The following is a 115,343-nucleotide window of genomic DNA, read 5'->3' as shown; positions in this document are numbered from 1 at the left end:
CCGCATAATGCCCGATCGCAACAACGCCTCCTCCTGCCAGAACGATCCGAGACCTTGCGGTAAGCGCTCTTTCTTCCGAATTCGATGACTTTTTGCCTTTTCGAAAGCAAAAGGATGCATGGGGGTCATCCGCAGGACATCGGATCCGTCGGAGACGGATCCTCGTCGAGCCTCATGTATCAAGCGGAGCATCCGAGCAATGCTCCCCGTGAAACATCGGGACGCGACGGAGCCCGGGCATCCTACTCCGGAGCCTCGCCGGTTTCGAGGATGCGCAGCAGGGCGGCTTCGTCCAGCACGGGGACGCCGAGGGCGACGGCCTTGTCGTATTTGCTTCCGGCGGCCTCGCCGGCCACGACGAAGCTCGTCTTCTTCGACACGCTGCCGCTGACCTTCGCGCCGCGCGCCTTGAGCGCAGCGCCCGCCTCGTCGCGGGTCATCCCGCTTTCCACAAGCGAGCCCGTCAGCACGAACGTAAGCCCCGCCAGCGTCTGCGGCAGCTGCTCGCCCTCGTCTGCGGCCTTGTCCGCAAGCGCCACGCCGTGCGAGCGTAAGCGCTCGATGACGGCGGCGTTGTCGGGCGTGCGCAGGAACAAATACGCGCTGCGCGCGATCTTCGGGCCCACGCCGTCGATGGCGGCCAGGTCCTCCTCCGAGGCCTCCATCAGCGCCTCGATGGACGGGTACGCCGCCGCCAGCAGCTCGGCGATGGTCTTGCCCACGTGGCGGATGCCCAGCCCGAACAGCGCGCGGGCAAACGGACGCGTGCGGCTCTCGTCGATGGCGGCCACCAGCTTCTTCGCCACGGTGGAACCCAGGCGGATGGGCTCGCCGTCCTTGTTCACGCGGCCCATGTCCAGAAGCGACAGCTCCACCTCGTCCAACGTGTAGTAGTCGGCCACGTCGCTCAAACGGCCGCTCTCCACCAGACGCGACACGATCTCCTCGCCCATGCCGTCGATGTCCATGGCGCCGCGGCTGGCCCAATGCAGCAAACGCTCCAGCGCTTGCGCCGGGCAGTCGATGGAGATGCAGCGGAAGTCCACCTCGCCCTCCTCGCGGATGACGGGCGAGCCGCACGACGGGCACGTGCGCGGCATCTGCCACGCCTCGGCGTCGGCGGGGCGCAGCGCCAGCACCGGCCCCAGCACCTCGGGGATCACGTCGCCGGCCTTGCGCACGATGACGGTGTCGCCCACGCGCACGTCCTTGCGCTGCACCTCGTCCTCGTTGTGCAGCGTCGCGCGCGCCACGGTGGAGCCGGCGACCACCACGGGATCGAGCTCGGCCACGGGCGTCAGCTTGCCGGTGCGTCCCACCTGCACGGTGATATCGCGCAACAGCGTGGTCTTCTCCTCGGGCGGGAACTTGAACGCGACGGCCCAGCGCGGCGCCCGGGCCGTGTAGCCCATCGACTCCTGCTGAGCGAACGAGTTCACCTTCACCACCACGCCGTCGATCTCGTAGGGCAGGTCCTCGCGCCGCGCCACGGCGCGCTCGCAGAACGCGTGCACCTCCTCGCGAGTCTGGCACAGCTCGACGTCGGGGTTCACGTGGAAGCCAGCCTCGCGCAGCCACGCCAAAAGCTCCCACTGGCCCTCTGCGTTCAGGGCGCGCTCGTCGGCCACCGCGTAGATGAAGGTGGACAGGTCGCGGTTCGCCGTGATAGACGGGTCCTTCTGGCGCAGACTGCCGGCGGCGGCGTTGCGCGGGTTCGCGAACGCCTGCTTGCCGTTCTCGACGGCTGCGGCGTTCAGCGCGTCGAAGCTGGACTTCGGCATGTACACCTCGCCGCGCAGCTCCACCGGCGCGTCCGCGTCGCGCAATCCGCCCAGCGCGCCCTCGCGCAGGCGCAGCGGCACGTCCTTCACCGTGCGCATGTTTGCGGTGACGTCCTCGCCCGTGGTGCCGTCGCCGCGCGTGGCGGCGCGCATCAGGCGGCCGCCCTCGTACGTCAGCGCGATGGACGAGCCGTCGATCTTGAGCTCGCACACCACGGGCACCATGCGCCCGAACGCCTCCGTCACGCGCTCGATCCACGCGTCCAGCTCGTCCAAGTCCATGGCGTTGTCCAGCGAGTACATGCGCCGGGCATGGCGCACGGGAGCGAACTGCTCGCCCACGTAGCCGCCCACGCGCTGCGTGGGGCTGGATGGGTCGATCAGCTCGGGATGCGCGGCCTCCAGCTCGCGCAGCTCGCGCATGAGCGAGTCGAACGCGGCATCGGATATCTCGGGCGCGTCGTTGGCGTAGTACAGGTAGCTGTGATGCTCGATCTCGCGCCGAAGCGCGTCGATGCGCGCCGCCGGATCGCTGGTCGCTTCCGCAAGCGCCTGCTCGTCGAGCAAAGTCTGCTGTTCGTCTGCCATATTCGCCACCGTTTCGTGCAATCGGGAAGAAGGCCCCGAAACGATCGGGGCCTTCGCCTGTTTTCTTCGGAATTCTACCACGAGCCGCGAAACGCTGCGCGCTCGCCTCGGGGTTTCAGCAAACGCTCCACGGTAGCGCGCTTGCGCTACGCCACCATGGCTTTGCCGGCGTTCCAGCCGTAGAAGATGAGCGACGCGCCGCGCATCAGGATGAACACCGACAGGAACACGCCCAGCATGGCCGGAGCGATGAAGAACGTCAGGCCGCACAGCGCCCCGACGATGCCCGAGAACAGCATCCAGCCCCACATCGACGCGCCCATGTTGCGCACTTTGAACGCGCCGACGACCTCGAACACGCCGAACACGATGAAGAACGCACCGATGAACCACGCCAGCGCGCCGGCCGACACCAGCGGGTTCACCAAAAACAGGATGCCCAGCACGATGTCCAGCGCGCCGTAGGCCAGCGCCCACCCCGACAGGTCCATGGCCCGGCGGAAGCGGAAGTAGTTGACGATGTCGAAGATGCCCGACACCAGAAACGCCGCGCCGGCGATCACCGTGATGGTGACCAGCGCCAAGCCCGGCGCGAAAAGGAAGAACATGCTGCAGATGACGAGCAGGACGCCCGCGATGACGAGGCCCCAGTCGTGCTTGTTGGTCGTATCCATGAGATTGCTCCTTGGTCGCAGCGACCGCGCCGCGCAACGCGTCCGAAAACCGGTGCGGCGCCTTGGTTGTTTACCGCCATTCTAGCGCAGCGGCACGTCCGAACCCCCAGTTCGCGCAACCGTTTACGTACGGTTACGGGCGAATTCGACGCGTTGTCGCCGATTCGGCCCGCAGTCGCGCTCAGGCGCGATACGCGGTAGAATGCGAGCACGCGGTTCCTCGGAAGACAAGGCGGTGCGACCATGCAGAACGTTCGAGAATACAGCAACGACGAGCTGGTGGCCCTCGTGCCGCTGCCGGCCGACGACGCGAACAAGTACTCGCGCGGCACGCTGGCCGCCATCGTGGGCAGCGAGCGCTATCCGGGCGCGGCGTGCCTGGCGGCCTACGCCGGCCAGCGCATGGGCGCCGGCTACACCGAGGTGTTCACCAGCCCGTCGGCCGTCCCGCTCGTGCAAGGCTTTCGGCCCTCGCTCGTGGTGCGCCCGCACGCGGCTCTCAAGGCGAACCTTCCGGCAGCGAAGCCCGGCAAACCGCGCGCCTACCTCGTCGGCTGCGGCTTCGACGCAGAAGACGTCGAAGCCGAGAAGCTCGTTCACTTCGTGTTGAAGCACGCCGACGCGCCCGTGCTGGTGGATGGCACCGGCCTGGACGCGCTCGTCTCCGCAAAAGGGCGGCGCTTGCTGAGGCGGCGCTTCCTCAACGGGAACCCCACCGTGGTCACGCCGCACGCCGGAGAGGCGGCGCGCCTCGCACGCCCCTTCGACCTGCCTGTCGACGATCCCTGCGCGCTCGCCGAGACGCTGTCGCTCGCCTACGGCGCGATCGCCGTGGTGAAAGGGCCCGTCACGTACCTCTCCGACGGCGAGCAGACGGTGCGCATGGCGCACGGCACGCCGGCGTTGGCGAAGGCGGGCACGGGAGATGTGCTGGCCGGCATGACGGCCGCGCTGCTGGCGCAGGGGCTCGACCCCTTCGAGGCGTCCGTGCTGGGCGCCGAGCTGCACGCCCGCGCCGGGCTGGCCGCCGCGGCGCGCTGGTCGACCATCGCCGCGACGGCGGAAGACGTCGTCGCCTGCATCCCCGACGCCATCGCCGAGCTCGTGGGCGCATCGTCCTGAGCGAGCGAGGGTTCAAAACGTGTCGAACCACCCGTCCCTTTGACACGGTCAGGACGGCGAGACCCGCGGCGGCCGATCCTACCAGTGGCTGACCACGACGTCGCCCACTTTGATAAGGTCGTACAGCTCCACCGCCTTCTCCGGCGGCAGGTTCACGCAGCCGTGGCTGCCGTAGCCCGACTTGTACCGCGAGTCGCCGAACGCGGGCTGCCAATCGGCGTCATGAAACCCGATGTAGTTGTCTACGAACGGCATCCAGGCCTTCACTTCGGTCTGGTATTCCGGCTCGCCCGTCTCGGGCTTCATCTGGCCGATCAACTTCGACGGGCTCTCCTTGCCGTTGATTACGTAGACGCCCTCAGGAGTGTCGTGCTCTCCGTCCGGCGTGCCGGTGACCACGTCGGACTCCCACGCGAGCGAGCCTTCGTCGTCGTAGAAGCGCGCGTGCTGCTCCGTCAGATCGACGTCGACGTAGCGCTTGCCCCAGTCGCGTCCGTGCAGCCCGTCGTAAGCACCCGCCTCCTGTTCGCAAGGGATGGCCATGTCGCCGGTCTGCGCGGAATCCACGCCGTTCATCAACGCTTCTTGCAACTTGTCCTTGTCGATGATCCAACCGTATACGCCGCCCGACACGGTCACCTCCTTGCCGTCGGCGCGCGTGAACGTGCGACGCGCCTGGTAGGTGTTGCACGCCGAAGCCAGATCCTGCACCCAGGCTGCCACCAGCCCCTCATCGACGCCCACCGTCACGTCGTCGTGCAAGCGCACCCAACCGGCGATGGCATCGGCATTCACCTGCGCCACGGGCGTATCGCCCAACTTCAGCGAGAAATCGGCTTTCAACAGGGAGTTCGCCTCATCGGCCGCCTTCGCCAGACGCTTATCGTCGGACAGCAGCGTGGGCTGCTGCAACGCATCCTCGGACAGCGTCGCGCTCGACTCCATCGCAGCGACGGCCGCGTTCACCGTCTCGACCACCTTGTCGGCATCGAGCGCAGTGCCGGCGGTCTCGGCGCGCACGACGAACTGCGAACCGCCGTTATCGTAGTCGAGCCCTGCGTTGCGCGGCGCTTCGGCCTGCTCGTTGAACGTCTCGACGGCTTTCCGCACGGCTTCGTCCAGCTTGCCGTTCGAAGTGACCAGCTTGTCGGTTTCGTCGTGCACGGCGAATACCTCGACCGGCCAGGCCCACGGGCTGGCATCGGCGTGCATGGCATCCGTCACGCTGCTGCTGTTGACAGCCGTGCCCATGTCAGAAGAGGTGAGCGTCAGCGAGAATCCCTCGCCCGACACGCTCAGCTGGTAGCTTTTCGCCACGTCGGTCAACAGATCCTGAACCTCGGCGGTGGTTTTCAACGACACGTCCTTGCCCATGATCGTGGTGTTGGGCATGAAGCGGTCCATGAACACGAGCGCGCCCGCCAGGTAGACGATCGCGATCACGGCGACGAGCGCGCCGCCCGCAATGAGCCCGGTCTTCTTCGCGAACGGAGGCTTCCGGTTCGACGACCCTTGTCGGCCGCCGCCCGGCGACTCCGGGCGCCCGCCGTGAACCGGCCCCGGTCGGCCGCCCCGCGACGCGGGCACGAACGACGCGTAGCTTTCCGGCGCGCCGTCGGCGAAGGGAGGGTCGATCGAGTCGATGCGCCGCGTTCGCTGCGGTGCCGGGCGCGGCGCTGGCTGCGGCGCCGGTTGCTGCGCTTCATGCTTGCCGCGCGTTTCGTGTTCTGGCGTCAACGTGCGCCTCCTCGCTTGCCAATGGCTCGTTCGAACCAAACTAGAAGGTTCGCCGATGGAATTCAATCCTTTCACTCAACAAAATAAAGAATCGGTTCAGACGCTCGACGAAGGGAGCGGCGAGACGAGACCGAGAGCGACATGTGCGCTTTTTCACCTAGCGTCGGCCGCCGTGCGGCTGGACAAGCTTGTCCGTATGCTCTAGCAGCGAACGCGAGGCGGGATGGCAGAGATCGCGCGCTATGCACGATTCTAGAAGCTTGTTGTCAGAGACAAAAAGGGAAAGCCCAGGTCGAAGTACATGGCGCTGGCGAAAAATCGTGCATAGCATTGAATCTCTTCCATGCAGGGGAAGGACGAGGCACCTCGACGAGGAGGGCTCGCCCGTGCGACCCGCGAATGCAGGCGCGCCGTGCGAACTCTCGAAACGGCGCGCCTCGCGCGGGACGATCAGTTTGCTGGATCCTCGGAGGCCTTCTTCGGCGCGTCCATCTCGTCCAGCAGGCTACGAGCTTCCTTGAACTGCTTCGCCAGCTCCTCCATAGGGTTCACGCGCTCCTCTTGGGCGCGGACCGACTCCTCCGTGATGGCGAGCGCGCAGGCCACGGCGTCGGTGTGCGTGTACGAAAGCGACAGCGGCAGCTCGCGCACGCCCTGCTCGTCGGCTACCTCCTTAGCGCGCCCATGCAGCACCACGAAGGGGCGACCCTTCGCGTTGCGGCGCACTTCCACGTCGTGGTTGGCGATGCCGCGCGAGAACCCGGTGCCCAGCGCCTTCAGCACGGCCTCCTTCGCGGCGAAGCGCGTAGCGTAATGCACCTCGGGGTTCGCCGTGGACTCGCAGTAGGAGCGTTCCTCCTCGGAGAACACCTTCTCGCGAAAGCTGGGCGTGCGCTCCAAGATGCGGCGCATGCGGGCAATCTCCACGATGTCCACGCCAAGCCCCACCGCGCCCTCGACGCCCTCGAACGCCGCCGAAGCCGCCTCGGTCACGCTCTTCTCGTTCTCACTCACAACAATCCCCAATCACATGTTCCAAAAACCGGTTTAAAGACTCAGCATCCAACCTGGCGATTCGCCGATGGGAGAAACAGCAACCGGAAGCCGAGAGGGCCGGGCGGCGTCCACCAAGCGAGTTCCGCAGCGCAGCGAGGACTGTCTGAGCGACTGGACGTCGCCCGGCCCTCTCGGCGGCCTTGCAGGTTCGTTATTCCACCGTCACCGATTTCGCCAGGTTGCGGGGCTGGTCCACGTCGCAGCCGCGCTCGACGGCGATGGCGCGCGCGAACAGCTGCAGCGGCACGCTGGCCGTAATGGCGCTGAACGCGTCGCGCACCTTCGGGATGTAGATGACATGGTCGGCATGGTGTCGAATGTCTTCATCCCCCTCGGTGGCGATGGCCACCACCATGGCGCCGCGCGCCTTCGCCTCCTGCAGGTTCGACACCAGCTTGTCGTACACGGGGCTCTTCGTGGCCACCGCGATGACCGGGAAGCCCTCGTCGATGAGCGCGATGGGGCCGTGCTTCATCTCGCCGGCCGGATAAGCCTCGGCGTGCAGGTAGCTGATCTCCTTGAGCTTGAGCGCGCCCTCGTAGCTGATGGCGGCGCCCATGCCGCGGCCCACGAACAGCGCGCTCGACGCGTCCTTGCACGCGCGCGCCGCCTCATCGATGGACGAGGAATCGGCCAGGATGCGCTCCACCTGCTCGGCCGTGTCGGCCAGCTCGTGGAACAGCAGGCGCACCTGGTTCGTCTTGAGCTTGCCCTTCACCTGGGCAAGCAGCATGGCGAGCAGCGTGAGCGACACCACCTGGCCCAGGAACGACTTGGTGGAGGCCACCGCGATCTCCTTGTTGGCCTTCGTGTAGATGACGCCGTCGCTCTCGCGCGCCACGGGCGAGCCCACCACGTTCGTGATGCCGAACACCTTCGCGCCCTTCACGCGCGCGTCGCGGATGGCGGCCAGCGTGTCGGCCGTCTCGCCCGACTGAGACACGGCCACCACCAGGGTGGACGGCGTGATGATGGGGTTGCGGTAGCGGAATTCGCTGGCCACCTCCACTTCCGTGGGGATGCGCGCCCAACCCTCGATGAGGTTCTTCGCGATGAGGCCCGCATGATACGACGTGCCGCAGGCGATGACGTACACGCGGTCGATAAGGTTGAGCTCCTCCAGCGTGAGGTCCAGCTCGTCGATGGACAGCGCGCCGTTCACCAGGCGCCCCGCCAGCGTGTCGCGGATCACGCGCGGCTGCTCGTGGATCTCCTTCAACATGAAGTCGGGGTAGCCGCCCTTCTCGGCCACGTCGAGATCCCAGTCGACGTGCGTCACCTCGGGCTCGTACGCCTCGCCGCGCACGTTGTAGAACGTGACGGCATTCGGCGTGAGCTTCGCCATATCGCCGTCGGCGAGCACCACCACGTCGCGCGTGTCGTCGATCATGGCGATGATATCGGAGGCCACGTGCGCGCCGTCCTCGGCCAGCCCCACCACGAGCGGCGAGTCCTTGCGCGCGGCCACGAGGGTGCCGGGCTCCTGGTCGCTGATAGCCGCAATGGCATAGGCGCCGATCAGGCGGTCGGCAGCCTCGCGCACGGCCTGCAAGAGGTCGTTGCTTTCGCGCAGGTTCTCCTCCACGAGGTGCGCGATGACCTCGGTGTCGGTCTGGCTCGTGAACGTATGGCCGCGGCCTTCCAGCTCTTCGCGCAGCTCGGCGAAGTTCTCGATGATGCCGTTATGCACGACGGCTACGCTGCCGTCGCAGGAGGTATGCGGATGCGCGTTCGCCTCGCTGGGGCGGCCATGCGTGGCCCAGCGCGTGTGGCCGATGCCGCAGGTGCCGGTCAGCTCGAGGGGCTCGACGAGCTGCGCGAGGCCGCTCACCTTCCCCTTGCAGTGCACGACTTCCAGCTTGCCGTCCTGCTCGACGGCGATGCCGGCAGAGTCATAGCCGCGGTATTCGAGTCGCGACAGACCTTCGATCAGGATGTCCTTGACGGGGCGCGTTCCGGTGTATCCGACGATTCCGCACATGATTAGCTCCTTTGTGCTCGGGTTCGCCGATAGTGTAGCGCACCGATTCCGCATGCGCGAACGCATGTCGGCCGAAGTCGCGCATCCGCTCAATAAACGCATCTTTCTCGTCAACGACGGAATCGGCGGCGCATGTTCGACAAGCCGGCCTCCGCGTCCTTCGACCCCTTGGCCAGTTTCGCAAGGACGAGCAGGAGATTGAGCGGATACATCAGAACGAGGACCTTCCAAACAAGCCCGGTCCCAACCGTGCAGACCAGCCCGAACGTCGTCGACGATACGATCAAAGCCGAAAGCGCCGCCATAGCCTCCGAACCCGGCGACGCGGCCGATTTCGATCGGAAGCGAGCCGTCGCATACCAGAACAGGCACGCGAGCATGCCGGCGCCCACGAACGTGCGCCCAGCCGTCGACACCGTTTCCATGCGAGACGAATCCGTCAGACACGCCGCGCACAGCAGCCCGAACGCCCCAGCGACGATCGTTGCCGTCTCCATGCGCCCGCTGGCCGCCATCCGCTCGCGATCGACAGGCAGAGCCGCCAGGAAGTAAGCGTTCAGCAGTGCGCAAACGAAAGGGTAAGCCGCCAGGAACGCCAAGATCCATGTAGCGAAGAACAGGTCGAAAGACCACTCGGCAAGCCAGCTTCCCTGGATGGCGCACAGGGGCACGGCGGCCAAGAAGCTCGCCGCCACCGAGAAGGACACGACCCCTTCGTCGACCATGCGAAAAAACAGTGAGAGACGAGCCGTGATTCCTCCTTCATTCAAGAATGACAGCCTGGAATGGTATCAGTATTTTTATCGTTTGATGATAAGAAGCCGGCACTTCCGGCGAACGGAACCCTTACTCTCCCCCGAGATCCAAATCAATCTCGTACACGCGCTCGGGGGCGGTCCGCCTCAAGCCTGCCTTGACGCGGGCCTCCCCCGTTTTACGACGCTCTTCGACGAGACGATCGAACTCCTCATCGGTGACGATCTTCAGGATATCGCCCGGCTGGCAATCCAGCTCGAGACAGATTTCCATGAGGGTGTCCATCCTGATGCCGCGCATCTTCGCCTGGCGTATCCTGGACACGTTCACGGTCGTGTGCCCGGTGGCGCGCACGAGGTCCTTGCTGCTTTTGCCCTTCTCGAGCAGCACCGCTTCCAATTCGACTATCAGGTGCTTCGCCATATTCAAGCCCCTACAGGTAATCATCCGAATCGGCCTGCAGCAAAGCCCCGTACTTCCAAACGGAAGAGAGCGAGAAGCAAACGACAGCCCCAACGACGGATTTGACGTCGATCGGCACTATGGGATAGTCGGTGAGCTGGTCGGAAGCGAGTCCGACATGAACCCCTCCGGCATCCACAACCGAGACAAAACCGGGCGAAGCTAGAATGCCGAGCACAAACCCTGCTATGAACAGCCATGCGACGACCCTAATCTGGCTTGCATGAGCGATAGTGAATGGCGAACAACCACAAGCAACGTCTTTCGCTATGCTCCGCATGACCAAGAGCATTGCTCCGTATATAACAAAATCTAGAAGAGTCGATATCAACTGCATAATCAGAGCAAGATTAGGCAGCTCTCCGGTTCCAGCAAAGTCCATCGCTTCGAGAAGAAGGAAAAGCGCAACTGACATGCATACTAGGACAAACATAATCGAGAATAAAACACTAAGTCTCGAGCCAAGAACTTCCAGCTTGGCTAAGGTTTCCCCAATCTTCTGCATAGATTTAGTCACGCAACTACACCATCCTTCAAGAGCTTGACAGGGCGAGGATGACCTTCCCGAAGAACTGAGAGACACTGATGCCTTGCTTTTTTATCTTGCAGAGCCTGCGATCAACGTCGGCATCTTTTGAGGTTGAGCACTGAATCCTATGTTAAAACAGACGACGCTGCCAAAACCAAGCAGAACACACGAGCCGTACGTAGACCCTTCGCTGTAGAACAACATGTTCATTTCTCCTTTCAAATGTTGACTATCCTGATCCGTATTCACATTCTACGACAAGAACCGGTTTAAACCATAGGGGTAACCAAAAAATTCGGCATCGCGAACGATGCCGAATTCCGAACCGCTTATGCTCTCGCCACGCCTACCCCAACACCCCCGGGGAGGCGTTGGCGTGTCGGACGAAATCGACGATACGCGCGATGAAACCGTCTTTGCCTCCGATCGCCTGTGCCCCTGCGCGCTGGTGAGACGGCGCGCCCAGCAGCGGGCTCTCGTCGCCGATGTAGTACAGAGTGGTGGTCAGCACCATGCCGATCAGCGCCACGGCCTCGAACGCTGGATCGATCTCGGACCGGATGAAGCCCTCCCTCTGACCGCGCGCCAGCTGACCCTCCAACACGTCCAACAAGCGCCCCTCGTAGTCGCGCATGGACCTTGACCACACGCGACCCTCGCGCCACAGCTCGGACACGAAGAAGCGCCCGAACGCCTTGTTCTCGAAAATGCTCGTGGCGAACAGCTCCACCATGCCGGTAAGCGCCTCGGGCGCGGTGGGAGCCTCCGCAGCGATGCGCTCGAAGCCCTCGATGAGCCCGCCGATCCCCTCTTCCAGGATGCTCTCGGCCATGACGGCCTTGCTTTTGAAGTGATAATACGCCACGCCCTTCGATACGCCGGCCGCATCGACTATCTCGTCGACCGTGGCCGCCGAGTACCCCTTCTCGCCGATCACCGCCAACGCCGCTTCAAGCAGCTGCTTGCGCGTCGCGCACGCTTTCTCGGTTCGCTTCGTTCCCATCATCGCATCACCCCCGCGGCCCGGCGTCCGTCGCCGGGCCGTTCGTCTGTCATTCCCCAGTGTAGCAGGTCGGAAACTAGCCGAGCTGCAGCACCGGATGCAAGTCCTCCATACGCACCGTGCGCTTGCGATACGCTACAAGACACGTCAGCGCGAAGCACGCGGCACCGATTGCGAACAGCACGAAGCAGTCGAAGCCCACGATGCCGTAATCCAATCCCGTCATGATCTGGCGCATGCCCTGCACCACGTACGTCATGGGCATGTACGGGTTGATAACCTGGAAGAAGTCGGGCGTCGTCTGGATGGGGAACGTGCCCGCGCAAGCCGTCAGCTGCAGCATAAGCAGGATGATGGCGACGAACTTACCGGGGAACCCGAACGCCGCCATGAGCATCTGCATGATGGCCGCGAACACGAGAGCCGTGAGGTAGCCCATAGCGTAGAACGCGGGAACGTTGTCGATTTGCAGCTGCAGGCCGAATTGAAGCACCACCATGAGCAGCGTGGCCTGGATGAGCGAGAAGAACGCCACCGGCAGGTAGTTCGAGAACGCCACCGTGACCGGATTCGCGCCCGACATGATGAGGCGGCTGTTGAGCGGCTTGAACACGAACCCTGCCACAAGACCGCCTACCCACAGACCCAACGCCATGAAGTACGGGGCGAATCCGGTTCCGTAGTTCTTCACGGTGGTGTAGTACTCGTTCGCAAGCTCGACGGGATCGCTCATCACCTCGGACTTGCCGTCGATGTTCGTCGTCTGCTCGGCGGCGGTCTTCGCGCCGTCTGCGAGGGCGGTGGACAACTCGCCGGAGCCGTCCACTGCGTCGGTCAGACCCGAAGCGAACGTACCGCTGCCCTCCTCCAACTGCACGGCGCCGGAAGCGATCTGCGCAGAACCGTCCTTGGCGCTTTGCGTGCCGGAAACCAGCTGACCCGCACCGTTCTTGGCTGCTTGGACGCCATCGACAAGCTGCGCCGCTCCGTCGTCGAGCTGGTTCGCACCCGACACCGCCGAGGACGCGCCGTCGTTCACCTGCGAGGCGCCGGACGCCACCTTCGAGGAGCCGGCTACAAGCGAGGACATGTTGGCGTTCACCTCGTTGGCGCCGGCGTCGAGCTGCAGCACGGCGGCGCGCAGCGCAGGAGCGTTGTTGACCAGCGGCGATATGGATCCCAAAAGGGCGTCCGCTCCCGCCCGCACCTGCGCTACGCCCGATTTTACGCCCGCAACGCCCGCTTTGAGCTGGCCGGCACCTTCGTCGACGCCCGCGTCGATCTGCGCAAGGCCGCCGTCCAGCTGCGCAGCGGAGTTTTTGAGCCCCGCATTGATAGCCTGAGCCTGGGCGAGGTAGGTCGCGGCGTTGGCTGGATCGGCCGCCGCGGCATCGAGCAGTTGGGCTTGCGCGTTCAATGCACCGTACAAAGTCGCCTGCGGGTCGACATCGGTCGAAGAACCGATTTTGCTGGAAATGGCAGCAGTACCGCCCTTGACGCGCGCGTCGAGCTGATCGAGCCCGGCGGAAACGTTATTCAACCCACCGTTGACCGTCGCTTGAGAGGCATCGTCGCTCGCGCCGAAACCTGCGTCCAAGCCGGCGACGCCCTGATTGAACTCGTCCACTTGCGCCTCGTCGGGCAGTCCGATGGTCGCTTTTGCCAGCTCGCTTGCGCCGGCGGCGACCTTGCTGGTGCCGTCGGACTGCAGCCTACCGGCGCCGTCTGCGACGCCGCTCGCGCCGGAGGCGACCTGGCCGGCACCGTCCTTCAGCTGGTTCGCACCCGCTACGAGGGATTGCGTTCCGTCTTTCAGCGCGAACGTGCCGCCGGACAAGGTGCCCAAGCCGCCGTCGAGCGACGATGCGCCGGAGACGAGGCTGCCCAGGCCGGCGTCCAGCGTCAGCGCGCCGTCCTTGAGCGTGCCGAGATTCGACGTGATGGCAACGCTTCCGTCATGTGCGGTGATCAGGCCGTTCTTCAAATCGCCCGCACCGTCGGCGGCCTTCTGGATGTCCTTGCCCGAATCGGCCACGCGCCCGAGCACGGTCGTCCAGTACTCGGCGGCCACCGTGTCGCTCACCCGCGTGCGCACTTCCTTCCACACCGTCTCGCCGATCTGGGACGCCAACATGTTCTCGCTCTGGTTGTAGTCGATCTTCAACTGGGCCTTCTCGGGTGCGGAGCCGTCGACCGAGGCGATGCTCTCAGAGAAGTCGACCGGAATCGTACACGTCATGAAGTACTCGCCGTCCTCGAGGCCTTTCCGCGCCTCGTCGGCCGACACGAAGTGCCAGCCCAGGCCGTCGTCGGTATCCTTGAGCTGCTGCACCACATCGTCGCCGAGGTTGCGCTGCTCGGCGGCGATCACCGCGCCCCTGTCCTCGTTCACCACGGCCACGGGCACCGTGTTCAGGCGCGCGTACGGATCCTGGAACGCCGCCAGATACAGCGCGCCGTACAGAAGCGGCATGATGGCTATGGCGGCGATGACCACCCACATGATCTTCGATGCCGTGATGTTCTTCCATTCGAGGCCGGCGAACCTGAGTCCCTTGAACGCCATGAGCTACTCACCATCCTTCGACAGATACACCGTCGCGTCGGCCATGGCGGCCAGATCGCGCTCCACCACGCCCACGACGACGGCGACGTTGCGCGTGCGCGCCGCGTCCAGCAGCAGATCGACGAGAGCCTCCGACTGCGACATGGTCAGCTGGCTCTCCACGTCGTCCACCACCACGGCATCGGGTTCGCCCACAAACGCAAGCGCGATACCCAGCTGTGCGAGCTTCTGCGATGTGAGATCCTTCACGCGCACGTTCGCCACGTCGCCCAGCTGCCACTGACGCAGGTAGTCCGTAACCGCCTCGCGGCGCGGCTTACGACCGTACAGCTCGAACTCGGCTCCCAACGCATATGCCGCCGTCAAGCTGTCCTGGAGGTCGTTCAACCCGCTGAACAACCCCAGGCCCACGTGCCGCTCCGCCTTCGAGCGCTGGCGCGGCAGCTCGAATTCGCCCACGTTCAACGTTCCCTCCGTCTGCTTCATGCGGCCCGCCAGCGTGAGCAGAAGCGCCGTCTTTCCGCTGCCGTTGCGCCCGCGCACGGCAACCAGCTCCCCTTTGTGCACGTCAACGTCCACTTCGCGGTACGCGTATCCTGCGTACGTCTTCAACCCCAACCCGCGTGCGCTGATGTACGGTGCGCCGGCGAATGTGGCGCCCTCGCGCACGAACGTGCCCGATTCCGGACGCATCTGAAGCGCGTCTGCCCCCTTCGACGGCGGCTTCGCTCCATTCACCCACGGCTCGATGGTAGCCGGCTTCTCCTGCATGCCCATCACGTCCTTCGCGTCGTTCGTCAGCCTTCATTTTTTGACTGACTAGTCAGTTTTTTAAACGGAGTATAGCACCGTCGCGGACAGGTGCAAGGTCTCGCACCGCAAATGCGCAAATGTCCAGGGCTCGCGCAAGGTCGACCTTCCGCAGCGCGCCATGACGCCGAAAACGTCCCCGCATGGAGCGAACAAGGCGGTTTGGCAATCATATCGAAACGGCAGGATACAGAGAGAAGCTGCCCCATCTGGTAAAACGTCAAGCAAACTGTTCCCACGCCCGCAGACGGGCGCGATGGGATGCTTCCGAAATTACCAAACCGAGCCGTTTTTACCTACAGCTCTCGATTTCGCCGTCCCCCTCCCGACAGGTGCGTTCGCAGCGCTCCCGCAATCGATCCTCGCTAACGCTTCGCGTAAAGTATTCTGGCATCGCCAAGCCTTCTCCTCGTTCTCCTTTAGTGGTTCCGTCGCAAAGCCGTCACGATGCCGTTATCTCGGGTATACTTCCAGCGAACGAACCGCGCGCGGATGCGCGCAATTTCGCGCAGAAACGGAGCTGCCATGAAAGCGAAGATGATCCATCGCTGCATCCACGTCCTCGACCTGGGCGCGTCGCTCGCGTTCTACGAACGCGCGCTGGGCCTGGCCGTTCAGAGGCGCATGGGGCCCGACGACGGATCGTGGGAAAACGTGTTCCTCGGCAACGAAAAGACCGATTTCCAGGTGGAGCTCACGTGGAACCGCGGCCGCACCGAGCCTTACGACAACGGCGGACGCGACACGCACCTGGCCTTCGAGGTGGACGACATGGACGCCGCGCGCGCCTTGCACGAGGAGATGGGCTGCGTGTGCTTCGTGAACGAGCGCATGGGCATCTACTTCATCGAGGATCCCGACGGCTGCTGGCTGGAAATCCTCCCGGCAGATCGCGCGGAGTAGCCTCCCGAACCCTTCTCGCATCATCGAGGCATCCAGCCTCCCCATTCCCCACAATCCTCATGACAACGGGCGGCATCCGCGCAAGGCGGGTGCCGCCCGCACGTTTGAAACGCGTTGGAATCTTCGGCAACGCACGGGTAAACCGCGTTGGAAACGGTTGCACGAAACGTGGAAACCGCGCTGGAAACGCGTGGCAGTTGCGCTGGATTCGAAGGTGCTCCGCGCTGGACGCACGCCATCAAAACGTAAGACCAGGTCGTTATCATGGAAGCACGGTAAATTGCAGCGGCGCCGCCATCGGCGAGACAGGGAACGGCCATGGCTCGGCGCCGCTGCAAACCGTACGAAACGCGGCGGGCGGAAAGCATCCAACTCGGCCGCCCGTCGCATGAAACCCTTACGCACCGCACGAGCTTGCTAAAATATAAATAGTATTGACAATAAAAGGGATCGGGGATAGGATGGTCAAGCGAAGAGAGGTCGTCAGATTTTTCCAGCACAACGGCTTCAAGAACGAAGGCGGCACGAATCACGACAAGTTCAGGCATCCCGACGGCAGAAGAACCGTTATCGAGCGACATAGCGAGATTTCAAACCAGCAATTTGAAGTCATGAAAAAACAGGCCGGACTCAAATAGCCCACCCCCTCCGAAGGAGACGAACATGAAGCACGTGTACGAGTTTGAAGTGTTCCTCGATGAGGGCCGCTACACCGTCTGGCCCTTCGATTTCGAGTGCGGCGGCACGTCGGGCGCCACGTTTCGCGAAGCGTGCGAGATGGCGGTCGATTGGCTGAAAACCGTCGTTGAGGATTACGCGATGCACGACGAGGCAACTCCCGAACCCACCTTCGACAACGAGCCGCGCTACGGCGGACGGATCATCACCGTCGCCATCGACGCCGGGCTGGAAACCATCCCCCGCATGACGGCTGCCGAAGCCGCGCGCGCCTTGGGCGTGTCCCCCTCGCGCGTCAGCCACATGATCCGCGACGGCCTCCTCGAGTCGTTCAAGTACGGGCACAACACCTGGGTGACGGGCTACAGCGTGGAGGCCCGCCTGCGCGAGCGCCCTCGCGCAGGCCGTCCGAAGCGCAAGCCCGCCGCCAGCGCGGAAGACCGGCCGCAGGCGCTCGAAGCCTAGCCGGCCCGCCCCTCGCACCCCACCCCCGAAACCGAGGAGGGAGCCGCACCGCGGCTCCCTCCTCCACTCTCAAACCCTCGACGGATCATGTCGCAAGCGCGCTAGTTCCCCGCAGCGCGCGCAGCCTGGTAGGCTTCCACCAGCTTCTTCGTCACGTCGGCCGGTGCCGGCTCGTAGCCTTCCAGCTCGATGGAGTACGACCCCGAGCCGCGCGTGATGGCCCGCAGATCCTTCGTGTACGTGACCACCTCGGCGTAGGGTACGCGCACCATGATGACCGTCTCGCCCGCGTCGTTCGAGTCGGTGCCCACGATGCGGCCGCGGCGCGTGGAGATGTCGCCCATCACCGCGCCGGCGTACTCCTCGCCCACCGTCACGTCGAGGTTCGCCATGGGCTCCAGCAAAATGGGGTCGGCCTTCTCGCACGCGGCACGGAAGCCGATGCGCGCGGCTGTCTTGAACGCCATCTCGTTGGAGTCGACGGAGTGGTACGAGCCGTCGTACACCGCACACTTGATGTCTTCCATAGGATATCCGGCCAAGAAACCCTCGCGCATGGCATCCTGCACGCCCTTGTCGATGGCCGGCAGGTAGCCGCGGGGAATCTTGCCGCCCACTATCTCGTCGACGAACTCGTAGCCCGCTCCCGGATTCGGCTCGATGCGCAGCCAGCAATCGCCGAACTGCCCCGCGCCGCCCGTCTGCTTCTTGTGACGACCCTGCGCCTCGGCCGTCTTGCGGATGGTCTCGCGATACGGAATGCGCACAGGGATGAGCTTCGCCTCCACGCCCGTCTGCTCCTTGAGTCGGGCGATCAGCGTCTCGATCTGCGCCTCGCCCATGGCCGTGATCACCGTCTGGTGCGTCTCTTCGCTACGGTTGATGATCAGCGTGGGGTCGTTCTCGGCCGCGCGAGCCAGAAACGTTCCCAGCTTGTCCTCGTCCTTCTTGTTCGCCGCCTCGATGGCCACCGGGTACTGAGGGACGGGCAGCGGCAAGGGGTCGATGGCCACGTCGCCCGACTTCGACATCGTGTCGCCGGCACGCGTGTCGGTGAGCTTCGGCACCACGATGATGTCGCCGGCCTTCGCGCTCTTCACGTCGGTGGCCTCCTTGCCCATCATCACGTAGAGGTGGCCCAGCCGGTCCTTCTTGCCTGTGCGCGCGTTGATCAGCTCCATGCCCGGTTCCAGCACGCCCGAGATGACCTTGAGGAAGCTCAAGCGGCCTACGAACGGGTCGGACACCGTCTTGAAGACGAACGCGGCGGGCTCGCCCGTCTCGTCGACGAACGTCTCCTCGCCGTTGGCCAGACGGAAGCGCCCGTGATGGCGAGGATGCGGGAAGTAGGTGGCGATGTCCTCCATGACGCCCTGGATGCCCTGCTCGATGATCGTGGAGCCCACGAACACGGGAATGAACAGCTCCTGCGCGATGGCCTTGTCCAACAGCTGCTCGAGCTCGTCTTGGGTGAGCTGCTCCTCGCCGTCCAGGTACTTCATCATGAGATCGTCGTCGGCCTCGGCCACGAGGTCGCACAGCTTGTCGCGCGCGGCTTGGGCGGCATCGGCGTACTCGGGCGGAATCTCCTCGATGCGCTCCTTCTCGCTGCCGGCATCGAAATAGCGCGCCTTCATGCGAATGATGTCGATGACGCCCTCGAAGTCCTTGTCGACGCCGATAGGAATGGTCACCGGCCCCAGACGCGAACCGAAGCGCGCATGCAGCAGCGCCATGGCCGTGTCGAAGTCGGCGTTCTCGCGGTCGATATGGTTGATGAACACGGCGCGCGACAGACGCATGTCCTCCGCCTCGCGCCACAGCTTGGTGGTCATGACCTGCGGGCCTGCCACGGCGTCCACCACGAACAACGCCATCTCGGCCGCTTGCATGGTGGCCAGCGTGTCGCCGATGAAGTCGGGGTGGCCGGACGTATCAAGCAGGTTGATCTTGTAGTCCTTGTACGGAATGGGGGCAATGGAGGTGCCGATGGTGAATTTGCGCCGGATCTCCTCATCGTCGTAGTCGAGGTAGGATTTCCCGTCGTGCGTCGTGCCCATGCGGGGCGTACGGCCGGAGACGTGCAGCATCGCTTCGGCGAGCGATGTCTTGCCGGCGCCGTCTTGGCCCACCAGCACAATGTTTCGCACGTGTTCGGTAGCAGGAGCTGCCATGTTGACCACCAACTTTCCTGTTGCGTGGCCCACGCCGTTGTCGTTTCTGCCAAGGCGCGAACCACAGTCGAGCCTAACCTACGAACTTCAAACGCGATCTTGAAACCTTGACCCATAGTGTATCGCAAAACAGCCGCTTTCGGCGTCCACAACGACGGAATTAGGCGGACTCGGATCACGCTCCCGATGCCCCTCGCATCCATCTTTGAAGAAGCCGCGAGCAACACGTTACCGAACGGTGACGAACTCGTAGCCGCGGGCGCGCCGCACGACATGCGGTTCGCGCAGCCCGTATAATCGAAGCAGACACGCGGCACGAAACCGCACCCCACCGTAAGCGAGGAGACCATGAGCGACCCAAGCCCCATCATCGACGTCAACCCCGTCGCAAGCGCCAGCGACGCCGCGAAAAGCGCAAGCCCGTCGGGCAGCGACACGTTCCGCGCGCCATCGTACGGGAAGGACGCCGCGCAGGCCGCCGTTAACGCCACTATCATCGACGAAGGGCGCGTCTCGAAGAAGAAGCCCAACCGCATCGGCGGCGCCGTGCAGACGGCCATCGGCGGCGCCATCATGTTGGTGGGCGTGCCCATGCTCATCCTGCCCGGTCCCGGCTTGCTGGCCATCGGCGGCGGCGCCGTCATAGCGGGCAACGGCATTAAGAAGGTGCTGGGGAAGTAAACCGGCCGCAGCAGAAACGAAGCGGGCCCATCATCGCGATGGGCCCGCTTCTTCATTTCGGAGCAGCTTAGAACGAGAGCGTCTGCGCCGCGTCTGGCTCTTCCCGATACTCACCGAACGCAGAGCGGTAACTGTAGTTCGTGAGCCCGCGCAGCTCATCGTCGTCTGCGGCGTAGTACGACACCATCTGGACGAACTCGCCGGTCATATAGTCGTGCTTGCGATACATGATGCCCGAATGGTAGCCGGTTCCCGTCTCGCCCGTCTCGGGATCCGTCCATGCGCTTTCCAAAAGCGTCACATCGTCTTCGGAAATGAGCTCCATGTACGGTCCCATAGCCTGCCATCCGTAGGGCTTGAGCGATATGCTCACCGTTCCATCGGTCACGTCCCAGCCGGTCAGCTCGTAGCCGCCGAACTCGCTCGTCTCCAATGTGGTGCCGATTCGAGAGACGTCCACATGTTGTACGTTTTCCTCATTCCTCGCTTTACGCTCCTCGACCGTCATCGAGTCCCAGTCGAGCGCGTTCAACATCGGCGTGAACGTGACGCTATGCGCTTCGGGCGAGAGATTGGAGAACTCGATAATCTGCGAACCCTCCGGATTGACGCCCGAACCATCGCCAGCTTCGACCGGAGTCAAAACGTTGCCCTGGTCATCGGTTACCTTAAGCAAATGAGGACTCAGCACGTTCTCGGGCGGGCCGTAGGAAGAACCGTATTCGCCTTGCTCTCCCGTCCACTCGTTGTCGTTGCGCACGACCATCACGGTGCCCAGCTCGGATGCCGTGAAACGCTGGATGCCCATCGTCTTGTCGCCGTCGCTCGTGTTGAACACGAGGTCGTGCGCGCCCAGCTCGCACGGACTGGCCACCGTGCTCAGGTCGAGGCCGACATCGAACGTGAAGGGCTCGTCTCCTTCTTCGAACTGCTTCCACATCGCATAGCCTTCCAGCGCGATGTCCACCTGGTCGGGAAGCGTCGCTTCCGGCACGATGCGCTCCATGATCTTCACCTTGCCGTCTTCTTGGTACGCATCGAGCACGTAGACGGAATCTTTGCCGATCGCCTCGCCGTTGCTCGAAAGACTGTACGAGAATCGCGGAGCAAGCCGCTGCAAGCGCGCCCATTCGTTTTCCTGGGAGCCCTCGTAGTTCGACTGCTCGGTCAGGTCGAAGCCGCCCTCCTTCTCCAACGTGAAGAACAGGTTGACGATGTTGCGATCGCACGACACCGAATCGAGCGTCACCTGCACGCCGTCGACTTCAACGGTATCGCCCACCTCGGCGTTCAGGCTGGAAACCCCGGACTGCAAGCTGTTGTAAATGGGCAGGTTGTTACCGCCCCCGAAAAATCCGACATCGCCCGGCTGCATCTGCACCAGGCGCGATGCGGCGAAGGCGACACCGCTCAACAGCACGACGAGCACGGCCGCAACCGCCACCATCGCACCACGGCGCGCCACGCGGGCGCCCTTGCGCTTGCCGTGCGCAGGCTCGGCAGACCGCCGCTTGACCGGCTGCCGACGCTGCGGAGCGCCCGCGCCCGACGGCGTGGGACGATCCTGAGGAATGGAGCCCAGCGACGCGTACACGCCGTCGAGCTTGACCTGCACCTGCGGGGGAATCGGGCCCGCGTCCAAATCCCGGATCACCGCCCGGCGCAGCTCGTCTTCGTTGTCGAACCTCTCATGGCTCATCGCGCCACCTCAACTTCCTCGTTCGAGCCTTGCGAATAGGCAACCTTGAACCGGTCCCGCGCCCGCGACAGACGGGTGCGCACGGCACCTTCCGACACGTTCATGATCTGGGAGATCTGTCGCACAGGGAAATCGTTCACGTAGAACAGCACCAGCACCAGCCGATCATCGGCCGACAGCGAGGCGATGGCGTCGCGCACGTCGAGCGCCTCGTCGCGGTCGGGATCGCGCCGCACGCCCGCGCCCGCCAGCATCTGGTCCACCGACGGCTCCCACCATACGCCCGAGCCGTCCACGTCCGCGGCGAACAGCCCCATGGCGCACGGCGTCTCGCGGTTGCGCTGACGGCGCATGTCGTAGCAGACGCGCAGCAGGATGCGCATGAACCACGTGTTCACTGCGCTGCGGCCGCCGAAACGCGGCATGGCGCGCCACGCTTTGACCGCCGTCTCCTGCAGCGCGTCGGACGCATCGTCCACATTGCCGAGCACCGCCATCGCAGCGCGCCACAACGGCTGCTTGCCATACTCGAACAACGCAGCGAACGCCTCGCCGTCGCCGTTTCGCGCTCGCTGTATCAGATCGTCCACGCGGGTGCCCCTTTCAAGGTCGGTTACCTATTAGACGCGCCCCGACGCGAAAAGGTTACACCCGGTTCAAGAAAATTCGCCCGATGCCCACGACCATGCGAAGAAGACCGGCAGCGGCGGATGCGTTGTCGCCCCAAAGCCTCGGAATATTGCCCGAAACCGCGGCTTTGGGGCGACAACGCATCCGCCGAGCCCAAAGACCGCACATCCACGGCGCAAGCCGCTACAGCGGGCGCATGCGCACGCTCATGTCGAGCGGCTTGGCGGAGAAGGGAGCCGTGGTGGCCAGGCCGTCCACGCCGGTTGCCGCGTACGCGCCCGCGTTCTGCGGGTTCACGCCGCCGGCCGCGATGAGCGTGACGTGCGGGTCGATGGCGCGCAGCTCGCGCACAAGCGGCTCCAGCTCGTCAACGGGGACCTTGTCCACCTGGATGCCGTCAACGCCAGCGCGCGCCAGCACGCGGGCACGCTCGGCATCAGCCTCCACAAACAGCTTCTTCTCAACGCAGCGGCCCTTGATATCCGGCAGCTGCTCCACGAACGCCTCGAAGCCGCCGAAGAACGTGAGGTGATGGTCGAACACCAGCACCGTCTCGGACAGCCCCAGCCGGTGCGGGAACGCCCCTCCCGCCATGACGGCCTCGGTCAGCAGGTCCTTCGCGCCCGGCATGCTCTTGCGCGTGGTCAGCACCTCGCAGCGCGGGTTCGCCGCGTGGGCCGCGTCCACCATCGCGCGGGTTTTCGTGGCCACGGCCGACATATGGTCGAACACGTTGAGGCACACCTTCCACGCCGCATGCAGGTCGCCCGCGGTGCCGCGCACGCGGAAGAACGCCTCGCCCGCAGTCGCGCGCTCGCCGTCGCGACGCGCCTCCACCACGTCGCAGCCCAGCTTCCCCATGATACGCGCGACCACGTTCGCGCCGGCCAGCACGCAGTCTTCGCGCGTGAAGTACTCCATCTCGCCCGGCTCGTCGCCGATGCCCAGCACCGCGCACGTCAGATCGACGTACGGCACGTCCTCCGCGATGAACCCGTCGATGCGCGTATCGGAAATCCTCAGCATGCCGCCCCTTCCCTCTTCACGATTGTATTCATCCCAGAATAGACCAACGCGCCCACCGTGCCTAGCCGTACTTTGCGCACAACACCGCGCGAAAATGCTTTCACCCGAAACAAAACGAACCGATGTTTCACGTGAAACATGCGCACCGAAGCGCCGAGAACGTGCGAACCATGTCGGAAACGGCGGCAAGGCGTGTGGAAACGACGTTGGAAACAGGGGCAAACGGCATGGAACCCACGTGGGAAATGCGTGAGATTCGCAGCAGATCGAGAAAGATCTGCGCTAGATGCACGCCATCTGCACGTAAGACGAGCTCGCTATAATAGGAGGCACGAACTCGCCAGGCGGGGAGGATAGCACCCTCTTTACATCCATTTCCGAATTCTAGATAAACGGAAGGGGGTGTCCTCTATGGATGGCATATTGCTGGATCTTATCGGGGTGATCTTGCAGGTTCTCGGCCTCATCGCTGCCTTCGGCAGCCTGACGGTCGGGGTAGCCTCGCTCACACTTCAAGCGCGGCTGAAAGATACGCCCCGGTCGTCCCAAAAGGACGAACCGGGACCAAAATAAACATCCGAACCGCCGAAGCGAGTCCGAGAGCCGTGGGGAGTACCCGCTCCCTGCGGCTCGCCTGCCAGTATACGCAAAGGCCCTCCGTCAAGCAAGCCGCCCACCCGGCAGCACTCGCCCTACAGCTCGCCGATGATGCGCTTCGTGCGGGCCTCGACCTCGGCCTTCGCTCGCTCGATGTCCAGCGTGGGCCACTCGCCCTCGCGATACACCACGACCCCGTCGCACATCGTCAGGCACACGTCGGCGCCATGCCCCGCGTACACGACGTTCACCAGCGGGTTCGTCATCGGCGCCCACGACGGCCCCGACGTGTCCAGCACGCACAAGTCGGCCTTCGCCCCCACGGCCACGTACCCGCAGTCGTCGCGCCCCTGCGAAAGCGCGCCCACGCGCGTAGCGGCCGTAAGCGCCTGCTTCGGCGTGACCACGGCCGGATCGTTCGTCGACCCCTTCGCCGTCAGCGCCAGCAGGTACATATCCTGCATCATGTCGTGGTTGTTGTTCGACGCCATGCCGTCGGTGCCCAGGCACACGTTCACGCCGCGCGCGAGCATCTTCGCCACAGGGGCGAAACCGCTGCCCAGCTTCATGTTCGACGCCGGGTTCGCCGCCACGAACACCCCGCGCTCCGCCAGCACGTCGATGTCGCCGTCGTCCACCCACACGCAGTGCGCCGCCGTCACGGGCACGTCGAGCACGCCCAGGCTCTCGAAGTAGCGCACCGGCGTCAAACCGTCGTGGCGCTGCTTGCACTCCTCGTGCTCGAGGCGCGTCTCGGAGACGTGCACCTGCAACCGAAGCCCGTGCTCCTTCGCGTACGCCGCCAAATCGGCCACGGCGCGCGGGTTCGACGTGTACTCGGCATGGATGTTGCAGTCCACCACGATGCGGCCATCGCCTGCGCCCTGGACATCGCGGATGAGACGGTCGAGGTTCCCCTTCACCGGCAGGTCGTCCAACCCTTCGCCGTTGAAGGCAAGAAGCGAGTCGGACAGGTTCATCTTGATGCCGGCGTCGAGCGCGGCGCGGGCGCCCTCCTCCATGTGATAGTACATGTCCGAGAAGCTCACGCAGCCGTACCGCGCCATCTCGGCGCAGGACAGAAGCGTGCCCCAGTAGCAGTCTTCGGGCGTGATCTTCGCCTCGAACGGAAACACCATGTCGTTCAGCCACGCCTGCAAAGGCAGGTTCTCGGCGTAGCCGCGCAACAGCGTCATGGGCGCGTGCGCGTGGGCGTTGTAGAACGCAGGACACAAGAGCTTGCCACGTCCGTCGTACACCTCTCCGTACCTCGCCGCTTCCTCGCCCGCCGGAGCCGCATCCCCCACGTAGGCGACGCGCCCGTCGCGCACGCCCACCCAGCAATGGGAGCGGAAATCAAGGTTCTCATCCAACAGGTCGATATCAGCGAACAGCATGCGCGCTCCTCCGTCTCCGCGCGCGCCCGGCGCGCAGGTCGATTCCTTCCACCTAAGTATAAAGCTTATGCTATCATCCAGGTGAGACGAGTGGCGCTCCCGCCGCACGGGGGCGCTGAAAACCCAGAAAGAAGGAATCATGGCAGAAGAATGCACGCACGAGTGCAGCAGCTGCGGCGAGTCCGGATGCAGCGACCGCACCGCCCAGGGCCCCAGCACCATCGAGACGAACTCCCGCTCCAACATCAAACACGTCATCGGCGTCGTGTCCGGCAAGGGCGGCGTGGGCAAGTCGCTGGTCACCAGCCTGCTTGCCAGCGAAATGCAGAAGCGCGGGAAGAACGTGGGCATCCTGGACGCCGACGTCACCGGACCGTCCATCCCGAAGACCTTCGGCATCACGAACCCGCTGACCGCCGACGCCGACGGCATCCTGCCCGGCCAGACGCAAAGCGGCATCAAGGTGATGTCCACCAACCTCATGCTGCCGAAAGACGACATCCCGGTGGCCTGGCGCGGCCCGGTCGTCTCGAACGCCATCCGTCAGTTCTACAGCGAGACGAACTGGGGCGAGATCGACTACCTGTTCGTCGACATGCCTCCGGGAACCTCCGACGTGCTGCTCACCGTGTTCCAGTCGCTGCCGGTTGACGGCATTGTCACGGTATCCGCTCCGCAGGAGCTGGTGGCCATGATCGTGGGCAAGGCCGTGAACCTCGCGCACGACATGAACGTCGAGCTGCTGGGCCTCGTGGAGAACATGGCCTACTTCGAGTGCCCCGACTGCGGCAAGCGCCATCACATCTTCGGCGATCCGCAAGGTGCGGCCGTGGCCGAGCGCTACGACATCCCCGCCTACGCCACGCTGCCCATCGACCCCAGCTTCGCGCGCCTGTGCGACGCCGGAAAGGTGGAGGACTACGACGTAGCCGGCGCGCTTGACCCCATCATCGCGCAAATCGAGGCCGCGAAGCAGGACTAGCGCCGCATCGGGTGCAGCCGTCAAGCAAACCGCCCGCAGTTGAAAGCCTCTCCGGAACCCCGGAGAGGCTTTTTCACGCCGGGAGGCCTTACGGATGCGCGTCGAAGTAACCCGTCTGACCGCGCACTTGCCAAGCGCACACGGCTAGCGCGATGACGAACAGGCCACTCACAAGCGAGGTGAGGTCGCACGTGCCCGCGGACACGCTGCTGGCCAGCGCCCACGCCGTCAACATCGCATCGACGAACGTGATCCAGAAGAACAGGGTGATCTTGCGCGGATTCCGCGCTCCGCGAAGGCCGAGGAATCCGATGGCCAGGTTGAGGCACGCTCCCGCCATAGCCATCGCGCCCACAACGGGCTCGGCCAGCACCGAGGGCTCGACGTCAAGCACCATGCGCGCGAACAGGTAAGCACCCCACAACGCAGCGCCCAACAGCACTTCCGCGATAGCCCACACGATCACGAACAGGCAGAGACGTCGAAGCCACACCTGCCAAATCGTCATAGGAGCGCCGTTTTCGCCCACCGACTGAGGTTCCGCACGGCTATCTGCCGCCTCGACCATATCCTTCACCCCGCTTGCCGTCATCGGACGCAATGCGTGCACAATAAAAAAACGACGGATGCATCGCATCCGTCGTAGCAAATATGGTGGAGCCTAGGGGGATCGAACCCCTGACCTCATGGCTGCCAGCCATGCGCTCTCCCAGCTGAGCTAAGGCCCCGTAAAAGTGCGAAGCCTAGTATACCGGAAGAGGAAATCCGGTCAAGCACTTTTTTCGAAAAAAATTATGCAACCGCTCAAAGAGGAAAATCGATCGATGGGAGCCGCGCTGAACCTTGACCTTATCGCACCACGTCATACGCAAAAAAAGGCGCGCACATCCCCCGACAAGTCTTTCTGAGAAGGCCATGCATATGGTAAGGTAAGTTGGTATCAACCATTCTTAGACACCGTCACATCGATCGGAGCGAAGCATAGCACCGGCAAGAACATTCATCCCTTCGCGGCTTCAACCGATGATGTTTGCCTGGGCGTTCGTCATCGCGTTCACCTGTACGGTCGCAACGACCACGTATCCCGGATCCTCGCGGGCTTTCGCCGACGAGTTCGCCACGTTCGGCAAGCGCGTCGTGACCGTCGCCTACTTCGAAGACGGCGACTATATGTCCACCGACGAAGAGGGGCGCTACGTTGGGTACAACATCGAGTATCTCAACGAAATCGCACGCTACGCCGACTGGACATATGAATACGTCAAGTACCCTAGTTGGGAAGAGGCCTGTGCCGCGCTTGAAGCGAGCAAGGTGGATCTGCTTCCCATGGTGTACTACACCGAAGACCGAGAGAGGCGGATGATCTTCTCGGCATCATCGCTCTGCGAGATTTCCACCACGCTCAACGTGAGGCTCGACGACACGCGTTACGCCTACGAAGACTTCAAAACGTTTTCCGGCATGCGCGTGGGGGTAATCGCGAACAGCCAGGACGCCGAAGCGTTCGCACAATACAGCGAGAAGAACGGCTTTTCGGCGGATATCGTGGCCTACAGCGCTACCGGAGACCTGCTGAGAGCGCTCGACGAAGGAGCGGTGGATGCCATTGCCATCACATATCTCGGGACGAATTCGCGCTTCCGAACCGTAGCTCAGTTCGCCCCCGAGCCTTTGTACATCGCCCTCTCGCCCGAACGCACCGACATAGCCGATGAGCTCGACAGCGCGATGAGCCGCCTCAAACTGCGCGACCCCGACTTCGCCACGTTGCTGTACGACCGCTACTTCGGCATCAACACCGACCAGGATCCCGTCTTCACCGAAGACGAGTACGCCTATCTGGCATCGGCTCCCACCCTGCGCGTGGCCTACGATTCGTATCGCGCGCCGCTTTCCTACACCGACCCCGAAACCGGCGCGTTCGCCGGCGCGGTCGCATTGCTGTTCGAAGACATCGCGCAGATCACCGGGCTGAAGTTCGAATTCGTGGCTGCGGACTGCCACGACGAGGCCGTCCGCCTCGTCGAACGTGGCGACGCCGACATCGTGTACGACGTCGATCGAGAATCCGACCCCCAGGCGATCAAAAGCCTCGACACCACCGGCCCCTATCTGCGCGACCCCATGGCCCTTGTCGCAGGACCGAATCCATCCGGTTCGCGCGTCGCGCTGCCAAGCGGCTTCTCGCTCGCCGCGAGCACGGCGTACTCTTCGTACGCCGAATACGACATCGTGTACTGCGACACCCCGAAAGATTGCTTCGATGCAGTGCTTGAAGGCAAAGCCGATATCGCCTTTGCCGATACCCACGTGGCGAACTACTTGCTGGCGGAACCCCAATACGAGAGCCTGAGCGTCACCACCATCACCTCCTTCTTCAACAGCATGAGCATCGGCGTAAGCCGCAACGCCGACCGACGACTGGTGAGCATCCTCGACCGCTGCGTGCAGTACACTGCCGAAAGCAAGATGACCACCTGGCTTTCGCAAAGCAGCCTCGCCGTACATCCCATCAGCCCTTTCGACTTCTTGCGCCAGTATCCGGTGCAATTCATGGCCGGCATCGTCGCACTGCTCGGCTCCGTGCTCGGCGTTGCCCTGTACGTCAGCCATGTGAAGCTTCGCGCGGCGCGGCGAGTGGAGGACTTCTCGTTCACCGATCCGCTGACCGAAGGCTGGAGTCTCGCCCGCTTCCGCTCCGAGGTGGGCGCTCAGATGGCGAACGCCCGCGATGGCGCTTACGCCATCGTGTACCTCGACGTAAAAAGCTTCAAAGGCTTCAACGCAGCGTTCGGCTACGCCACGGGCGATCGCGTGCTGCTCGACCTCAACGGCACGCTGGCCGGCATGAAAGCACCCGACGAACGATACGCGCACGTCATCGCAGACGAATTCGTGCTGTTGGTTCGCTGGAGAGGCTGGGACGCGCTGCTGGAGCGCTTCGATGAACTGGATCGTCGCTTCAACAACACCGAAACGCTTACCGAGCTATCGCACCGGCTCATGCTGCAGGCCGGCGTCTGCATCATCGAGCGCAGCGCCGAAACGCCACGCATCGACGTGCAAACCATCATCGAGTTCGTGGACGCCGCACGCTACGCCCGGGACAGCATCGGGGAGGCCTCGCGCAGCACCGCAGCATTGTACTCGGCGAGCATGAAGGATCGCGACATCGCCGAACGCGCGCTGGTAGCCGCCGCGCACGACGCGCTCGAGCGCGGGGAGTTCACGGCCTATTACCAGCCGAAGGTGGAAATAGCGACGAACCGCCTCGTGGGCTTCGAAGCGCTCGTTCGCTGGGAATCGCCTGAACGCGGCCTCGTGCCGCCCGACGAGTTCATTCCCCTGTTCGAGCGCACCGGCCTGGTTGTCGACTTGGACTTGCAGGTATTTCGTCTCGTCTGCGCCCGTATCCGGGAGCAGCTGGACGCGGGAGAACACCCGCTCGTCATCGCCTGCAACTTCTCGCGCTTGCACATGCGAAACGACGCGTTCCCTGAAACGGTGAAGAGCATCGTCGACGGATTCGGCGTGCCCATCGAGCTGCTGGAGCTCGAACTGACCGAGAACATCGTCATGGAAGACCTCGAACGCGCCGAACGACTGTGCCGCCGTTTAAAGGATCTGGGCTTCCGCATCGCCATTGACGACTTCGGCAGCGGGTACTCGTCGCTGGGCACGCTGCAGAACCTGCCGATCGACGTGCTAAAGCTCGACCGCAGCTTCCTCATGAGCAGCGAGAGCGGCGAGCGCTGCAAGGCCATTCTGGACGGCGTGGTGTCCATCGCCGACAAGCTGGCCGTAAACGTGGTGGTGGAAGGCGTGGAAACGCGCGATCAGGCGTCCATGCTCGTGCGCATGGACGATCGCATCATCGCGCAGGGGTTCCTCTACTCGCGCCCCGTCCCCCGGGACGTCTCGGACGTGCAGTTCGCCGTCGGCTTCATCGAGCCGAACGAACGCCCGTAGCGGCCACGCGGTTGCCGGAACGAGAAACGGGGGCGGCCGTTCACGCGGCCGCCCCCGTCGTCGTTACGCTTTTTCAGATGCGTAGAATACCGCTTGGTCGAACACGTCGGTCACCGACTTGCCGTCGATGAAGGGGAGCGTCAAGAACTCGCTCACCGTCGGCACCAGCTCGCTCGCGTCGACGTAATGTCCCTTTTCGTTGAGCTTCGCGGTGTCCTGCGCGCGCCAGTATCGATCGTTGACGTCGGTCAGGTAGTACGTCTCGCTGCCGATCTCCATGTACACGGAGTGCTTCGCGTGCAGGTAGTTCGGCAGCTCGTCGAAGGATACGTCGAGCGCCTCCGCTGCTTTCGTTCCCATAACGGCCCCTTTCGTCCGAAAAACACCTTGGCGCTATCATAGCAAGAACTGTCAGCGGTTTCATCGGAAATGGAAGAATCGGTCAGCCGGTTTTGCCGGAGAAGAAGCCTTCTGCGGACGCACCGCCCCGCCAAGCCGCACCTTTTCACCACGAGCATGCTGCAGGATCGCTAGTTCTGCCGCACGAGCTTCCGCATCGAGCCGATGGGGGCGAACGTCAAGATAGCTCCGACCACGCACAGCAAGAACACGACAGCCGCCGTGAACGCCGACGCGCCCGACACGTTCACGCCCACGCCGATGAGCGCCCACAGGAACACGAGCTGGAACGCCATGTCGTCGTAGGCCTTGCGCATCACGTAGCCGAACGCCAGCACGCCCGCCGTCAAGAGGATGGTGAACAACCCGTTGAAGAACGGGATGCCGCCGTCCAGCGCGCGCGTGACGAGGATGGCCATGTTGGCCAGCGTGGCCACCGTGACCCACGCGGTGTAGATGGACACGGGCACCCGTCCCGAGGCGGTCTTCATCGTGCGGCGCACGTTCAGGTACAGCGCCGCCAGCACCAGCCACTCGGCCAGGATGACGATGAACGACACGGCCACCAGCTCGAAGTGCCACAGGGCAAGCCACAGCACGTTGAGGGCGCAGCTTGCGATGAACAGGATGGACGTCATGGTGAAGCGGTCGGCGCGGACAGGCGCCGTGCGCGTGTACGCGACGAGCCACACGACCATCGCCACGTAGATGAGCGACCAGATGGCGAACACGTAGCCGGCAGGCGTGAACCACGTGAACACGCCGTACGCGATATCCGCCGACGTGGTGCCTCCCACCCGGCCTCCTTCGATGACGGCATTGCCGATGAGGGTCAGAGCGTACACGATCCACATGGTGACGGTCTCGACGGTCAGGTAACCGCCGCGCTCGAGCTTGCGGCCGGTGCGCGTGTTGCGGGCACGCTGCACGACGCTGGGCGCCGATGCGGCGCGATACGCATGATTGGGCATGATGCACCTCGCTTTCTGAAAGAAGGATGATTCCGTTCCTTTTCGTCAGGGTGCAACCCAGTGTAGCGCCGGCGCATGCACGCGCCTTGACGGCTACTTAGCAGTACTTTATCGCTTTAGCGCAGATCAGAAGCCTATCGCTCAACGTTGATACGCATGCGCAGAAAGTCGCCGGGAGCCAGCTCCTCCCCCGTTTCGAACGCATAGCGCTCGGCCGAGCGGTTCGCCACGGCAACCGGCACCCGCTTTGGCTGCGCGTCGTCCCCGTCGGGCTCGGGGAGCCAGGCGAGGTTACGCACGCGCACGCGAGGGACGTGCGGACCCGGCGACAGCGCCTCCAGCTCGTCGCCTTCGCAGAAGCGGTTGTAGCACCGCGCGATCACGCGGAACGCGCCTTCGCCGGCCGGTTCGCACGCTTCCACCGTGGCGGCATGCCGGCATTCGGCGGTGTAGCCGTCCACGTCGGGCGATTGCCTGGCGTCGCCGTAGTAGAAGCCCGTGCCGTACGGGCGATGCGACACGGCCAGCAGCTCGTCGGCCAGCTCGGAGGAGGGAACGCCGTCCAGGGCCAGCCGGTAAGCGCGCACCACCGAAGCCACGTAGAACGCCTTCTTGTTGCGGCCTTCGATCTTGAACGAGTCGATGCCGGCCGCGGCCAAGTCGTCGAGGTGCGCCAGCATGTTGAGGTCCTGCGCGTTCATGACATAGGTTCCGCGCACGTCCTCCTCCACGGGAAAGAACTCGCCGGGACGCTGCTCCTCCACCAGCGCGTAGCTCCACCGGCACGGCTGGGTGCAATGGCCCTTGTTGCCGGAGCGGCCGGTGAGCGCGGCGCTGATCAGGCAGCGGCCCGACACGGCCATGCACATGGCGCCGTGCACGAACGCCTCCAGCTCCAGCTCGCGCGGGGCGCCGGCGCGCAGTCGCGCGATGTCCTCCACGCTCATCTCTCGCGCGCACACCACGCGGCTCGCGCCCAGCTCGTGCCATACGCGCGCCGCCTCGGCGTTGCATACCGAGGCCTGGGTGCTCACGTGCAGCTCGACGTTCGGCGCGTGCCGCTGTGCCAGGCGCAGCGCGCCCAGGTCGCTCACGATGAACGCGTCGACGCCGGCCGCGGCCAGCGCTTCGAGGTACGCGGGAAGCGCCTTGAGGTCGTCGGCGTCCATGAGGGCGTTCAGCGTCGCGTACGCCTTCGCGCCCGCATCGTGCGCGCGAGCTGCCGCAGCGGGAACGTCGTCCAGCGCGAAGTTCGCCGCGCGCTGCCGCAGCCCGAAACGATCGGCGGCCAGGTACACGGCGTCCGCACCGAAGCGCAGCGCGGCCTCCAGCTGCGCAAGCCCGCCCGCGGGCGCGAGGAGCTCGGGAGTCCTTGTCGATTGAGTTCGCATGCGCCGTATTGTAGCGCATCGACGAACCCGCGAGCCGGCGACCACCGAAACCCCTCGCTTCGGGCGGGACAACGCCCCCTACCCGGCAATCCTCCGCATCTCCGAGCCCTGCGGCACATTCCCGGGTCTTTCGCACCCTATCGCATTCCCATCCTGGACACGAGCGCGCAAGGGAACCCCGACGGCGAGCGATTGCACGTTCCGCAGGCGCTATGTGCGGCAGAATCGGGCTTTTGGCAGTGCGAGCCCGCTTCGCACTGTTGATTTGCAAATGCCGAAAAAACGCGATCTGGGGTTTCACCTCGAAACGATTCGGAGAAAGACGCTTCTCCTGCCAAAAACTCGATTTTGCCGCACATAAGGAAGAGAATCCGTGCACGACGACGAAGGGCGGCCAACGCGGCCGCCCTTCGAGAATGTTCCACTCGGGATAACGCTCGCCTTACCCCTCGTAGGTCACGCGCGCACCCTGCGGGGTGTCCTCGATCACGAAGCCCAAACCGCACAGGCCGTCGCGGACGGCGTCGGCACGGCTCCAATCCTTCGCGGCGCGGGCGTCGGCACGGGCCGCCAGCAGGGCGTCCACGGCCTCGGCGGCATCCGCGCCTTCGTAGCCCGCGATATCGGCCGCCAACCCCACGACCTCGGGCGGGTACCCTCCTGCGGCGCACGAGGCGGATGCGGCCTCCACGTCGATGCCGAACACGCCCATGAGCTCCACGATGACGCCGCGGGCATCGCGCACGGGCGGCACGTCGGACAGCGAGATAGTCTTGTCGGCCGTCTGCGCGTTCACCGCGGCCACGAAGTCGAACACCTCGCCCAGCGCCTTGCAGGTGTTGAAGTCGTCGTCCATGGCCAGGATGAACGCCAGCTTCGCCTCCTTCGTACGCTTCATCAGCTCGCGCGTGTCCAGCGGCGAGGGGATGTCCTGGGCGTTCTGCAGCTGCCAATCGAGGTTCTTCACCGCGTTCTCGATACGGCACAGCGCCGCGCCCGCCTCGGCCAGGCGCTCGTCGGAGAAGTCGAGCGGGCTGCGGTAGTGCGTCTGCAGCATAAGGAAGCGCAGCACCTTCGGATCGGTGACCTTCAGCACGTCGCGCAGCAGCTTGAAGTTGCCCAGCGACTTGCTCATCTTCTCGGAGTTGATCTGCAGCATGCCGCCGTGCATCCAGTAGTTCGCGAACGTGCAGCCGCACGCGGCCTCGCTCTGCGCGCGCTCGTTCTCGTGGTGCGGGAACACGAGGTCGGCGCCGCCGCCGTGGATGTCGAAGGGAAGCCCCAGGTACTTGCGCGACATGGCCGAGCACTCGATGTGCCAGCCGGGACGGCCCATGCCCCAGGGCGACTCCCACGCCGGCTCGCCGGGCTTGGCGGCCTTCCACAGCGCGAAGTCCAGCGGGTCGCGCTTGCGATCCTCCACGCCCTTGCCGTCGGCGCGCAGCTCGCGGTGGCCGCTCTCCATCTCGTCTACGTTGCGGCCCGACAGCTCGCCGTAAGCCGGGAACGAACGCACGTTGAAGTACACGTCGCCGTCGGCATCGTAAGCGTGGCCTCCGTCGATGAGCTCTTGGATGAGCTCTATCATTGCGGGGATCTCCTCGGTGGCCTTCGGACGGATATCGGGATCCAGCACGCCGGCCGCGCGCATGTCCTCGATAAACGCCTCGGTGTACTCGGCGGCCACCTCGGCAGCGCTGCGGCCTTCCTCAAGCGACTTGCCGATGATCTTGTCGTCCACGTCGGTGACGTTCTGCACGAACGTCACGTCGAAGCCGCGCCACATAAGGTAACGGCGGATCACGTCGAAGCTGATGAACGTGCGGGCGTTGCCGATGTGAATGTAGTTGTACACGGTAGGTCCGCACACGTACATGCCCACCTTGCCGCGCTCGAGCGTCTCGAAGTCGACCTTCGTGCGGGTCTTCGTATTGTAGAGTCTGATCATGGCGTCCTCGCATCCTGCATAGCCCTGGCGCCGCGCTCCCGCGACGGTGCGTTTCGACCGTAGATTGTAGCACAGGAAGGTTACGGAGCCCGCCTGTCCACCAAAGTCAGCGAGGGCTTTCGCAGTGCTTCGGATTGGCGTGAAAGACCGACGAAGCGTGCTCATGCACGTGAGGAGGGCTTGGAGCGCCAAGCCGAGGCGCTACGGAAGCCCGCAGCGTCGGCTAGTCCCGTTGCTCGTCAGGACGGCGGCACAGCAGGCAGACGGCGGTCGCGGAGATGCCCTCCTCGCGGCCTTCGAATCCCAGGTGCTCAGTGGTGGTGGCCTTCACGCCCACATTCTCCACCGCGATGCCCATGGCGGCGGCCAGGTTCTCGCGCATGGCCTCGCGGTACGGCGACAGCTTCGGCGCCTGCGCGGCGATGACGGAGTCGACGTCGAGGATGACGTAGCCCTCCGCGCGCACCTTGTCGGCCACGGCGGCCAGCAGCTTCAGCGAGTCGGCGTCCTTGAAGGCTGGGTCGGTGTCGGGGAACAGCTTGCCGATATCCCCGCCGCGAATGCCTCCCAGCAGCGCATCGGAGATAGCATGCGCCAACACGTCGGCATCGGAATGCCCCAAGAGGCCGCGCACATGAGGAACGTCCACCCCGCCCAGGATAAGCTTGCGCCCCTCGGCGAACGCATGCACATCGTATCCCTGCCCCACGCGCAACCCGGCAGGATCGAAAACAACAGGTTGCATCATTCGGTTCCTCCGATAACGACATGCGCGGCCTTGGCGACGGTGCCCACCAAGCGAGTTCCGCACGAGCCGAAACGCCCAGCGGGCGTTTCGCGCGAGCAGGACTGTCTGAGCGACTGGGCACTGTCGCCAAGGCCTCCGCGGATGATCATTCTTCCGCCCCTTTCATGTACATGGTACGCACCGCAGCGGCCAGCATGAGGTAGTCTTCGGGGACGGTCAGCTTGATGTTGTCGCGCTTCCCTTCCACTACCAGCACGCGCCCGCCCAACCTCTCGATGAGCGACGAATCGTCGGTGCCCATGAAGCCGTCCGACAGCGCCGAGGCGTGCGCGCGGCGGTAGATGCCGGCGCGGAACACCTGGGGCGTCTGCGCGTTCCAGAACACGCGGCGGTCGGGCGTGCCCACGATCACGCCGTTCTCCACCACTTTCAGGGTGTCGACGGCCGGATGCGCCACCACGGCGCCGTCGCAGTCGATGTTGCCCTTCAACGTGGCGATGGTATGCGCGATGAGGTCGGGGCTGATGAGCGGGCGGGCGCCGTCGTGCAGGATGACGTACTCGTAGTCGTCCGGCACGAACTCCAGCCCCGAGAACGCCGATTCCTGACGGCTGGGGCCCGAAGGCGCCACCACGATGGGCGTGACGAACGGGAACGGGTCGATGGCGCGCTTGAGATACTCGCTGCAGCGGTCCTCGGGGCACACGATGACGATGAGCCCGATGTCGCCCACGGCGTCGAACGCCTCGGCCGACCAGGTGAGGATGGGCTTGCCCGCGATCTCCACGAGCTGCTTGCCGCCTTCCTTGCCGAACCGCTCCCCCGTGCCGCCCGCCAGGATGATGGCGGCCGTCTGCGGGTTCTTGTCGACCTCGCCCTTGAGCCCTCCCATCGCCTGCGACAGCGCGTCGAAGTCGAGGTCGTTCAGCGCGAGCTCAGGGGCGCTGAGCACCGCGGACGAGAACACCGGGTCGATTGTCTGCGTCATAAGGTTTTCCTCTCCGCCTTGCATCGTTCTTGCCACCGCTCCATTTCCCTCGCTTGCCGATCGAAGAGCCTAGTCACGCTCGCCCGGCTGGCGCACGGTGATCTCCTGCGCCTTCAGCGACACGCGGGAATTGGGGGGAACCGAAGAGGTGACGAACGTGGATCCTGCGACGACCGAACCGGCGCCCACCACGGTTTCCCCGCCCAGAACCGAAGCGTTGGAATAGATCGTCACGTTGTCCTCGATCGTGGGATGGCGCTTCACCCCGGCAAGCCGCTGCCCGCCGCGCGTGGACAGCGCGCCCAGCGTGACGCCCTGGTACAGCTTCACATGGTCGCCGATGACGGTGGTCTCGCCGATGACCACGCCCGTGCCGTGGTCGATGAAGAAGTACTCGCCGATCTGGGCGCCGGCGCCGATGTCGATGCCCGTGCCGCTGTGCGCCAGCTCGGTCATGATGCGCGGGATGATGGGCACGTTCTGCTCGTACAGCACGTGCGCGATGCGGTACACGTAGATCGCGTACAGACCCGGATACGAGAAGATGACCTCCTCCTTCGACCCGGCCGCCGGATCGCCGTCATACAGCGCCTGCACGTCGGTGAGCAGCACCCGCTGTATGCTGGGAAGCTCGTCGAAGAACACCGTGCACACTTCCGAGGCGCGCTCGCAGATATGCTCGGGCGTGGTGCCGCCGCACAGGTAGCGCGCCGGGTCGACCTCCGCAGCATCGCGATCGTCCGAGGTGTACGTCATGGCGAGCACGATCTGCTCGCGCAGCACGCGTTCGATCTGTATGAGCGTCTCGCCGATGAAGTACTCCGGACTGGTGAACGGCGTCAGCATCTCGTCGCCGAAATAGCCCGGGAACAGCACCCGACGCAAGTCCTTGATCACGCTTTTCACGGCCAGGCGGCTGGGAAACCGCCGGCCGGGCTTCGTGAAGAATATCTCGTCGGCCTCGTAGTTCTTCTCGATGCTTTTCACGATGCGATCGAGGTTGTCTCCGAACATGGAACCTCCTGGAATCGAGTTGATCCGCTGCACTTCCCGCAGTGCACCTCGGCCGCCTTGCACGTGAAAGCGGCCGCTCCGCGGTCGGCTTGCGACGTGCCTAGTATACGACAAATGCAAGCGCAGAACACAAGAAACCCCTGCTCCTCGGGCTTCGAATTTCAAGCCGAGGAGCAGGGGCGCTTAAGAGGCGAAGCTTAGTCGGCCGCGCCGCCCGAGAACGAGCCGCCGGAACTGACGCCGGCATGGCCCAGATCGTAGTTCGTCAGCAACAGCTCCGCTTCCCGCGCGATGCTGTCGCGCTTGCGGGGCGCCGGGATGGAGCCCGATCCGGCGGTGAACACCAGCTCGCCGTCCACCGCGTCCACGTCGATGACCGAGCCGCTCGTCCACGTGCCTTCGAGGATCTGCTCGGACAGCGGATCCTCCAGCAAGCGCTGGATGGCGCGGCGCAGCGGACGCGCGCCGAACGTGGCGTCGGTGCCTTCCTTGGCGATGAGCTTGCACGCCGCCTCGGTGAGGTTGATGGACATGTTCTGCTCGATCATGCGCTCGCGCAAATCGGCCACCATGAGCTTGACGATCTCGGAGATCTGCTCGTCGTTCAGGGACTTGAACACGATGATCTCGTCGATGCGGTTCAGGAACTCGGGCCTGAACAGCTTCTTCATCTCGGCCATGACGCGGCTCTTGATCTCCTTGTCGGACAGCCCCGCGTGCTCCTCGGTGGAGAAGCCCAGCGTGGTGGGCTGCGCGATCTCGCGGGCACCCACGTTCGACGTCATGATGATGACGGCGTTGCGGAAGTCCACGGTGCGGCCCTGCGCGTCGGTCAAGCGGCCCTCCTCCAAGATCTGGAGCAGGATGTTGAACACGTCGGGGTGCGCCTTCTCGATCTCATCGAACAGCACCACCGAGTAGGGGCGCTGGCGCACGGCCTTCGTCAGCTGGCCGCCCTCGTCGAAGCCCACGTAGCCCGGAGGCGAGCCCACGAGACGGCTCACGCTGTGCTTCTCCATGTACTCAGACATGTCGAAGGACAGAAGCGCGTCCTCGGAGTTGAACAGGAACTCGGCAAGCGCCTTCGAAAGCTCGGTCTTGCCCACGCCCGAGGGGCCCAGGAAGATGAACGAGCCGGCGGGACGCTTCGGGTCTTTCAGGCCGCTGCGCGAGCGGCGGATGGCCTTCGACAGCGCCGTGACGGCCTCTTCCTGACCGACGACGCGCTCGTGCAGCACGGCTTCCATGCGCAGCAGCTTCTCGGTCTCGGCCTCGGTGAGGTTCGAAACGGGCACGCCCGTGGTCATGGACACCACGTCGGCGATGTCCTCCACCGTCACCTGATGCACGGACTTCTGGGCGTCCTCTTCCCACTTCTTCTCGGCTTCGATGCGCTTGGCCTTGAGCTCGGACTCCTGGTCGCGCAGCTGAGCGGCGCGCTCGAAATCTTGGGAAGCGATGGCCGAATCCTTTTCGCCGCGAATAGTGCGCAGCTCGTCGTCGAGCTCGCGCAGCTCCTTCGGCAGCGTCATGTTGCGGATGCGCATGCGCGCTCCCGCCTCGTCCAGCACGTCGATGGCCTTGTCAGGCAGAAAGCGATCCTGGATGTAGCGGTTCGATAGGTTCACGGCCGCCTGCAGCGCCTCGTCGGTGAAGTGCACCTGATGATGCGCCTCGTAGCGGTCGCGCAGACCCTCCATGATGCGCATGGCCTGCTCCTCGTTCGGCTCGCCCACGGTGATGGGCTGGAAGCGCCGCTCGAGCGCGGAGTCCTTCTCGAGATGCTTGCGGTACTCGTCGATGGTGGTGGCGCCGATCACCTGGATCTCGCCGCGGGACAGCGGAGGCTTCAAGATGGCGGCGGCGTCAATGGAACCCTCGGCCGAACCCGCGCCGATGAGCGTGTGCATCTCGTCGATGAACAGGATGATATCGCCCGCGTCCATCACCTCCTTGATGCACTTCTTCAGGCGCTCCTCGAACTCGCCGCGGTACTTCGACCCGGCCACGAGCGCGCTCACGTCGAGCGTGAACAGGCGCTTGCCGCGCAGGATGTCGGGCACCTGGTTCGACACGATGAGCTGCGCCAGGCCCTCGGCCACGGCGGTCTTGCCCACGCCCGGCTCGCCGATGAGCAGCGGGTTGTTCTTCTGGCGTCGGCTGAGCACCTGCATGACGCGCTCGATCTCGCCGGCGCGGCCGATAACCGGGTCCAGCTTGCCGTCGCGCGCCTTCTGCGTGAGGTCGGTGCCGAACTCCTTCAGCACGCTGTCGGACGTGTTGCCGTTCGGATCGAACGGGTTGCGCCCGGCGTAGACGGGGCTCTGCCCCACCAGGTCGTTCAGCGCGCTGCGCACGTCGTCGCCCGACACGCCGAGACGCGTGAGCACTTCGAGCGCGGTGCCGTCGCCCTCGCGGACGATGCCCAGCAGCAGATGCTCGGTGGAGATGTACGATTGCCCCATTTGCATGGCCTCGCGCAGGCTGTTCTCCAGCACGCGCTTGACGCGGGGCGTGAAGGACAGATGCCCCGACACGTCGGTGTCCTCGTCGATGGCCACCACCTGGCGGATGGCCTGCACGACGGCATCGTACTTCACGTTGAGACGATCGAGGGCCTGGGCGGCCAGACCGTCCTTCTCCTGTATGAGGCCGAGCAGGATATGCTCGGTGCCCACGTAGGGCTGATGAAGCGAGCGAGCCTCGTCCTGAGCCAGGACGAGCACCTTGCGCGCTTTGTCGGTGAATTTCTCGAATGACATGCTAGCCTCTATTCTCGCAGAGTCTATCGTTTGGTTCCGTGCCATCTTAGCACTCTTGTATTGAGAGTGCCAATACCGCATATGACCGCACACGGCTGCTCCACAAGCGCCGACGGACGGCCCGCTATCCATCCTACCATGTCCGCCGCCCGCATGAGCCCCTGCCCCACTATGCCTCCAAACGTGCTCGCTTCTGACAAAGACCCGAAACGTGCGCGAGCGATTGAAAGCTCGGAGACGCGTGCAAGCGCGACGACGTGCGGCGCAGCGCAGGCCTCCGAACCGCGGAAAGGCCGCTTGCGCGGCATATGCGCAAGCGGCCTTTCGGAAGCGATTATGCGGCGGCGCTTTAGTACAGCTTGGCGCCGGCGGGGATGCGGTCGTCAACCATCAGGAGGTTCAGGCGCTCTTCGCCCTCCTCCTCATGGATGGCCGACAGCAGCATGCCGCACGATTCCACGCCCATCATCTTGCGCGGCGGCAGGTTCGTGATGGCGATGAGCGTGCGGCCCACCAGCTCTTCCGGCTCGTAATAGGCGTGGATGCCGGACAGGATGACGCGATCGGAGCCCGTGCCGTCGTCGAGCGTGAACTGCAGCAGCTTCTTGCTCTTGGGAACGGCGACGCACTCCTTCACCTTCACGGCACGAAAATCGGACTTGCTGAACGTATCGAAGTCGACCTCGTCCTGGAACAGGGGCTCGACGACCACCTTCGAGAAGTCGATGGGCGCCTCGGCAACTGCGGGAGCCGCAGCGGCAGGCGCGGCAGCGCGCGGACGCCCGCCGGCCGGAACCTCGTCCCTCATGTGGGGGAACAGCAGCACGTCGCGGATGGACGGGGCGTCGGTGAGCAGCATAACCAGACGGTCGATGCCGATGCCGCAGCCGCCCGCCGGGGGCATGCCGTACTCGAGGGCGCGCACGTAGTCGTCGTCGTAGCCCATGGCCTCGTCGTCGCCGAGGTCCTTCGCCTCCACCTGCGCGCGGAAGCGCTCGGCCTGGTCGACCGGATCGTTCAGCTCGCCGAAGGCGTTGGCGTACTCGTGGCCGCAGATGAACAGCTCGAAGCGCTCGGTCAGGTTCGGATCGCCCGCCAGCTTCTTGGCCAGCGGCGACACCTCGATGGGATGCTCGGTGACGAAGGTGGGCTGGATGAGCTTCTCCTCGGCCACGGCCTCGAAGATCTCGGCGATGAGCTTGCCCTTGCCCCATGCAGCTTCGGCGTGGCCGCCGTTGCGCTCGAGGATATCCACCAGCTCGTCGCGCGTGCGCTGGAAGCTGACATCCTCGCCGGCTCCTTCGCTGGCCAGCTCGATCATGGTGGCGCGGCGCCACGATCCGCTGAGATCCACCTGATGGCCCTGATACTCCACCTGCAGCGTGCCGCACGAGGCAAGCGCCGCCGCCTGGATGACGCCCTGCGTGAGCTCCATCATGCCTTCGAGGTCACTGAACGCCTGGTAGAACTCCATGGTGGTGAACTCGGGGTTATGATACGGATCCATGCCCTCGTTGCGGAACTGGCGCCCGATCTCGAAGACCTTCTCGAAGCCGCCCACCAGCAAGCGCTTGAGATGCAGCTCGGTGGCGATGCGCAGGTAGAAGTCCTTGTCCAGCGCGTTGTGGTGCGTGACGAAGGGACGCGCGTTCGCGCCGCCGAGGATAGGGTGCAGGATGGGCGTCTCCACCTCGTAGTAGCCGTGATCCTCCATGTAGCGGCGGATGGCGGAAACCACCTTGAAGCGCTTCTCGAACGTGTCGCGCACCTCGCGGTTCATGACGAGGTCGACATAGCGCTGGCGATAGCGCGTCTCCTTGTCGGCCAAGCCGTGGAACTTCTCCGGCAGGGGGCGCAGCGACTTGCTGAGCAGCTCGAACGATGCCACGGACACGGACAGCTGCCCGCGCTTCGTGCGCATCATCGTGCCCTCGACGCCGATCCAGTCGCCCACGTCCAGGTCCTTGAGCTCGGCGAACGCGTCCTCGCCCAGCGCGTTGATGCGGCAGAACAGCTGCATGTCGCCCGTGGAGTCGCGCAGCTCGAGGAAAGCCAGCTTGCCCTGATCGCGCTTCGCCATGACGCGGCCGGCGACCTTCACCTCGTCCTCGGTGGACGCGCCGTCCTCGAGGTCGGCGTACTGTTCGGCCAGGTCGGCCAGGTGGTGCGAGTACGCGAACGCATGGCCGTACGGGTCCTTGCCCGCTGCCATCAGCGCCTCGCGCTTAGCGCGGCGCACGGCGATGGGGTCGTCTTCGATGATCTGCTCGGTGGTGTCGATGGTATCGCTCATTGATTGTCCTCGAAATCACGGGTTGGCGTAGTAAGTCAGCGAGAGGCGCCCTGGTGCCCGAGATCGTGGGGAGGGCGAGGGCGAAGCGTACTTCGGTACGCGAGTCCCTCGGCCTCGCCGCGAGATCGGGTGCAAGGGCGTCTCGCAGCGTCGGCAAGTTGCGCCGTTCGCAGAACGGCGCAACTCACTAGTGTTCCAGCTTGAGAATGGTCATGGTGATCTTGCGGCCGGTGGGACCCGTGGTCTCCACCACGTCGCCCTTCTTGTGGCCCAGCAGCACCGAACCCACCGGGGACTCGTTGGAGATCTTGCCGGCGGCGGCATCGCTCTCGGCGCCGCCCACGATAGTGAACACGCGCTCGCGCCCACCCATGTCGACCGTCACCGTCGAGCCGATGTGCACGCTGTTCGAGCGCTTCGGGGTGTTGACCACCGTCGCCTCGGAAAGGATGCGGCTGATCTCGGCAATACGCGCCTCCATCATGCCCTGCTCGTTCTTGGCGTCGTCGTACTCGGAATTCTCCGAGATGTCGCCGAACTCGCGCGCCACCTTGATGCGCTCGCCGATCTCGGCGCGTTTCTCGGTTTCCAGGAAGTGGAGTTCTTCCTCGAGCTTGTCCTTGCCTTCTTGCGTGAGAATGAAATTGCCGTCTGCCATGAATGCTCACCTGTCCATTTACAAAAACATGCACGCTCGTCCGCAAGCGTGCTACCGGTACCTGATATGAAAAAAGCGGTATGTGCAGAGCGCCGAGCGACTGCACATACCGCGAACCAGACGAATGTAAAACTACTCGGCTTTCTTCTTAGCCGCGGTGGTGGTCTTCTTGGCCGCGGTCGTCTTCTTGACGGGCTCCTCGACCTCTTCGATCACTTCTTCCTCGTCATCGGCCTCGACGATGTTCTTATCGCCGCCGCCCATGCCTTCGCGCAGGTTCTTGACGGTCTTGCCGATGGCGCCGCCGAGCTTCGGGAGGTTCTTCGGCCCGAAGATGAGCAGGATTACCGCGAGAATGATGAGAAGCTCAGGCATTCCCATTCCCAGGATTTTCATACGTTCCTCCAAATTGCTCGTGCGAAGCGCTTCTGCGACCTCGCTCCCCCTGACGCAGCCAGGGTCACATGCCTATGCAAAAAAGGGATGTTCCCCATCCCCTTTAGCAACCAAATAACTGCTTTCGCAGCGACGGTTATGATAGCACAATGTTATAGAAGGTAAAAGAAAATGCAGCGATAATCCCCTTTCCACGCCTTCTCCACTGATATGCCCCGGCTTCGCCATGGCGAGAAGCCTTTGCCGTAGAGCACAGCCAACCGGACGAGACGCGGTCATCAACCAATTGAATCCATTTTGAACCCCGTTTTGAAACCGCTATTCGGTCGGAGACCACCGACCCTATGCAGAAATCTTGAGTATCGAGGCCCTACTTCGCAGAGAACAGCCCCGAAAGATAGCTATAACTACCGGGCATTTTATCAATCGGCTTGCTTCCGATGAGCTCTACGCTTTCGGCATCGTATTGGTATATCGCCCAATCTCCGAGCACGTATATCGACCCTTCAGTCACAACCATTTGTATCGCTTCGTGCTCGAAAGCATGCTCTTCGATAGCCCCCGTCTCTAGATCCACGATGCTCAGCGCGCTATCGTCTTGACCTTGAACGACATTGTAGTGGGCAATGTAAAGCTTGCCGTCCGCGATAGCCACGCTTGAAGGACCGCCCTTGCTCAATGGAATGAAGCTCAACGTGTTGCCTTCGGTGTCGAGTACGCCAATCTGTCTTTCCACAAGGCCAACGCTGCAGAAATAGATTTTGCCTTCATGCACAACCGCCCGGTAGGCGTCCGCAACCCTATAGGCGTTCGAATCATAGGTGCTGCAATCGATTGATTCTTTGAGGGCCAAGTCTTCGTCGTAGCAATAAATCATCGAAGAGTCGTCATCGAGAGACAATGCGAAAGCATACAGACTGTCTTCGCACCAAACGATTTTCGATACATAAACCCCCTCGATAGCTATCTTCGACACGTCCCCGTTGTCGATTCGGCAGCGGTTTATATAAGACGAATCGCAGGTGAAGACGTACTCATCGTTCACGGCCACATCATTCATGCCCGATCGACCGATAGCGTGTGTTTTGGATGCAAGGGAAGCTACATCGACCTGAAGGACGGCCTCGCCGTCTCTAACCTTAGACCTTCCTTGGGGAATAACAAAAAGACTGCCCTGGTAAACCAGGGGATTGTGAAAAACGTCACCCAAGTTCGCATAGCGCAGCGGAAGCTGCGCCACCTCGTTCAACTCCCCATCGTAGAAGACGATCCTGCTCGTTTCATCCGTCCCTCGCGTTTCGATGATGCCGATAGAGGCGTCGACGGGCGCAACCCGCTCGCCATCCGAAGCGCAACCATACAAGCCGATCACCGCGAAGAGCATCGCGCCGATTAGAAAGGGTACCGAAACTCGTTTCATAGTCAATCCTTTGATCGCAGGCATCAGGGCAACTTCTGGAGACCCGAAAAACCCGATCGGATGAATGATCGACCCTAAGAATAACACGAGCCGAGAACAAAACCTGTATGTTTGGGTATCGACGGGAGCCAAAGACAACGCTGGTCAGAAGAGCTCAAGCGAAGCGCCGAAGGCGTGCTGACCGCGCGATGCGAAGTGAGGGTTTTCTGCCCGGAGCCGTTTATGTTCCGATTGAACCCACACGGGAAAAGAAAAAGGTCAGCCGCGAACGGCTGACCTGCAATTTCTGGTCGGGTTGACAGGATTTGAACCTGCGGCCTCTGCGTCCCGAACGCAGCGCTCTACCAAGCTGAGCCACAACCCGATGTACTGCTTCAAGCAGCGACGGATATGATAGCACAATGTAATCGAAGGTAAAAGAAATTACGACAATATTTCTTTTTCCACGCCTTCTTCACCGGTGCTGTAGGGAGTATTTGCATGCATTGGGAAACTGACCGTTCTTGCGAAGCGCGGCGACTTGTAAGCGATCGGGCGGCGCAGCTTATTCGGTGCGCAAAGCCTCGATGGGGTTCTTGCGGGACGCCCGGTAGGCGGGGAAGATGCCGAACACCAGGCCGATGGCCGTGGCTGCTGCAACGGCAACCGCCACCACGCCCCACGACACCACGAACGCCAGCCCCACGGTGCCCATGAGCAGTCCCAGCGCGATGCCCGCCGCGATGCCCAGAACGCCTCCGATGATGCTGAGCACGAGGGCTTCGAGCAGAAACTGCACGAGGATGTCGAAGCGGCGCGCGCCCAGAGCTTTCTTGATGCCGATTTCGCGGGTGCGCTCGGTCACCGACACCAGCATCACGTTCATCACGCCGATGCCCGCAACCACAAGCGATATGCCCGCGATGCCCGCCAACAGCAAAGTCATGGTGCCGTCGATCTCGTTGCCGGCCCGCAGCATCTCGTCCTGGGAGATGATGTCGAAACGTCCGGGGGGAATATGCACCGTGCCCGTGAGGTACGAGCCTATCTCCCCTTTCGCCGCCTCGATGGCGTCCTCGCCGCGCGCTTTCGCGTAGAAAGAGGTGATCGTGCCGCTCTCCCCCATGCTCACGGCAGTGGAGAAGGGAACGAGCGCCACGTTGCCCGTGTTGAGGCCCATCGACTGGCCCTGGTTCTGCAGCACGCCGACCACGGTGAACTCATCGCCGTCGAGCTTGACGGTGCGGCCGACCGCGCCGTCGGCCGAGCCAAGCAGCGTCTTCGCCACATCGGAGCCCAGCACGATGACCTTGCTACGATTCTCCCGGTCGACAGCGCTCAAGTTGCGGCCTTCTTGCAATTTGAGGTTGCGCACGTGCAGGTAGTGCTCGTCAGTGGCCTCCACGAACGCCTTGTTAGCAACCGTCGTGCCCACCGAAAGCTTCTTCATCAGGGACTTCGAGGGCGCCACGCCATCCACGGCACCGAGGTCGTTCATGCCCGAAAGGTCGTTGTAGCCCATGTCGCCGTCGAACAGGTAAGCCGACAGTGCGTCTCCGCCGAGAGCTTTCATCTTTTCGCTCACCTGCCGGTTCGTCCCGTCGCCGATGCCCACGAGGATGATGACCGACGAAATGCCGATGACGAGACCCAGCATGGTCAGAGCCGAGCGCAACCCGTTGCCGAACACAGCCTGAACGGCAGTTCGCGCCAATTGACTATACCGCATGCGAACCCCTTTCCATTTCCTGTATCAAGCCGTCAGCAATGCGCACGACACGCTGCGCCTCGTCGGCGAGCTCCTGGTTGTGCGTGATGAGGATAACCGTCTGACCCTCGGCGTGCAGGCTCTTGAACAGCTCCATGATCTCCACGCCGGTGCGCGAATCGAGCGCGCCGGTGGGCTCGTCGGCCAGGATGATCTCCGGCTCGCACACCAACGCACGGGCGATGGCCACGCGCTGCTGCTGGCCTCCGGACAGCTGGTTCGGCAGGTGGTGCTCGCGCCCTTCGAGACCCACGAGCGAGAGCTGCTTGCGGGCACGGGCGTCGGCTTCTTTCAGGCGTACCCCGGCATAGCTCAGCGGCAGCTTCACGTTCTCGAGCGCCGTGAGCTTGCCCAGCAGATTAAAGCTTTGGAACACGAACCCTATCTTTTCGTTGCGGATGGAGGCTAGCCGATTGTCGGACAAAGCCCCGACATCCATGCCGTCGAGCAGGTAGCGACCCTCGTCGGGCACGTCGAGCAGCCCGAGGATGTTCATCAGCGTCGACTTGCCAGATCCGGACGGCCCCACGATAGCGAGGAAATCGCCTTGGTCGACTTGAAGATCCACATGATCGAGGGCGCGAACGACCCCTTCGCCCATCTCGTAGGTTTTGGAAACGCTCTCCAAGAGGATCATCGCCGACCGCCTACTCTAACACCGGAGTCACGGTTATAGGCCCCTCTTCGGCATCGCCTTCCGAGAAGCCGCCGCCCGCAGGCTCTGCCTCGTTGAGAACCACGAGATCGCCTTCCTTCAGACCCTCGCCCGACACCTCGACCATGGTGCCGTTGGATATGCCCGTGGTCACCGGCTCCGCACGCTGCTCGCCGGATGCGAGATCGTACACCTGGACGAACTTGTCGTCGCCCGCGCCGATCACGGCGCTCACCGGCACCGTGAGCACGTCGGAGGCTTCCGCAACGGTGATGGACAGGTTGGCCGACATCCCCAGCTTGATGCTGCCGTCGTTGGGCACTTTGACCGTGACCGTGAACTTGGAGCCCGTCGCGCCGTACGTACCCACCTCGTTGATGTTGGAGATGGTTCCGTCGTACTCGCGGCCGTTATCGGATCCCAGCTTCACCTTCACGCTTTGCCCTTCGGACAAAAGCCCCAGATCCTTCTCGGAAACCTCCATGGTGACCGACACCGTGTCGATGCGCTGCACCTCGATATAGTGGTCGTCCTTCGTCACGGCGCCTTTGTTTTTCTCCGGAAGCTCGCGCGAGGTGACCACGAGGTCGTACGGAGCCGCCCACTTCTCGCCGTTGGCGTAGGTCACCAGCGTCTCGCCTGCAGCAACGCGCTTGTTAAGCGGCGCGTCGAACGATTGCAGCCAATGCCAGCTGTCCGCAGGCCTGAGCTTCACGGTTTCCAGCGGCTTCACCTCGCCAACGCCGGTGACGGTCTGCTGCACGGATCCTCGCTCCACGGGAGCGGTCAGCGGCGAAACGGTCTGAGGCTCACCGGAAAGCGCCGCCGATATCTTGTCGCCGAACACGAGCCAAGCGGCCAGCCCGCTCGCAACGGCCAGCAGAAGCACGACGGTCACGGACTTGCCTACTATGCTTTTCACAATTGCGTTCCTTTCTATAGTTCACGATGCCAAGATTGCCGATGTCGATCAGGGAACGTACGTCTCGCCCTCGACCGAGGGCGTCGGCTCCGCTATGACGTCCTGAGCCGTGGCTTCGTTTCGGGTTTTCGCAGTCTCCGGCGCATCGGTTCCTCCCGCTTCGGGAAGCAGGTTCTTGGCAACCAGCAAACCTCCCAGCACGACGATAACCGCAACCAGCACTCCGACGAGCACCTTGAACCCTTTCGACCCCATCGTCGACTCCTCACTGCGCACTTCTGCGCGTCGTCTCGATATCTTCCGGCGGCCAGTCTAACGAAAGCCGCCTTAAAACTTCCTGAACCGCGGCGATGTTTTTCGCGTCTCCCCGCCGAAGCTTGCCGAGGGGGTCGGTTTCAGGATCGTTTCAGGTTGCGCGTGCTAGAATGACCGCATGAAACTGCTGATCGTGGAGGACGACCGACTCCTCTCAAACGCCCTAGCCCGCAGCCTGCGGGACGCTTACGCCGTCGACCAGGCGTTCGACGGCGAAGAAGGCCTGTTCTACGCCGCTCAGGACGTGTACGACCTCGTCGTGCTCGACGTTATGCTGCCCGAACGCGACGGCTTCTCGGTGCTGGAAGCCTTGCGCGCACAAGGCGTGGACACGCCCGTGCTCATGCTGACGGCTCGGAGCGCGACCGCCGACAAGCTTCGCGGCCTGCGCTCGGGAGCCGACGACTATCTCGCAAAGCCCTTCGACCGGGACGAGCTGCTCGCCCGCATCGAGGCCATCCTGCGCCGCACGACGGGCCGGCGCGACGTGGGCATCGTTGCGTTCAAGGAGCTTGCGCTGCACACGCGAACCCGGCAGGCCTTCATCGCAGACGAGCCCCTTGCTCTGAAAGGCAAGCAGTACGACATTCTCGAATACCTGGTCAGCCACCAGGGCAGTCTCATCTCGAAAGAGCGGTTGTTCGACAAGATATGGGGATTCATGTCGGACACGTCCTCGAACGTCGTGGAGGTGTACGTGAGCGCGCTGCGCAAAGCGCTGGCTCCGACCGGCTACGATCGCTACATCAAGACCATCCGCGGAGCAGGCTACCTGTTCACGGAGGACGATCATGACTGAGCGCGCGCTGATCCGCCGAGAGCTGGTTCGGCAGACGGCGCTGCTGTTCTTCGTGTTCGCTTTGCTGTTCGCGCTGCTGGGCGCAGGCGTCTACTCCATGGTGAGCTCGAATATCTACCGAAACGCCGACGAAAACCTGCAGGCCATTGGCATGGAATCGGATTACATAACCCTCGATGCCGCCGGCAGCGGATCCGCGATCGTCGACGACGTCGTGGTAGAAGAGCCCGACGGCGCCGCCCCCTCCGACGCCACGGCGATCGACGACCTCTCCCTCACGCTTCAGCAGAGCATCGTGGACGCCGATCCGCAGTTCATCACGCTCATACGAAACGAGCAGGGCGACCTTCTCGAGACCGTGGGGCTGTACGCCTCCTATCCTTCCTTCCTGCGCCATATCCCCTTCGACAAGAACGACCTCGAACGCGTCTACCAGATTGCCGCGGGGGGTCACGAGTACCGCGGCATCACGTATGCGGCAAGCGACGAAGGCGAGACCACGTATCTTCAGACGCTGGTGAACGTCGACTCGGAGATCGCCATTCTAGACGGCTTCACGCGCACGTTGATCGTCTACTTGGCGGCAGCCGTCGTCGTGGCAGCGGGCGCAAGCTACTTGCTTTCGCGGCGCACGCTCAAGCCCATCGTGGCGAACATGCGCGCGCAGACGGAATTCGTGCAGAACGCCTCGCACGAGCTGCGCACGCCGCTCGCCGTGATCCAGACCACCGGCGAGCTGCTGCTGGACAGCCCCAATAGCCGCATCGTCGACCGCTTCGAGGACGTGAACGCCATCACCTCGGAGACGAAGCGTCTCGCGCGGCTGGTGGACGACCTCATGGAGCTGTCGCTGGGCGATGCCGGGCGCTCGTCGCTCGATGCGAGCGCGGTGAACCTCGACGCGCTCGTACGCGACGCGTGCGCAGCTTACGAAGACTTCGCCACGCTCCAAGATAAGCGCCTCGAAGTGGAAACGGGCTCGCGCGAAACGATAGAGGCCGATGCCGACAAGTTGCGGCAGCTGCTGGGCATCGTGCTGGACAACGCGCTCAAGTACACCGCGCCCGGCGACGAGATAACCGTGCGCACGCGCGCATCGGGACCGAAACAGTGCGTCGTCGAGGTGGCCGACACGGGCTGCGGCATAGACCCCGAAGACCTCGCGCACGTATTCGAGCGGTTCTATCGCGCCGACAAGGCCCGCTCGCGCGAGACGGGCGGCTACGGGCTGGGACTCTCGCTCGCGCAACACATCGTGGAAGCGCACGGCGGCTCCATCGCCCTCGAACCCAACGAACCGCGCGGCACGGTCGTCGTCGTCACGCTGCCCGCAAACGCGTCTAAAAGAGTCGATTCGCTCTAAGACGTCCGCTCCTGCTCCTTCTGGGCGAGGCGGGCGAGCGATACGATCTTCGTCATGATCACGCCGTCCGACACCACGTCGCCCGCATCGTCGTACGCCGCCACGTTCCAGTACTGCTTGATGGCCCCCGTGCGCTCCGACACCTCCTCGCGGTCGAGGTCGGCCACGCCGCGCAGCGTGCCCTCCTTGCCGCTTTTACGATGGCGAACCTGCACGTCGATTCCGAAGGGGCGCTCCTTGTCGAAATCCGTGTTCTGCTCGGTGCCGATGCTTGCCACCGTTTCCAGCAGCGCGATGGTGGCGCCGCCGTGCAGGTAGCCGTGCGGCTGGAACACCTCGGGCACGATGGGCATCGTCGCCTCGACGTGGCGCTTGTCGGCGGAAACGGTCTCGATGTGCAGCGTATCGGTCAACGCCATGGAAGCCTCCTTCGTTAACGAGGCCGCATCGTCGCGGCCTCCGTGCGGTTTTTCGTCAAGTATACCCGCAGCGCGCCATCGCGGCACCGGACAGACCCGCGCTGCCGTCCCTCCCCTACCGCCCGTCGTTCAGGCTGCGGATAAGGCGCTTGACCTCGTCGTCGACATCGCGCGGCTCAGGAGCAGGCCGTCCGGTGAGGTAGCCCTGCACGTAATCGGCGCCCAATTCGCGCAACGCTCGCAGCTCGGCCTCGGTCTCCACTCCTTCCGCGATCACGCGGATGCCGCGATCATGCGCGTACACGATCAGGTTGCGGGCGATGTCTTGATGGTCTTTCGCCACGTCGATGTCGCGAACGATCTCCATGTCAATCTTCACGAAGTCCACGTGGTAGTCCAAAAGCGACGTCTCGCCGTTGTTGCCGCTGCCGAAGTCGTCGATGGCGAGACGCGCGCCGAAGCGCCGCGCCAGCGCCTCTTTGTACAACGCCATCTCGCGGCTGTAGTCGCTCTCGGTGATCTCGATGACGAGGCGCTTGAGCAGGTCCGGATAGCGCTCGTTCAGTACGAGCTCGTCGTCGGACGACAAGCGCTGCGTAGCGATGCTGTTCACGAACAGAGTGGCCCCATGCGCCTCGGGATAACGGGAGAACGCCTCGAGCGCGCCGAAAAACGTGAGGTGTTCCACACGGTAGAGCTTCGACTGCGAGCGCGCCAGCGCCAGAACCTGGTCGGGCGTCGGAATGGTGTCCAACTGCGAGCGCATGAGCGCTTCGTACGCCACCGGCTCGCCCGCACGCAGGTCGACGATGGGTTGGAAGTGATACTCGACGAGACCCTCCTCCAGCAAGCGGTTCAAGTCCTCCTTGTTGTTGACGATGAACGACTTCTCTTCGTAGCTTTGCCGATCGAACGAGAACAGATCCCCCTTGCGGCTGCTCTTCGCCAGGTACATGGCGAAGTCGGCGTATTCGCGCAGGTGAGCGAAGTCCGTCGCATCCTCCGGATAGAACGCTGCGCCCATGGACGCGCGCACCTTGAGCGTCTTTCCGTCGGGCGCCACGATGGAGCTGGCATCGAGCATGGCGCGGAACGTGGCGAAAAGGTCTTCCACCGATGTGCGATCAGGGCATACGTCGACGAACACGAGGAACTCGTCACCGGAGATGCGCGAGTAGAATCCCTTGTCCCTGAACGCCTCGTCCACCACGCGGCCCGCCGCCTTGATGTACTGATCGCCCCAATCGTGCCCGTAGATATCGTTGATGAACTTGAGGTTGTCGAGGTCGAGCATCAGCATCGCTCCCAGCGCAGGCGGGCGTTGCGCGAGCAGGTCGGTAACCTCCTGCTCGAATGCACGGCGGTTGAACAGCCCGGTGAGGATGTCATGGTCGCGCTCATGCTCGATGCGGCGACGCGTCTCGATCTCATGCGTCACGTCCTCCACGAGGCCGAGCACGCGGTTGTGCTCGCCGCTTTCCACCACCACGAGACGAACCCACGAGGTTCGATGCGGGCCCGTGAAGAGGTAGCGGCCCCCTTCCTCCACCTCGATGTAGGGAACGTACCATTTCATAAGGCTCTCGAACTCGCTCGCGCTCAACGACCCCGTCGCAATGCGCTGCGGATCGAAGTACGAGGGATCAGGAGGTTCCAGCGTCGACAACGTGGCGAAGAACCCGTCGGTAAAGGTGATGGCATCTGTTTCGTAGCTGTACTCGAAGGCGCCGATGCCGCGGTCGGACAGGCGCAGGATGCGCGATAGGCGCGATGCGGTCATGGCCACTTCCTCCCCCATCGACTCGATGGCCTCGGACAGCTCGTCGACCTCCACGATGCCCGTGGGAGTGAACGCAATAGGCTGCTCGGGCTGCGCCGCGCGCACCTCGGACATGAGATGCCGCAAACGTGAGGACGACAGCCACGCAGCGACGACGGCAATCAGCAAGCCCACCACGAGCGATGCGGCGAACACGGCGGTGAGGTTGTCGGACAGCGTCTTCGATGCGGAGAACATCTCGCCTTCGCGCTCAAGCCCGACGAGCGCCCAATGCTCGTACGCGAACGGGGACGTGCTGTCGTAGAGCTGGATCTCGGCTGCACTGGCGACGGCTCGCGCGTCGGAGGAAGCGTCGTCCGCCGGATCTACCACCATGCGTCCGGCGCCGTCGATCGACGCGGAGAACGCAGACTCCTTCAGGTACAGGCTCTGCGATGCGCCGGTGGTGGTAAGCGCCTCGTACACCCGCTCCTTGTCCGGCAGCGGCGCCACGCCGCCGTCTCGGACGAAGCCGCCGTCCTCGTTCGTGATGGCCAGCACGTACGAACCGTTGCCGCTGCTGGCGAGATCGCGATACGGGAAGAAGGATGCAACGCGGTCGAGGCGCACTTCCACGCCTATGACGCCCACGATGCCCCCTTGCGCATCCCTGATAGGCTTGCTGTACGTAATGGAAGGGGTTCCCGCCCATCCGAAGTCGACCGGACGGCCCCAGTAACCCAGATCGTTCGTGCTGGCCTCAGGGTAGCGCTCGGCAGCGCGCACGGGCTCGTAATAGAATGCGCTCCGGCTTTCACCCTCGGCTGCCAAGGGGAACGTGGCGGACCACATGCTGTCGAGGGTGACGCCCAGCTGTCGCCCGATGCTGATGGGGCAGGCGGCCAACATGAGATCGGAACCGTTGGCAACCTCCACCTTGGGGTTCGAGTCGCGGATGTACAGCGCCGTCCGATTGTCCGATTGTCCTTCTGCGCCGTCAGCCAGCACGAGGAACACGCCGTCGACTTCGGCGCGATGAGAATAGGCCAGAAGGTCTTGGGAAGTCGCCTCGATTATGGAGATGGCCAGATCGGACCTGGTTTCGATATCCGCCGACGTTGCCTGAGCCGCGGCCAGCGCCTTGTCAATGCTGGCGGTCGCGCTTTCCACCACGGGATCGAAGTCCGACCAGCGGAATATCATATCGTTTTCCAGATAACCCGCACGGCTCGCCACGCGCTCCGAGAACAGATCGTACGCGTCGATCTCCATCTGTTTGAGTATCTCGCTGCGCGCGAGCACGGTAGCGCAGACGACGCCCTGGATTCCCAACGCGACGCAGAACGGCAAAACGACGAGAGCTCGAAACGTCACTCCTCGCCGTCTAGCCGTGCGCTTCTGTCCGGAACGCATCCTCAATATTAAGCGATCGCTTCCCTGAGCTGGGTCTCCAGGTCGGCGAGCCAAGCGTCGAACCCTGCGTCGTCTAGATACGGAGCCACAGCCTCTTCGGACGATGCTCCCGCCGCCATTGCTTCGACCACCGCCGCACGATCGGCCACCGCCCTGTCCGACAGCGCGCGGTCAAGGACGGCGCGCGCCTCAACGCCGCCTTTGAACGGCGGGTTCGCGTACACACCGGCCTCGATGGTATCCAGCGTGGCAGGCAGGTTCACCAGATAGTTGCCCGAAGCGCCGTCGATCGACTCGGCCGCCGCCTGGAGGTTCTCAAGCGTCAGCGCATCCTTGGTGACCGGCACGTAGCCGGCGCTCACCGAGAAGTCGGTGTTCTGCTCTTTAGCGGTGAACCACTTGAGGAACTCGACGCACGCAGTTTCCTTTTTCTCGTCGGACTTCGTCACCACGAACCCGGCGCCCTGCTGCGGCGAGCACGGCTTGCCGTGCTCGAAAGACGGGTTGGGCAACGCGCCCAACTGGATAGGATAGCTCGTGGCATCGTCCACCGTCACTGTTTGCGGGAAGTACACCACCGAGGACGATGAGCCCACATAGCAGATGAGATCGCCCGTCTTCACCGCATCCGAACGGAACTTGCCCTCCGCCGAGAACCAGCCCTGCACCATGGGCACGTAGTAGTTGTCCCAGAGCGTCTTCATCGTAGCGCGGTCGAAGTTCAGCGCGCACACGCCGTTCTCAATTTCAAAAATCTCGTGACCCAGCTGTTTTGAACCTGTGATCAGGTAGTTCGCCATAGCATCGCGTCCGAAGAACGGACGGCCGTCACCCATGACGCCCGGCGTCTGCGCGTCGGTCCACTCGTAGTAGCGCTCCGCGACTCTCACGATGCCCTCAATGGTGCTCATCTCGTCGAGCGAAGTGCCGGTGGCATCGGCGAACGTCTGGAAATCGGTCATGTTGATCTGCAGCGTCTCGGTGGACTTGCCCACCGGGAACACTTTGAGGCTGCCGTTGCCGTTCAGATCGCCCTCTTCCAGAAAGCCCTCCACGAATCCGGCCTTCTCCTCTTCAGTAAGGTAGCCCGACAGATCGGCCACCATGCCGAACCCGTCTATGACCGACGCCGTATCGGAATACGACAGGAACGCGTCGGGCATCGCCTCCGAACCCACAAGCTCCTGCGCGGAATCGGTGACAGCGGAGGCCAGGTCGTTGACGCCGCCTTGGCTGGAGCTGGTCACCACGATGCCGAGATCCTTGCCTTTCGTCGCATTGAAGTCCTTGACGAGGTCTTCGAAAGCCTGCTGCTGCGTGCCGTTGTAATAGGTCCACAGCTCCACCTGCACCGGATCGGACGGGTCGAGCACGGACGAAACCGCATCCTCCGAGGGCGCCGAAGAACCCGAGCAACCCGCAAGCGCCAAAGCGCCGACAAGCGCGAAAGCCGTGCCCGCGCGCCCTATGACATTCTTTTTCATAGTCCCCTCGTTCCGTACGGCAGCCGGAGCCGCGCTGCATGCATCCTGCCATTCTAGAACATGGAGCACACCGAAACGTCGTCAATTTACCATTGAGGCCGCGGAGGAAGGCTGGATGCGCCGAACGGATGACGGGCTTCGGGCTTAACGGCGCAAGCCCTTGCCTTTCTGGTCGCGCACGGCCCGCTTCGCGTCGTGCTTGAACGTCTTGGTGGTTTGGATGAGGATGGCGCCGATGAGGAACGGCATCCAGAACACGATGCCGCGGTACACGAGCGCGATAGACAGGCCCGCCGCGCCCGACACGCCGAACGACGTGAACGCCACCACCACGGCAGCCTCCACCACGCCTACGCCCTGCGGCGTGATAGAGATCATGGCGAACAACGTGGCGACTACGTAGCCGCAGATGAGAGGTTCGGGCTGATGCACGCCGAACGCCACGCCCACCAAGCTGAAGCAGGCCAGCTCGCAAGCGCTGGCCGCAATGGAGCAGCCGAACGCCTTCGCCGTTGTCTTGGGGTTATGCGCGATAAGGCCGGCAGCGTCGGAAAACGAGCCCACGATGCGCTCGACCCAGGGGTCGAGGGGCTTTTTCTTGAAGCGCACGAGGACGCGGTCGACAAGCCGTTCGATGGGACGCAGGGCGCGCAGGACGAGAGCCGGACGCTTGCGTCCCAGCACGAGGATAAGCACCATCGCGCTGACCAGCGCTATAACCAGCAGCCCCAACAGAAACCACAAGGGCGACAAACCCACCGTGGCCGCCAAGATGCCGAACGCGATGAGCATGATGGTAGCGAAGCCCGAGTCCACGGTGATCTGCATGAGCAACGCAGCACTCGTAGCCTTGCCGGGCGCGATGCCGCGACGGCGCGCATCGTCCACCACGAGCGTGGTGCCTGCCAAGTTGAGAGAGGGCGCGATAGTGTTCACGAAGAACGTACCGAACACGAGCGGCAGCGTCTCGCGCGGATTCATGTGCTCGTCGACGGCCTCGAAGGCGTACGAGTACGAGAAGCTTTGCGCGAAGTACTTGCCCAACTGGGTGCACACCGCCGCGATAAGCGGAATGACGGCACCTTTTTTGATGGTCTCGACGAGCTCGACCAGCTGGTCGCCGCGCAGCAGCACCACGGCCAGCACGATGACGATGACCAGTCCGATGAGCAGGTTTCGAATGTTGAGCTTCTTCACCGATCAGCCCGTGCGCCGTGCGCTCCTCCGCCTTAGCGGAGGAACTCCTTAAGATCGGAGCGCATGAGGAAATCCAGCTCGTCGGACGTGGACGGATCCGTCTCCAAGAACAGGAAGCCGTAGTTGCCCACGCGCTTCACGTCGAAGGGGCGCATCTCCAACACGTGGGAGAATCGACCGAGGAACGCGTCGTAGTCGAAGTCTTCGTCGCCCGAGGCATCGGCCGGCGCGTTCAGCAGCGACATGGAGTACACCTTGTCGGTCTTGCCGTCGAACGCCGCATCGAAGTCGGGCTCGTCGTCTTCGAGGAACGCCTGGTAGGTGCGGTAGCCGTAGCCGTACCAGCTGACGTCGGTGCCGCCGAGGCCCGCAAACCGCAGCGGATTGAACTCGATGGGGCTCACATGCCCGTCCGACACGCGCACCTCCACGTGCACGGGGAAGTTCCGCGCGCCGATGAGCGCGTTCACGCGGTCGAGCCAAGAGGCGAACATCGTGGAGGTGTCGCGCACGATGGAGGCGCTGGTCACGTACATGCGATCGGAGGTATCTTCAGGCGAGGTGAAGTCGTGGCGCAGCACATTGAGGATGTGCGCGCGACCCGTCTCGTCGAAGTACGCGTCCAGCGCGTACTCGGTGCCCTCAAGATAGCCTTCGAGAATGAACGACCCGGCGCCGATGACGCTTTCGGGGTACATGTCGTGCCACGACGAGGCGTTCTGCTGGATGTCGGCCAGAGCGCGCTCCCAGTCCTCGCGGTTCTGGATGGCGTAGACGCCCATGCTGCAGAAACCCACCGACGGCTTCAGCACGAAAGGCGCCGGAAGCTGGGAGAAATCGAGCTTGAACAACTCGTCCACCGAACAGGATTTGAAGAACAGGTCGGGGTCGAGGCCGGCCAGCGCAGCTCGCATGGCGGCCTTGTCCTTGAACAGGCCGATGGCGCGCGACAGGCTTTCGTTGTGGGCGCTCTCGACGATCCAGGCCAGGGCGTTCTCGGAGTTCGTGTACACGCGCTCCCCTGCGTCGATACGGCGAACCGCCTCGTCGGACGATACGAGGTTCAGAGCGCGTCCGTCGGCGATCGAACGCGCGAAAGCGTTGTCCAGCACGGGATGCTGGGACTCCTCAAGCCAGGCGATCAGAGGTTCGGACACGTAGGGCTCATCGAGCACGATCATGGTTTGACTCCTCCTTCATTGCTGCAGAATCGGCGACGCCTGCCGTTGCCGCCCCCGCGGGCGCCGGCTCGGCATCATCGCCAAAGGGCAGTATACCCTCATGTCCCGCTTCGCGGATGATCTCCGCGCCTTTTTCGGCACGTTGTTCCCAACCCGTTTTCCTTTTCGCAGGCGAGCGCGCGCCGCCCTCTTCTCGGCGCGAGGCTATGGCGCTGCCGATGCCGGCGAGCGGCTGCTCACCCGCCGCCTTCGCCGCAGCCCGCCTGGCGCGCCAAGCGCGGAACCGCTCGACGTTCTCGCGGAACTCGCGCACGAGGCGCGGCGCGTCGTCTTGCGGAGCGATAGGACGGTCGAACGCGTCGCGCTTCCAGAACAGCCACATCACCAGCAGCAGAGCCGCCACGGCAACCTGCACGGTGTTCACGTAGAGGAACTCCGCGCCAGCCACCAGCACGAGCACGCCCAACGTGAGCGCCCACGCCGTACGGAAGCGCAGGATGAGTCCCACGGCCAGCACCACGAGCACGATGCTCCCCACGATAAGGAACGGACCGATGAGCAGGCCGCCCATGTTGATCCAATCCGTGAGCGCGGTGAACGGCCTGAACGTCTGCGGAATCAACGCCATGCCGATGTTCACGAGTCCCACGATGAGCACGATGGTGCCCGAAACCCAAGCCGTGTCCTTCGCGCGCTTCTCCTCGGTAGGGCTCTTCTTGTCGGCGAAGAACCCCGACTGCGACAGCAGCAGCGCGCCGATGCAGAAAGGGATCCAGAACATGATACCGCGGTACACCAGCGCGATGGCCGTGGCTGTGGCCAGCGAGCATCCGTGCGCCGTGAGGATGGCGGCGATGGCCGCCTCCACCACGCCCACGCCCTGAGGCGTGGGGCTCAGGATGACCGAGATGGCCGACACCGCGAACGCCGCCACGAGCGCGGCCACGTTCTCGAAGCCGAACGCGTAGCCGATGGCCACGAGGCACGCCATGTTGAGGATGGCCGAGAACGACGCGTAGGACACGGTGACCATGGTGCCCTGCGGGTTCTTCGCGAGGATGCCCGCCGACGAGATGAAGGAGCTGGCCATCTTGCGCCCCCAGGCCGGCTTGAGATGTTTCTTCAGCAGCCCCAGCGCCTTGTTGATGAGCGACTCAATGCCGATGAACAGGCGGAACAGCACGCGCGGTTTGCGGTAGCCCACCACGAACATGCTGGACAGCGCCGCCAGCACCGCCGCCAACGCCAGCCCCCCGACGAGGAACAGCGTGTTCATGCTGCCGGACAGCAGCATGGTGAGAAAGCCGATGACGGAGATCACGAGGATGGCGGCGAAGTAGCCGATCTGCGAGAGGATAGCGCCGCTGGTGGACGTGCCCGCGTCCGCGCCCGTGCGGTGCGCGTCGTCGATGATGAACGCCACGCCCGTCGCCCCCGAGAACAGGCAGAACGTGTTGATGAACACCAGCGAGAAGATGAGCACGACGTTGTGCCAGAAGCCCGTCTTATGGCCGACCGCCTCGAAGGCCGCGTCGTAGGACGCCGCCTGCACGAGGTGGCGCGCCAGCATGAGCACGCAAGCCACGACCAGCGGCACGAGCGCGCCGGTCTTGAGCGTCGCGAGGAAGCTCGCCAGGTAATCGGCGTTCGCGATGAGAAAGCACACTGCGACGATGCCGATGACGAGCAGCAGCGCTTTCTTCAACCAGCGTCCCCTTTCGACGAACCATGACGGAATGATTCAGTATAGCATGAGGGTGCGCGCTGCAAGCGGGACGCGGCGGTCCCGCCACAGAGGCTCCGCTAGGACGTCGCCCGGCGCGCGACGCGCAGGGCGCGCAGGAGGTTGCGCACGTTCACCACGTCGAACAGCACCGCGAACAAGAACGCAACGGCCAGCCCTGCGGTGACGACCCCCTGCCGGGGCGCGATGATGAACACGAAGGGCGCGCCCAGCAGCATGAGCGGCACGATGAGACCGATGAGGCACGAGCCGAAGCGCTTCCACAGGCCGTATACGATGGAGATCATCACGTACAGGAACAGCCCGGTGGCCGCGGTGCCCGCGAGCGCCGCCACCGCCAACAGCGCCACCTTGCCCGCAATGACGAGCCCTTCGCGCCCGAGGTCGTGCTTGACTTCGTCGAGAGCTTCCTGCGGGGTCTTGCGCGGCTCGGCCGTTGCGCGGAAGGGCGCGAACGGGTCGAAAGGGTCGAACGGCTGGCTGCCCACGCCGGAACCGCCGGAGCGCGGCACGTCCCACGACGTCCATACGTAGGTGGTCTGCCCCTGGCCTTGGCCAGGGGCCTGGCCGAACGGCCAGCCCGCGAAGGGATCGCCACCCTGACCCGCGCCGCCGTAAGGGTTCTGCGTGGGGTGGGCGTACGGGTTGTTCGCGTAGGGGCGAGGATCGCGGCGCGGATCGAACTCGGGCGTCCATGAACGGTTGAGCAGCACGTCACGCGCTTCGTTGATGCGCTTCGTGAACTCTTCCGCCTCCTCGCGCTCCTTCGATCCAAGCGCGAACTTGTCAGGATGGTGCTCGATCACCAGCTTGCGGTGGGCCTGTTTGACCGCATCGTCGGTCGCGCCGTCTGAGAGCCCCAGGATGTTGAGCGCTTCGGATTTCTTCATGTTCCCACTATACGCGCCGCCCCTCCCCCGCCATCATCCCGTCAGAGAACATCCACAAGCCCCGACAAGCCGCGGAAACATCGTCGTCCGGCGTGGAAGTTGGGCGCAAAACGGTAGCCATGGCAATCATCGGGTCGCGACGAACGTTATAAGCGTCGTGAGCATCCACGAAACCCCAGATCGCGTGAAATCCAAAGTGCGAAATCCACTTGAAACCAAGGCTAACTTTGCCACAGCTGCCGTTTTGCGTCCACGTCGGACGAGAAGGCTGCAACTTGACGCGTCGAGCGAACCGAGGAAGTCGGATCCCGCTACGGGGCGCCCGCAAAAAACGGCAGCTTCGTTTCCGAAGCTGCCGCTTGCAACATGGTATGCCGCCGGATCTAGTGCCTGAAGTGGCGGTGGCCGGTGAAGACGAGCGCGATGCCGTGCTCGTCGGCGGCGGCGATCACCTCTTCGTCACGGATGGAACCGCCCGGCTCGATGATGGCCGTCACGCCGGCCTCGGCCAGCGCGTCGAGGCCGTCGCGGAACGGGAAGAACGCGTCGGAGGCGGCCACGGCGCCCTTGGCTTCCTCGCCCGCCTGCTCCACGGCGATGCGCGCGGAGTTCACGCGGTTCGGCTGACCGCCGCCCACGCCGATGGTCGCGTGGCCCTTCGTGATGGCGATGGCGTTGGACTTGATGGACTTGCACACCTTCCACGCGAACAGCAGCTCGGCGAGCTCTTCCTCGCTGGGCTGGCGCTTTGTGGGAACCGTGAACGTCGCGGGATCCTCGGCCACGGCGTCGGAATCCTGGGCCAGCAGGCCGCCCTCGACGGAGCGGTACTCCACTTCCCCGCCGGCCGGGTTCACGCCGCCCGTGGACAGCAGGCGCGCGTTCTTCTTCGCGCTGTACATGTCAAGCGCGTCGCCCGCGAACTCGGGAGCGATGATGGCCTCGACGAACTGCTTGTTGTCGAAGATGGCTACCACCACGTCGGAGGTGACGGGGCGGTTGAACGCCATGACGCCGCCGTAGGCGCTCACCGGGTCGCACGCGTGCGCGCGCTGGTAGGCCTCGACGAGGTCGTCGTTCTGGCACACGCCGCAGGGCGTGAGGTGCTTGACGATGACGCAGGCCGGCTCGTCGAACTCGCGCACGGCCGTCCAAGCCGCGTCGAGGTCGAGGTAGTTGTTGTACGACAGCTCCTTGCCCTGATGCTGCTTGGCATGGGCCAGGCTGTGCGGGGCGTCGGCGTAGTCGTCGCGACGGTAGAACGCGGCGGACTGGTGCGGGTTCTCGCCGTAACGCAGGTCCTGCACCTTCGAGAGATGCAGCGTGCGGTCGGCGGGGAACTTCACGTCGCCCTCGTCCTTGAGCTGGGCGCCCATCCACGCGGCGATGGCGCCGTCGTAAGCCGCCGTGGTCTCGAACACGTCGAGCGCCAGCTTGGCGCGCGTGTCGCGCAGGGTGGCGCCGTCGTTGGCGCGCATCTCGGCCAGGATGGCGTCGTAGCTCGCCGGGCGCGTGACCACGGCCACGCTCTCGAAGTTCTTGGCCGCGGAGCGCAGCATGGACGGGCCGCCGATGTCGATGTTCTCGATGCAGGTGCCGAAATCGGCGCCGCTTTCCACCGTCTTCTCGAAGGCGTAGAGGTTCACCACCACCATGTCGATCATCTCGATGCCGTGCTCGGCCGCTTGGGCCATGTGGGCCTCGTTGTCGCGCTTGGCCAGCAGACCGCCGTGCACGCGCGGGTGCAGCGTCTTCACGCGACCGTCCATCATCTCGGGGAACTGCGTCACGTCGTCGATGGGCGTAACCGGCACGCCGGCGTCCTTGAGCGCGCGGGCGGTGCCGCCCGTCGAGATGATTTCCGCCCCGAACTCGTCGACGAGCGCGCGGGCGAAGTCCGCAACGCCGCTCTTGTCCGTGACGGACACGAGCACGCGCTTGACCTTAGGATTGCTCATATGGCCTTACATCCTTTCCTCTTGTCTGCGACTGAACGGCCCCTTGCGTCCAATCTCCTGCGACGCATGGTACCACCCGAACCGCGAGGTCAACGAGAAAGCGCGCGCATATCCCGCAAACGCGCACGACGAAAAGGTCAGCGAGCGGCAAGCTCTTCGACGACGCCGTCCGTATCCAGCACGCGCGCATAACGGCCGTCCCAGATGCGATCTTCGAAGTAGGCGGTAAGAACTTCGCCAGGGGCGAACCCGCTGTCGAACGTGGTGACGGCCTCACGTGGCACGGTCACGTCGTAACCCAGCTCGAAAGCCACCTTGACGGACACGTCGAAGCAAAATTCCGTCTGCATGCCGCACATGACGATGCGCTTCGCGCCCAAAGATTGCAGCGTTTCATGAAGGCCTGTCTGCCGAAAAGCGCTGTTGAATCGCTTGTCAACGACTATTTCTCCAGCCTGCGGCGCGACGGCGCAATGCACCCGCCAGCCATCCGTCCCACGTTCCAGCTCATCGCCCGCTCCTCCATCGTGGCACACGTACAGCACAGGAACGTCTGCGCGACGACACGCATCGATCATCGCGCCCACCGCAACGAGGAACGAATCCTCCTTCGACGGATGACCGTCGACAAGAGCCTGTTGCACGTCGATGACAATAAGGGCGTCAAAGAGTCGTTCGCCCATGTCAGCGGCCCAGGCTCTTCTCGTGGCGCTCGCGCGCTTCGGCGCTGTAGCGTTGGCGGTAGCGCACGTCCACGAGCTCGGCGACGATGGCGATGGCCAGCTCGGCGGGCGTCTTCGCCCCGAACTTCAGGCCGATGGGGCGCTTGACGCGCTCCCAGTCCTCCTCGGTGGCGCCGGAAGCCAGAACCAGCTCGTGCACGCGGTCGTTCTTGCCGGCGCAGCCCATCATGCCCACGTAGTGCACGTGATGCCTCGTCGCCCAGACGCAGCCCTCGGGGTCGAACATGTGACCACGGGTGAGCACGCATACGTAATCCTCGGGAGCGGCGTCCAACTGCTCGAGCGCGTCGAAGTTGCCGCCCTCGAGCACGATGCGCTTCGCCGCAGGGAAGCGCGCTTCGCTCACATAGGCCGGATCGTAGTCGACCACCGTCACGGCGAAGCCCACGTGGTCGGCGAGCGCCGCCACTTCGCTGGCCGCGTCGGACGCGCCCAGCAGCCAAACATGCACCTGGTCGAACAGAGGGACGCTCGCCCAGGTGAGACCCTCGAACTGCTCGTTGTGCATCGAGGGGCCGCGCGTGACGTCCTTCATCTGGAACGTGTCGCGGGGCGAGTACGGCCGCGACGCCACGATCTCCTTCGCGTCGTTGCAGAAGAACACGAGCGGCTCGCCGTCGGCCGAGCCCTCGTCGCCGTACTTCTTCGTCACCTCGTTGTCGGTGTTGCGCTGAGCCGCGTCCGCATCGTAGACGATCTTGAAACCGAGCCAGGCGAGGTCGCCCTCCTCCATCGCGCGCAGGGCGCGCTCGAACGTGGGCGCGTCGTCGGCCGTGAGGCTTTTCGCCACCACGTCGAGATACGTCGGCTCCACGTGCTGGTTGCCTTCGGTCGCCTCGGGCGAGAAGCACGGGAAATCCTCCACGCTCAAGGACGGCGTGCGGCCCTCGCGGAGGGCGGCGATGACGGACTGGAGGGCTTCCTTGTTCATGAGGGCTCCTTCGAGGTTCGAGCTGGCGGGCATTTGCCTGGGCGGACGACAAGCTTACGCGCGGAACGGACGGTTGACCTGCGGGTTTCCCCGCGGGTTCATCGGGCGGGGGCGATATGGACCTTACGGTCCTCGCCCACGGTCACGCGGCCTTCGGCCACGAGGCGCAGCACTTCGGGATACAGGACGTGCTCGACCTCGTGGATGCGGGCTTCGAGGTCGTCGTGGGTATCGTCCTCGCGCACCTCCACGGCGCGTTGCGCCACGATGGGGCCTTTGTCGTAGTCCTCGTTCGCGAAGTGGACGGTGATGCCCGTCACTTTCACGCCCGCGTCGAACGCGTCTTGGATGGCGTGCGCGCCCTTGAACGAGGGCAGCAGCGCCGGATGCAAGTTCAGCACGCGGTCGGGGAACGCGTCCAGCAGCACGGGCGTCACCTTGCGCATGTACCCTGCCATCACCACGTACTCGGCGTGCGCGTAGCGCAGCGTCTCGGCGATGCGCCTGTCGGCTTCGACGGGGTCGGCGTACACGTCGCGGTTGAGCACCGTGACCGGGATGCCCGCCCGATGCGCGCGCTCGATGCCGAACGCATCGGGGCGCGACGACACCACGTGCACGATCTCCACGGGCAGCCCCTCGGCCGCCGCATCGATGATGGCTTGCAAATTCGTGCCGCTGCCGCTCAGCAGCACGCCGATTTTCAGCGGTTCGGTCATGCCCTTACGCCTCCGCACCGAAGCCGTACAGCTTGCCGTCGTTCGCGTAGCGGACCTCGCCCTCGCCCGCCACGATGCGGCCGACGCGGTACGTGGTCTCGCCGGCCTGCGTCAGCGCGGCCTCCACCTCGTCGGCGCGCGCCGCGTCCACGATGAGCACCATGCCGAGGCCCATGTTGAACGTCTTGAGCGCCTCGGCTTCGTCGAGGTGCGCCGCGTCGCACACGAACGACGCGATGGCCGGCACCGGCCACGTGCCGAGGTCCACCTCGGCGGCGCAGGTCTTCGGCAGCGCGCGGTCGAGGTTCTCGGAGATGCCGCCGCCCGTGATGTGCGCGAGCGCGTGCACGGCGCCCTCGCAGGCCTCCAGCACGGCGCGCACCGGCTTCACGTAGATGCGCGTGGGCTCCAGAAGCGCGTCCTGGAGGCTCGCGCCGCCCAGCTCCTCGCGCTCGATGCGCAGCTCGTAGTGGGTCTTCCCCTCCACGCACACCTTGCGCGCCAGCGAGTAGCCGTTGGAATGCAGGCCGCTGGACGCCAGGCCGATCAGCACGTCGCCTTCGCGCACGGTGGCCGGGTCGAGCATCTTCGTGCGGTCGACCACGCCCACGCAGAAGCCGGACAGGTCGTAGTCGTCGGGGTCCATGACGCCGGGGTGCTCGGCCATCTCGCCGCCGATGAGCGCGCAGCCGGCCTGCTTGCAGCCCTCGCCGATGCCCGCCACGATCTCGGCCACGTTCTCGGCCTTGAGCTTGCCGATGGCCACGTAGTCGAGGAAGAACAGCGGCTCGGCGCCCGTGGCGAGGATGTCGTTCGCGCACATGGCCACGAGGTCGATGCCCACCGTGTCGTGCTTGCCGGCCAGCTGCGCCACCTTGAGCTTCGTGCCCACGCCGTCGGTGCCGCTGACCAGCAGCGGGTCGTCCATGCTCTTGGCCGCCGCGATGGAGAACAGGCCGCCGAAGCCGCCGATGTCGCCCACCACCTCGGGACGGTACGTGTCGTGCACGACGCCCTTGATGGCTTCGACGGCGCGCGCGCCCTCGGCCGTGTCCACGCCCGCCTGCGCGTAGGTCACCGCGTCTTCGTCCATCCAGCTGGGCATGTGCGGGCCGTCGTCGGTCTGCGTCGCGCTTACGGTAATTCTCTCAGTCATCTTGGCTCCTTGTGCCGTATCGTCCAGGTCGGGGCGATCCCCCACTGTCATGCTGCTGTCGTGCGCGGCGCGCCTAGCCCGTCGCGTCTTCGCCGTACGTCTCGTCGAAATCCTTCTTCGTCAGGAAGCTCCTCTTGGCCACCGCGTCGGGGATGGCCACCGGGTAGTCGCCGGTGAAGCACGCGTCGCAGAACCCCTGGCGGCGGGCGTCGGGAACGGCGGCGCGCAAGCCCTCGAGCGAGATGAAGGCCAGCGAGTCCGAACCGATCCACGCGTTCATCTCGCCGAGGTCCATGTTCGCGGCGATCAGCTGATCGCGCGTGTCGGTGTCGATGCCGTAGAAGCACGGCCACATCACCTCGGGGCTCACGATGCGCAGGTGCACCTCCGCCGCGCCCGCGTCGCGCAGCATCTGCACGAGCTTCTTCGACGTGTTGCCACGCACGATGCTGTCGTCGATGACCACGAGGCGCTGCCCCTCGATAACCGAGCGCAGCGGGTTCAGCTTCAAACGGATGCCCAGCTGGCGCATGGCCTGGGTGGGCTCGATGAACGTGCGTCCCACGTAGCGGTTCTTCACGATGCCGTCGGCGTACGGGATGCCGCTCTCAAACGCGTAGCCCATGGCCGACGGCACGCCCGAGTCGGGCACGCCCAGCACGAGGTCGGCCTCCACGGGCGCCTCCTGCGCCAGGATGCGCCCCATGTTGCGCCGCGCCTGGTACACGCTCTGGCCGTCGATCACGCTGTCGGGGCGCGCGAAGTACACGTACTCGAAGATGCACGCCGCCGACTTGCGGGCGGCGACGCCCTGCTCGGCGTGCATGCCGTCGCGGTTGAAGCGCACGATCTCGCCCGGTTCGACGTCGCGCACGTACTGCGCGCCCACGATGTCGAGCCCGCACGTCTCGCTGGACACTGCCCAGCCGCGGCCGTCGGGCAGCTCGCCGATGCACAGCGGGCGGATACCGTTGGGGTCGCGGAACGCGTACAGCGAATCGGGGCTGGCCAGCACCATGGCGTAGGCGCCCGACAGCTCCTCCATAGCGCGGCGGATGCCGTTGCGCAAGTGGTGCGTTTCCTGGGTCACCCGGCCGATTGCCTTCGCCGCCACCTCGCTGTCGGTGCCGGAACGGAACTGCACGCCCTCGTCGACGAGATGGGCGCGCAAGGCGTTCGTGTTGACGAGCGTGCCGTTGTGCGCGAGCGCGATCAGCACGTCGTCGATGGCCGAGATGTGCGGCTGCGCAGCCTCCCACGACGCGGCGCCGCCGCTCGTGGAGTAGCGCGCGTGGCCCACGGCCACGAAGCCCTCGAGCGCGGCCAGGCTTGCTTCGTCGAACACCTGGGTCACAAGGCCGAGGTCTTTCGACACCATGACCGTCGCACCGTCGCCCACGGCGATGCCGGCGCTCTCCTGACCGCGATGCTGCAGCGCTTGCAAGCCGAAGCACGTCATGCGCGCCACGTCTTCGCCGGGAGCGAACACGCCGAACACGGCGCACTCCTCTTCGAGGCGGTCGGGGCGCTCGCCCGGCAGGATGGACGTGCTCATGAAGCGATCTCCTGTTCTGCGGAATCGATGGCCGCGACGGCATCGGGGTCGATGACGTCGCCGTCGCCCTCGCCCACCGTGCTGGCCTTCACGTACGAATACAGCACGTAACGCCCGTCCGACGGCAGATTGTCGCACGTGGCAAGGGCGAAGGTGTGTTTGATATCGGAAGCAGCAGGTATGTCGGAAGCGGGCACCACCGATCGGTCGATCTTGTCCTGCACGTAGGCCACGCGTTCGTCCTCATCGGCGAACCGCATCTGTGCCAACGGATCGTCGGCCGCCACATGCACGAGCGCGAACGTGCTCAGCTCGTAGTTGCCCTCAGGCGTGAGGATGTACACCGTGCGATGGTCGTTGAACTGGGCGGCATCGCTGAAATCGGCGACGCAGGCGAACATCGAGCCGTCGTTCAGATGATGGCCGTAGATGATGTTGTTCGGGTCGGAGAAGTCGGAGCTGTTCTCGGCCGCCAGGAAGATGGCGCCGAACGTGGCGATCCAGCCTTCCGATCCCTTGAAGTCGTGCGTAAGGTACTTCTCGTCGTCGGCCGCTTGCACGATGGGGTAGTTCACCACGGTGCCGGGAATGTAGATCCACCCCACCGTGTCGGGATTGATGGCCTTGAGCGCATCCCAGTCCACCGTGAAGTCGGCGAGCGACGTGGCCGACAGATCGTCGGGCGGCGTGAAACCCTCCCGCGCGACATCGTTATAGGTTTGCTGACCCTGCCAGTAACTGAAGCCGATGGCACCGAGCGCGGCCAGCGCCACGACGAACACCACGAGCGCGATCCAGAACACCACGCGCCACGGCCCGCTCTTCTTCCGAGGCCGTCCGGAACCGGGCTGCTGATAGGTCGGTTGCTGTCGATACGGGTAGCCTCCGCCTCCAGCCGATCTGCGCTGGGCAGGCTGAGCGGAGCGGTAGGCGGCATGCTGCGCGGTGGCCGGCCGGTAGGCGCCCGGTTGCGCCCCTGCCCGCACGTCGGGCGCGGCGCCCCTCGGCACGCGCTGCTGCGCAGGTCGCCCGCTTGGAGCAGGGCCGGGATGCTGTCGGTACTCGGACATGTTCACCTTTCGGGATGATCTTCAAACGGCGGAACCCCGCCGTCGCCAGACCGTTACCATAATAAACAAACGCCCCCATGATGGGGGCGCGATGTTCGCAAAAACGCAATTTTCACGATAGGGACCGCTGTTCGCCGAAGCGGCTACTTCTTCATCTCGTCGATGAAGCCTTTCGCGATGAAGCCGACGATGACGAGGACGATGATCGCGACGATGACCCAGATAGCCTCCATGGGCACGGTGATTCCGAACAGAGTCATGACTGTTTACCCCTTTTTTTCGTTCAAGCGCGCGAATGCGCACGGTCGTTTCGAGTACTGCTGCCCATAGTAACGCGATCTCAGTTTTCGCGCAAGCGCGCTTCCAGGGCGTCGTTGATAATTTTGAGCGCCTTGACGCGCGCGTAGCGCTTGTCGTCGCTCTCGAGGATTATCCAGGGGGCGAACGGCGTGCTGGTCAAGCGGAAGATATCCTCGACCGCGGCTTTGTACTGGGGATACTTGTCGCGGTTGCGCCAATCCTCATCGGTGATCTTCCACTGTTTCGCAGGATCTTGCTCGCGGTCGCGAAAGCGTCGCAACTGCTCTTCGGGACTCACGTCAACCCAGAACTTCAGCAGGATGGCGCCCCACCGCACCAGATCGCGCTCGAATTCGTTGATCTCGTCGTACGCCCGCGTCCATTCCGACACCGAAGCGAAACCTTCGACGCGCTCCACGAGCACGCGACCGTACCAGCTGCGGTCGTAGATGCCCACGTGGCCCGCCTTCGGCAGACGCGTCCAATAGCGCCACAGGTGCGGATGCAGCAGCTCGGGCTTCGTGGGGGCGGGACTGGGAAAAATGGTATAGGCGCGGGCGTCGAGCGCTTGGGCCACGCGCTTGATGTTGCCGCCCTTGCCCGCGGCGTCCCAGCCTTCGTACATGATCATGAGCGGGATGCGCTTCTGGTACATCTCCATCTCCAGCCTGTTGAGGCGCTCCTGCTGGGCCTTGAGCTCGACCTTGTACGTCTCGGGGTCGAGCGCGAGCGCGTGGTCGACGCTCTCGAGGCACGGCGGGTCGTCCACCTGACGGAACCTCGAAACGCGCGGAGCGCGGGCGGAAGCAGCGGCTGCGGCGGCTTCCGCCTCCTCGCGCACGCGCGCCTCCTCTTCGGGAGAACGGCCGAACAGGGGCGCTTCATCGAGAGCGCCGGCGGAGTTGGCCTGCGCCTTGGCCGCCGCTACGGCGGCTTCGGCGTCGGGCGCTGCCTCGAACGCGCTCGTAAGCGCGTTCACCAGCGTCTCGGCGATCTGCAGGTTGGCGCGGCGCTTGTCCTCGCCGTTCACGAGATGCCATGGGGCGAACGAGAAGTCGCTGCCCTTCAGCAGGTTGTCGTACAGGCGGTACGCCTCCTCGTAGTTGCCGATGGTGGCCAGCTTGTCCTCGCCCACGCGCCAGCGCGTGGCCGGATCGTCATGCAGGCGCGTGAGGCGCTTCTTCTGCGCCTCCTTCGTGACGTGCACGAAGAACTTGACCACAAGGTAACCGTCGTCGGCTAGCTGCCGCTCGAAATCGGACGCAGAGGTGAGGTAGCGGCGCAGCACGTCGATGTGGCGTTCGTCGCGCGCCTCGGCCATGGCGGCCGCGACGGCTTTCTGGCCCTTGCGCTTGGAGGCTTTCAGGGAGAGCTTGCCGAACTCGGTGTACAGCATGTGCTGAACGGCGGCGGTGTACCAGCCGCGGTCGAAGAACGAGATGGTGCCGCGCTGGCCCAGGCTCTTCCAGAACTCCTGCATCACGGGATAGAAGCCCGTTACGCCGCTCTTCGCGCCCGCGAACGCGCGCGCGGCTTTCACGTCGAGGTTTTCAGTGACGTACACGCTGGTGGCGCGCGCGTCGAGGTGGTACATGAGATCGGAGATGCGGCTGCCCTTGCCGGCGCCGTTCCATCCTTCGAACAGCACCACCAGGCCGACGCCCTGCACGCGCGCCTGCTGCTGCAGCACCACCAATCGCTCCATCAGCTCGTCCCGACGCGCCTTGTAGGCGTCCTTCGAGAGCGGTTCGCGTGAGAAATCGACGGTTTCCAGCATGGCGCTTCCTTTCCTTCGAGAAGCTCATGGTACCACAAGGATCGCGAAGAACCGGACCGCCATCCTGCAAGGGCCGGCCCATCGCCACCCGAACGAGCGAACCAGACCGTCGTCCCGAGCGCAGGCGATAAAAAGTAAAATCCAGCTTTCAGTTCGCGCTCGGCCTGGCCGCGACCGGCGCGGTTCACTACAATGAAGCGATGGAGCACATCGCGGATCGCCCCGGGCGAGCCGCTTGATTTCGGACGGACTATGCCATGCCCAACTACGCGGTGGTCGACCTCGGGTCGAACTCGATACGCCTCGTCGTCTACGACGTGAAAGACGCGCATAAGCGCACGTGCACGAACAAGGATTTCAAGAGTCTCATAAACGACAAGGTGATGGCGGGCTTGTCGGCCTACGTCGTGGACGGGGTGTTCACCCAGGACGGCATCGACCGAGCCGTCAGCGTGCTGCGCGGACATGCGAAGCGCGCACGGTACTTCGATTGCGAGAAGATGGAGGTGTTCGCCACCGCGGTCATCCGCAACGCCTTGAACTGCGAGGAAGCCGTCGCGGCCATCGAGGAGGCAGCCGAGCTGCCCATCTCGCTGCTGTCGGCTACCGACGAGGCGCACCTGGGCTTCGTCGGCGCCACCTGCGACCGCGCAGTAGAGCGGGGCACGCTCGTCGACATAGGCGGCGGCTCGACCGAGCTCACACGCATCGAAAGCAGCCTCGATTTCGACAACGCGAGCATCGGGCAAGGGTCGTTGTCATCGTTCGCCCAGCACGTACGCGCTATCCTGCCGACCCCCGGCGAGATGGACGCCATAGCCGAAGCGTTCCGCAAGCGCTTCGCCGGTCTGCCCGACCCCGACGCGTACCGCTCGGAAGCGCTGTACGGCATCGGCGGAAGCGTGCGCGCGGCCGCCAAGATGCATGCTCAAGCCACCGGCGCGGCCGTACGTCCGAAAACCATGACGAAACAGCAAATTCATGCGATACTTGCATGGTGCCGCACCGATCCCGACACGTTCGCGCACGCCGCGCTCAAGGCTTCGGCCGAGCGCGTGCACACGCTGGTACCGGGCTGCATCATCCTCGGCGAGCTGTTCGACGCATGCGGAGCCGAGCGTCTGGACGTGTGCAAGTACGGCGTGCGCGAAGGGTACCTGATCGACCGCATGCTGCGGTAGCGGCGCGCAGGAAGCGAACGTTTACGGGAAGGGGACGTTCATGGACACAGCCAAGAAATCCACGACCAGCACCGCCGAGACTCCTGCCGGCCAAGCGCCGGACGCTCTCGCGGAAACGAGCGCGGACGAGATGCGCGCGTCAATCGACAAAGTCGAGGGCGCAAACCCCTCCGTCGAGGGCGAACCGAGCAAAGAATCCTACTTGCAGAACCGAGAGCTGTCATGGCTCACGTTCAACGAGCGCGTACTCGACCAGGGAGCCGACGAGACGGTGCCGCTGCTCGAGCGCCTGAACTTCATCTCCATCTTCTGGAGCAACCTCCAGGAGTTCTTCATGGTGCGCGTCGGCAGCCTGACCGACCTGTCGTTAGTGAAGAAGCACATCATCGACTCGAAGTCCGGCATGACGCCCGCCGAGCAGCTCGACGCCATCTACGCGCGCTGCCACGAGCTGTACCCCATCCAGGAACGCACCTACGAAAGCGTGCGGAAACAGCTGTGCGCGCGCGGCGTGTGCAGCCTGCGCCCCGAAGACCTCGACGACGAGCAGCGCGCCTTCCTGTCCGATTACGTGCACAAGAACGTGATGCCGTTCCTGTCGCCGCAGATCATCAACTCGCGCCATCCCTTCCCTCACCTGGAGAACGGCGCGCTGTACGTGGTACTGCGCCTCAACGAGGAGCCGGGCGCGAAGAAGAAGGCGGCGAAGACCAAGGACGGCGAAAAGGCGCCCAAGGAGGAGAAGGGGAAGAACCTCGGAGCCGAGGGCGTGACGCTGGGCCTCGTCCCCATGCCGCGCCAATGCCAGCGCGTGATCGCGCTGCCGGGCGAAGGACTGCAGTTCATCCTGCTGGAGCACGTCATCGAGATGGTGGCGAGCGAGATATTCTCCATGTACGCCATCAAGCACACGAACGTCATCTGCGTCACCCGCAACGCCGACCTCGACGCCACCGAAGGCACCGACGAGAGCGACGAGGACTATCGCGAGCACATGAAGCGCATCTTGAAGAAGCGCTCGCGCCTGGCGCCGGTACGCCTCGAAAGCGAACGGCCGCTGTCGCCCACCTTGGAGAAGCTGCTGCTCAAGCGCCTGAACCTCAAGCCGCACCAAGCTTACGTCACGAAGGTGCCGCTCGACATGAGCTATACGTGGGGGCTGGCCGGCCATCTGCCTGAAACCGCGCGCGCGGAGCTGACGAACGTACCGTTCACGCCGCAGTGGCCCGGCTGCCTCGACCGCAACCGTCGCATCATCGACCAGGTGGCCGAGAAGGAAGTGCTGCTATCGTACCCGTACGAGAGCATGGACGCCTTCGTGCAGCTTCTGCGCGAGGCTGCGAACGACCCCACCGTCATCTCCATCAAGATCACGCTGTACCGCCTGGCCAGCCAATCGCATCTAGCCGAGGCGCTCATCGCGGCAGCCGAGAACGGCAAGGAGGTGACCGCGCTGTTCGAGCTGCGCGCCCGCTTCGACGAGAGCAACAACATCGAATGGTCGCAGCGCTTCGAACAGGCGGGATGCAACGTCATCTACGGCTTCCGCGACTTCAAGGTGCACTCGAAGATATGCTGCATCACGCGTCAAACCGACCAGGGGCTGCAGCACATCACCCAGCTGGGCACCGGCAACTACAACGAGAAGACGGCGAAGCTGTACACCGATCTGTCGTTCATCACCACCGACGAGACGTTCGGGCGAGACGCAACCGAGTTCTTCCGCAACATGGGGCTTGAGAACACCTCCGACAACTACGACATCATGTGGGTGGCGCCGTTGCAGATCAAGCCGATGATCCTCGCTGGGATCGACGCGCAGATCGAACGCAAGAAAGCCGGCGAGCCGTGCGGGCTGTTCTTCAAAACGAACTCCATCACCGACAAGGACGTGATCGAGAAGATCGTGGAGGCGTCGCAGGCCGGCGTGAACGTGACGCTGTTCGTGCGCGGCATCTCGTGCATCGTGCCGGGGCTGGAAGGCTACACCGAGCACGTGCGCGTCGTGTCCATCGTGGGGCGCCTGCTGGAGCACAGCCGCATCTACGGCTTCGGCCCGCGCGACAATATGAAGGTGTACCTGTCCAGCGCCGACCTCATGACGCGCAACATGGACAAGCGCATCGAGATAGCCTGGCCCGTCCTCGACAGCGAACTGCGCGAGCAGATCCTCGGATACCTCGACGTGAGCCTGAGCGACACCGCCAAACTGCGTGAGCTCATGCCCGATGGCAGCTACACGCCGCTCGGCGCGTTCGCGAAAGAAGACGCCGACGGCGAGACCGTGCTGTTCGAATCGCAGGAGTTCTTCATCAAGCGCGCGCAGCAGCGCCGCCTGGAAGCAGCCGAGGACGAAGCGGCGCGCGATGCTGCTCGGCGACGTTCGGCCCAGCTGATGGCGGCACACGAGATGACCGAGGACGAGGCGAGCATCCGCGCGGAGGAACGCGCCGCGGCTGCGGCCGCGCGCGAGGCGGAAGCGGCTGCGGAAGCCGCCGTTCAGGCATCCGTGGCCGCATCGTCCCGGATCGCGCCCGCAACCGCGCCCGCTATTCCGGTCGGCCCTGCCACCGCCCCGGCACTCGAAGCCGACGCCATCGAACCTCCTGTCGGCGAGCGCCCGTGCGCCGAGCAGGGCATGGTGGCAGCCCCGCCCGCAACGCGCGGTGCGAAGAAGCCGAGCCTGCTCGTGCGCTTCCTCAGCCTGTTCGTGCGATAAGAGCACGCTCCCTCTCGCATGAAAACGCCCTCGGCTCTTCGGAGCCGAGGGCGTTGCTTTCGGATGATGCGGCAGGAGCGCAGTCCGAGGATGCCGCGGTCGACCGGCGCGCATATCGCGGCCGCGTCCCTGTCGCAACGACCACGATCCCATGAAGCGCGCGAGTGCGCAAGAGGCCGCAGCTGAGCGTTGCCGCCTTGCCACCCTCCCGCTACTCGCCTTTCCTCATCGGCCCGACGTATTTCCAGAAGCGTTCCGGATCGCAGCAGAAGCACAGCACGCGACCCGACTCGGCGTCGAAGCGGTAGCCGGCGCTTTCGAAGACGAAGCGCCATTGCTTGATCCTGCCTGCGATGATCGGCCGAACGCGAACGTGGCGGCACCCCGTCAAACGGGGCGCCTGCAACGAAAACCGGAGAAATCTCCTCTGTCCATGACTTATGCGCACCTCTGCCACGCCGAAACGGCCTTTTCAGACGACGCGGCAAAGCGTCGCCCAATAAAAGGCCTGGTCAAAAGTTAGCTATGAAATACTTCGATCGCGCAGGCCGCTTCCGAGGTGCACATAAGTCGCGTACATGGTGCTTTTTGGGCGTTTTCGATGGCAGAGGTACGCATAAGTCGGGAACTTGCCCGCACGCAGGGGGGGGCAACCCTGCTTGCTTTTCGCCCCGAAGCGCGCACTACGCAATAGAAGGATCCCGAATACGGCACCGGCAGAAAGACTTCCTGCTGACGCCGCACGGGATCCTTCGCGTCCCCGCTTCGCGGGGCCTCCCTGCGCTCGCTTCGCGTGCTCGGGAATTCTACAGTCCGCTGGACTGTCGAATGCTTGCGCTCGCTCAGGATGACAGCGGAATCACGCCTCGCGCTCGACCACGGCGGCGATGGCCTGCGCGTGGCGGTCGGCCTCCTCGGCGCTGGCGGCCTCCACCATGACGCGCACCACCGGCTCGGTGCCGGAAGGACGCAGCAGCACGCGACCCGAATCGCCCAGCTCCGCTTCGGCAGCTTCGACGGCGGCCTGCACAGCCGCATTGCCGTCCACGGCGTGCTTGTCGTTCACGCGCACGTTGATCAGCGTCTGCGGGAAACGCGTCATGACGCTGGCGACATCCTCGATGGAGGAACCGGCACGCCGGCAAGCGGCCAGGAACTGCAGGGCGGTCACCAAGCCGTCGCCTGTGGAGTTGTGCTCGAGGAAGATCATATGGCCGCTCTGCTCGCCGCCCAGGACGAAGCCGCCCTCGCGCATGGCCTCCAGCACGTAACGGTCGCCCACCTTCGTCTGGACGAGCTCGATGCCCGCATCGCGCAGAGCATGCGAGAGCCCGAGGTTGCACATGACGGTGGACACGGCGGTGCCGCCGGCAAGCAGCCCGCGCTTGTGCAGGTCGATAGCGCACACGGCCTCCACCACGTCGCCGTCGATCTCGTTGCCGTTCGCGTCCACAAGCATGACGCGGTCGGCGTCGCCGTCGTGCGCGATGCCCACGTCGGCGCCCGTCTCGGCCACGAGCGCGCGCAACGGCTCGAGATGGGTGGAGCCGCACTGCACGTTGATGTCGGTGCCGTCGAAGTCCTCGTTGATCGAAACCACCTCGGCGCCCAGACGGCGCAGCGCCTCGGCGCTGGTCATGCAGGATGCGCCATGGCCTGCGTCGAGCGCCACCTTGAGGCCCGCGAAGTCGATGCCCTCGCCGGCCACCGTGGACACGGCGTGCGCGATGTACAGCTCGCAGGCATCGTCCACCGGCAGCGCCACGCCCACCTCGTCGCCGTTCGGCAGCTCGTCCGCCGACGGGCCGCCCGCCGCCAGATAAGCCTCGATCTCGTCCTCAACCGCATCCGGCAGCTTGAAGCCCTGGCCGTCAAACAGCTTGATGCCGTTGTACTCGGGTGGGTTGTGCGACGCCGAGATGACGATGCCGCCGTCGCAGTGCAGCTCGCGCACCAGAAGCGCGATGGCGGGCGTCGGGATGATGCCGGCCAGGAGCGCCGTGCCGCCCATCGACATGATGCCGGACGCCACGGCCGACTCCAGCATGTCGCCGGACAGGCGCGTGTCCTTGCCGATGAGGATGGTCTTGCCCTGGAAGGCCACGGCGGCCTGACCCAGCTTGAAGGCCGTCTCGCACGTCAGCTCCTTGTTCGCGACGCCGCGAACCCCATCCGTTCCAAATAAACGTGCCATGCTCTTTCCTTTCCAGCAGGTTCAACAAAGTAAGCGGGGCTTTCGAGGCGGCGGATAACCGCCGGAAGATCTACTTCCCCCGTTTCACATGGTCTTCATGCAAGCGGACGCCGCCCTCGGGGCGTTCCGCGTCGGTCATGCGGTTGTTCAGCTCGGCGGCGAACTCGTCGAGACCGATGCCGTAGCGCTCGAGCACCACGAGCAGGTGGTACACCACATCGGCCGCCTCGTAGCGCAGATGATCGATGGCCGCGTCGTACTCGGGCGGCAGATCGACGGCCAGCTCGTCGGTCTCGTCGACAGCGCCGCTTGCCGCGATCGATGCCGCCAGCGACGAGCACGCCCACGACTCCACGTCCTTCGCCGCAAGCGCCGTCTCGCCCGCCTCCTCCATGACCTTCTTCAGCACCCCGTCGGGAGAGCCGGTGAGCAGACGATAGGTGTAGCTCTCCTCCCCCGCCTCGCGCCGGGCTGCGATAGTGGCGGCAAGCGCCTCGAACGTCGCCCCGATCTGCGACGAAAGCACCGTCTCGCCGGAAGGAATATAGGTTTTCTGAGACATGATGCTCCTCCTACTAAAGAGAACCGCGCAGGTAGAACCTTTCTCCAGCGAGTCCCGGTCTGACCGCCCTATCGCAGGTTGCGGCCGCACCCGCCGGCACCGCGCGGGATCCTTCGACTCCGGCAGCTGCGCCGCCTCCGCTCAGGATGACAAGAGACTCGCGAAGGAGGGTGCGACGCGGTGCCCACCAAGCGAGTTTCGCACGAGCCGAAACGTCCAGCGGACGTTTCGTGCGAGCAGGACTGTCTGAGCGACTGGGCATTGCGCCGCATCCTCCGCCACAAGAGCCGCAAGCAAAGGGGGCGCGCCAAGCGCGCCCCCAGGTCGAACTTATTCCTCGACGTCGTCGTCGGCGTTGGAAGCTTCCTCGGACTCCTTGGTGGTCAGGCCGAAGCCGAGCGACCCTACCGAGCCCAGCAGAGCGTCGAGCTCTTCCAGGTTGCGCTGGTAGGAGCGCGGCGGCAAAGCTTCGCCCAGCATGTCCTCGCCCTCGGTGTTGAAGGTCGGGGGCTCGTCGCCGCCGATGAGGATGGTGTCATCGGGCGAGAACACCATGTCCAGCAGCTGCGACATGTCGTCGCTCGTAGCCGCGAGGTCGTCCTCGATCACGTGCGTCAGATCGTGGGCCTCGAGGCCCTCCTTCAGCTCCTCGATGGCCTTCACGCCGATGCCCTCGATGCGCAGCAGGTCCTCCTCGGTGTGGCCCACGAGGTCGGCCACCGTCTCGATGCCCGCCTCGGAGAACTTGTTGGCCCAGCGCTGCGACACGCCCAGGTCGTCGTAGATGTACAGGCGCGCGTCCTCGTCGGACAGCTGCGGGCCGCGATGGCCCAGCGAAAGCCCGCTGTAGTAGCTGCCGTAGTTCGTGCCCATGTTGAGGTAGCCGTCGCCGTCGAGCGACCAATCCTGCGGCTGGGGCAGCAGCTCCTCGATATCGCGCAGAGCCTCCGGCGCGAAGTCGGGCAGCGTCTCGCCCACCACCGGCGAAACCGGACGACCCTTGTAGGTGAGGCCCACTTCGCGGTAACGCGACAGACCCGTGCCCGCCGGGATCGGCTTGCCGATGATGACGTTCTCCTTGAGGCCGGCCAAGTGGTCGATCTTGCCCTCGATGGCGGCGTCGGTGAGCACCTTCGTCGTCTCCTGGAACGAGGCGGCCGACAGGAACGAATCCGTGGCCAGCGACGCCTTCGTGATGCCCAGCAGCAGCGGCTGGCCCACGGGCGGCTCCTTGCCTTCGGCGATGAGCGCGTTGGCGGCATCCTCGAACTCGAAGCGGTTCACCTGGCGACCCGGCAGGAAGTCGGACTCGCCGGCGTCCATGACGGCCACCTTGCGCAGCATCTGGCGCGCGATGACCTCGATGTGCTTGTCGTTGATGTCCACGCCCTGGGACACGTACACGCCCTGGACCTGGCTGACGATGTAGCGCAGCGTCGTGTTGGGATCGGTGAGGCGCAGCAGGTCGTGCGGGTTCACCGAGCCCTTGGTGAGCTGCTGGCCCACCTTCACTTCGCAGCCGTCCGTCACGCCGGGCAGCATCTGGGCGCGCGCCGACACGACGTACTCGCGGAAGTTGCCCTGCTGGTCGTGGATCGTGATGGTCTTGGACTGCTTGTCGCCCGAGATCTGCAGCGTGCCGGAGATCTCCGCGAGGACGGCGAGGCCCTTGGGCTTGCGCGCCTCGAACAGCTCCTGGACACGAGGCAGACCGTGGGTGATGTCCTCGCCGGCGACGCCGCCGGTGTGGAACGTGCGCATGGTCAGCTGGGTGCCGGGCTCGCCGATGGACTGGGCGGCGATGATGCCCACCGCCGTGCCGATGTTCACCGGACGCGACGTGGCGAGATCCCAACCGTAGCACTTCTGGCACACGCCGTGCTCGGCATGGCAGGTCATGACCGTGCGGATGACGAGCGTCTCGACGCCCGCCGCGTCCATGGCCTTGAGCTGGTCCATATGGGTGATGTACTCGCCCGCGGCCAGCAGCACCTCGCCGTCGACGCCCGCCACGTCGTTGAGCAGGCAGCGGCCGATGAGGTTCTCGTCGACGTCGCCCTTCTCGTTGTGCAGCGGGTACGGCACGCCGTCGGCGGTGCCGCAGTCGATCTCGCGGATGATGACGTCCTGGGCCACGTCCACCAGACGGCGGGTCAGGTAGCCCGAGTCGGCGGTACGCAGCGCGGTGTCGGCCAGACCCTTACGGGCGCCGTGCGTGGAGATGAAGTACTCCAGAACGGACAGGCCCTCGCGGAAGTTCGCCTTGATCGGGCGGTCGATGATCTCGCCCTTCGGGTCGGACATGAGGCCTCGCATACCGGCCAGCTGGCGGATCTGCTTGATGTTGCCTCGAGCGCCGGAGAACGCCATCATGTAGATGGGGTTGAACTTGTCGAAGTTCTCGGCCATGGCCTCGCCGACTTCTTCGTTCGCGGCGTTCCAGATGTCGACGACCTGCTTGTGGCGCTCGTCGGGGCTCATGAGGCCCATCTCGTAGTCCTCGTCGATGGCCGCGACCTTCTCGTCGGCGGCAGCCAGGATCTCGGCCTTGTTCGGCGGCACGGTGGCGTCGTACACCGAAACGGTGACGCCGGCACGCGTGGCGTAGTGGAAGCCCGCGTCCTTGAGGCCGTCGAGAATCGCCGGCACGCTGGACAGCTCGTAGCGGTTGCACACGTCCTCGACGAGGCGGCTGATCTCCTTCTTGTTCATCTCGTAGTTGAGGTACGGGTAGTCCTCGGGCAGCACGTTGTTGAACGTGATGCGGCCGATGGTGGTCTCGATGCGCTCGCCCGCCTTGTGCTCCTCGAACACGCCGAAGGCCGTGGCCACCTGCGTGTCCTTGGTCAGACGCACCCAGATCTTGGCCTGCAGGTCAAGCTCGGCGCGCGCGTCGTAGGCGTTCATGGCGTCGTCGAAGTCGATGAACGAGCGGCCCTCGCCCTCGAAGCCGTCGCGGGCGGCCGTGAGGTAGTACAGGCCGATGATCATGTCCTGGGTGGGCACGGTCAGCGGACGGCCATGGGCCGGCGACTTGATGTTGTTGGCGGACAGCATGAGCACGCGGGCCTCGGCCTGCGCCTCGGCGCCCAGCGGCACGTGCACGGCCATCTGGTCGCCGTCGAAGTCGGCGTTGAAGGCGGTGCAGACCAGCGGGTGCAGCTTGATGGCCTTGCCCTCGACCAGCACCGGCTCGAAGGCCTGGATGCCCAGACGGTGCAGGGTAGGTGCGCGGTTCAGCAGCACGGGATGCTCGGTGATGACCTCTTCCAGCACGTCCCACACGTAGCTGGCGCCGCGGTCGACGGCGCGCTTGGCGGCCTTGATGTTGGCGGCGTACTCCAGCTCCACCAGGCGCTTCATGACGAAGGGCTTGAACAGCTCCAGCGCCATCTGCGACGGCAGGCCGCACTGGTGCAGCTTGAGCTGCGGGCCGACGACGATGACCGAACGGCCGGAGTAGTCGACGCGCTTGCCCAGCAGGTTCTGGCGGAAGCGGCCCTGCTTGCCCTTGAGCATGTCGGACAGCGACTTCAGCGGGCGGTTGCCCGGGCCCGTGACAGGACGGCCGCGGCGGCCGTTGTCGAACAGGCTGTCGACGGCCTCCTGCAGCATGCGCTTCTCGTTGTTGACGATGATCTCAGGCGCGCCGAGGTCCAGCAGGCGCTTGAGGCGGTTGTTGCGGTTGATGACGCGACGGTACAGGTCGTTCAGGTCCGACGTCGCGAAGCGGCCGCCGTCCAGCTGCACCATGGGGCGCAGGTCGGGCGGGATCACCGGGATGACATCGAGAATCATGTCCGTCGGCTTGTTCTCGGACTTGAGGAACGCGTCGACCACCTTGAGGCGCTTGATGGCCTTGGCGCGCTTCTGGCCCTTGCCGTTGGCGATGACGTCGCGCAGCTCGTCGGCCGTCGCGGCCAGGTCCATGGCGTCCAGCAGGTCGCGCACGGATTCGGCGCCCATGCCGCCCGTGAAGTAGTCGCGGTAGTTGAGGCGCATCTCGCGATAGAGGGCCTCGTCCGGCACCAGCTGCTTCGGCTCGATCTTCATGAAGGCGTCGAAAGCGTCCTGGCGCAGCGCCTTGCGCTCGTTGAACTCCTCGTAGATGTCGGCGATCTCCTCGTCGACCTCCTCGGCCGTCATGCGCTCGTCCTCGTCCACGTCGTCGACGAAGTCGTCGTCCTCGGGCACGTAGTCCACGGACAGCTTGCGCGTGGCCTCCACGAGGCGGTCGCGCTCGGCGTCCAGCTCCTCGAGGTCGGCGGCCAGCTCGTCGCGCAGCTCGTCGGCGTCCTCCTCGCGGGCCTCTTTATCCACCGAGGTGATGATGGAGGATGCGAAGTACAGCACCTTCTCCAGCTCTTTCGGTGCGATGTCCAAGAGGTAGCCCAGACGCGAGGGCGAGCCCTTGAAGTACCAGATGTGGCTGACCGGGGCGGCCAGCTCGATGTGGCCCATGCGCTCGCGGCGAACCTTGCTGCGCGTCACCTCGACGCCGCAGCGCTCGCAGACGATGCCCTTGAAGCGCACGCGCTTGTACTTGCCGCAGGCGCACTCCCAGTCCTTCGTCGGGCCGAAGATCTTCTCGCAGAACAGGCCGTCCTTCTCGGGCTTGAGGGTACGGTAGTTGATCGTCTCGGGCTTCTTCACCTCGCCGCGCGACCAGCTGCGCACGTCCTCGGCGTTGGCGAGCGAGATGCGCAGGGCGTCGAAATTGCTCACGTCGAATTCCGTCGTCATTTATCGCTCCTCTCCCTCACCGATCAGGTCGTTCGTATCGTTGTTGCTATCGCCCATCAGCTCTCCCAGCTCGGCGGCAATGCTGTCGAGCGCATTGGCCGCGTCGTCTTCTTCGGTCTTGCGCGCGTCGGCCGCGATGGCCTCGTACAGCGCGCGATCGCCGTCTTCCTGGCCGTCGATGTCCTGGGTCACGTCGATCGTGCGATGATCGTGGCCCTCCAGCTCGACGTTCAGGCACAGCGACTTCATTTCCTTCACGAGAACCTTGAAGCTCTCGGGCACCTCGGGGGCGGGGATGTTCTCGCCCTTGACGATGGCTTCGTAGGACTTCACGCGGCCGGCGGTGTCGTCGGACTTCACCGTGAGGATCTCCTGCAGCACGTTCGATGCGCCGTACGCGTACAGCGCCCACACTTCCATCTCGCCGAAACGCTGGCCGCCGAACTGCGCCTTGCCGCCCAGCGGTTGCTGGGTGATCAGGCTGTAGGGGCCGGTCGAGCGCGCGTGGATCTTGTCGTCCACCATGTGGCCGAGCTTCAGGATGTAGCTCTGGCCCACGGTGATGGGCTCGCGGAACTTCTCGCCCGTGCGGCCGTCGTACAGCCACGTCTTGCCCGTGCGGGACAGCTGCGGCACGAACTCGTCGCGCGCCAGGTCGCCGTACGTGGCATGGTTCTTGTTGATGAGGTTGCGGTTCGCCTTCTCGATGGCATCGGAGATCTCCTTCTCCGTGGCGCCGTCGAACACCGGCGTGGCCACGTGCATCGGGCCCTCCACCACGGCGTCGGTTTCCTCAGCGTCGTCCCAGCCCCACTTCGCAGCCCAGCCGAGGTGGTTCTCCAGCAGCTGGCCCACGTTCATTCGGGAAGGAACGCCCAGGGGGTTGAGGATGACGTCGATGGGGGTGCCGTCGGCGAGGTAGGGCATGTCCTCCACCGGCAGCACGCGGGAGATGACGCCCTTGTTGCCGTGGCGGCCGGACAGCTTGTCGCCCTGCTGCACCTTGCGCTTCTGGGCCACGTAGATGCGCACGAGCTCGTTGACGCCCGGAGCCAGCTCGTCGCCGGCGTCGCGGCTGAAGCGGCTCATGCCGATGACGCGGCCGCCGGAGCCGTGGGGCACCTTGAGGGACGTGTCGCGCACCTCGCGGGCCTTCTCGCCGAAGATGGCGCGCAGCAGGCGCTCCTCGGCCGTGAGCTCCGTCTCGCCCTTCGGCGTGACCTTGCCCACCAGCACGTCGCCCGGGAACACCTCGGCGCCCACGCGGATGATGCCGTCGGCATCGAGGTCGCTGATCATGTCGTCGGAGATGTTCGGGATCTCGCGGGTGATCTCCTCGGGACCCAGCTTCGTGTCGCGCGCGTCGACCTCGTACTCGGAGATGTGGATGGACGTGAGCAGGTCTTCGGCAACCACGCGCTCGGACACGATGATGGCGTCCTCGTAGTTGTAGCCTTCCCACGGCATGTAGGCCACCATGAGGTTCTGGCCGAGCGCGAGCTCGCCGCCGTCGCAGCTGGGGCCGTCGGCCAGCACGTCGCCCGCCTGCACCTCGTCGCCCTTGCGGACGATGGGGCGGTGGTTGATGCAGCCCGACTGGTTGGAGCGCTGGAACTTCGGCACGAGGTACTCGTCGTACTCGCCGTCGTTGTTCAGCACGATGATGGTCTGGCCGTCCACGTAGTCGACGACGCCCGGGTTCTGGGCGACCAGGATCTCGCCGGAGTCGACCGCGATGCGGTGCTCGATGCCGGTGCCCACCAGCGGCGCGTCGGGGCGCAGCAGCGGAACGGCCTGGCGCTGCATGTTCGAGCCCATGAGGGCGCGGTTCGCGTCGTCGTGCTCGAGGAACGGGATGAGGGAGGTGGCCACCGAAACCATCTGGCGCGGGGACACGTCCATGTAGTTCACCAGCTCGGGCGCCACCTCGTCGGGCTCGCCGAACACGCCGGCGGCGTCCTTCGTACGGCAGAGCACGCGGACGGCCTCGTGGAACACGCCCTGGTCGTCGAACGTGCCGAACTTGCGCGTCTCGGGGTCGAACAGGTCGTTGGCCTGCGCGATGGTGTAGTTCTCCTCCTCGTCGGCCGTGAGGTAGTCCACCTCGTCGGTGACCTTGCCGTCGACGACGCGGCGGTACGGCGTCTCGATGAAGCCGTAGGGGTTGATGCGGGCGTAGGTGGCCAGCGAGCCGATGAGGCCGATGTTCGGGCCTTCAGGCGTCTCGATGGGGCACATGCGGCCGTAGTGGGACGTGTGGACGTCGCGCACCTCGAAGCCGGCGCGCTCGCGGGACAGGCCGCCCGGTCCCAGAGCCGACAGACGGCGCTTGTGCGTGATGCCGGCGGCGGGGTTCGTCTGGTCCATGAACTGGGACAGCTGCGAGGAGCCGAAGAACTCCTTGATGGCCGCCACGATGGGGCGGATGTTCACGAGGCTCTGCGGCGTGATCTCGTCGGGCTCCTGCATGCTCATGCGCTCGCGCACGACGCGCTCCATGCGGGACAGGCCGATACGGAACTGGTTCTGGATCAGCTCGCCCACCGTGCGGATGCGGCGGTTGCCGAAGTGGTCGATGTCGTCGGTCTGCACGCCCTCGTCGCCGGCATGCAGCGCCACGATGTACTGCATCGTGCGCACGATGTCGTCGTCAGTGAGCGTGGAGGCCTCGTAGTCGGGGTCGAAGCCCAGCTTCTTGTTGATCTTGTAGCGGCCGACCTTCGCCAGGTCGTAGCGCTGCGGGTTGAAGAACAGACCCTCCAGCAGCGTGCGGGCGGAATCGATGGTGGGCGGCTCGCCGGGGCGGAAGCGCTTGTACAGCTCGATCAGCGACTCTTCCTTCGTGGTGGCCGGGTCGCGGTCGAGCGTGCGCAGCACCATCTCGTCGTTGCCGAGGAGCTCGATGATCTCCTCGCGCGTCTCGGCCAGGCCGAGGGCGCGCACGAGCAGCGTCGCGGGCTGCTTGCGCTTGCGGTCGATACGCACGGACAGGATGTCGCGCTTGTCGGTTTCGAACTCAAGCCACGCGCCGCGGCTGGGGATGACCTTCGCGTTGAACAGCGTCTTGTCGGACGCCTTGTCGCGCTCGGAGGCGAAGTACACGCCCGGGGAGCGCACCAGCTGGGAGACGACGACGCGCTCCGTGCCGTTGATGATGAACGTGCCGCGGGGCGTCATGAGCGGGAAGTCGCCCATGAAGACGTCCTGCTCCTTGATCTCGCCGGTCTCGCGGTTGATGAAGCGGATTTCCACGAACAGCGGTGCCTGGTAGGAGACGTCCTTCTCCTTGCACTCGTCCACGGTGTACTTCGGCTCGCCGAACTCGTGGCGGCCGAACTCCACGCACATGTCCTTGGTGTTGTTCTCGATGGGGCTGATATCCTGGAACGCTTGCGCCAGGCCCTCGCCCTTGAAAAACTCAAAGCTGTCCGTCTGGATGGCGATGAGGTTGGGGACGTCCATGACGTCCGGAATCTTCGCAAAGCTGCGCCGATCCCTGTAAAGGCTGGTCTGATCAGTCGTTTTTCCTTGAGCCACGAGGCTTTTCCTCCTTCATGTGCACCCGCATTTCTGCGAAAAAGTCGCAATTGCCTAAGATATGTCGAAAGTCAAGGCGAGTCAAGAAAAATTTTTACGAACTGTGGAAATTCTTTGTTGATTTGCCCTTTTATCTGGGAGAATGCAAGTATGGTTTCAGGCCGATCCCGACATCGGGACGGCATCTTCGGTCGATTCGAGGCTCCGCCGACGCTATGCGAGCTGGATAGCTTTGCCGGTTCAAGACCCCTTCGACGAATTCCGAGCTGGAAAGCCCCGCAAAAAAGTCGCTGACTTGGCGAAACGATGATCTTCATCATCAGGCTCACCTCCCTGCTGAAGTTTGTTTTGTTTGTCAGGGAGCTGTGGAAACGGGCTATCGGGACTTGGCTCCGCCCGCAATCGCATGCGAGACTTAAGTTTCAACGCGCCCGCGGGCGCGCAAACACACTACGAACGCACTTGAAACGCAGCATACTTGCAGAACTAGGAGGTCCTCATGGGACAATCCACTACGCCGAAGGCGCTCGCCTTGGGTGTTTCGCTCTCCCTCGCGTGCGGCCTGCTGCCGGGCGCGGCCTTTGCGGACGAAGCCCCAGAAGACGATGCGTCCGCCAACGCCGCCGATTCCGCTAGAGGAACGGCCGGCGGCGCCGACTCCGCCCCTTCGGGCGCGGCCGCCAAGCCCGATGGCTACGATAAAGCCGACTTCTACTCCGACAACCCCGTCGCGCCAATCGCACGGACGCTGGCCGTCCCGCTGGCAGCCAACACGCAGCTGCGCAGCCTCTCGAACGAGATGAAGTACTTCGCCCGATTCGAGAGCAACCAGAACTACGACCAGGGGCTCTCATGGGGCGATGGCTACCATGCAATGGGCTACTATCAATTCGACAACCGATACTCGCTCAAAAGCTTTATTTCCTATTGCTACAATTTCGACCCGGTCAAGTACCGGATGTTCTCCTGGGTTCCCAGCGCGAACATTTCGGGAGACCTGTACGACGGGAACGCGGATCGGCTGACCGACATCGGCCAGCAATTGAACGAATCCTGGCATGCGGCATACGCCGCCGACCCCGCGGAGTTCTCGGCACTGCAGGACACCTTCGCATACGACAACTACTACGTCCCCGCTGAAACGTACCTCGCAAGCCGCGGCATCGACATCTCGAATCGCGCCGACAGCGTCAAAGGCCTTTGCTGGGGCCTGGCGAACCTGTTCGGCACGTCGGGATGGCACAAATTCGTGGGCGGTTGGTCCGACGGCTACGTGAACGGAACATATTACAACAGCTACAACTACCCCGGCGCCGGGCTGACGAACGACATGACCGACGAACAGTTCGTCACCACGCTGTGCGATTACGTGATAGCGCACGTGGCCGAGTTCTACCACGGCCAGCCGCAGTACCACGAAGGCTGGACGAACAGGTACAAACAGGAAAAGGAGCTGTGCCTGAGCCTGCTTCCCGAGAAACCCACCGTGCCTCCTGTCGAGGAAGAGCCCCCTGCGGCGGATTCCCCTGCGGTTCCGCCGGTCGGGAACACCCCTCCCGAGGAAGGCAGCGGAGATGCGCCTTCGAGCGAGACGAAACCGCCCGAGAGCGTCCTGCCGCCCGAGGTGAACCCGCCGGCAGCGCCCGAAGGGAACCCGCCGAGCGCTCCGAACGAACCCGCCCCGCCCGCGAACGACGGCGCCGGACAGGCCGATCCCGACGAAACCCCGAAGCCGGACGGAGACAGCGCGGCTCCAACTCCGCCTGCATCGCCGTCGAACCCCGAGAACACGACGCCTCCCGCTGGATCCGAAACGACGCCGCCCGAGGAAACAAAGCCTCCGGAGAGCACGACGCCGCCCGAAAGCCCGGAAACGACGCCGGGATCAGGTCTGCAAGAGCCGACGAAAGAAGTGGCGAACAGCAGCAAGCCCTCCCTTGAAGAGCCAACCGCCCCTGCGCAGGAGCCCGTCAACCTGCCCAAGGCCGACGGAGACGAGAAGAACGGCAACGAAACAGCCGCAAAAACCTCGAAGCTCAGCCAGACGGGCGACGGCACCACGAACGCGCCGCTCGGCGTGGCGCTTGGAGCAGCCGGCATCGCCGCGATCGCAGGCGCCGCGCTCGCCACACGACGCATCCTCAAATAGCTCCCCTCGTTCCTGCTACAGTCGAGCGCCCCGGCCGAAACCGGGGCCCTCGACTTTAGGGACGCCATGCGACGTCAGGCGGAATATCCCTCCTCCCCCTCTAGCGAACTGCCTCGACGAAAAAGTTCCGACAACGAGCCCGTCCGAAAAGCCGGCGAGGAATCAGCATCGGGCGACGACGCCCTCACGGCGACTCGACGGTCGCGCGACGATTCACCGACCTTGCGCAATTCTTCTGCTGTGGCAGCGCTAGAGCAAGCGGCCTTGGTACTTTTCCATGAGGGCGCAGGGCTGGTAGCTCAGCTTGTTCTCGCGCAGGCCGGGCAGGCCGAGATCCTCTTCCAGGTTGAGGTAGGTCGCCTTGTCGACGCAGTAGCGCGCGCGCGCGCGCAGAAGGGCGCGCCATACGAAACGGAAGTCGAGGTTGCCCTTGAGCACCATAACGTCGAACGCGCCGCCGGGCAGCACGCTGCCGTATGCGTAGCCTTCGACGGTGCCGCCGATGCGCAAGAGGATGCCTTCGAGGTCGAGCTCCTCGAAGTGGTTCATATCGAGCAGGATCTTCCGATGCTCCAGCTCGAGGGGGTGCTCGTCGGTGCCGCGACGGCGGCTCGTCTCGAACCAAACCTGCTGGTAGGCGCGCAGCTCGTCCATATGGTCGAGGGCGATGGGCTCGAAGGACGCCTCGCTGCCGTACAGCTGGAAGAACTTGTTCGTCTCTCGGCGCTTCTTCGCCAGGCCCGGGCCCTCGTAAGCCGCGATAGTCTTCGTAAGGTAGAGGTAGTCGGCGAAGTTGCGGTCGGAAGAGAATTCGAAGGCACCCGGCAGGTCGGCCTCGAGGCGGTCCTTCTCCTCGAGCGACAGGCCGACGAGGCGCGGCGTGCGGCCCTCGTCCTGCGCCTCGCGCACGAGCGTGCGCACGTCGTCGGCGATGTCGAGCGTGCCCAGCGGCGGATAGTACGCGACGGCGCCGGGGATGCGATCGAGCTGGCGCACGTAGAGCACGCCGTCCTCGAGCGCGATCTGCGTTCCGTACTTCTCGGTAAGCGAGTAGAGGTTGGCGAACCCGAGCGCGGAATCGTTGCGGCCGAGGGGCAGGAGCACGTCGTTGACGGCGGCTTTATCTTCCAAGTGCAGCGTTCTGAATTCCATGGGCCCGCATTTCGCTCGATCGGTTGCTTCGCAGCGGAACAGGATAGCACAAGTGGGCGCCGCCTCGGAAAACGCCATCAACTTGCAACGCGAACCGCGCCGCGAGGGGCAGTCGGGGCAGCCACATTACCAATACGGTCGTTTTTTACCACGCTTCTGACCAGGAGAAACATACTGTTTCACCTGGTCATAGGCTTGCGACAAGATGGCAGAAAACGCCCGGTTTGGCAACGCTCCTACCCGACGAGCGCGCACGGCATCTTTCTCGTAAAACCGGACATGCCCTGTCCGGTTCTGTTCGGTATCGTGTCCTAGTCAGCATATCCAACGAAAGGACACGAAACCATGCACTACGAAATCGTCGAGCTTCCCGCACGCACCATCGTCGGTCCCACCGTCCGCACGTCCAACAACTCGCCCGAGGAAACGACCGTCATCGGCCAGCTGTGGCAGCGCTTCATGGGCGAGGGCCTTGATCGTACCATCTCCGAGGTGCGCGTCGTGCCCTACGGCTGCTTCGCGCTGTACTACGGCTACGACATGAGCGACATGAGCTACGAGCTGCTCGTGGGCTGCGAGACGCCCGCCGAGGCGCCCGAGGGCATGGAGGCGCAGACCATCGCCGCAGGCCGCTACGCGAAGATCGCTATCCGCGGCGGCGACTGCGTGACCAGCGTCCAGAAAGCCTGGGAGGAGATCTGGGCCGACGAGGAGCTGGGGGCGCAGCGCGCGTTCACCGTGGACTTCGAGGCGTACCTGCCCGGCGAGGACATGTCCTGCGCCGACATCGACGTGTTCGTAGCGCTCAGGTAAACGCGCCCGTCGCGGAGGCGGTCTCGCGTGCGCGGGACCGCCGCACCTGTCATACTGGCTCGAGACCTTAAACCGACGAGGAGCCCCGATGGGACACGACTGGATCGGCGATGTGCCCGACGAGCTGCTACGCGACCTGTGCGATCACTCGTACAGCCTCGTGCTCGGCAAGCTCACGAAGAAGCTGCAGCGCGAGATCGCCGAGTAAGCCGACGGGAACTGAAGGAGGAAGCATGGCGTTCGATTTCAAGAAAGAGTACAAGGACCTCTACCTGCCGAAGACCAAGCCCGAGCTCATCGACGTGCCGCCCATGAGCTTCATCGCGGTGGCCGGCACGGGCAACCCGAACGAGGAAAACGGCTCGTACGCCGGTGCGATGGGCCTGCTGTACGCCTTCTCGTACACCATCAAGATGTCGAAGATGGGCGCCTGGCAGCCCGACGGCTACTTCGACTACACGGTGCCTCCGCTTGAAGGCCTGTGGTGGACAAGCGACGAAGCGTTCGACGGGCAGCGCATTTTGGACAAGGACGCGCTCTCTTGGATCTCGCTCATCCGCCAGCCCGACTTCGTCACGCCCGAAGTGTTCGCCTGGGCCGCCGAGCAGGTCGCGGCGAAGAAGCCCGAGCTCGATCTGCGGCGAGCCCGCCTCGTGCGGTTCGCCGAAGGACCGTGCGCGCAGATCATGCACAAGGGACCGTACGACGACGAGCCCGCCACCATCGCGCAGATGGAGGAGTTCGTCGCCGCGTCCAGGATGGTCGACGACATCGCGAACCCAGCGAGCAGCGAGGCCATGCTGGACGCGCTCGATGCGCACGGAGGCGTGCCCGCAGTGCGCCTGCACCACGAGATCTACCTGGGCGATCCGCGCCGCACCAAGCCGGAGAACCTCAAGACGGTGATCCGCCATCCCGTGAAGCCCGCGTCCGCATGAGCGACGCGGCCTCTGCCGCCGCGCCCTGCCCCGTCGTCCGCGCGCGCTCGATCCTCCAGAAAGTGCGCGCGGGCGGCAACGAATGGTTCGGCATCGACTACAACATGAACCTGTACCGCGGCTGCTGCCACGGCTGCATCTACTGCGACAGCAGAAGCGAATGCTACCGCATCGACGACTTCGACCAGGTGAGCGTCAAGTTCGACGCATTGGCCATCCTGCGGCGCGAACTGCGCAGCCGCCGCGTGCGAGGCATCGTGGGCGTCGGCGCCATGTCCGACACGTACAACCCGTTCGAGCGCACTCTGCGCGTGACGCGCGGTGCGTTGGAGCTGATCGAGGAATTCGGCTTCGGCGTGTCGGTGGACACGAAGAGCGCGCTTATCACGCGCGACATCGACGTGCTGAGCGCCATCGGAGCGGCGGGCGGGGCCATCGCGAAGATCACCGTCACCACGGCCGACGACCAGCTGGCGCGCATCATCGAACCGCACGCGCCCTCGCCTAGCGAGCGCTTCGCCGCGCTGGCCGAGCTGGCGGACGCCGGGGTGTTCTGCGGCGTGCTATTCACGCCGACGCTGCCGTTTGTGACGGACGACGATGCCACGGTGCGCGGCGTGGTGGAAGGCGCGGCAGCGGCTGGCGCGCGGTTCGTCTACCATATGACGGGCGTCACCATGCGCGACCGCCAGCGCGACCACTTCCTCGACCGCATCGCAGCCGTGGATCCCACGCTGCCCGAGCGCTATCGCGCGGCATTCGGCGACCGATACTTCTGCAACAGCCCCCGCGCAACCGAGAACCGCGCCCTCTTCCGCTCGCTGTGCAAGCAGCACGGCCTGCTTTGGCGCATGTCCGACATCATCGCCGCCTACAAGCCCTCCCAACCTATGGGAGCGCAGACGAGCCTGTTCTAAGCATGTAAATCGCCGTTCGCAGCCGAGAACCCGCCAATCGCGGGCATAGTCGCCGTGCGCTCGTTGACCCTGTAATCGTTACAGCCCCCATGATGGCCGTACGTCACCGCGCGAATCCGATCCCCATTCCCATCGAACGAAGAGGAGGACGACAATGAAGGTAGCGAACAAAGAGATGAGCGTACGGAAACTCTGGACCTCGAACGAACTGCTCGACGCAGTCAGCGCCCGGAAGGCCGTTTCCATCGGGAAACTCCGCGGCGAGGCTCTGCGCACGGCGCTGAGCGAGATGCGCGACCCCGAGCTTATGGCCTTTCTCTCGAACGTCGACGTGAGCCGCGTAGCCAAGATCGTAGCCGTATCTTCCATCGACGACATCGACCTCCTGCTTGCCATCGCCGCCGGCAACGGTCCCAGCTTCGTCAGGAGAAACGCGCTGCACCGCATCGACGAGCTATGCGATCGCACGCCCCTCGACGTTCGCGGCGCGCAGCGCCTCGTCGCCTGTTTGAGCGAGAAGAGCCTCATCGCCTTCGCAGTCGCGCTCATGGACATGAGCGATTACGATTGGCCTTCCCACTGCGACGTCACCTCGGTAGGCGCGCTGTGCGAGGCTCTGTACTCCTGCACGAGCATCCATGAGACCGTATTGCTCGAAGACGCTTGCGCCCACCTCGCGCATCGCCGTCCCGACCTGCTGTCGAGCATCGGCGCCTGCGCCCCCGACCACTACCCGATGGTGGCCTGATCCTTTTCGATTTCTCGCGTCCGCGCAGAAGGGAGTCCTCAATGAACCGCAACACCCGCAACGCCTTCATCAGACAAATGCTCCAAAACGAAACGTCCATCGAGCCCTCGCCCGAATTCAGCTACAACGCCCTCATCAAAAGCCGACAGGACTACGACGCCATGTACAGCCGCTCCATCGCCGATCCTGAGGCTTTTTGGGCCGATATGGCCACCGAGCACCTTGACTGGTTCAAACCGTGGGACGCCGTCGAGGAATACGATTTCGACTCGGATGAGCCGTTCGTGCGCTACTTCCGCGGCGGGGAGCTTAACGCATCTTGCAACTGCATCGATCGCCACCTGAACGGGCCGCGCAGGAACAAAGCCGCGCTCATCTGGCAGGGCGAGCCCACCGAAGAGGTGGACGTCTACACTTACCAGCGTCTGCATCGCGAGGTGTGCAAGGCGGCGAACATGCTCCGCCGCCTCGGCGTGCGAAAGGGCGATCGCGTGGTGCTGTACATGCCCATGGTCCCCCAACTCGCGATCAGCATGCTGGCGTGCGCTCGCATCGGCGCTATCCACTGCGTGGTGTTCAGCGGCCTGAGCGCCGAATCGCTGAAGGATCGCATCGTCGACTCGGGTGCCACGGTGGTCATCACGTCAAACTACGGATACCGTTCGGGCAAGATCCTGAGACTCAAGGAAATCTGCGATAAAGCCCTTGACATGTGCCCCCAGGTCGAGAGCTGCGTCGTCGTACGCCGCATCGAGAAACGCACGGCCATGAAGGCGGGGCGCGATTTCTGGTGGGACGACGTGCTTGCTCCCGAGGCGCCCCAATGCGAGCCGGAGCGGATGGAAGCGAACGATCCCCTGTTCATCCTCTACACGAGCGGCAGCACGGCGAAACCGAAGGGCATCCTGCATGGCACCGGCGGCTATCTGCTTTACGCCACCCTCACCTCGAAGTACGTGTTCGACCTCAAAGAGCATGACATTTTCTGGTGCACGGCCGACGCCGGCTGGATCACCGGTCATTCCTACCTCGTGTACGGGCCGTTGTCGAACGGAACGACGTCGCTCATGTTCGAAGGCGTGCCCAACTTCCCCAAGCCCGACCGTTTCTGGGAGATCGTTGAGAAGTTCGGCGTCAACATCCTGTACACGGCCCCGACCGCAGTGCGCTCCATGATGAAAGACGGCGACCGCTGGGTGAACGAGCACGACATCTCGACCTTGCGGCTGCTCGGCTCGGTAGGCGAGCCCATCACCTCGAAGGCTTGGATGTGGTACTACTCCACCGTCGGTCACGGCATGTGCCCCATCGTCGACACGTGGTGGCAAACCGAGACGGGCGGCATCATGATCACCTCGATACCCGGCGCAGTGGACATGAAGCCAGGATCGGCGGCGCTACCGTTCTTCGGCATAGAACCGAGGGTCATCGGAGCGGACGGAGCCGAGGCCGATGCCGGCGAGCGCGGCAGTCTCGTGCTGACGAGGCCATGGCCGGGCATGATGCTGGGCGTGTACGGCAACGCGAAGGCTCACAAAGACGTGTACTTCCCCACCCCCGGCTACTACCTCACGGGCGATGGCGCCTATCGAGACGAGGATGGCTACTTCTGGATCACGGGTCGCATCGACGACGTGATGAACGTGTCGGGCCACCGCATCGGCACGGCCGAAGTTGAAAGCGCGCTCGTCTCGTACTCGCAGGTCGCAGAAGCAGCCGTCGTAGGGTACCCGCATTCGGTGAAGGGCGAGGGCATCTATGCCTACATCACCGTCAAAGAGGGAACGGTCATCGACGCCGACCTGCGCGACCGCCTGTTCGTGCACGTACGGGAGAGCATCGGGCCCATCGCCACGCCCGATGTCATCCATTTCGCCAACGCGCTGCCGAAAACGCGCAGCGGTAAAATCATGAGACGCATCCTGCGTAAAATCGCCGCGCAGGAGACGGAGGATCTGTGCGACATCTCCACGTTGTCCGAGCCTTCCGTGGTGCACGAGCTCATCCAAGAGACGAAGCGCATGAGCGCCTAGAAGGCCCGCTCGCGCACGAAGAACCGCCCGCGATCCGTCGAACGGATCGCGGGCGGTTTCGCGTCGGGCGGCTTACATATCGACAAGCACCGAGATATGCAACAGGTAGTCGTCCGCAGAGTCGGACATGAGATACGAGTTCATATCGAACTCGTACACCGGCCCCACGAGATCGAGACCCTCTTCTTTGACGTAGTCAAGCAGCTTGGCATAGGATCGCGCAACCGTGCTCGTGCCGCCCCTATGAAGAATGACCGCGTAATTGCCCCGCGGTTTGCACGCCAGACGACCCTCCAGAAGCGCGGGGTGGGAAGGGGGCGAGATCCAGGTGATGAGCTTCGTGTAGACGAAGTCTTCAGGGTGATCGGAACAAGGAAAGTGCACGATACGACCCAGGGGAAACTTCGTCACGCCGGCAGACGATTTGCAAAACTCGGCATGCTCGCTCACGGCCTGGGCGAACGCCTGCTGCGTGCGCTCAGGCTTTACGTCGGTCGTGATGAGCCACGTTTCATCCCAGAACGACAGTCTCGGCTTATCCTTCGGGAACAGCAAAGCGCGCTGGGTGATGTAGCGCATCTTCTCGATCATCCCAATGCGCGCGTCCAACACATCGCGCTGCTTCTTCATCTTCTCGATGCCCGCCTGCGTGGCCTCGAGGAAGAGGTCGGTGGTACGGTTATCGAGATAGGTCTTCACCTCTTTCATGGACATGCCCGTATCGAGGAAGAACCGAATGGCGTCCATAAGGTACAGCTGCTTGAGCGAATAGTAGCGGTAACCGTTCTTGCCGATTACCTTCGGCTTCAACAAACCGACCTTGTCGTAATGGATGAGCAGTTCCTTGCTGACGTTGCACATCCGAGCAAACTCCCCGGTGGAGAGAAGCAGTGTCGAGGGTGGCTGCATGTCATCCTCCTTTTTGCCGCGCCCTCTTGGGGCGTTTGCTTTGAGTATACCGTGCATGAAAGATATTTCCCCTGATATATACGGGTAAGGACGCAAAACGACCGCCAGCGCGCGTCCCTTCGCATGACCTCTCGCGTCGCAGCGCGGGAAGCGGCACGCCACGCAGAGCATCAAGGGAGAATGAGGATTCCGGGCCTCTACCTTCCGCGATGCTTCTGCTTTCGTTTCTGCCGCCTGAGAGCGAATCGACGCTCGGCTTGCGCTTGGCGAGCCTCGCGGGCCAAGGCTCTGGATTCGATTTTGCGCGCCTCGTAACTGATGCTCATGGCCTGCTGGGCTTTCGTGCCGACGCCGGCTCGCTCCACGAGCTTGCGCGCCTCGCGCTGACGACGCTTCGGGTTCGCATGGGAGAGCACGGCATCCGCTGTCGCAGACGGATCGGCCGCCATATCGAATGCAAGCGTCGTCCATCGCCGCACGATAAACGCTACCAGCTCTACATCGGTGGGTTCGGCGGCGCCGAACACGACGCGGCATGCGCCGTAGCGGCCTTCGTCCGCATGCTCGAATATGCCGATCCAGAATTGACCGTCATGAAGCACGGTCAGCGTGATCGAAGTGGTGACCTGCATGGTTGCTCCTCCTTGTATGTGGTTGCTGCGCGAAGGACGGACAACCAAGGAGGCAGGTTACTGACGAAGCCGTTGACGCGTCGAGCGCGGCATAGGGTTCGCGTCCGGACTACCGACCGGACCGTGTTTTCACCTTCGCACGGGCATCATACCAAGAGAGCGCGCGCCGGTGCAACTGGAGCGCGTCGGAATGCAACTCGGTCGCTGTCGCCTTGTGCGCACCGAACGCATTCGGCATACTGACGACGTTGGCCAACCACCCGCTCACCAAGGGAAGGCACGCCCATGAACGTCACCATCACCGAGGACCCTCGGCTCGCCGATATCGAAGTGGCCGTATCGTGCCCGCGCATCGACGAGCGCGTGCAACGCATCGTCGCCGGGCTGAACGCTTTCGAGCGCAAGCTGACCGGCGAGCGCGACGGAGCCACGTACCGCCTCGACATCGACGGGATATGCTATGTCGAGACGGTCGACGGACGCACGTTCCTCTACACCGAGGACGCGGTGTACCGCACGCCGCTTCGGCTGTATGAGCTGGAGGACAAGCTGGCCGGCACCGAATTCGTACGCGCATCCAAGCAGCTGCTGGCGAACTTCGACCACGTGGTTGCCATCCGCCCGGCCATCAACGCGCGACTGCAGCTGCTGCTGGACAACGGAGAATCGGTGATGGTCTCGCGCCAGTACGCGCCCGCCATCAAGCGCAAGCTGGGGCTGTGAGCCGATCCGCCCCGCTGCCGCATCGCAACCCTTCCGCAACTCAATTCTCCATGCAAAGGAGCACCTCATGAAAAAGATCATCGCACAAACCGCAACCGCCGTCTGCATCGTCTTCACCGTGATGATGGCCTGGTTCCTCGCCATGGGCTACCTGTTCGCCGGGCCCAGCTACGGCCTCAACCTCACGGCAAGCCTGTACGGCGCCGCCTTCGGCATGGCGGCACTCCAAGCGATCTGGTTCACGGGCGCGCTGATCAAGAAGCTTCCCTACCCGGCGCGCATCGCGGGCTTCGGCGCGTGCCTGCTGCCGGTGCTCGCGCTGTGCGCGTGGTTGGGCCAGTGGCTCCCAGCAGAGGATCCCGGGGCGTGGGCGAGCTTCGTCGTGATCTACCTGTTCATCCTCGCGGGCATGACCGCAGGCTACACCGTGTACTACAAGAAGACCGCCGGCGGCTACGACGAGGCGCTCGCGCGCTACCGCGAGCAGAACCGCCGCTGATACCGCGCAGGCGAGCCGCTGAACGCGAGCGTCGGCGGCATGTTGGAGATACTCGCGCAGACGCTGCTGTTCAGCATCGCGGCCGCCTGGTGGGTCAAACGGCCGGCACGGCGAAATCCTCGGAGCTGAAGTTCTGGTAGTAGCGGCCTCGCTCGGCCGTGAAGCGCAGCACGCAGTAGTCGGGATCGGTCACCCCCAGCGGATAGTACGTTTCGTCGCCGTCGAGCCATATCAGCTCCTTGGCCCACGCGTCTTCGAGCACTTCCATCGTGCCCTTGAGCATGACGCCGCGGAAGAACCGCCGGTCGACGAAGTAGATGCACGCCTGCGGATGAGCGCGGTAATGCGCGGCCCGCATGGACGGGGTGTTCGACGTGAAGTAGAACGTGCGGATGCCCTCGCGCTTGCGCGGCGGCAGCATGGCCTTGATCTCGGGGTAGCCGTCCTCGTCCACCGAGCCGACGAAGGAGGTGTTCTGACGGTCGATGAGGTTGCCGATGGTCTGTTCGGGGTCTCGCATCATGAGCGCGCTCCTTTTGGCGCGGCGCGCAAGAGCATGAGCGCCTCGGCGTCGCGCAATATGCCCTCGCTGGTTATTTCGATCATGAGCCAGCGGCCCATGCTGCTGTCGGCCGAGCGCTCGTACAGGGCGCGCACGTACGGGTCGGCCGTCGCGAGCAGCGCCTCGGCCTCATCCTTCTCCCTCGAGCCCACCGACACCATGCAGATGAAGAAGCCGTCGCGCGGATATACCGTGCACAGCGCGCGGCCGCGCGCCTTGTACTTCACGTTCCAACCCGGAGCGCCGCCGCATCGGCTGTACTCGATGCGCGGTTTCGCGCCGTAGCTTTCGTCGACGAACGCGGTGAACGCGTCCCACAGGGGATGGTCGATATAGCCGGCGATGTCTTCCATCGTCGGCTCGCGATCGAGGGGAAACAGCTCGTGCCAAGCCGCCATGGGCATCCTCCTAGCTTCAGGGGCGAATAGACGCAGTATATCACACTGCAGAATGCTTTGATCGGGAATTTAAGAACTTATGTTCTCTATTTTTAGAGAGAGCGGCCAAAGAGGGGCGGGCGACCGGCGCAGCATGGAAGGCATCGGTCCCCGGACGCATGCCGCGCCATCGTGAGCGGCACCGTCCACCGGCGAATTGCGCACGCGAGAATCGGCGCACGCGCCTTTGGCGAGCGACGTGGTTTCCCTTCACCGACGATTCCTGGAATCGGACGTGCGGCTCACGTAGGATGACCAGCATCTCATAACGCAACGAGTTGAGCGCTTCGCCTTGCCCGCAAACGGCCAGGTGAGGCTCAGTCCTATCCGCGCACCGGCCAACCGCGCCAGCCAACGCCCTTCGAGGGGAGTGAACGCCCATGAACGCCACCGCCCTATTGTCGCGATTCCGACGCACGCGAGGCGCCGTCGTGCCCCATCGCAAGGACACGGCGGAACTGGAAACCATCGACATGCCCGTCCCAAGCGAAATCGTGCTGCCCATGCAGCAGCATATCGGAGCGCTGTGCGAACCCGTCGTGAAGAAAGGGGACCACGTGGACGTGGGCAGCCTCGTCGGGCACGCGCCGCGGGGTCTGTCCGCCGACATCTTCAGCGGCGTGTCGGGCACCGTGAAGGCCATACAGCCCGTCTTCTATTCGACCGGCAAAACCGACACGACGGTGATCATCGAATCCGACGGCGCCCAGACCGTCGCGGACACGGTGGCACCCCCCGAGGTGACCGACCAGGCGTCGTTCCTCGCGGCAATAAAGAAAAGCGGTCTGGTGGGCCTGGGCGGCGCGGGCTTCCCCACCGATATCAAGCTGGCGCCGCCCAACCTCGAGGAGATCGACCTCTACGTGGTGAACGCCACGGAATGCGAGCCGTACCTGTCCACCGACTACCGCGAGATGATGGAGAGCCCCGACGACGTGCTGTTCGGCATTCGCGAGACATGCAGGCACCTCGGCATTCCGAACGCGATGATCTGCATCGAGAGCAACAAGCCCAAGGCCATCGAGCTCATGCGCGAGCTCACGAAGGACGATTCGTCCATCCAGGTGAAGGCGCTGCCCAGCCGCTACCCGCAGGGAGCCGAGAACGTGCTCGTGCACAATGCCACGGGACGCGTCGTCCCGCGCGGAAAGCGCCAGACCGACGTGGGCGTCATGTTGAACAACGTGACCACCATGGCCTCCATCGGACGCTTCCTGAAAACAGGGATGCCCCTCGTCAAAAGACGCTTCACCGTTTCAGGCGACGCCATCGCTCGCCCTTGCAACGCGAACATCATCATCGGCACGCGCCTGCGCGACGTCATGGAATTCGCCGGGCTGACGAAGGAGCCGCACAAGGTGGTGCTGGGAGGACCCATGATGGGCAACGCCCAGATCGATATGGACTACCCGGTCATCCGCCAGAACAACGGCGTGCTCGTGTTCAGCAAAGACGCCATGGAACAGCCCGCCACCACCGCATGCATCCGCTGCGGTCGCTGCACGAACTCGTGTCCCATGCAGCTGTCGCCCATCGCTATCAAGAAGGCGTACACGGTCCAGGACGCGAAGAAGCTCGACGACCTCATGGCGGATCTGTGCATGGGCTGCGGCACCTGCTCGTTCGTCTGTCCAGCCAAACAGCCGCTCGCCCAGACAAGCAAACTTGCGCGCGACTTCATGCGCGCCGAGATGGCAAGGAGGGGCTAGATGAAACATACGACGAAACGACCGCTTGTCCTCTCGACGCCGCCGCACGTGTTCGACGGCATCACCACGCAGAAGGTCATGCTGAACGTGGTGATAGCGCTCGTGCCCACGCTGATCGCCTCGTTCGTGATATTCGGCTGGCGGGCGCTGCTGGTTACCGCCGTGACCACGGCGGCCTGCGTGCTGTTCGAGTACCTATGGTGCCTGCTGCGCAAGACCCCCCAGACGGCAGGCGACCTGTCCGCCGTGGTCACGGGCTTGCTGCTGGCCTTCAACCTACCCTCCACCATCCCGCTGTACATGGCGGTGATCGGCTCGTTCGTGGCCATCGTCGTGGTGAAGGAACTGTTCGGCGGCATCGGGCGCAACTTCGCGAACCCGGCCATCGTGGCCCGCATCGTGCTGTCGGTGTCGTTCACCGCGGCCATGACGAACTACGCCGCGCCCCAGGGTTTCCTCCCCGGCGCAACCGGCGTCGATGCCGTGAGCTCCGCCACGCCGCTGGCCCCGGGCGCCGCGCAGCTGCCGTTCATGGACCTCCTGTTCGGCGTGCACCCCGGCGTGCTGGGCGAGACGTGCGGCATCGCCATCCTGCTGGGCTTCGCCTGGCTTCTGGTCACGCGCACCGTCACGTTCACCATCCCGGGCGTGTACGTGGGCACCGTCATCGTGTGCAGCCTGCTCACCGGCCACGACGTGGCCACCCAGGTGTTCTCAGGCGGACTGCTGCTGTGCGCCGTATTCATGGCGACCGACTACACGACCTCGCCCACCACGTTCAAAGGCCAGGTGATCTTCGCCGTGGGCCTTGGGCTTATCACGTGCCTCATCCGCTTCTGGGGGAACATGAACGAGGGCGCGGCGTACTCCATCCTGCTCATGAACCTCGTGGTGCCGTACATCGACTCGCTCACGGCAACCACGCCGTTGGGCGGCGAGAAGAAGCGCCGCTTTGCCCGCGCGAAGAAAGAAGGAGGCGAATGATGGCGAACGCACCCGACACTCCCGCCGCGCCCGCTCCAACCCTCTGGAACAGCCTGGTGAAGCCAGCCGTCGTCCTCGTGCTGATCTGCGCCATCGTAGGATTCCTGCTGGGCTCGGTCGACAACCTCACGTTGCCCACCATCACGGCGAACCGCGAGGCGCGCGCCTGGGCGACCTACAACGCGCTCATCCCCGAGGCGACCGACTTCGAGGCGCTGTCCTGCGACGTGCCCGGCGTGACCGCGCTCATGGAAGCCGACGACGATTTGGGCTACGCCGTCATCGCGCAGTCGAAGGGATACTCCAGCCAGGTTCCCATGGCCGTGGCCTTCGACGACGAGGGCACCATCACGAACGTCATCGGCATGGACAACACCGAGACGCCCGGACTGGGCACGAAGGTGCAGCTGCCCGATTTCACCGACCAGTTCCTCGGCCGCGCCGCCGAGCCCCTGACCATCGACGACATCGATGCCGTCACGGGCGCCACCATCTCGTCCAAAGCAGCCTTGGCCGCCGTGAACGAGGCCATCGAAGCCTATCGATCCGCTGCCGGCGAGGCGCCTGCCGCCGCCGCAACCTCGACGGAGAAGGGAGCAGCATAATGGCAGCCATCGACCAAAAGCCCTCGGCGCTTTCCGTATTCAGCAAGGGCCTGCTCATCGAGAACCCCACGCTGCGCCAGATGCTGGGCCTGTGCCCCACCCTCGCCGTAACCACGGCCGTCACGAACGGCATCGGCATGGGCGTGGCCACCACGTTCGTGCTCGTCTGCTCCGGCATCGTGGTGTCGCTTCTGCGCAACATCATTCCCACCACCATGCGCCTGCCCGCCTTCATCACGGTCATCGCCGGGTTCGTGACCATCGTCATGATGGTCGTCGAGGCGTACCTGCCCGACCTCAATCAGGCGCTGGGCATCTACCTGCCGCTTATCGTGGTGAACTGCATCGTGCTGGGCCGCGCCGAGGTGTTCGCCTCGAAGCACCCGGTGAAGGACGCGGCGCTCGACGGCCTCGGCATGGGCGCGGGCTTCACCCTCACGCTCGTCCTCATGTCGGCCATCCGCGAGCTCTTGGGCGCGGGCACCCTGCTGGGCTTCCCTATCCTCCTCGGCATCGTCGAGCCCATGACCGTGTTCATCATGCCCCCGGGCGGCTTCGCCGTGCTGGGCGTGCTGATCGCCATCTCGGTGGTCTTCGAGATGCGCCGCAAGCGGCGCGCGGGAGAGCCGGAAGACGAGGCCATCGCATCGCAGGAAGACGTGTGCGCGTCGTGTCAGATGTGCGACCTGAAGGAGCGTGAGGCATAATGGCCGAGTACGCCGCAATCCTATTCAGCATGATCCTGGTCAACAACTACGTGCTGGTGAAGTTCCTGGGCATCTGCCCGTTCCTCGGCGTGTCGAAAAAGCTTGACTCGGCCGCGGGCATGGGCTGCGCGGTGACCGTGGTCATGGTGCTTGCCACCGCCGTCACGTGGCCCTTGCAGCAGCTGCTGAACGCGCTGGGGCTGGGCTACCTTCAAACTATCGCGTTCATCCTGGTCATCGCCGTGCTCGTGCAAATGCTGGAAATCGTCATCCGCTACTTTCTTCCCGCGCTGCACGAGGCGCTGGGCGTGTACCTGCCGCTGATCACCACGAACTGCGCGGTGCTGGGCGTGACCATCCTCGCCGTGGACGAAGGCTACAACTATCCGGAAGCGCTCGTGGCCGCGCTGGGCGCCGGTCTGGGCTTCCTGCTGGCGATGGTGCTGTTCAGCGGCGTGCGCCGGCGCGTGGACGAGGCCGAGCCGCCCAAGGCGTTCAAGGGCATGCCCATCACGTTGATCTCCGCGGCCCTGGTGTCCTTGAGCTTCATGTGCTTCGCGGGCGTGGCCGACAACCTGTTCGGCGTGCTGTAGGAAGGGGGACGAATGGACACTGTCGTTTGGACCGTTGTGCTCATGGCCGCCGTCGGCCTCGTAGGGTCGGTGCTGCTGCTGATCGTCTCGCGCAAGCTGGCCATCGGCGAGGACGAGCGCCTCACCTACCTCATGAGCATCCTGCCGGGCGTCAACTGCGGTGCCTGCGGCCACCCCGGTTGCGAGCAGTACGCGAAGGCCATGATGAACGGCGCGCCGCCCAACGCCTGCACCACCGGCGGCGACCGCGTCGCGCAGGCGCTGGCCGCGTACCTGGGCGTGGAGTCCACGGGCGTGGTGCAGCGCGAAGCGTTCGTGGCCTGCCAAGGCTCGCTCGACCATATCGACCCGCAGCTCGTGTTCAAGGGCGTTCCCAGCTGCCGCGTGTTTAGCACGCTGTCGTACAGCAGCTTGTCGTGCCCGTTCGGCTGCCTCGGCTACGGCGACTGCGCCGAAGCGTGCCCGTTCGACGCCATAGTCGTGGAGAACGGCGTGGCGCGCATCGACACGGCAGCCTGCACCGGCTGCGGCACGTGCGCGAAGATATGCCCGCGCGGCATCATCTCGATGGTCGACCAGGCCTCGTCGCCAACCGCCTCCGTAGTGACGTGCAAGAACACCATGGCAGGCGCGAAAACGCGCAAGGTGTGCAGCGTGGGCTGCATCGGCTGCCAGAAGTGCGCGAAAACCTGCCCCACCCAGTCGATCACTGTGGAGAACAACCTCGCGCGCATCGACACGGACACGTGCATCGGCTGCGGAACGTGCATCGAAGTGTGCCCGACCCATGCCATCAGCAAACTGGTGTTCCAGTGATGCCATGGTGAAGCGTTTCGCGCGACAGAACCGAACCACCCGCTCGTCCCGTCGTTCTTGGACCGGACGAGCGTTTGCTGCGCTGCTCGCGTGCGCGCTGGGCGCTGCGCTGGCCGTCGGCCCCGTCGGATGCGTGGGCGGCGAGCCCGACGGGGCGGACGTCCCGACCACAACGGCCACCAGCTCCTTCACGGCTATGGACACCGGCATGACCCTCACCGTGCACGCCGTCAGCCAAGCCGTCGCTGACGACGCGGCAAACGCCTGCCGGCAGCGCGTCCTCGAACTGGACGAGCTGCTGGCCCCCGAGAACGCGACCAGCGAGATAGCCCGGATCAACGCCGCAAGCGGCGCGTCGACGGCCGTCTCGCCGGCGACGGCCGCGCTCGTCGCCGCGTCGCTCGACGCGGCGCATCGCACGGGCGGCGCCTTCGACCCCACGGTGTACCCGCTGACGAGCGCCTGGGGCTTCACGACCGGCGACCATCGGGTGCCCTCCCCCGACGAGGTGGCCGCGCTGCTGCCGTGCGTGGGCTACGCCGCCGTGCAGGTGGACGAAGCGGCTGGCACCGTCACGTTGGAAGACGGCGCGCAGATCGACGTGGGCGGCGTGGCGAAGGGCTTCGCAGCCGACGAGCTGCGCGCCCTGCTGCGCGAGCGCGACATAACCTCGGCGCTGTTCGACCTCGGCGGCAACGTGACGGCCCTCGGCTCCAAGCCCGACGGCTCGCCCTGGAAGGTGGGCGTCGCCGACCCGGACGACCCCGGGAAGCTGGCGGGCCTGCTCGAGGTGCGCGACGCCACGGTGTCTACCTCGGGCGCCTACCAACGATACTTCGAAGGCAAAGACGGAACGCGCTACCACCACTTGCTCGACCCCTCCACCGGCTATCCTGCCGCGTCCGACCTGGCCTCCGCAAGCGTCGTCGGCGCGGACGGCGCGCAATGCGACGCGCTGTCCACCGCCTGCTTCGTGCTGGGGCTCGACGGCGCCCTCGACCTGTGGCGCGCGGCCGCGGCGGACGGCGATGCGGCGTTCGACCTCGTGCTGATCGCCTCCGACGGTCGCACGTTCGTCACCGACGGCATCGCCGATGCGTACACTCCGGCCGCCGGAACCAACGCCCAGGTGGTGCGCTCATGAAACGCCGCGCGAGCAAAGCGGAGCTGCTGTTCGCAGCCGTCGTCGTGGTCGCGGCCATGGGCGGGTTCGCCGTCGCGCACGCCGCGGGTGCCGCCAACCCGAGCGGCCATGCCGTCGCTACCATCGCCCGCGACGGCGTCGTGATCGAGACCATCGACCTCGATGCCGTGAAGAACCCTTACACGCTGCGCCTCGAAGACGAGCGCGGCGTGAACGTGGTGGCCGTGGAGCCGGGCCGCATCCGTGTGGCCGAAGCCGACTGCCCCGACGAGGTGTGCGTGCACACGGGTTGGATCGACGGTCCTGCCATGCCCATAGCCTGCGTGCCCCACGGGCTGACCGTCACCGTCGCGCGGGAAGGAGACGATGGCGATGGCCTCGACGCCGTGGCGCGCTAGCATCGCCGCCCCTTCCACCCTGCGCGTCTGCCGCTGCGCCCTGATGGCCGCGCTCGCTTTGGCGCTGGCTGCGCTCGAATCGCTCATCCCCGTCCCGATGCCCGTGCCGGGCATGAAGCTGGGCATCGCGAACGTCGTGACCGCGGCGGCCGCGTTCTGGCTGGGCCCCGTCGATGTGGCCGTGGTTCTGGGCGTGCGCATCGTGCTGGCGGCCTTCTTGACAGGCCAGCTGGCGACGCTGCCGTTCAGCATCGTGGGCGGCGCCTGCGCGCTGGCGGTGACGTTGGCGTTCGTCCGCTTCTCGTCGCCGAATCGCGTGCGCCTCGCCGCCATGGCGGCGGCGGTCGCGCACAACATCGGGCAGATCGCCGTGGCCGTCGCGGTCACCGGCACGCCCGAGATCGCGTTCTACCTCCCCGTTCTGCTGGTGGCGGGCATCGCGGCGGGGTTCGCCACCGGCACCGTCGCGCAAGCGGTGCTCGACCGGATTCCGCACGCGCATGCGACGGCCGACCGCGGAAAGCGCGTTCGTGCCTGACCGCTTCGGCCCCTTGTGCACTGCCCGCCGCTGGAAGCGCGCCCCATGGAGCTGCCGCCCCTCGCCTACGAAGCCCACGTCCGTCCCGGTGCGCCGCGCGTCGTGCGCGACGTGCTGGATGCCTGCATCGACAGCTTCAAGCGAACCGGCTGAGCCGGTGTCGCCGGGATGCCCTATACACCGGCTACTGCAGTTCCACGGTCACGCGGAGGAAGTCTCCCTCGAGAGAGGCGGCGGCGGTGGCCCCCATGGAGGCGGCCAGCTGGGAGACGATGGCCAAGCCCAAACCTGCCCCCGCGCTCGATCGAGCGCCGCCTCCTTGGTAGAAGCGCTCGAACAGGCGGTCGACGTCGATCGCATCCGGATCATCCACGCGGTTCTCGAACGTCACGCGCCCGCCGCGCTGCTCGATGACGGGCGCCGCCGCGCCGTGGCGAAGCGCGTTCGCCGTCAAGTTGCGGAAGATGCGCGCGAGCGCCTCGGCATCGGCCTGCACGACCGCCTCGTCGTCCAGCAGCACGCGCGGCTCCCAGCCCCGCTCGCGGAACTGCGGGTACAGCCCGGCCAGCACGTCTCCCAGCACGTCGGCCGGACGCACCGGCTCGTACGCCACCTCGAACGACGGATCGTGCACCTGGGCGAACGAGAACAGGTCGTCCAGCAGCACCCGCACGTCGTCCAGCCGATGGGCGGCGGCGCTCAAGTAGCGCTCCTTCGCCGCGGGATCGGCCTCGTCCTCCACCAGCTGCAGGTAGCCCTGCGCCCCGGCCAGCGGCGTGCGGATGTCGTGCGACAGGCACGTGAGCCCCGCTTGGAACGCCTGGCGCGCCTGCTGGGAAGCGATGCGCTCGTTTTGCAGCTCGTCCAACTCCGCATTCACGCCGCGCGCGATGCCCAGCACGCCGCGCGTGCGCACGAACGCCGTCATGCGGGCATTGCCGGTAGGTTCGCGCTGGTCGAGGAATCGCGCCATGCGCCGCAGCTCCCGCTCGTATCGGAAGGAGACGAGCGCCGCCCCCGCGGCGAACGCCGCAATCGCGACACCGGCCAGCACGAACCCGTTCATGTTCCTACACGTCCTTTCGAGCGCACACGCCCAGCGCCACCGCCACGCACGCCACCAGCACCGTGCCGCACGAGACGAGGATATGGCCTATGTCGCCCGGCGACGCCAGCAGCGCCTGACCGCCCTGAACCAGCAGCGCACAGCTGCCGTACGGAAGCCATTCCGCTGCGCGAGCGAGGGGCTCCCATGCAACGGAAGTGCTCGCGAGCAGTGTGACGACAATGCCCACACCCCTACTCCGCGTCAACCAGGTTGCCGTCGCGGCCAGCATTCCATACGTCCAAAGGACAAGCAGCAGCAACCCGTACCAGACGGCGATTTCCGGGACCGAATCCGCATGGGCGTACGCGAACCCTGCCGCCTTGAGAAGGATTTCGAACACAGCGATACCGAACACCGAGAACGCCGTCGAGAGCATGACGACGAACACGATCTTCCCGCCGTAGTAGTCCAAGCGATCCCGTCGCGACAGGGGCAGGCTCTTCACGAAACCGCTTGAGAAATCAAGCGCAAAGAACTGGGCGACCACCACGGAGACGAGGAGGACCGTCGTCCAGATCCACAGACCGGACTGGGTCTGCGTGAAGCTTCCAAGCTCCTTGCCGTTTTGGATCGCCATCGACGAGGGGCCTTCCCCGCCCGTCGCGCTAAGGTCAGGCATGGCCGCCGTGCTCATCATATACACCGAAAACGCCACCGCCGCGAGGATAATACCGAGCGCTACATACAGCGTCTTGGTCTTGATCAGGCGATATGCATCCATGCGCAGGTACTTAAACATGAGCAGCATCCCCTCCCATGAGTTCGAGGAAGTAGTCTTCCAAATCACGCTCGTGGACACGCAGTTCGTACACCGGGATATTGTTCGCAGCCAGGAACGTGCCGAACACGGTCGCGTCGAGCGCTGCGCGCTCCTCCGACACGCCCCGCAAGCGCAGCGTCCCGTCCGGCAACACCGTGCAGGCGATATCAGGATATGCCTCGGCCAGCAGCGCCAGCGTGCGCTCCGGCTCAGCCGTGCGCACGACCAGGTAATCGCCGCACGCCTGGGTCACTTCGTCCGCCGTCATCTCGCATACCATCCGACCCGCGTCGATCACGCCGTAGCGCGTGGCGATGCGCCCCAGCTGGTCCAGCACATGCGAGCTCACCACCACGGTGACGCCACGCTGCTCGTTCAAGCGGATGATGAGGTTGCGCATCTCGCGCACGCCCTCGGGATCGAGCCCGTTCATCGGCTCGTCCAGCAGCAGCACGTCGGGCGAGCCTAGCATCGCCAGCGCCAATCCGAGGCGCTGCTTCATGCCCATAGAGTAGTTCTCCGTTCGCTTCCCGCCCGCAGTACCCAGCCCCACGACGCTCAGCAGCTGCTCGATTTCCCCCACATCGTCCACGATGCCCAGCGCGATAGCCTTGCAGCGCATATTATCGAACGCGGTCATGTTGGGGTACAGTCCAGGGCTTTCCACCAACGCGCCGATGCGGACGGCCTCGCTGTACTCAGCGCTGCCCGACGGGTCGGCGGCCAGGCGGTCGAACAGACGCACCTCACCCGCCGTGGGACGGATCATCCCGCAGATCATCTTCATCGTGGTCGATTTTCCTGCGCCGTTTCGGCCGACGAAGCCGTAGATATCGCCGCGGGCGACGTGCATGTCCAGCCCGTCGACGACGTTGCGCCCGCGATACGCCTTGCTCAGGCCACGCGTTTCAATTGCCAGCACGCGATTCTCCTTCCTGACGGCTTGCCGCAACGTCCGCTTAGCCTTTCAGAAGCTGAGAGTTTTCGCACAGGCGCATCAGGCCTCTTAGCTCAAACCCTCAGAACCTTCAAGGTTATGCGGCTCGTCGCAGCAATCCCGCCTACTCCTGCCGTGAACGCTCTGCCATCCACGATACGGAGAAGGCGTTAGGGAACCCTCCCGAAAACGTTAAGAAAGTTGTAAGAACGCGCGCGACGGCAAGCGAACTGCTCATTCGGCCAGCTTGAAGCCGATGCCCCATACCGTTTCTATCTCGCCGGCCGAATGCGCGGCGCGCAGCTTGCTGCGGATGTTGCTGACGTGCACGTTGATGGCCTTCTCCTCGACCGCGCTTTCCTCGTTCCATGCGATCTCGAACAGTTCGCGCTTCGTGAACACCTTGCGCGGACGTCGCACGAGAGCTTCGAGGATGTTGAACTCAAGGCGCGTGAGGCGCACGGGCTCTTCCCGCACCAAAAGCGTGCGGGCGTCGACGTCGAGCGTCCAGTCTTTGTAGCGCATCGCGGTTGCGGCGGCGGGTTCGGGGAGGCGCTCGTCGGAAGGCGCGCCGGACGCGGATGCGCGGCGAACGTCGGCGTGGCGCAGCTGCACCTGCACGCGAGCCAGCAGCTCGTCGAGGTCGAAGGGCTTGGTCAGGTAATCGTCGGCGCCCAGCTTCAGCAGCGCCACCTTGTCGGCGGCGGTCGTGCGCGCCGACATCACGATGACGGGCATGTCGCCGCAGGCGCGCACGAGGCGCACCACGTCCTCGCCCGCCATGCCCGGCAGCATGAGATCGGCGATCACGAGGTCGAACGGCTCGGAGCCGGAAAGCAGCAGCCGCCCCTCGCTGCCCGAGAAGGCCTGCGTGCAAGCGAACCCGTTGCGGCGCAAATGCACCGCCACCACCTCGTTGATGTCGGCGTCGTCCTCGATGATCACTATGGATGCTGGCTCGCTCATAGAGGGTATTGTACCGCAAGGCAAACGCGGGAACCCGCATTTCGAGAGCCGCAACCGCATGCACCCTCTTTTCGCTCCAAGCCCAAACGGCAAAACCGGCGGTGAAACGCGCTCTGCCATGAAAAAGGCCGAAAACGGCAATGTCCCCTACTTATGCGCACTTCCGCCAAGCAAGTCTTAGACTTCTGCGCGTCTCATCGTGAACGTGATCAGGGAAATACCTGGTCACAGAATCTTTTGAATTGCGAGAGCCGCAAAAAAGAGAAGGTTGGAGCCTTTCGGAGCGCACGTAAGTCACGGACATTGCCTTTTTCGGCCTTTTTCATGGCAGAGCAGCGCATAAGTCGGGAACTTTTCCATCGTGGACGCGATGGCGATGTTGACGGAAAGCCCCGAAGCTCGCACCTATCGGAGAGCGCTCAAGCATCGCCTCGAAGAGGAAGGCAGTCGGTTGGTTGCAGAATGCAGCCAACTGAAAACGCAGTCTGCGGAAGACAATAGTTCTACCGCACCGACGCCGGCACCACCGAGCAGGTACTGCGCCTCGTCCGGTCCATCCCCTCGCCCAAGGCCGAGCCGTTCAAGCTGTGGCTCGCACAGGTCGGCAAAGAGCGCATCGACGAAATGTTCGACCCCGAGCTCGCCATCGAACGCGCCATCGAGTACTACCGCCGCAAAGGCTACACCGAGGACTGGATCAGCCAGCGCCTGTTCTCCATTCGCGTGAGGAAGAACCTGACGTTCGAATGGCGAGAACGCGGCGTGAAAACCAATTCCGAATACGCCATCCTGACCAACGACATATATCGCGCCTGGTCGGACATGACCGCCCGCGAGTATAAAACCTTCAAAGGCCTCGCCAACGAAAGCCTGCGCGACAACATGAGCGACCTAGAGCTAGCTTTGAGCACGCTGGCGGAAGCCACCACGGCCGAGGTCGAGCGAGCGACCGACCCTGAAAGCCTCCCCGAGCATCGCGAGGTCGCACGCTCAGGCGGCGAGGTGGCGGGCATCGCGCGCAAAGCAGCCGAGAAGAAGATCGGCGGGCCCGTCATCACCTCGGCCACCGCGCCCGATTTCGGTCGCCTCATCATGGAAGTGATCGAGGTGCAGGCCATCGAGGAAGAGGGGGATGCGCTAAACGCCGATGCGGCCGAATAGGCGCGCACCCGATCGTGACGACGAGATGGAACCGGCTGTCGGCCTGGCCGTCGGTCGCTTGCATCTTGCTGCACTCGCATTCCCGCACCGCCTCTCGCGTGCTAGAATATCGGCAACAAAGAGCCAGTGCGAGCGCCCCTCCTCACGAGGCGGCCCATTGCGGAAACCGTGCCCTCGTTTCCCCTACCACGCCCGTAAGATCCTCTCAACCCAAGGGCAATGAGGAGGCGCGGTGGCTTCACCCTCGATATGCTTCGGATACGAAACCGCTTTGCAGATCCTGCGCACGACCGACCCGCGAGAGCGAACCCTTTTGCGCAGCGGAGCGCACACGATGCCGGATCGAGCGCCCAGCATGTGCGCCTTTCGGCAGGCCCTCGAATCGCTCGAAACGTTGCACCCATCCATGATGCTCGAACAACCTGTGCATCTTCTGGTGTCTCGCGTATCCCAATGCCGATCTACAAGCGCTTTCACGGTGCGCGCATGCAAAACGATCGTGCAGGGACGCCCGCTTCACCGACTTGGCAACGGCGCATACGTAAGCGCTGCACCCCTCGCCTTCGTGCATATAGCAGCTCAAGAGACCAGCATGATCGCACTGCTCGAACTCGGCTACGAACTGTGCGGCTCCTATCAAACCAGACGAACCGGCACATCATCCGCCTACCAGGTCGAACCCCTGTCATCGATTCACGCCCTTGCAGACTTCGCCACACGAAACCCGTCGCTTCGCGGCGCAACCAAAGCCGCGAAAACCTTGCGCTACCTTGCCGACAACTCGGCCTCCCCGCGCGAGACCAAGAAAGCCATTCTCCTCGGCCTGCCCATGATGTACGGCGGATACGGGCTGGGCATTCCCCGCATGAACTACGAGGTGAAAGCCAACCCGGCTGCACGAGCGCTTACGGGCAAATCGTGTTTCCGGTGCGATCTATGCTGGCCGGAAGCGAAGCTCGATGTCGAATACCAAAGCCGGGAATCGCACTCCGGGGAAGAAAAGCGCATCGAGGACTCCCGAAGGACGAACGCCCTCGCTTCCATGGGCTGGACCGTCGTCTCCGTCACCAATGACGAGCTGGACAGCCTAGTCGCCACCGATGCGATCGCGGACAGGATCCGCAAGCATCTCGGAAAACGATCGCAGGTGCGCGTGGCAAACTACCACTCGAGGAAGCTGAAACTCCGCAGACAGCTCGGCCTCCCAATAGGGTACGACTGACTTTCGATGCATCTTCCAGGCTGTGATTCGCACAAAAAACCGCGACGTTTGATTCCTTGAAGAAAGCCGAGGGAGCGCCGATCGAGGGATCTCGACAAAACCGCAGGTGGGAAACTCGAGCCCGGAACCCGTCCGAGATGCGAAGCCCTCCGTCCCGCTCGAACGGCCCTTTCACCATCGAACGTCGCCACTTTTTGTGCAATCCGGCGCGAATTTTGCGCATTGGCCGCCGGCAGCGGGTAGTGAAACACGGACAAGAAAGCGGCCCGGCGGGACACGGCGGCCCGGAGGGGCGGCGGGTCAGCGGGGACGCGGCGGGCCGGAGGGATTCGGCGGGCCGGGGAGCGCGGCGAGCCGGTGCGATGCGACGCCGGGGGGGTCGCGGCGGGCCGGCTGGGCTTCGGACGCACGGGCGCAGGGCACGAGGCGGCCGCGCAAAAGGGAAGGGCCCGCTGCCGAACATGCGGCAGCGGGCCCTTCGGGCTTCGGAGGCGCTTTACGCCGTGATGACCGTGCCCGTCTTGCCCTCGAGGCCCGCGGCGGCGCACTCGAGGCTGGTGATGAGGGCCTTGCCCTCAGGGTAGGCGCGGACGTACTCGATGCAGGCCTCGACCTTGGGGAGCATGGAGCCGGGGGCGAACTGGCCCTGGGCGATGTACTCCTCGGCCTCGGCGACCGTCATCGTGGAGATCTCCTCCTGCTCCGGCTTGCCGAAGTTGATGCAGACCTTCTCGACGGCCGTGAGGATGACCAGCATGTCGGCGCCGAAGTCGGCGGCCAACTTGGCCGAGGAGCGGTCCTTGTCGATGACCGCCGGGACGCCCTCGTACAGGCCCTCCTTCTCGAACACCGGCACCCCGCCGCCGCCCGTGGACACCACGATGTAGCCGGCGTCCATGAGGTCCTTCACCGCGTCGAACTCCACGATGCGCACCGGCTTCGGGGAGGCGACGACCTGGCGCCAGCCGCGGCCCGCGTCCTCCTTGAAGGTCCAGCCGGTCTCGGCGGCCTTGGCCTTGGCCTCCTCCTCGGAGAGGAAGGCGCCGACGGGCTTGGTGGGGTTCTGGAACGCCGGGTCGGCCGGGTCTACCACGGTCTGCGTCACGACGCAGGCCGTCGAGCGGTCGATGCCGCGCAGCTTCATGTCGTTCAGGATGGCCTGGGACAGCTGGTAGCCGATGTAGCCCTGGCTCATGGCGCCGGCCTCGGGGAACGGCATCTCGGGCGTCTTGCCGTCGTTGGCGGACGCGTACGCGAACGCGTTGTTGATCATGCCGACCTGCGGGCCGTTGCCGTGGGACACGATGACGTTGGTGCCCTCCTCGACCATGTCGACGATGTTCTTGGCGGTGTCCTTCACCAGCTGGAGCTGCTCCTGGGGCGTGTTGCCCAGGGCGTTGCCGCCCAGCGCGATGACGACGGACTTACCTTCACCCTTCTGATAAGGCATGCGATGCTCTCTTTCTCTCGGGCGCGCCCAACGCGCGCCGCAGGGACGGGAGGTGAGGAAAAAGCGGAGCGGCCCCTGGCGAAAGGACCGCTCCGTGGCCCGCCGACCTCCGCCGGTGCGCACCGGTTGGCCGGAGGACGGATGGGGCCTTCTGGAAAATGCCTTGATGAAAAAGCCGGGGTTGCCACGGCCGGAGACTGTCAGGCAGAGGATAATCAATCGCAGAACGCTCGCGGCACCGGCGGGACGATCCGCCCCGCCGGCCGCGAGGTCGCCGGAACAGCCTACTTGCCGGCCGGCTCCTGCTGGGTGATGCAGTGGATGTTGCCGCCGCCGAAGACCACCTGGTCGGTCTTCACGCCCACGGCCTTGTACGCGCCCTCGCCCCACGCCTCGTCGAACGCAGCCTGGATCTGCTGGACGGCCAGCGCGTCGTTCTCGTCGCCGTACTGCGGCACGATGACGCCGCCGTTGACGATGAGGAAGTTCATGTACGACGCGATCAGCGGCTCATCGGCCACGCGCGGCTCGGCGTACTCCTCGGTGTCGATGGAGTCGCAGGACGCCTGGTCCATGTACAGCGGCTTCACGGGCATGCAGAGCTTGGTCACCTCGAGCTTGCGGCCCTTGGCGTCCACGGCGTTGGACAGCGTCTCGTAAGCGGCATGACACTCGTTGTAGAACGGGTAGTCCGGGTCGTCGGACCAGATGCACAGCACCTTGCCGGGAGCGACGATCTGGGCGACATCGTCGATGTGGCCGTTCGTCTCCTCGGGGTCGATGCCGTCCTTGACCCAGATGACCTTCTCCACGCCCAGGTACTTCTTCAGCTGCTCGTCGCAGTACGCGCGCAGCTCCTCGGACCAGGGCTCGTAGTCGGTCACGGACGCGTTGCGGCCGGGATCGAGCAGGCACATGTCGGTGGTGATGACCGTGCCCTCGCCGTCCACGTGGATGGAGCCGCCCTCGAGGATGAAGCTTTCGGGGCGATAGCGACGGCAGCCGCTCATCTCGGCCATCTTGAGGGCGATCTGCTCGTCTTTGTCCCACGGGAAGTACAGGCCGTTCTCGAAGCCGCCGTAGGCGTTGAAGTGCCAATGCACGGCGCGCTTGTCGCCCTCGTCGTTGACCACCCAGGTGGCGCCGGTGTCGCGCACCCACGCGTCGTCGGTGGTCATCTCGACGACGGTGACGTTCTCGTCGTCCTCGAACACGGCCTTGGCGTTGGCGTAGTCCACCTGGTTCACGCACATGGTGACGGGCTCGAACTCGGCGATAGCGCGCGCCACGTCGGCGTACTGCTTCTGAGCCGGCTTCGCGCCCCAGGCCCACGTGTCGGTGCGGTGCGGCCACGCCATCCAGATGCGGGTCTGCGGCTCGAACTCGCCGGGCATGCGGTAGCCGTCGGCCTTCGGGGTGGAAACGCTCTCGTGAATCGTCTTCATA

94 protein-coding genes and 2 tRNA genes are annotated in these 115,343 nt (G+C 64.5%); 31 read left to right on the top strand and 65 right to left on the bottom strand.

Annotated elements, in window-relative coordinates:
* Positions 1-242: 242 nt before the first annotated feature.
* Positions 243-2,369: an NAD-dependent DNA ligase LigA gene (gene ligA, locus GT590_RS02775; RefSeq protein ID WP_009306385.1), complete on the bottom strand. Its 2,127-nt coding sequence runs from the start codon at positions 2,367-2,369 to the stop codon at positions 243-245.
* Positions 2,370-2,515: 146 nt separating this feature from the next.
* Entirely contained in the window at positions 2,516-3,043 is a 528-nt protein-coding gene (locus GT590_RS02770; RefSeq protein WP_009306386.1) for an HdeD family acid-resistance protein, read from the bottom strand.
* A 243-nt stretch (positions 3,044-3,286) separates the two neighbouring features.
* Between GT590_RS02770 and GT590_RS02765 the strand changes: the two genes are divergently transcribed.
* Positions 3,287-4,165, top strand: a complete 879-nt coding sequence (locus GT590_RS02765; RefSeq protein WP_009306387.1) for an NAD(P)H-hydrate dehydratase — start codon at positions 3,287-3,289, stop codon at positions 4,163-4,165.
* A gap of 78 nt (positions 4,166-4,243) precedes the next feature.
* Here the strand turns inward: GT590_RS02765 and GT590_RS02760 are convergent, their stop codons facing one another.
* The 9 genes from GT590_RS02760 to GT590_RS02720 form a co-directional block, all read right to left on the bottom strand.
* Positions 4,244-5,902, bottom strand: a complete 1,659-nt coding sequence (locus GT590_RS02760; protein ID WP_009306388.1) for a L,D-transpeptidase family protein — start codon at positions 5,900-5,902, stop codon at positions 4,244-4,246.
* A gap of 450 nt (positions 5,903-6,352) precedes the next feature.
* Positions 6,353-6,916, bottom strand: a complete 564-nt coding sequence (acpS, locus tag GT590_RS02755; RefSeq protein ID WP_114557931.1) for a holo-ACP synthase — start codon at positions 6,914-6,916, stop codon at positions 6,353-6,355.
* Positions 6,917-7,109: 193 nt separating this feature from the next.
* Positions 7,110-8,939, bottom strand: a complete 1,830-nt coding sequence (gene glmS / locus GT590_RS02750; protein ID WP_009306390.1) for a glutamine--fructose-6-phosphate transaminase (isomerizing) — start codon at positions 8,937-8,939, stop codon at positions 7,110-7,112.
* A 110-nt stretch (positions 8,940-9,049) separates the two neighbouring features.
* Positions 9,050-9,664, bottom strand: a complete 615-nt coding sequence (locus GT590_RS02745) for a hypothetical protein (protein WP_009306391.1) — start codon at positions 9,662-9,664, stop codon at positions 9,050-9,052.
* A 121-nt stretch (positions 9,665-9,785) separates the two neighbouring features.
* The gene (locus GT590_RS02740; RefSeq protein WP_009306392.1) at positions 9,786-10,118 is read right to left on the bottom strand and encodes a helix-turn-helix transcriptional regulator; all 333 of its coding nucleotides are present in this window, start codon (positions 10,116-10,118) and stop codon (positions 9,786-9,788) included.
* Positions 10,119-10,128: 10 nt separating this feature from the next.
* Complete coding sequence (locus tag GT590_RS02735) at positions 10,129-10,674, bottom strand: hypothetical protein (protein ID WP_227110564.1); 546 nt, start codon at positions 10,672-10,674, stop codon at positions 10,129-10,131.
* Positions 10,675-11,032: 358 nt separating this feature from the next.
* Complete coding sequence (locus GT590_RS02730; RefSeq protein WP_114534509.1) at positions 11,033-11,692, bottom strand: TetR/AcrR family transcriptional regulator; 660 nt, start codon at positions 11,690-11,692, stop codon at positions 11,033-11,035.
* Positions 11,693-11,765: 73 nt separating this feature from the next.
* Positions 11,766-14,255 carry a YhgE/Pip domain-containing protein gene (locus GT590_RS02725; protein WP_161170885.1) on the bottom strand — a complete coding sequence of 830 codons (2,490 nt, stop codon included), beginning with the start codon at positions 14,253-14,255 and terminating at the stop codon, positions 11,766-11,768.
* A 3-nt stretch (positions 14,256-14,258) separates the two neighbouring features.
* Positions 14,259-15,026: an ATP-binding cassette domain-containing protein gene (locus GT590_RS02720; RefSeq protein WP_227791104.1), complete on the bottom strand. Its 768-nt coding sequence runs from the start codon at positions 15,024-15,026 to the stop codon at positions 14,259-14,261.
* A 564-nt stretch (positions 15,027-15,590) separates the two neighbouring features.
* Between GT590_RS02720 and GT590_RS02715 the strand changes: the two genes are divergently transcribed.
* From GT590_RS02715 to GT590_RS02705, 3 genes are all read left to right on the top strand, one after another.
* Positions 15,591-15,968 (top strand): VOC family protein, encoded by a 378-nt coding sequence (locus GT590_RS02715; protein ID WP_114516410.1) that lies wholly within the window; start codon positions 15,591-15,593, stop codon positions 15,966-15,968.
* A gap of 461 nt (positions 15,969-16,429) precedes the next feature.
* Positions 16,430-16,606 carry a type II toxin-antitoxin system HicA family toxin gene (locus tag GT590_RS02710; RefSeq protein WP_009306398.1) on the top strand — a complete coding sequence of 59 codons (177 nt, stop codon included), beginning with the start codon at positions 16,430-16,432 and terminating at the stop codon, positions 16,604-16,606.
* 25 nt (positions 16,607-16,631) lie between these two features.
* Positions 16,632-17,111, top strand: coding sequence for a helix-turn-helix domain-containing protein (locus tag GT590_RS02705; RefSeq protein WP_009306399.1), 480 nt, complete (start codon positions 16,632-16,634; stop codon positions 17,109-17,111).
* A 101-nt stretch (positions 17,112-17,212) separates the two neighbouring features.
* On the opposite strand, the gene GT590_RS02700 is transcribed toward GT590_RS02705, so the two are convergent.
* Complete coding sequence (locus tag GT590_RS02700; RefSeq protein WP_035576668.1) at positions 17,213-19,285, bottom strand: translation factor GTPase family protein; 2,073 nt, start codon at positions 19,283-19,285, stop codon at positions 17,213-17,215.
* A 348-nt stretch (positions 19,286-19,633) separates the two neighbouring features.
* Here GT590_RS02700 and GT590_RS02695 point away from each other — a divergent pair, with 348 nt between their 5' ends.
* Entirely contained in the window at positions 19,634-19,966 is a 333-nt protein-coding gene (locus GT590_RS02695; protein ID WP_009607826.1) for a hypothetical protein, read from the top strand.
* Positions 19,967-20,033: 67 nt separating this feature from the next.
* Here the strand turns inward: GT590_RS02695 and GT590_RS02690 are convergent, their stop codons facing one another.
* The 3 genes from GT590_RS02690 to modD all read right to left on the bottom strand — a co-directional run bounded on the left by GT590_RS02690 (position 20,034) and on the right by modD (position 23,321).
* Positions 20,034-21,665 (bottom strand): DUF4179 domain-containing protein, encoded by a 1,632-nt coding sequence (locus GT590_RS02690; protein ID WP_009607818.1) that lies wholly within the window; start codon positions 21,663-21,665, stop codon positions 20,034-20,036.
* Positions 21,662-22,255: an RNA polymerase sigma factor gene (locus GT590_RS02685; RefSeq protein WP_009607845.1), complete on the bottom strand. Its 594-nt coding sequence runs from the start codon at positions 22,253-22,255 to the stop codon at positions 21,662-21,664. Before GT590_RS02685 ends, GT590_RS02690 begins: the two co-directional genes overlap by 4 nt.
* Positions 22,256-22,478: 223 nt before the next feature.
* Positions 22,479-23,321 carry a ModD protein gene (modD, locus tag GT590_RS02680; RefSeq protein ID WP_009607922.1) on the bottom strand — a complete coding sequence of 281 codons (843 nt, stop codon included), beginning with the start codon at positions 23,319-23,321 and terminating at the stop codon, positions 22,479-22,481.
* Positions 23,322-23,732: 411 nt separating this feature from the next.
* Between modD and GT590_RS14285 the strand changes: the two genes are divergently transcribed.
* Complete coding sequence (locus tag GT590_RS14285) at positions 23,733-23,894, top strand: hypothetical protein (protein WP_175282506.1); 162 nt, start codon at positions 23,733-23,735, stop codon at positions 23,892-23,894.
* Positions 23,895-24,013: 119 nt separating this feature from the next.
* Here GT590_RS14285 and GT590_RS02675 read toward each other — a convergent pair whose 3' ends face one another.
* A complete protein-coding gene (locus tag GT590_RS02675) occupies positions 24,014-25,315 on the bottom strand; it encodes an amidohydrolase family protein (RefSeq protein WP_009607884.1) in 1,302 nt (433 codons plus the stop codon).
* Between the two features lie 139 nt (positions 25,316-25,454).
* Between GT590_RS02675 and GT590_RS02670 the strand changes: the two genes are divergently transcribed.
* Complete coding sequence (locus GT590_RS02670; protein ID WP_009306406.1) at positions 25,455-26,297, top strand: Mrp/NBP35 family ATP-binding protein; 843 nt, start codon at positions 25,455-25,457, stop codon at positions 26,295-26,297.
* 88 nt (positions 26,298-26,385) lie between these two features.
* Here GT590_RS02670 and GT590_RS02665 read toward each other — a convergent pair whose 3' ends face one another.
* A complete protein-coding gene (locus GT590_RS02665) occupies positions 26,386-26,805 on the bottom strand; it encodes a hypothetical protein (RefSeq protein ID WP_226844446.1) in 420 nt (139 codons plus the stop codon).
* 144 nt (positions 26,806-26,949) lie between these two features.
* Positions 26,950-27,025, bottom strand: a tRNA-Ala gene (locus GT590_RS02660).
* 295 nt (positions 27,026-27,320) lie between these two features.
* On the opposite strand from GT590_RS02660, the gene GT590_RS02655 reads away from it, so the two are divergent.
* On the top strand, positions 27,321-30,266 hold the full coding sequence (locus GT590_RS02655) for an EAL domain-containing protein (protein WP_161170884.1): 2,946 nt from the start codon (positions 27,321-27,323) through the stop codon (positions 30,264-30,266).
* A gap of 63 nt (positions 30,267-30,329) precedes the next feature.
* Here GT590_RS02655 and GT590_RS02650 read toward each other — a convergent pair whose 3' ends face one another.
* From GT590_RS02650 to GT590_RS02570, 17 genes are all read right to left on the bottom strand, one after another.
* Complete coding sequence (locus GT590_RS02650) at positions 30,330-30,626, bottom strand: hypothetical protein (protein WP_009607766.1); 297 nt, start codon at positions 30,624-30,626, stop codon at positions 30,330-30,332.
* A 170-nt stretch (positions 30,627-30,796) separates the two neighbouring features.
* On the bottom strand, positions 30,797-31,636 hold the full coding sequence (locus tag GT590_RS02645; protein WP_009306410.1) for a TspO/MBR family protein: 840 nt from the start codon (positions 31,634-31,636) through the stop codon (positions 30,797-30,799).
* A 134-nt stretch (positions 31,637-31,770) separates the two neighbouring features.
* The gene (locus GT590_RS02640; RefSeq protein ID WP_156996998.1) at positions 31,771-33,027 is read right to left on the bottom strand and encodes a U32 family peptidase; all 1,257 of its coding nucleotides are present in this window, start codon (positions 33,025-33,027) and stop codon (positions 31,771-31,773) included.
* Positions 33,028-33,469: 442 nt separating this feature from the next.
* A complete protein-coding gene (gene cysS / locus GT590_RS02635) occupies positions 33,470-34,975 on the bottom strand; it encodes a cysteine--tRNA ligase (RefSeq protein WP_009607800.1) in 1,506 nt (501 codons plus the stop codon).
* Positions 34,976-35,198: 223 nt separating this feature from the next.
* Positions 35,199-35,723, bottom strand: coding sequence for a 2-C-methyl-D-erythritol 2,4-cyclodiphosphate synthase (gene ispF / locus GT590_RS02630; RefSeq protein ID WP_009306416.1), 525 nt, complete (start codon positions 35,721-35,723; stop codon positions 35,199-35,201).
* A gap of 145 nt (positions 35,724-35,868) precedes the next feature.
* The gene (gene ispD, locus GT590_RS02625) at positions 35,869-36,711 is read right to left on the bottom strand and encodes a 2-C-methyl-D-erythritol 4-phosphate cytidylyltransferase (protein WP_009306417.1); all 843 of its coding nucleotides are present in this window, start codon (positions 36,709-36,711) and stop codon (positions 35,869-35,871) included.
* A 69-nt stretch (positions 36,712-36,780) separates the two neighbouring features.
* A complete protein-coding gene (locus tag GT590_RS02620) occupies positions 36,781-37,725 on the bottom strand; it encodes a serine O-acetyltransferase (protein WP_009306418.1) in 945 nt (314 codons plus the stop codon).
* Positions 37,726-37,922: 197 nt separating this feature from the next.
* Positions 37,923-40,487: an ATP-dependent Clp protease ATP-binding subunit gene (locus GT590_RS02615; RefSeq protein WP_009306419.1), complete on the bottom strand. Its 2,565-nt coding sequence runs from the start codon at positions 40,485-40,487 to the stop codon at positions 37,923-37,925.
* A gap of 349 nt (positions 40,488-40,836) precedes the next feature.
* The gene (lysS, locus tag GT590_RS02610) at positions 40,837-42,780 is read right to left on the bottom strand and encodes a lysine--tRNA ligase (RefSeq protein WP_009607774.1); all 1,944 of its coding nucleotides are present in this window, start codon (positions 42,778-42,780) and stop codon (positions 40,837-40,839) included.
* A 187-nt stretch (positions 42,781-42,967) separates the two neighbouring features.
* Positions 42,968-43,438, bottom strand: coding sequence for a transcription elongation factor GreA (gene greA / locus GT590_RS02605; protein ID WP_009306421.1), 471 nt, complete (start codon positions 43,436-43,438; stop codon positions 42,968-42,970).
* Between the two features lie 132 nt (positions 43,439-43,570).
* On the bottom strand, positions 43,571-43,834 hold the full coding sequence (gene tatA / locus GT590_RS02600) for a twin-arginine translocase TatA/TatE family subunit (RefSeq protein ID WP_009306422.1): 264 nt from the start codon (positions 43,832-43,834) through the stop codon (positions 43,571-43,573).
* Between the two features lie 370 nt (positions 43,835-44,204).
* Positions 44,205-45,254: a hypothetical protein gene (locus GT590_RS02595; RefSeq protein ID WP_161170883.1), complete on the bottom strand. Its 1,050-nt coding sequence runs from the start codon at positions 45,252-45,254 to the stop codon at positions 44,205-44,207.
* Positions 45,255-45,541: 287 nt separating this feature from the next.
* Positions 45,542-45,618 (bottom strand) — tRNA-Pro (locus GT590_RS02590).
* Positions 45,619-45,798: 180 nt separating this feature from the next.
* Positions 45,799-46,962, bottom strand: coding sequence for an ABC transporter permease (locus tag GT590_RS02585; RefSeq protein WP_086414415.1), 1,164 nt, complete (start codon positions 46,960-46,962; stop codon positions 45,799-45,801).
* Positions 46,952-47,638: an ABC transporter ATP-binding protein gene (locus GT590_RS02580; RefSeq protein ID WP_009306425.1), complete on the bottom strand. Its 687-nt coding sequence runs from the start codon at positions 47,636-47,638 to the stop codon at positions 46,952-46,954. The genes GT590_RS02585 and GT590_RS02580 overlap by 11 nt, the downstream gene beginning before the upstream one ends.
* A 10-nt stretch (positions 47,639-47,648) precedes the next feature.
* Entirely contained in the window at positions 47,649-48,578 is a 930-nt protein-coding gene (locus GT590_RS02575) for an efflux RND transporter periplasmic adaptor subunit (protein WP_009607883.1), read from the bottom strand.
* 48 nt (positions 48,579-48,626) lie between these two features.
* A complete protein-coding gene (locus tag GT590_RS02570; protein ID WP_009306427.1) occupies positions 48,627-48,833 on the bottom strand; it encodes a hypothetical protein in 207 nt (68 codons plus the stop codon).
* A gap of 178 nt (positions 48,834-49,011) precedes the next feature.
* On the opposite strand from GT590_RS02570, the gene GT590_RS02565 reads away from it, so the two are divergent.
* Complete coding sequence (locus GT590_RS02565) at positions 49,012-49,692, top strand: response regulator transcription factor (protein ID WP_009607858.1); 681 nt, start codon at positions 49,012-49,014, stop codon at positions 49,690-49,692.
* Positions 49,685-51,055 (top strand): cell wall metabolism sensor histidine kinase WalK, encoded by a 1,371-nt coding sequence (locus GT590_RS02560; RefSeq protein ID WP_161170882.1) that lies wholly within the window; start codon positions 49,685-49,687, stop codon positions 51,053-51,055. Before GT590_RS02565 ends, GT590_RS02560 begins: the two co-directional genes overlap by 8 nt.
* Here GT590_RS02560 and GT590_RS02555 read toward each other — a convergent pair.
* The 15 genes from GT590_RS02555 to GT590_RS02485 all read right to left on the bottom strand — a co-directional run bounded on the left by GT590_RS02555 (position 51,052) and on the right by GT590_RS02485 (position 71,351).
* Entirely contained in the window at positions 51,052-51,474 is a 423-nt protein-coding gene (locus GT590_RS02555; protein WP_114551412.1) for a PaaI family thioesterase, read from the bottom strand. The genes GT590_RS02560 and GT590_RS02555 overlap by 4 nt on opposite strands.
* A 115-nt stretch (positions 51,475-51,589) precedes the next feature.
* Positions 51,590-54,607, bottom strand: coding sequence for an EAL domain-containing protein (locus GT590_RS02550; protein WP_368854011.1), 3,018 nt, complete (start codon positions 54,605-54,607; stop codon positions 51,590-51,592).
* Between the two features lie 47 nt (positions 54,608-54,654).
* Positions 54,655-56,130, bottom strand: a complete 1,476-nt coding sequence (locus GT590_RS02545) for an extracellular solute-binding protein (RefSeq protein ID WP_114516401.1) — start codon at positions 56,128-56,130, stop codon at positions 54,655-54,657.
* 144 nt (positions 56,131-56,274) lie between these two features.
* The gene (locus tag GT590_RS02540) at positions 56,275-57,327 is read right to left on the bottom strand and encodes a lysylphosphatidylglycerol synthase transmembrane domain-containing protein (protein WP_009306433.1); all 1,053 of its coding nucleotides are present in this window, start codon (positions 57,325-57,327) and stop codon (positions 56,275-56,277) included.
* Between the two features lie 32 nt (positions 57,328-57,359).
* Positions 57,360-58,508, bottom strand: coding sequence for an ATP-grasp domain-containing protein (locus GT590_RS02535; protein ID WP_009306434.1), 1,149 nt, complete (start codon positions 58,506-58,508; stop codon positions 57,360-57,362).
* Complete coding sequence (locus GT590_RS02530; protein WP_161170881.1) at positions 58,492-60,213, bottom strand: lysylphosphatidylglycerol synthase transmembrane domain-containing protein; 1,722 nt, start codon at positions 60,211-60,213, stop codon at positions 58,492-58,494. Before GT590_RS02530 ends, GT590_RS02535 begins: the two co-directional genes overlap by 17 nt.
* A 98-nt stretch (positions 60,214-60,311) precedes the next feature.
* Positions 60,312-61,142, bottom strand: coding sequence for a J domain-containing protein (locus GT590_RS02525; protein WP_114551410.1), 831 nt, complete (start codon positions 61,140-61,142; stop codon positions 60,312-60,314).
* A gap of 383 nt (positions 61,143-61,525) precedes the next feature.
* Positions 61,526-63,100 carry a bifunctional phosphoribosylaminoimidazolecarboxamide formyltransferase/IMP cyclohydrolase gene (purH, locus tag GT590_RS02520; RefSeq protein WP_009306438.1) on the bottom strand — a complete coding sequence of 525 codons (1,575 nt, stop codon included), beginning with the start codon at positions 63,098-63,100 and terminating at the stop codon, positions 61,526-61,528.
* A gap of 137 nt (positions 63,101-63,237) precedes the next feature.
* Complete coding sequence (locus GT590_RS02515; RefSeq protein ID WP_161170880.1) at positions 63,238-63,783, bottom strand: cysteine hydrolase family protein; 546 nt, start codon at positions 63,781-63,783, stop codon at positions 63,238-63,240.
* Between the two features lies 1 nt (position 63,784).
* Positions 63,785-64,774: an XdhC family protein gene (locus GT590_RS02510; RefSeq protein WP_161170879.1), complete on the bottom strand. Its 990-nt coding sequence runs from the start codon at positions 64,772-64,774 to the stop codon at positions 63,785-63,787.
* Between the two features lie 98 nt (positions 64,775-64,872).
* The gene (gene purN, locus GT590_RS02505) at positions 64,873-65,493 is read right to left on the bottom strand and encodes a phosphoribosylglycinamide formyltransferase (protein WP_009306440.1); all 621 of its coding nucleotides are present in this window, start codon (positions 65,491-65,493) and stop codon (positions 64,873-64,875) included.
* Between the two features lie 4 nt (positions 65,494-65,497).
* Positions 65,498-66,649, bottom strand: a complete 1,152-nt coding sequence (gene purM, locus GT590_RS02500; RefSeq protein ID WP_081956893.1) for a phosphoribosylformylglycinamidine cyclo-ligase — start codon at positions 66,647-66,649, stop codon at positions 65,498-65,500.
* 73 nt (positions 66,650-66,722) lie between these two features.
* Positions 66,723-68,204: an amidophosphoribosyltransferase gene (purF, locus tag GT590_RS02495; protein ID WP_161170878.1), complete on the bottom strand. Its 1,482-nt coding sequence runs from the start codon at positions 68,202-68,204 to the stop codon at positions 66,723-66,725.
* Complete coding sequence (srtB, locus tag GT590_RS02490; RefSeq protein WP_015760115.1) at positions 68,201-69,274, bottom strand: class B sortase; 1,074 nt, start codon at positions 69,272-69,274, stop codon at positions 68,201-68,203. Before srtB ends, purF begins: the two co-directional genes overlap by 4 nt.
* Positions 69,275-69,614: 340 nt before the next feature.
* Positions 69,615-71,351 carry a polyphosphate--AMP phosphotransferase gene (locus GT590_RS02485; RefSeq protein WP_015760114.1) on the bottom strand — a complete coding sequence of 579 codons (1,737 nt, stop codon included), beginning with the start codon at positions 71,349-71,351 and terminating at the stop codon, positions 69,615-69,617.
* 257 nt (positions 71,352-71,608) lie between these two features.
* On the opposite strand from GT590_RS02485, the gene GT590_RS02480 reads away from it, so the two are divergent.
* The gene (locus tag GT590_RS02480) at positions 71,609-72,532 is read left to right on the top strand and encodes an exopolyphosphatase (RefSeq protein ID WP_015760113.1); all 924 of its coding nucleotides are present in this window, start codon (positions 71,609-71,611) and stop codon (positions 72,530-72,532) included.
* 40 nt (positions 72,533-72,572) lie between these two features.
* Positions 72,573-75,251 (top strand): polyphosphate kinase 1, encoded by a 2,679-nt coding sequence (ppk1, locus tag GT590_RS02475; protein ID WP_041691604.1) that lies wholly within the window; start codon positions 72,573-72,575, stop codon positions 75,249-75,251.
* Between the two features lie 859 nt (positions 75,252-76,110).
* On the opposite strand, the gene glmM is transcribed toward ppk1, so the two are convergent.
* The 4 genes from glmM to GT590_RS02455 form a co-directional block, all read right to left on the bottom strand.
* Positions 76,111-77,445, bottom strand: a complete 1,335-nt coding sequence (gene glmM, locus GT590_RS02470) for a phosphoglucosamine mutase (RefSeq protein WP_009306448.1) — start codon at positions 77,443-77,445, stop codon at positions 76,111-76,113.
* Between the two features lie 70 nt (positions 77,446-77,515).
* The gene (locus GT590_RS02465; protein WP_114557776.1) at positions 77,516-78,007 is read right to left on the bottom strand and encodes a phosphoribosyl-ATP pyrophosphatase; all 492 of its coding nucleotides are present in this window, start codon (positions 78,005-78,007) and stop codon (positions 77,516-77,518) included.
* Positions 78,008-78,337: 330 nt separating this feature from the next.
* Complete coding sequence (locus GT590_RS02460; protein ID WP_009306450.1) at positions 78,338-82,750, bottom strand: DNA-directed RNA polymerase subunit beta'; 4,413 nt, start codon at positions 82,748-82,750, stop codon at positions 78,338-78,340.
* Positions 82,751-86,287, bottom strand: coding sequence for a DNA-directed RNA polymerase subunit beta (locus GT590_RS02455; RefSeq protein ID WP_009306451.1), 3,537 nt, complete (start codon positions 86,285-86,287; stop codon positions 82,751-82,753). It abuts the gene before it with no gap.
* 499 nt (positions 86,288-86,786) lie between these two features.
* Between GT590_RS02455 and GT590_RS02450 the strand changes: the two genes are divergently transcribed.
* The gene (locus GT590_RS02450) at positions 86,787-88,436 is read left to right on the top strand and encodes a hypothetical protein (protein ID WP_009607793.1); all 1,650 of its coding nucleotides are present in this window, start codon (positions 86,787-86,789) and stop codon (positions 88,434-88,436) included.
* A gap of 249 nt (positions 88,437-88,685) precedes the next feature.
* Here the strand turns inward: GT590_RS02450 and GT590_RS02445 are convergent, their stop codons facing one another.
* Positions 88,686-89,588 carry a DUF2156 domain-containing protein gene (locus GT590_RS02445; RefSeq protein ID WP_161170877.1) on the bottom strand — a complete coding sequence of 301 codons (903 nt, stop codon included), beginning with the start codon at positions 89,586-89,588 and terminating at the stop codon, positions 88,686-88,688.
* 345 nt (positions 89,589-89,933) lie between these two features.
* Between GT590_RS02445 and GT590_RS02440 the strand changes: the two genes are divergently transcribed.
* The 5 genes from GT590_RS02440 to acs all read left to right on the top strand — a co-directional run bounded on the left by GT590_RS02440 (position 89,934) and on the right by acs (position 95,037).
* Positions 89,934-90,401 (top strand): GyrI-like domain-containing protein, encoded by a 468-nt coding sequence (locus tag GT590_RS02440; RefSeq protein WP_009607894.1) that lies wholly within the window; start codon positions 89,934-89,936, stop codon positions 90,399-90,401.
* 233 nt (positions 90,402-90,634) lie between these two features.
* On the top strand, positions 90,635-91,339 hold the full coding sequence (locus GT590_RS02430) for a GyrI-like domain-containing protein (protein WP_009607904.1): 705 nt from the start codon (positions 90,635-90,637) through the stop codon (positions 91,337-91,339).
* The gene (locus tag GT590_RS02425; RefSeq protein ID WP_009607828.1) at positions 91,336-92,256 is read left to right on the top strand and encodes a radical SAM protein; all 921 of its coding nucleotides are present in this window, start codon (positions 91,336-91,338) and stop codon (positions 92,254-92,256) included. The genes GT590_RS02430 and GT590_RS02425 overlap by 4 nt, the downstream gene beginning before the upstream one ends.
* 154 nt (positions 92,257-92,410) lie before the next feature.
* Positions 92,411-93,004 (top strand): hypothetical protein, encoded by a 594-nt coding sequence (locus GT590_RS02420; RefSeq protein WP_009607837.1) that lies wholly within the window; start codon positions 92,411-92,413, stop codon positions 93,002-93,004.
* Between the two features lie 41 nt (positions 93,005-93,045).
* Entirely contained in the window at positions 93,046-95,037 is a 1,992-nt protein-coding gene (gene acs / locus GT590_RS02415; RefSeq protein ID WP_161170876.1) for an acetate--CoA ligase, read from the top strand.
* A gap of 72 nt (positions 95,038-95,109) precedes the next feature.
* Here acs and GT590_RS02410 read toward each other — a convergent pair whose 3' ends face one another.
* Both GT590_RS02410 and GT590_RS02405 read right to left on the bottom strand, forming a co-directional pair.
* Positions 95,110-95,946: a MerR family transcriptional regulator gene (locus GT590_RS02410; RefSeq protein ID WP_050784838.1), complete on the bottom strand. Its 837-nt coding sequence runs from the start codon at positions 95,944-95,946 to the stop codon at positions 95,110-95,112.
* Positions 95,947-96,143: 197 nt separating this feature from the next.
* Positions 96,144-96,578 carry a YjdF family protein gene (locus tag GT590_RS02405; RefSeq protein ID WP_009607824.1) on the bottom strand — a complete coding sequence of 145 codons (435 nt, stop codon included), beginning with the start codon at positions 96,576-96,578 and terminating at the stop codon, positions 96,144-96,146.
* A gap of 285 nt (positions 96,579-96,863) precedes the next feature.
* Here GT590_RS02405 and GT590_RS02400 point away from each other — a divergent pair, with 285 nt between their 5' ends.
* A complete protein-coding gene (locus tag GT590_RS02400) occupies positions 96,864-97,301 on the top strand; it encodes a LytTR family DNA-binding domain-containing protein (RefSeq protein ID WP_009607806.1) in 438 nt (145 codons plus the stop codon).
* A 67-nt stretch (positions 97,302-97,368) separates the two neighbouring features.
* Positions 97,369-97,800: a hypothetical protein gene (locus tag GT590_RS02395; RefSeq protein ID WP_009607911.1), complete on the top strand. Its 432-nt coding sequence runs from the start codon at positions 97,369-97,371 to the stop codon at positions 97,798-97,800.
* Between the two features lie 94 nt (positions 97,801-97,894).
* On the opposite strand, the gene GT590_RS02390 is transcribed toward GT590_RS02395, so the two are convergent.
* Positions 97,895-98,323 (bottom strand): pyridoxamine 5'-phosphate oxidase family protein, encoded by a 429-nt coding sequence (locus GT590_RS02390; RefSeq protein ID WP_161170875.1) that lies wholly within the window; start codon positions 98,321-98,323, stop codon positions 97,895-97,897.
* Entirely contained in the window at positions 98,320-98,760 is a 441-nt protein-coding gene (locus GT590_RS02385) for a DUF3788 domain-containing protein (protein ID WP_021409803.1), read from the bottom strand. Before GT590_RS02385 ends, GT590_RS02390 begins: the two co-directional genes overlap by 4 nt.
* Positions 98,761-99,230: 470 nt before the next feature.
* Between GT590_RS02385 and rsxC the strand changes: the two genes are divergently transcribed.
* Genes rsxC through GT590_RS02340 form a run of 9 tightly spaced genes read left to right on the top strand, consistent with a single transcriptional unit; the run spans position 99,231 to position 106,293 of the window.
* The gene (gene rsxC / locus GT590_RS02380; protein ID WP_231566125.1) at positions 99,231-100,508 is read left to right on the top strand and encodes an electron transport complex subunit RsxC; all 1,278 of its coding nucleotides are present in this window, start codon (positions 99,231-99,233) and stop codon (positions 100,506-100,508) included.
* Positions 100,509-101,492: an RnfABCDGE type electron transport complex subunit D gene (locus tag GT590_RS02375; protein ID WP_161170874.1), complete on the top strand. Its 984-nt coding sequence runs from the start codon at positions 100,509-100,511 to the stop codon at positions 101,490-101,492.
* Positions 101,489-102,097: an FMN-binding protein gene (locus tag GT590_RS02370; RefSeq protein WP_240129787.1), complete on the top strand. Its 609-nt coding sequence runs from the start codon at positions 101,489-101,491 to the stop codon at positions 102,095-102,097. The genes GT590_RS02375 and GT590_RS02370 overlap by 4 nt, the downstream gene beginning before the upstream one ends.
* Entirely contained in the window at positions 102,097-102,804 is a 708-nt protein-coding gene (gene rsxE, locus GT590_RS02365) for an electron transport complex subunit RsxE (protein WP_009306468.1), read from the top strand. The genes GT590_RS02370 and rsxE overlap by 1 nt, the downstream gene beginning before the upstream one ends.
* Entirely contained in the window at positions 102,804-103,397 is a 594-nt protein-coding gene (locus GT590_RS02360) for an electron transport complex protein RnfA (RefSeq protein ID WP_009306469.1), read from the top strand. Before rsxE ends, GT590_RS02360 begins: the two co-directional genes overlap by 1 nt.
* Before the next feature lie 12 nt (positions 103,398-103,409).
* Positions 103,410-104,213: an RnfABCDGE type electron transport complex subunit B gene (locus GT590_RS02355; protein ID WP_009306470.1), complete on the top strand. Its 804-nt coding sequence runs from the start codon at positions 103,410-103,412 to the stop codon at positions 104,211-104,213.
* Positions 104,185-105,357: an FAD:protein FMN transferase gene (locus GT590_RS02350; protein WP_229066537.1), complete on the top strand. Its 1,173-nt coding sequence runs from the start codon at positions 104,185-104,187 to the stop codon at positions 105,355-105,357. The genes GT590_RS02355 and GT590_RS02350 overlap by 29 nt, the downstream gene beginning before the upstream one ends.
* A complete protein-coding gene (locus GT590_RS02345) occupies positions 105,354-105,755 on the top strand; it encodes a NusG domain II-containing protein (RefSeq protein ID WP_035585912.1) in 402 nt (133 codons plus the stop codon). The genes GT590_RS02350 and GT590_RS02345 overlap by 4 nt, the downstream gene beginning before the upstream one ends.
* Positions 105,730-106,293: a Gx transporter family protein gene (locus GT590_RS02340; protein ID WP_114513596.1), complete on the top strand. Its 564-nt coding sequence runs from the start codon at positions 105,730-105,732 to the stop codon at positions 106,291-106,293. The genes GT590_RS02345 and GT590_RS02340 overlap by 26 nt, the downstream gene beginning before the upstream one ends.
* Positions 106,294-106,477: 184 nt before the next feature.
* Here GT590_RS02340 and GT590_RS02330 read toward each other — a convergent pair whose 3' ends face one another.
* The 4 genes from GT590_RS02330 to GT590_RS02315 form a co-directional block, all read right to left on the bottom strand.
* Positions 106,478-107,359, bottom strand: a complete 882-nt coding sequence (locus GT590_RS02330) for a sensor histidine kinase KdpD (protein ID WP_114513595.1) — start codon at positions 107,357-107,359, stop codon at positions 106,478-106,480.
* 4 nt (positions 107,360-107,363) lie between these two features.
* Positions 107,364-108,140, bottom strand: a complete 777-nt coding sequence (locus tag GT590_RS02325; protein ID WP_009607865.1) for an ABC transporter permease — start codon at positions 108,138-108,140, stop codon at positions 107,364-107,366.
* On the bottom strand, positions 108,133-109,083 hold the full coding sequence (locus GT590_RS02320; protein WP_015760093.1) for an ATP-binding cassette domain-containing protein: 951 nt from the start codon (positions 109,081-109,083) through the stop codon (positions 108,133-108,135). Before GT590_RS02320 ends, GT590_RS02325 begins: the two co-directional genes overlap by 8 nt.
* A 249-nt stretch (positions 109,084-109,332) precedes the next feature.
* A complete protein-coding gene (locus GT590_RS02315; RefSeq protein WP_161170873.1) occupies positions 109,333-110,064 on the bottom strand; it encodes a response regulator transcription factor in 732 nt (243 codons plus the stop codon).
* Positions 110,065-110,688: 624 nt separating this feature from the next.
* Here GT590_RS02315 and GT590_RS02310 point away from each other — a divergent pair.
* Positions 110,689-111,225 carry a hypothetical protein gene (locus GT590_RS02310; RefSeq protein WP_035585906.1) on the top strand — a complete coding sequence of 179 codons (537 nt, stop codon included), beginning with the start codon at positions 110,689-110,691 and terminating at the stop codon, positions 111,223-111,225.
* 592 nt (positions 111,226-111,817) lie between these two features.
* A complete protein-coding gene (locus GT590_RS02305; protein ID WP_015760091.1) occupies positions 111,818-112,447 on the top strand; it encodes an endonuclease domain-containing protein in 630 nt (209 codons plus the stop codon).
* Between the two features lie 496 nt (positions 112,448-112,943).
* On the opposite strand, the gene arcC is transcribed toward GT590_RS02305, so the two are convergent.
* Both arcC and aguA read right to left on the bottom strand, forming a co-directional pair.
* A complete protein-coding gene (arcC, locus tag GT590_RS02300; protein WP_114513594.1) occupies positions 112,944-113,897 on the bottom strand; it encodes a carbamate kinase in 954 nt (317 codons plus the stop codon).
* Between the two features lie 284 nt (positions 113,898-114,181).
* Complete coding sequence (aguA, locus tag GT590_RS02295; RefSeq protein ID WP_009306487.1) at positions 114,182-115,342, bottom strand: agmatine deiminase; 1,161 nt, start codon at positions 115,340-115,342, stop codon at positions 114,182-114,184.
* Position 115,343 lies beyond the last annotated feature (1 nt).

It is taken from the genome of Eggerthella sp. BIOML-A1 (assembly GCF_009875595.1).
Classification (GTDB): Bacteria; Actinomycetota; Coriobacteriia; order Coriobacteriales; family Eggerthellaceae; genus Eggerthella; species Eggerthella lenta.
Note: the sequence above shows the minus strand (reverse complement) of the source record. Positions and strands in the feature narration are given on the sequence as shown.

Coding starts and splice junctions, on each gene's coding strand:
- ligA (WP_009306385.1), bottom strand. CDS start 2,369: ATGGCAGACGAACAGCAGACTTTGCTCGACGAGCAGGCGCTTGCGGAA.
- GT590_RS02770 (WP_009306386.1), bottom strand. CDS start 3,043: ATGGATACGACCAACAAGCACGACTGGGGCCTCGTCATCGCGGGCGTC.
- GT590_RS02765 (WP_009306387.1), top strand. CDS start 3,287: ATGCAGAACGTTCGAGAATACAGCAACGACGAGCTGGTGGCCCTCGTG.
- glmS (WP_009306390.1), bottom strand. CDS start 8,939: ATGTGCGGAATCGTCGGATACACCGGAACGCGCCCCGTCAAGGACATC.
- GT590_RS02745 (WP_009306391.1), bottom strand. CDS start 9,664: ATGGTCGACGAAGGGGTCGTGTCCTTCTCGGTGGCGGCGAGCTTCTTG.
- GT590_RS02740 (WP_009306392.1), bottom strand. CDS start 10,118: ATGGCGAAGCACCTGATAGTCGAATTGGAAGCGGTGCTGCTCGAGAAG.
- GT590_RS02730 (WP_114534509.1), bottom strand. CDS start 11,692: ATGATGGGAACGAAGCGAACCGAGAAAGCGTGCGCGACGCGCAAGCAG.
- GT590_RS02725 (WP_161170885.1), bottom strand. CDS start 14,255: ATGGCGTTCAAGGGACTCAGGTTCGCCGGCCTCGAATGGAAGAACATC.
- GT590_RS02720 (WP_227791104.1), bottom strand. CDS start 15,026: ATGCAGGAGAAGCCGGCTACCATCGAGCCGTGGGTGAATGGAGCGAAG.
- GT590_RS02715 (WP_114516410.1), top strand. CDS start 15,591: ATGAAAGCGAAGATGATCCATCGCTGCATCCACGTCCTCGACCTGGGC.
- GT590_RS02710 (WP_009306398.1), top strand. CDS start 16,430: ATGGTCAAGCGAAGAGAGGTCGTCAGATTTTTCCAGCACAACGGCTTC.
- GT590_RS02705 (WP_009306399.1), top strand. CDS start 16,632: ATGAAGCACGTGTACGAGTTTGAAGTGTTCCTCGATGAGGGCCGCTAC.
- GT590_RS02700 (WP_035576668.1), bottom strand. CDS start 19,285: ATGGCAGCTCCTGCTACCGAACACGTGCGAAACATTGTGCTGGTGGGC.
- GT590_RS02695 (WP_009607826.1), top strand. CDS start 19,634: ATGAGCGACCCAAGCCCCATCATCGACGTCAACCCCGTCGCAAGCGCC.
- GT590_RS02690 (WP_009607818.1), bottom strand. CDS start 21,665: ATGAGCCATGAGAGGTTCGACAACGAAGACGAGCTGCGCCGGGCGGTG.
- modD (WP_009607922.1), bottom strand. CDS start 23,321: ATGCTGAGGATTTCCGATACGCGCATCGACGGGTTCATCGCGGAGGAC.
- GT590_RS14285 (WP_175282506.1), top strand. CDS start 23,733: ATGGATGGCATATTGCTGGATCTTATCGGGGTGATCTTGCAGGTTCTC.
- GT590_RS02675 (WP_009607884.1), bottom strand. CDS start 25,315: ATGCTGTTCGCTGATATCGACCTGTTGGATGAGAACCTTGATTTCCGC.
- GT590_RS02670 (WP_009306406.1), top strand. CDS start 25,455: ATGGCAGAAGAATGCACGCACGAGTGCAGCAGCTGCGGCGAGTCCGGA.
- GT590_RS02665 (WP_226844446.1), bottom strand. CDS start 26,805: ATGACGATTTGGCAGGTGTGGCTTCGACGTCTCTGCCTGTTCGTGATC.
- GT590_RS02655 (WP_161170884.1), top strand. CDS start 27,321: ATGATGTTTGCCTGGGCGTTCGTCATCGCGTTCACCTGTACGGTCGCA.
- GT590_RS02650 (WP_009607766.1), bottom strand. CDS start 30,626: ATGGGAACGAAAGCAGCGGAGGCGCTCGACGTATCCTTCGACGAGCTG.
- GT590_RS02645 (WP_009306410.1), bottom strand. CDS start 31,636: ATGCCCAATCATGCGTATCGCGCCGCATCGGCGCCCAGCGTCGTGCAG.
- GT590_RS02640 (WP_156996998.1), bottom strand. CDS start 33,027: ATGCGAACTCAATCGACAAGGACTCCCGAGCTCCTCGCGCCCGCGGGC.
- cysS (WP_009607800.1), bottom strand. CDS start 34,975: ATGATCAGACTCTACAATACGAAGACCCGCACGAAGGTCGACTTCGAG.
- ispF (WP_009306416.1), bottom strand. CDS start 35,723: ATGATGCAACCTGTTGTTTTCGATCCTGCCGGGTTGCGCGTGGGGCAG.
- ispD (WP_009306417.1), bottom strand. CDS start 36,711: ATGACGCAGACAATCGACCCGGTGTTCTCGTCCGCGGTGCTCAGCGCC.
- GT590_RS02620 (WP_009306418.1), bottom strand. CDS start 37,725: ATGTTCGGAGACAACCTCGATCGCATCGTGAAAAGCATCGAGAAGAAC.
- GT590_RS02615 (WP_009306419.1), bottom strand. CDS start 40,487: ATGTCATTCGAGAAATTCACCGACAAAGCGCGCAAGGTGCTCGTCCTG.
- lysS (WP_009607774.1), bottom strand. CDS start 42,780: ATGAGCGATACCATCGACACCACCGAGCAGATCATCGAAGACGACCCC.
- greA (WP_009306421.1), bottom strand. CDS start 43,438: ATGGCAGACGGCAATTTCATTCTCACGCAAGAAGGCAAGGACAAGCTC.
- tatA (WP_009306422.1), bottom strand. CDS start 43,834: ATGAAAATCCTGGGAATGGGAATGCCTGAGCTTCTCATCATTCTCGCG.
- GT590_RS02595 (WP_161170883.1), bottom strand. CDS start 45,254: ATGAAACGAGTTTCGGTACCCTTTCTAATCGGCGCGATGCTCTTCGCG.
- GT590_RS02585 (WP_086414415.1), bottom strand. CDS start 46,962: ATGCGGTATAGTCAATTGGCGCGAACTGCCGTTCAGGCTGTGTTCGGC.
- GT590_RS02580 (WP_009306425.1), bottom strand. CDS start 47,638: ATGATCCTCTTGGAGAGCGTTTCCAAAACCTACGAGATGGGCGAAGGG.
- GT590_RS02570 (WP_009306427.1), bottom strand. CDS start 48,833: ATGGGGTCGAAAGGGTTCAAGGTGCTCGTCGGAGTGCTGGTTGCGGTT.
- GT590_RS02565 (WP_009607858.1), top strand. CDS start 49,012: ATGAAACTGCTGATCGTGGAGGACGACCGACTCCTCTCAAACGCCCTA.
- GT590_RS02560 (WP_161170882.1), top strand. CDS start 49,685: ATGACTGAGCGCGCGCTGATCCGCCGAGAGCTGGTTCGGCAGACGGCG.
- GT590_RS02555 (WP_114551412.1), bottom strand. CDS start 51,474: ATGGCGTTGACCGATACGCTGCACATCGAGACCGTTTCCGCCGACAAG.
- GT590_RS02545 (WP_114516401.1), bottom strand. CDS start 56,130: ATGAAAAAGAATGTCATAGGGCGCGCGGGCACGGCTTTCGCGCTTGTC.
- GT590_RS02535 (WP_009306434.1), bottom strand. CDS start 58,508: ATGATCGTGCTCGATGAGCCCTACGTGTCCGAACCTCTGATCGCCTGG.
- GT590_RS02525 (WP_114551410.1), bottom strand. CDS start 61,142: ATGAAGAAATCCGAAGCGCTCAACATCCTGGGGCTCTCAGACGGCGCG.
- purH (WP_009306438.1), bottom strand. CDS start 63,100: ATGAGCAATCCTAAGGTCAAGCGCGTGCTCGTGTCCGTCACGGACAAG.
- GT590_RS02515 (WP_161170880.1), bottom strand. CDS start 63,783: ATGGGCGAACGACTCTTTGACGCCCTTATTGTCATCGACGTGCAACAG.
- GT590_RS02510 (WP_161170879.1), bottom strand. CDS start 64,774: ATGAACAAGGAAGCCCTCCAGTCCGTCATCGCCGCCCTCCGCGAGGGC.
- purN (WP_009306440.1), bottom strand. CDS start 65,493: ATGACCGAACCGCTGAAAATCGGCGTGCTGCTGAGCGGCAGCGGCACG.
- purM (WP_081956893.1), bottom strand. CDS start 66,649: ATGACTGAGAGAATTACCGTAAGCGCGACGCAGACCGACGACGGCCCG.
- purF (WP_161170878.1), bottom strand. CDS start 68,204: ATGAGCACGTCCATCCTGCCGGGCGAGCGCCCCGACCGCCTCGAAGAG.
- srtB (WP_015760115.1), bottom strand. CDS start 69,274: ATGTCCGAGTACCGACAGCATCCCGGCCCTGCTCCAAGCGGGCGACCT.
- GT590_RS02485 (WP_015760114.1), bottom strand. CDS start 71,351: ATGCTGGAAACCGTCGATTTCTCACGCGAACCGCTCTCGAAGGACGCC.
- GT590_RS02480 (WP_015760113.1), top strand. CDS start 71,609: ATGCCCAACTACGCGGTGGTCGACCTCGGGTCGAACTCGATACGCCTC.
- ppk1 (WP_041691604.1), top strand. CDS start 72,573: ATGGACACAGCCAAGAAATCCACGACCAGCACCGCCGAGACTCCTGCC.
- glmM (WP_009306448.1), bottom strand. CDS start 77,445: ATGGCACGTTTATTTGGAACGGATGGGGTTCGCGGCGTCGCGAACAAG.
- GT590_RS02465 (WP_114557776.1), bottom strand. CDS start 78,007: ATGTCTCAGAAAACCTATATTCCTTCCGGCGAGACGGTGCTTTCGTCG.
- GT590_RS02460 (WP_009306450.1), bottom strand. CDS start 82,750: ATGACGACGGAATTCGACGTGAGCAATTTCGACGCCCTGCGCATCTCG.
- GT590_RS02450 (WP_009607793.1), top strand. CDS start 86,787: ATGGGACAATCCACTACGCCGAAGGCGCTCGCCTTGGGTGTTTCGCTC.
- GT590_RS02445 (WP_161170877.1), bottom strand. CDS start 89,588: ATGGAATTCAGAACGCTGCACTTGGAAGATAAAGCCGCCGTCAACGAC.
- GT590_RS02440 (WP_009607894.1), top strand. CDS start 89,934: ATGCACTACGAAATCGTCGAGCTTCCCGCACGCACCATCGTCGGTCCC.
- GT590_RS02430 (WP_009607904.1), top strand. CDS start 90,635: ATGGCGTTCGATTTCAAGAAAGAGTACAAGGACCTCTACCTGCCGAAG.
- GT590_RS02425 (WP_009607828.1), top strand. CDS start 91,336: ATGAGCGACGCGGCCTCTGCCGCCGCGCCCTGCCCCGTCGTCCGCGCG.
- GT590_RS02420 (WP_009607837.1), top strand. CDS start 92,411: ATGAAGGTAGCGAACAAAGAGATGAGCGTACGGAAACTCTGGACCTCG.
- acs (WP_161170876.1), top strand. CDS start 93,046: ATGAACCGCAACACCCGCAACGCCTTCATCAGACAAATGCTCCAAAAC.
- GT590_RS02410 (WP_050784838.1), bottom strand. CDS start 95,946: ATGCAGCCACCCTCGACACTGCTTCTCTCCACCGGGGAGTTTGCTCGG.
- GT590_RS02405 (WP_009607824.1), bottom strand. CDS start 96,578: ATGCAGGTCACCACTTCGATCACGCTGACCGTGCTTCATGACGGTCAA.
- GT590_RS02400 (WP_009607806.1), top strand. CDS start 96,864: ATGAACGTCACCATCACCGAGGACCCTCGGCTCGCCGATATCGAAGTG.
- GT590_RS02395 (WP_009607911.1), top strand. CDS start 97,369: ATGAAAAAGATCATCGCACAAACCGCAACCGCCGTCTGCATCGTCTTC.
- GT590_RS02390 (WP_161170875.1), bottom strand. CDS start 98,323: ATGATGCGAGACCCCGAACAGACCATCGGCAACCTCATCGACCGTCAG.
- GT590_RS02385 (WP_021409803.1), bottom strand. CDS start 98,760: ATGGCGGCTTGGCACGAGCTGTTTCCCCTCGATCGCGAGCCGACGATG.
- GT590_RS02375 (WP_161170874.1), top strand. CDS start 100,509: ATGAAACATACGACGAAACGACCGCTTGTCCTCTCGACGCCGCCGCAC.
- GT590_RS02370 (WP_240129787.1), top strand. CDS start 101,489: ATGATGGCGAACGCACCCGACACTCCCGCCGCGCCCGCTCCAACCCTC.
- rsxE (WP_009306468.1), top strand. CDS start 102,097: ATGGCAGCCATCGACCAAAAGCCCTCGGCGCTTTCCGTATTCAGCAAG.
- GT590_RS02360 (WP_009306469.1), top strand. CDS start 102,804: ATGGCCGAGTACGCCGCAATCCTATTCAGCATGATCCTGGTCAACAAC.
- GT590_RS02355 (WP_009306470.1), top strand. CDS start 103,410: ATGGACACTGTCGTTTGGACCGTTGTGCTCATGGCCGCCGTCGGCCTC.
- GT590_RS02350 (WP_229066537.1), top strand. CDS start 104,185: ATGCCATCAGCAAACTGGTGTTCCAGTGATGCCATGGTGAAGCGTTTC.
- GT590_RS02345 (WP_035585912.1), top strand. CDS start 105,354: ATGAAACGCCGCGCGAGCAAAGCGGAGCTGCTGTTCGCAGCCGTCGTC.
- GT590_RS02340 (WP_114513596.1), top strand. CDS start 105,730: ATGGCCTCGACGCCGTGGCGCGCTAGCATCGCCGCCCCTTCCACCCTG.
- GT590_RS02330 (WP_114513595.1), bottom strand. CDS start 107,359: ATGAACGGGTTCGTGCTGGCCGGTGTCGCGATTGCGGCGTTCGCCGCG.
- GT590_RS02325 (WP_009607865.1), bottom strand. CDS start 108,140: ATGTTTAAGTACCTGCGCATGGATGCATATCGCCTGATCAAGACCAAG.
- GT590_RS02315 (WP_161170873.1), bottom strand. CDS start 110,064: ATGAGCGAGCCAGCATCCATAGTGATCATCGAGGACGACGCCGACATC.
- GT590_RS02310 (WP_035585906.1), top strand. CDS start 110,689: ATGTTCGACCCCGAGCTCGCCATCGAACGCGCCATCGAGTACTACCGC.
- GT590_RS02305 (WP_015760091.1), top strand. CDS start 111,818: ATGATCGCACTGCTCGAACTCGGCTACGAACTGTGCGGCTCCTATCAA.
- arcC (WP_114513594.1), bottom strand. CDS start 113,897: ATGCCTTATCAGAAGGGTGAAGGTAAGTCCGTCGTCATCGCGCTGGGC.
- aguA (WP_009306487.1), bottom strand. CDS start 115,342: ATGAAGACGATTCACGAGAGCGTTTCCACCCCGAAGGCCGACGGCTAC.